The 115,343-nt window shown below is 42.2% G+C and carries 99 protein-coding genes (1 of these 99 running past the window's edge); 63 read left to right on the top strand and 36 right to left on the bottom strand.

The genetic code is table 11. The features are described 5' to 3' along the window. Window positions 1-1,632, top strand: partial view of a GspE/PulE family protein gene (locus NLF92_RS05800; protein WP_254099746.1) — the 3' portion only. The gene continues 597 nt to the left of window position 1, outside the view; the window shows 1,632 of its 2,229 coding nt (coding positions 598-2,229); its start codon lies off the left edge, out of view; it ends in the stop codon at window positions 1,630-1,632. Here NLF92_RS05800 and NLF92_RS05795 read toward each other — a convergent pair. The 3 genes from NLF92_RS05795 to NLF92_RS05785 all read right to left on the bottom strand — a co-directional run bounded on the left by NLF92_RS05795 (window position 1,598) and on the right by NLF92_RS05785 (window position 3,996). Continuing rightward, a complete protein-coding gene (locus NLF92_RS05795; RefSeq protein WP_254099744.1) occupies window positions 1,598-2,188 on the bottom strand; it encodes an HAD family hydrolase in 591 nt (196 codons plus the stop codon). The two genes, NLF92_RS05800 and NLF92_RS05795, sit on opposite strands and share 35 nt — an antisense overlap. Window positions 2,189-2,311: 123 nt before the next feature. Further along, a complete protein-coding gene (locus NLF92_RS05790; RefSeq protein ID WP_254099742.1) occupies window positions 2,312-3,571 on the bottom strand; it encodes a Y-family DNA polymerase in 1,260 nt (419 codons plus the stop codon). After that, window positions 3,571-3,996 carry a S24 family peptidase gene (locus NLF92_RS05785; protein ID WP_254099741.1) on the bottom strand — a complete coding sequence of 142 codons (426 nt, stop codon included), beginning with the start codon at window positions 3,994-3,996 and terminating at the stop codon, window positions 3,571-3,573. Before NLF92_RS05785 ends, NLF92_RS05790 begins: the two co-directional genes overlap by 1 nt. 121 nt (window positions 3,997-4,117) lie before the next feature. Here NLF92_RS05785 and NLF92_RS05780 point away from each other — a divergent pair, with 121 nt between their 5' ends. The 8 genes from NLF92_RS05780 (at window position 4,118) to NLF92_RS05745 (ending at window position 12,347) form a co-directional block, all read left to right on the top strand. After that, a complete protein-coding gene (locus NLF92_RS05780) occupies window positions 4,118-4,408 on the top strand; it encodes a YebG family protein (RefSeq protein WP_254099740.1) in 291 nt (96 codons plus the stop codon). Between the two features lie 102 nt (window positions 4,409-4,510). Beyond that, window positions 4,511-5,092 carry a glycoside hydrolase family 108 protein gene (locus NLF92_RS05775; RefSeq protein ID WP_254099739.1) on the top strand — a complete coding sequence of 194 codons (582 nt, stop codon included), beginning with the start codon at window positions 4,511-4,513 and terminating at the stop codon, window positions 5,090-5,092. Further along, the gene (locus tag NLF92_RS05770; RefSeq protein ID WP_254099738.1) at window positions 5,076-5,741 is read left to right on the top strand and encodes a 3TM-type holin; all 666 of its coding nucleotides are present in this window, start codon (window positions 5,076-5,078) and stop codon (window positions 5,739-5,741) included. Before NLF92_RS05775 ends, NLF92_RS05770 begins: the two co-directional genes overlap by 17 nt. A 162-nt stretch (window positions 5,742-5,903) precedes the next feature. After that, window positions 5,904-6,344: a VOC family protein gene (locus tag NLF92_RS05765; RefSeq protein WP_254099737.1), complete on the top strand. Its 441-nt coding sequence runs from the start codon at window positions 5,904-5,906 to the stop codon at window positions 6,342-6,344. A 112-nt stretch (window positions 6,345-6,456) separates the two neighbouring features. Then, window positions 6,457-6,933: a Cys-tRNA(Pro) deacylase gene (gene ybaK / locus NLF92_RS05760; RefSeq protein ID WP_254099735.1), complete on the top strand. Its 477-nt coding sequence runs from the start codon at window positions 6,457-6,459 to the stop codon at window positions 6,931-6,933. Next, window positions 6,926-7,672 carry an ABC transporter ATP-binding protein gene (locus NLF92_RS05755; RefSeq protein WP_254099733.1) on the top strand — a complete coding sequence of 249 codons (747 nt, stop codon included), beginning with the start codon at window positions 6,926-6,928 and terminating at the stop codon, window positions 7,670-7,672. The genes ybaK and NLF92_RS05755 overlap by 8 nt, the downstream gene beginning before the upstream one ends. Beyond that, complete coding sequence (locus NLF92_RS05750; protein ID WP_254099731.1) at window positions 7,672-9,084, top strand: FtsX-like permease family protein; 1,413 nt, start codon at window positions 7,672-7,674, stop codon at window positions 9,082-9,084. The genes NLF92_RS05755 and NLF92_RS05750 overlap by 1 nt, the downstream gene beginning before the upstream one ends. A gap of 41 nt (window positions 9,085-9,125) precedes the next feature. Beyond that, window positions 9,126-12,347: a tandem-95 repeat protein gene (locus NLF92_RS05745; protein WP_254099729.1), complete on the top strand. Its 3,222-nt coding sequence runs from the start codon at window positions 9,126-9,128 to the stop codon at window positions 12,345-12,347. A gap of 74 nt (window positions 12,348-12,421) precedes the next feature. Here NLF92_RS05745 and NLF92_RS05740 read toward each other — a convergent pair whose 3' ends face one another. After that, on the bottom strand, window positions 12,422-14,896 hold the full coding sequence (locus NLF92_RS05740) for a TonB-dependent receptor (RefSeq protein ID WP_254099727.1): 2,475 nt from the start codon (window positions 14,894-14,896) through the stop codon (window positions 12,422-12,424). 190 nt (window positions 14,897-15,086) lie between these two features. After that, the gene (gene gnd, locus NLF92_RS05735) at window positions 15,087-16,559 is read right to left on the bottom strand and encodes a decarboxylating NADP(+)-dependent phosphogluconate dehydrogenase (protein WP_254099725.1); all 1,473 of its coding nucleotides are present in this window, start codon (window positions 16,557-16,559) and stop codon (window positions 15,087-15,089) included. Between the two features lie 210 nt (window positions 16,560-16,769). Between gnd and NLF92_RS05730 the strand changes: the two genes are divergently transcribed. Genes NLF92_RS05730 through NLF92_RS05720 form a run of 3 tightly spaced genes read left to right on the top strand, consistent with a single transcriptional unit; the run spans window position 16,770 to window position 18,977 of the window. After that, on the top strand, window positions 16,770-17,486 hold the full coding sequence (locus tag NLF92_RS05730) for an AzlC family ABC transporter permease (protein ID WP_254099723.1): 717 nt from the start codon (window positions 16,770-16,772) through the stop codon (window positions 17,484-17,486). Then, window positions 17,483-17,797 (top strand): AzlD domain-containing protein, encoded by a 315-nt coding sequence (locus NLF92_RS05725; protein ID WP_254099721.1) that lies wholly within the window; start codon window positions 17,483-17,485, stop codon window positions 17,795-17,797. Before NLF92_RS05730 ends, NLF92_RS05725 begins: the two co-directional genes overlap by 4 nt. A 22-nt stretch (window positions 17,798-17,819) precedes the next feature. Then, window positions 17,820-18,977 (top strand): DNA alkylation repair protein, encoded by a 1,158-nt coding sequence (locus NLF92_RS05720; RefSeq protein WP_254099719.1) that lies wholly within the window; start codon window positions 17,820-17,822, stop codon window positions 18,975-18,977. Between the two features lie 16 nt (window positions 18,978-18,993). Here the strand turns inward: NLF92_RS05720 and NLF92_RS05715 are convergent, their stop codons facing one another. Genes NLF92_RS05715 through NLF92_RS05705 form a run of 3 tightly spaced genes read right to left on the bottom strand, consistent with a single transcriptional unit; the run spans window position 18,994 to window position 22,748 of the window. Then, window positions 18,994-20,373 carry a sugar porter family MFS transporter gene (locus NLF92_RS05715; RefSeq protein WP_254099717.1) on the bottom strand — a complete coding sequence of 460 codons (1,380 nt, stop codon included), beginning with the start codon at window positions 20,371-20,373 and terminating at the stop codon, window positions 18,994-18,996. A 13-nt stretch (window positions 20,374-20,386) separates the two neighbouring features. Then, a complete protein-coding gene (locus tag NLF92_RS05710) occupies window positions 20,387-21,391 on the bottom strand; it encodes a LacI family DNA-binding transcriptional regulator (RefSeq protein ID WP_254099715.1) in 1,005 nt (334 codons plus the stop codon). 28 nt (window positions 21,392-21,419) lie between these two features. After that, window positions 21,420-22,748 (bottom strand): GH1 family beta-glucosidase, encoded by a 1,329-nt coding sequence (locus tag NLF92_RS05705; RefSeq protein ID WP_254099714.1) that lies wholly within the window; start codon window positions 22,746-22,748, stop codon window positions 21,420-21,422. A gap of 154 nt (window positions 22,749-22,902) precedes the next feature. Between NLF92_RS05705 and NLF92_RS05700 the strand changes: the two genes are divergently transcribed. After that, entirely contained in the window at window positions 22,903-24,147 is a 1,245-nt protein-coding gene (locus NLF92_RS05700; RefSeq protein ID WP_432420212.1) for a sugar MFS transporter, read from the top strand. A gap of 16 nt (window positions 24,148-24,163) precedes the next feature. Continuing rightward, the gene (locus NLF92_RS05695) at window positions 24,164-26,707 is read left to right on the top strand and encodes a glycoside hydrolase family 3 protein (RefSeq protein ID WP_254099713.1); all 2,544 of its coding nucleotides are present in this window, start codon (window positions 24,164-24,166) and stop codon (window positions 26,705-26,707) included. An 86-nt stretch (window positions 26,708-26,793) separates the two neighbouring features. Here the strand turns inward: NLF92_RS05695 and NLF92_RS05690 are convergent, their stop codons facing one another. From NLF92_RS05690 to NLF92_RS14275, 3 genes are all read right to left on the bottom strand, one after another. Further along, a complete protein-coding gene (locus NLF92_RS05690; RefSeq protein WP_254099712.1) occupies window positions 26,794-27,210 on the bottom strand; it encodes a GFA family protein in 417 nt (138 codons plus the stop codon). 77 nt (window positions 27,211-27,287) lie between these two features. After that, entirely contained in the window at window positions 27,288-30,281 is a 2,994-nt protein-coding gene (locus tag NLF92_RS05685) for a TonB-dependent receptor (RefSeq protein WP_254099711.1), read from the bottom strand. A 25-nt stretch (window positions 30,282-30,306) separates the two neighbouring features. Next, the gene (locus NLF92_RS14275) at window positions 30,307-34,755 is read right to left on the bottom strand and encodes a family 16 glycosylhydrolase (protein ID WP_432420211.1); all 4,449 of its coding nucleotides are present in this window, start codon (window positions 34,753-34,755) and stop codon (window positions 30,307-30,309) included. Window positions 34,756-35,267: 512 nt separating this feature from the next. On the opposite strand from NLF92_RS14275, the gene NLF92_RS05675 reads away from it, so the two are divergent. The 3 genes from NLF92_RS05675 to NLF92_RS05665 all read left to right on the top strand — a co-directional run bounded on the left by NLF92_RS05675 (window position 35,268) and on the right by NLF92_RS05665 (window position 38,895). After that, entirely contained in the window at window positions 35,268-37,223 is a 1,956-nt protein-coding gene (locus NLF92_RS05675; RefSeq protein ID WP_254099710.1) for a tetratricopeptide repeat-containing sulfotransferase family protein, read from the top strand. A 234-nt stretch (window positions 37,224-37,457) separates the two neighbouring features. Beyond that, the gene (gene ylqF / locus NLF92_RS05670; RefSeq protein ID WP_254099708.1) at window positions 37,458-38,492 is read left to right on the top strand and encodes a ribosome biogenesis GTPase YlqF; all 1,035 of its coding nucleotides are present in this window, start codon (window positions 37,458-37,460) and stop codon (window positions 38,490-38,492) included. Window positions 38,493-38,553: 61 nt separating this feature from the next. Then, on the top strand, window positions 38,554-38,895 hold the full coding sequence (locus NLF92_RS05665; protein WP_254099706.1) for a hypothetical protein: 342 nt from the start codon (window positions 38,554-38,556) through the stop codon (window positions 38,893-38,895). A gap of 127 nt (window positions 38,896-39,022) precedes the next feature. On the opposite strand, the gene NLF92_RS05660 is transcribed toward NLF92_RS05665, so the two are convergent. The 9 genes from NLF92_RS05660 to speA all read right to left on the bottom strand — a co-directional run bounded on the left by NLF92_RS05660 (window position 39,023) and on the right by speA (window position 49,373). After that, window positions 39,023-40,201 carry a serine hydrolase domain-containing protein gene (locus tag NLF92_RS05660; RefSeq protein ID WP_254099704.1) on the bottom strand — a complete coding sequence of 393 codons (1,179 nt, stop codon included), beginning with the start codon at window positions 40,199-40,201 and terminating at the stop codon, window positions 39,023-39,025. Window positions 40,202-40,214: 13 nt separating this feature from the next. Continuing rightward, the gene (locus NLF92_RS05655) at window positions 40,215-40,718 is read right to left on the bottom strand and encodes a manganese efflux pump MntP (RefSeq protein ID WP_254099702.1); all 504 of its coding nucleotides are present in this window, start codon (window positions 40,716-40,718) and stop codon (window positions 40,215-40,217) included. 207 nt (window positions 40,719-40,925) lie between these two features. After that, window positions 40,926-42,758 (bottom strand): glutamine--fructose-6-phosphate transaminase (isomerizing), encoded by a 1,833-nt coding sequence (glmS, locus tag NLF92_RS05650; RefSeq protein WP_254099700.1) that lies wholly within the window; start codon window positions 42,756-42,758, stop codon window positions 40,926-40,928. A gap of 1 nt (window position 42,759) precedes the next feature. Beyond that, window positions 42,760-43,527, bottom strand: a complete 768-nt coding sequence (locus NLF92_RS05645) for a DeoR/GlpR family DNA-binding transcription regulator (protein WP_254099698.1) — start codon at window positions 43,525-43,527, stop codon at window positions 42,760-42,762. A gap of 229 nt (window positions 43,528-43,756) precedes the next feature. Then, window positions 43,757-45,115 (bottom strand): bifunctional UDP-N-acetylglucosamine diphosphorylase/glucosamine-1-phosphate N-acetyltransferase GlmU, encoded by a 1,359-nt coding sequence (glmU, locus tag NLF92_RS05640; RefSeq protein WP_254099696.1) that lies wholly within the window; start codon window positions 45,113-45,115, stop codon window positions 43,757-43,759. Window positions 45,116-45,183: 68 nt separating this feature from the next. Then, the gene (locus tag NLF92_RS05635) at window positions 45,184-46,068 is read right to left on the bottom strand and encodes a DMT family transporter (RefSeq protein WP_254099694.1); all 885 of its coding nucleotides are present in this window, start codon (window positions 46,066-46,068) and stop codon (window positions 45,184-45,186) included. After that, the gene (locus NLF92_RS05630) at window positions 46,049-46,513 is read right to left on the bottom strand and encodes a methylated-DNA--[protein]-cysteine S-methyltransferase (RefSeq protein ID WP_254099692.1); all 465 of its coding nucleotides are present in this window, start codon (window positions 46,511-46,513) and stop codon (window positions 46,049-46,051) included. Before NLF92_RS05630 ends, NLF92_RS05635 begins: the two co-directional genes overlap by 20 nt. Before the next feature lie 3 nt (window positions 46,514-46,516). Beyond that, a complete protein-coding gene (locus NLF92_RS05625; RefSeq protein ID WP_254099690.1) occupies window positions 46,517-47,401 on the bottom strand; it encodes a DNA-3-methyladenine glycosylase 2 in 885 nt (294 codons plus the stop codon). A gap of 46 nt (window positions 47,402-47,447) precedes the next feature. Next, the gene (gene speA / locus NLF92_RS05620) at window positions 47,448-49,373 is read right to left on the bottom strand and encodes a biosynthetic arginine decarboxylase (RefSeq protein ID WP_254099688.1); all 1,926 of its coding nucleotides are present in this window, start codon (window positions 49,371-49,373) and stop codon (window positions 47,448-47,450) included. A gap of 210 nt (window positions 49,374-49,583) precedes the next feature. On the opposite strand from speA, the gene NLF92_RS05615 reads away from it, so the two are divergent. Next, on the top strand, window positions 49,584-50,564 hold the full coding sequence (locus tag NLF92_RS05615) for a GGDEF domain-containing response regulator (protein ID WP_254099686.1): 981 nt from the start codon (window positions 49,584-49,586) through the stop codon (window positions 50,562-50,564). A 117-nt stretch (window positions 50,565-50,681) separates the two neighbouring features. Here the strand turns inward: NLF92_RS05615 and groL are convergent, their stop codons facing one another. The 4 genes from groL to NLF92_RS05595 all read right to left on the bottom strand — a co-directional run bounded on the left by groL (window position 50,682) and on the right by NLF92_RS05595 (window position 54,980). Then, window positions 50,682-52,328 carry a chaperonin GroEL gene (gene groL, locus NLF92_RS05610; RefSeq protein WP_254099684.1) on the bottom strand — a complete coding sequence of 549 codons (1,647 nt, stop codon included), beginning with the start codon at window positions 52,326-52,328 and terminating at the stop codon, window positions 50,682-50,684. A gap of 65 nt (window positions 52,329-52,393) precedes the next feature. Beyond that, complete coding sequence (locus NLF92_RS05605) at window positions 52,394-52,684, bottom strand: co-chaperone GroES (RefSeq protein WP_254099682.1); 291 nt, start codon at window positions 52,682-52,684, stop codon at window positions 52,394-52,396. A gap of 274 nt (window positions 52,685-52,958) precedes the next feature. Next, complete coding sequence (locus NLF92_RS05600; protein WP_254099680.1) at window positions 52,959-54,368, bottom strand: amidohydrolase family protein; 1,410 nt, start codon at window positions 54,366-54,368, stop codon at window positions 52,959-52,961. Window positions 54,369-54,458: 90 nt separating this feature from the next. Continuing rightward, entirely contained in the window at window positions 54,459-54,980 is a 522-nt protein-coding gene (locus tag NLF92_RS05595) for an FxsA family protein (RefSeq protein ID WP_254099678.1), read from the bottom strand. A gap of 199 nt (window positions 54,981-55,179) precedes the next feature. Here NLF92_RS05595 and NLF92_RS05590 point away from each other — a divergent pair, with 199 nt between their 5' ends. The 13 genes from NLF92_RS05590 (at window position 55,180) to accC (ending at window position 69,268) form a co-directional block, all read left to right on the top strand. Beyond that, entirely contained in the window at window positions 55,180-57,054 is a 1,875-nt protein-coding gene (locus NLF92_RS05590; RefSeq protein ID WP_254099676.1) for a protein-disulfide reductase DsbD, read from the top strand. Between the two features lie 84 nt (window positions 57,055-57,138). Further along, window positions 57,139-57,810: a hypothetical protein gene (locus tag NLF92_RS05585; RefSeq protein ID WP_254099674.1), complete on the top strand. Its 672-nt coding sequence runs from the start codon at window positions 57,139-57,141 to the stop codon at window positions 57,808-57,810. Between the two features lie 23 nt (window positions 57,811-57,833). Next, complete coding sequence (locus tag NLF92_RS05580; protein WP_254099672.1) at window positions 57,834-58,202, top strand: response regulator; 369 nt, start codon at window positions 57,834-57,836, stop codon at window positions 58,200-58,202. A 62-nt stretch (window positions 58,203-58,264) separates the two neighbouring features. Beyond that, on the top strand, window positions 58,265-60,040 hold the full coding sequence (locus NLF92_RS05575; protein ID WP_254099670.1) for a chemotaxis protein CheA: 1,776 nt from the start codon (window positions 58,265-58,267) through the stop codon (window positions 60,038-60,040). Next, entirely contained in the window at window positions 60,033-60,506 is a 474-nt protein-coding gene (locus tag NLF92_RS05570; RefSeq protein WP_254099668.1) for a chemotaxis protein CheW, read from the top strand. Before NLF92_RS05575 ends, NLF92_RS05570 begins: the two co-directional genes overlap by 8 nt. Continuing rightward, window positions 60,503-63,607, top strand: coding sequence for a methyl-accepting chemotaxis protein (locus NLF92_RS05565; protein ID WP_254099666.1), 3,105 nt, complete (start codon window positions 60,503-60,505; stop codon window positions 63,605-63,607). The genes NLF92_RS05570 and NLF92_RS05565 overlap by 4 nt, the downstream gene beginning before the upstream one ends. 3 nt (window positions 63,608-63,610) lie before the next feature. Continuing rightward, window positions 63,611-64,426 carry a CheR family methyltransferase gene (locus tag NLF92_RS05560; protein WP_254099664.1) on the top strand — a complete coding sequence of 272 codons (816 nt, stop codon included), beginning with the start codon at window positions 63,611-63,613 and terminating at the stop codon, window positions 64,424-64,426. Between the two features lie 38 nt (window positions 64,427-64,464). After that, window positions 64,465-65,070 (top strand): chemoreceptor glutamine deamidase CheD, encoded by a 606-nt coding sequence (gene cheD / locus NLF92_RS05555; protein ID WP_254099662.1) that lies wholly within the window; start codon window positions 64,465-64,467, stop codon window positions 65,068-65,070. Beyond that, entirely contained in the window at window positions 65,067-66,092 is a 1,026-nt protein-coding gene (locus NLF92_RS05550; RefSeq protein WP_254099660.1) for a protein-glutamate methylesterase/protein-glutamine glutaminase, read from the top strand. Before cheD ends, NLF92_RS05550 begins: the two co-directional genes overlap by 4 nt. 219 nt (window positions 66,093-66,311) lie before the next feature. Continuing rightward, the gene (locus tag NLF92_RS05545; protein WP_254099658.1) at window positions 66,312-66,866 is read left to right on the top strand and encodes a heme NO-binding domain-containing protein; all 555 of its coding nucleotides are present in this window, start codon (window positions 66,312-66,314) and stop codon (window positions 66,864-66,866) included. Between the two features lie 142 nt (window positions 66,867-67,008). Next, window positions 67,009-67,449, top strand: a complete 441-nt coding sequence (gene aroQ, locus NLF92_RS05540) for a type II 3-dehydroquinate dehydratase (protein ID WP_254099656.1) — start codon at window positions 67,009-67,011, stop codon at window positions 67,447-67,449. 11 nt (window positions 67,450-67,460) lie between these two features. Continuing rightward, window positions 67,461-67,910 (top strand): acetyl-CoA carboxylase biotin carboxyl carrier protein, encoded by a 450-nt coding sequence (accB, locus tag NLF92_RS05535; protein WP_254099654.1) that lies wholly within the window; start codon window positions 67,461-67,463, stop codon window positions 67,908-67,910. 14 nt (window positions 67,911-67,924) lie between these two features. Continuing rightward, the gene (gene accC, locus NLF92_RS05530) at window positions 67,925-69,268 is read left to right on the top strand and encodes an acetyl-CoA carboxylase biotin carboxylase subunit (protein WP_254099653.1); all 1,344 of its coding nucleotides are present in this window, start codon (window positions 67,925-67,927) and stop codon (window positions 69,266-69,268) included. Window positions 69,269-69,338: 70 nt separating this feature from the next. On the opposite strand, the gene NLF92_RS05525 is transcribed toward accC, so the two are convergent. Then, window positions 69,339-70,508: a fatty acid desaturase gene (locus NLF92_RS05525; protein ID WP_254099652.1), complete on the bottom strand. Its 1,170-nt coding sequence runs from the start codon at window positions 70,506-70,508 to the stop codon at window positions 69,339-69,341. Window positions 70,509-70,675: 167 nt separating this feature from the next. Between NLF92_RS05525 and NLF92_RS05520 the strand changes: the two genes are divergently transcribed. The 3 genes from NLF92_RS05520 to NLF92_RS05510 all read left to right on the top strand — a co-directional run bounded on the left by NLF92_RS05520 (window position 70,676) and on the right by NLF92_RS05510 (window position 73,763). Next, window positions 70,676-71,698 carry a helix-turn-helix domain-containing protein gene (locus NLF92_RS05520; protein ID WP_254099651.1) on the top strand — a complete coding sequence of 341 codons (1,023 nt, stop codon included), beginning with the start codon at window positions 70,676-70,678 and terminating at the stop codon, window positions 71,696-71,698. Window positions 71,699-71,792: 94 nt separating this feature from the next. Further along, window positions 71,793-72,197: a hypothetical protein gene (locus NLF92_RS05515; protein WP_254099650.1), complete on the top strand. Its 405-nt coding sequence runs from the start codon at window positions 71,793-71,795 to the stop codon at window positions 72,195-72,197. A gap of 438 nt (window positions 72,198-72,635) precedes the next feature. Then, the gene (locus tag NLF92_RS05510) at window positions 72,636-73,763 is read left to right on the top strand and encodes a DcaP family trimeric outer membrane transporter (protein ID WP_254099649.1); all 1,128 of its coding nucleotides are present in this window, start codon (window positions 72,636-72,638) and stop codon (window positions 73,761-73,763) included. 69 nt (window positions 73,764-73,832) lie between these two features. Here NLF92_RS05510 and NLF92_RS05505 read toward each other — a convergent pair whose 3' ends face one another. Then, window positions 73,833-74,744, bottom strand: a complete 912-nt coding sequence (locus tag NLF92_RS05505; protein WP_254099647.1) for a LysR family transcriptional regulator — start codon at window positions 74,742-74,744, stop codon at window positions 73,833-73,835. Between the two features lie 165 nt (window positions 74,745-74,909). On the opposite strand from NLF92_RS05505, the gene NLF92_RS05500 reads away from it, so the two are divergent. Continuing rightward, window positions 74,910-77,801, top strand: a complete 2,892-nt coding sequence (locus NLF92_RS05500; protein ID WP_254099645.1) for an FAD-binding and (Fe-S)-binding domain-containing protein — start codon at window positions 74,910-74,912, stop codon at window positions 77,799-77,801. 27 nt (window positions 77,802-77,828) lie between these two features. Here NLF92_RS05500 and NLF92_RS05495 read toward each other — a convergent pair whose 3' ends face one another. From NLF92_RS05495 to NLF92_RS05480, 4 genes are all read right to left on the bottom strand, one after another. After that, on the bottom strand, window positions 77,829-78,176 hold the full coding sequence (locus NLF92_RS05495) for a DUF4870 domain-containing protein (protein WP_254099644.1): 348 nt from the start codon (window positions 78,174-78,176) through the stop codon (window positions 77,829-77,831). A 226-nt stretch (window positions 78,177-78,402) separates the two neighbouring features. After that, window positions 78,403-78,726 carry a TIGR03643 family protein gene (locus NLF92_RS05490; RefSeq protein ID WP_349293220.1) on the bottom strand — a complete coding sequence of 108 codons (324 nt, stop codon included), beginning with the start codon at window positions 78,724-78,726 and terminating at the stop codon, window positions 78,403-78,405. A 218-nt stretch (window positions 78,727-78,944) separates the two neighbouring features. Continuing rightward, on the bottom strand, window positions 78,945-81,185 hold the full coding sequence (locus NLF92_RS05485) for an exonuclease domain-containing protein (RefSeq protein WP_254099643.1): 2,241 nt from the start codon (window positions 81,183-81,185) through the stop codon (window positions 78,945-78,947). 23 nt (window positions 81,186-81,208) lie between these two features. After that, window positions 81,209-81,508, bottom strand: coding sequence for an HNH endonuclease (locus NLF92_RS05480; RefSeq protein ID WP_254099642.1), 300 nt, complete (start codon window positions 81,506-81,508; stop codon window positions 81,209-81,211). An 89-nt stretch (window positions 81,509-81,597) separates the two neighbouring features. Between NLF92_RS05480 and NLF92_RS05475 the strand changes: the two genes are divergently transcribed. From NLF92_RS05475 to NLF92_RS05465, 3 genes are all read left to right on the top strand, one after another. Beyond that, the gene (locus NLF92_RS05475) at window positions 81,598-81,789 is read left to right on the top strand and encodes a zinc ribbon domain-containing protein (RefSeq protein ID WP_254099641.1); all 192 of its coding nucleotides are present in this window, start codon (window positions 81,598-81,600) and stop codon (window positions 81,787-81,789) included. Between the two features lie 93 nt (window positions 81,790-81,882). Further along, window positions 81,883-82,509, top strand: coding sequence for a flavin reductase family protein (locus NLF92_RS05470; protein ID WP_254099640.1), 627 nt, complete (start codon window positions 81,883-81,885; stop codon window positions 82,507-82,509). Between the two features lie 200 nt (window positions 82,510-82,709). Continuing rightward, complete coding sequence (locus tag NLF92_RS05465; protein WP_254099639.1) at window positions 82,710-83,000, top strand: high-potential iron-sulfur protein; 291 nt, start codon at window positions 82,710-82,712, stop codon at window positions 82,998-83,000. Window positions 83,001-83,200: 200 nt separating this feature from the next. Here the strand turns inward: NLF92_RS05465 and NLF92_RS05460 are convergent, their stop codons facing one another. After that, on the bottom strand, window positions 83,201-84,247 hold the full coding sequence (locus NLF92_RS05460) for a diguanylate cyclase domain-containing protein (RefSeq protein ID WP_254099637.1): 1,047 nt from the start codon (window positions 84,245-84,247) through the stop codon (window positions 83,201-83,203). A 209-nt stretch (window positions 84,248-84,456) separates the two neighbouring features. Between NLF92_RS05460 and NLF92_RS05455 the strand changes: the two genes are divergently transcribed. The 9 genes from NLF92_RS05455 to envZ all read left to right on the top strand — a co-directional run bounded on the left by NLF92_RS05455 (window position 84,457) and on the right by envZ (window position 94,636). Next, entirely contained in the window at window positions 84,457-85,989 is a 1,533-nt protein-coding gene (locus NLF92_RS05455) for a S10 family peptidase (RefSeq protein ID WP_254099635.1), read from the top strand. Between the two features lie 18 nt (window positions 85,990-86,007). Further along, window positions 86,008-86,886 (top strand): 50S ribosomal protein L11 methyltransferase, encoded by an 879-nt coding sequence (gene prmA / locus NLF92_RS05450; protein ID WP_254099634.1) that lies wholly within the window; start codon window positions 86,008-86,010, stop codon window positions 86,884-86,886. A gap of 169 nt (window positions 86,887-87,055) precedes the next feature. After that, on the top strand, window positions 87,056-88,045 hold the full coding sequence (dusB, locus tag NLF92_RS05445) for a tRNA dihydrouridine synthase DusB (protein WP_254099633.1): 990 nt from the start codon (window positions 87,056-87,058) through the stop codon (window positions 88,043-88,045). Between the two features lie 30 nt (window positions 88,046-88,075). Further along, a complete protein-coding gene (fis, locus tag NLF92_RS05440) occupies window positions 88,076-88,369 on the top strand; it encodes a DNA-binding transcriptional regulator Fis (RefSeq protein ID WP_254099632.1) in 294 nt (97 codons plus the stop codon). Window positions 88,370-88,462: 93 nt separating this feature from the next. Beyond that, the gene (gene purH, locus NLF92_RS05435; RefSeq protein WP_254099631.1) at window positions 88,463-90,058 is read left to right on the top strand and encodes a bifunctional phosphoribosylaminoimidazolecarboxamide formyltransferase/IMP cyclohydrolase; all 1,596 of its coding nucleotides are present in this window, start codon (window positions 88,463-88,465) and stop codon (window positions 90,056-90,058) included. A gap of 13 nt (window positions 90,059-90,071) precedes the next feature. Beyond that, complete coding sequence (purD, locus tag NLF92_RS05430) at window positions 90,072-91,358, top strand: phosphoribosylamine--glycine ligase (protein WP_254099630.1); 1,287 nt, start codon at window positions 90,072-90,074, stop codon at window positions 91,356-91,358. A gap of 106 nt (window positions 91,359-91,464) precedes the next feature. Further along, window positions 91,465-92,367 carry a phosphoribulokinase gene (locus tag NLF92_RS05425; protein WP_254099629.1) on the top strand — a complete coding sequence of 301 codons (903 nt, stop codon included), beginning with the start codon at window positions 91,465-91,467 and terminating at the stop codon, window positions 92,365-92,367. 207 nt (window positions 92,368-92,574) lie between these two features. Next, the gene (gene ompR / locus NLF92_RS05420) at window positions 92,575-93,297 is read left to right on the top strand and encodes an osmolarity response regulator transcription factor OmpR (protein ID WP_254099628.1); all 723 of its coding nucleotides are present in this window, start codon (window positions 92,575-92,577) and stop codon (window positions 93,295-93,297) included. A 46-nt stretch (window positions 93,298-93,343) separates the two neighbouring features. Then, on the top strand, window positions 93,344-94,636 hold the full coding sequence (envZ, locus tag NLF92_RS05415; protein ID WP_254099626.1) for a two-component system sensor histidine kinase EnvZ: 1,293 nt from the start codon (window positions 93,344-93,346) through the stop codon (window positions 94,634-94,636). Between the two features lie 28 nt (window positions 94,637-94,664). Here the strand turns inward: envZ and hslO are convergent, their stop codons facing one another. Both hslO and NLF92_RS05405 read right to left on the bottom strand, forming a co-directional pair. After that, the gene (gene hslO, locus NLF92_RS05410; protein ID WP_254099624.1) at window positions 94,665-95,573 is read right to left on the bottom strand and encodes an Hsp33 family molecular chaperone HslO; all 909 of its coding nucleotides are present in this window, start codon (window positions 95,571-95,573) and stop codon (window positions 94,665-94,667) included. Between the two features lie 14 nt (window positions 95,574-95,587). Beyond that, the gene (locus tag NLF92_RS05405; protein WP_254099622.1) at window positions 95,588-95,992 is read right to left on the bottom strand and encodes a S4 domain-containing protein; all 405 of its coding nucleotides are present in this window, start codon (window positions 95,990-95,992) and stop codon (window positions 95,588-95,590) included. 131 nt (window positions 95,993-96,123) lie between these two features. Here NLF92_RS05405 and gspC point away from each other — a divergent pair, with 131 nt between their 5' ends. From gspC to NLF92_RS05340, 13 genes are all read left to right on the top strand, one after another. Continuing rightward, window positions 96,124-97,059, top strand: a complete 936-nt coding sequence (gspC, locus tag NLF92_RS05400; RefSeq protein WP_254099620.1) for a type II secretion system protein GspC — start codon at window positions 96,124-96,126, stop codon at window positions 97,057-97,059. Window positions 97,060-97,077: 18 nt separating this feature from the next. After that, window positions 97,078-99,129 (top strand): type II secretion system secretin GspD, encoded by a 2,052-nt coding sequence (gene gspD / locus NLF92_RS05395; RefSeq protein ID WP_254099618.1) that lies wholly within the window; start codon window positions 97,078-97,080, stop codon window positions 99,127-99,129. A 9-nt stretch (window positions 99,130-99,138) separates the two neighbouring features. Continuing rightward, entirely contained in the window at window positions 99,139-100,629 is a 1,491-nt protein-coding gene (gene gspE, locus NLF92_RS05390) for a type II secretion system ATPase GspE (protein ID WP_254099616.1), read from the top strand. After that, complete coding sequence (gene gspF, locus NLF92_RS05385; protein ID WP_254099614.1) at window positions 100,629-101,864, top strand: type II secretion system inner membrane protein GspF; 1,236 nt, start codon at window positions 100,629-100,631, stop codon at window positions 101,862-101,864. Before gspE ends, gspF begins: the two co-directional genes overlap by 1 nt. Window positions 101,865-101,888: 24 nt before the next feature. After that, window positions 101,889-102,332: a type II secretion system major pseudopilin GspG gene (gspG, locus tag NLF92_RS05380; RefSeq protein ID WP_254099612.1), complete on the top strand. Its 444-nt coding sequence runs from the start codon at window positions 101,889-101,891 to the stop codon at window positions 102,330-102,332. 4 nt (window positions 102,333-102,336) lie between these two features. After that, the gene (locus NLF92_RS05375) at window positions 102,337-102,981 is read left to right on the top strand and encodes a prepilin-type N-terminal cleavage/methylation domain-containing protein (protein WP_254099610.1); all 645 of its coding nucleotides are present in this window, start codon (window positions 102,337-102,339) and stop codon (window positions 102,979-102,981) included. Next, window positions 102,978-103,355, top strand: coding sequence for a type II secretion system minor pseudopilin GspI (gspI, locus tag NLF92_RS05370; RefSeq protein WP_254099608.1), 378 nt, complete (start codon window positions 102,978-102,980; stop codon window positions 103,353-103,355). The genes NLF92_RS05375 and gspI overlap by 4 nt, the downstream gene beginning before the upstream one ends. Next, a complete protein-coding gene (gene gspJ, locus NLF92_RS05365; protein ID WP_254099606.1) occupies window positions 103,352-104,065 on the top strand; it encodes a type II secretion system minor pseudopilin GspJ in 714 nt (237 codons plus the stop codon). The genes gspI and gspJ overlap by 4 nt, the downstream gene beginning before the upstream one ends. Next, the gene (gspK, locus tag NLF92_RS05360) at window positions 104,062-105,102 is read left to right on the top strand and encodes a type II secretion system minor pseudopilin GspK (protein ID WP_254099604.1); all 1,041 of its coding nucleotides are present in this window, start codon (window positions 104,062-104,064) and stop codon (window positions 105,100-105,102) included. The genes gspJ and gspK overlap by 4 nt, the downstream gene beginning before the upstream one ends. A 6-nt stretch (window positions 105,103-105,108) precedes the next feature. Further along, on the top strand, window positions 105,109-106,386 hold the full coding sequence (gene gspL, locus NLF92_RS05355) for a type II secretion system protein GspL (RefSeq protein WP_254099602.1): 1,278 nt from the start codon (window positions 105,109-105,111) through the stop codon (window positions 106,384-106,386). 8 nt (window positions 106,387-106,394) lie between these two features. Continuing rightward, on the top strand, window positions 106,395-106,877 hold the full coding sequence (locus NLF92_RS05350; RefSeq protein ID WP_254099600.1) for a type II secretion system protein M: 483 nt from the start codon (window positions 106,395-106,397) through the stop codon (window positions 106,875-106,877). After that, the gene (locus NLF92_RS05345) at window positions 106,874-107,635 is read left to right on the top strand and encodes a type II secretion system protein N (RefSeq protein ID WP_254099598.1); all 762 of its coding nucleotides are present in this window, start codon (window positions 106,874-106,876) and stop codon (window positions 107,633-107,635) included. The genes NLF92_RS05350 and NLF92_RS05345 overlap by 4 nt, the downstream gene beginning before the upstream one ends. A gap of 147 nt (window positions 107,636-107,782) precedes the next feature. Then, window positions 107,783-108,781: a GGDEF domain-containing response regulator gene (locus tag NLF92_RS05340; RefSeq protein WP_254099596.1), complete on the top strand. Its 999-nt coding sequence runs from the start codon at window positions 107,783-107,785 to the stop codon at window positions 108,779-108,781. A gap of 70 nt (window positions 108,782-108,851) precedes the next feature. On the opposite strand, the gene yrfG is transcribed toward NLF92_RS05340, so the two are convergent. Continuing rightward, a complete protein-coding gene (gene yrfG, locus NLF92_RS05335) occupies window positions 108,852-109,538 on the bottom strand; it encodes a GMP/IMP nucleotidase (RefSeq protein ID WP_254099594.1) in 687 nt (228 codons plus the stop codon). 56 nt (window positions 109,539-109,594) lie between these two features. Between yrfG and nudE the strand changes: the two genes are divergently transcribed. Together nudE and cysQ are read left to right on the top strand one after the other, a co-directional pair. Beyond that, the gene (nudE, locus tag NLF92_RS05330) at window positions 109,595-110,161 is read left to right on the top strand and encodes an ADP compounds hydrolase NudE (RefSeq protein ID WP_254099592.1); all 567 of its coding nucleotides are present in this window, start codon (window positions 109,595-109,597) and stop codon (window positions 110,159-110,161) included. Window positions 110,162-110,173: 12 nt separating this feature from the next. Further along, a complete protein-coding gene (cysQ, locus tag NLF92_RS05325; protein WP_254099590.1) occupies window positions 110,174-110,992 on the top strand; it encodes a 3'(2'),5'-bisphosphate nucleotidase CysQ in 819 nt (272 codons plus the stop codon). A 21-nt stretch (window positions 110,993-111,013) separates the two neighbouring features. Here cysQ and NLF92_RS14190 read toward each other — a convergent pair whose 3' ends face one another. Next, window positions 111,014-113,617 (bottom strand): sensor domain-containing phosphodiesterase, encoded by a 2,604-nt coding sequence (locus NLF92_RS14190; protein ID WP_284700372.1) that lies wholly within the window; start codon window positions 113,615-113,617, stop codon window positions 111,014-111,016. 209 nt (window positions 113,618-113,826) lie between these two features. Then, window positions 113,827-114,231 (bottom strand): c-type cytochrome, encoded by a 405-nt coding sequence (locus tag NLF92_RS05305; protein WP_254099589.1) that lies wholly within the window; start codon window positions 114,229-114,231, stop codon window positions 113,827-113,829. Between the two features lie 212 nt (window positions 114,232-114,443). Between NLF92_RS05305 and NLF92_RS05300 the strand changes: the two genes are divergently transcribed. Further along, a complete protein-coding gene (locus tag NLF92_RS05300; RefSeq protein ID WP_254099588.1) occupies window positions 114,444-115,208 on the top strand; it encodes a DeoR/GlpR family DNA-binding transcription regulator in 765 nt (254 codons plus the stop codon). The last annotated feature ends 135 nt before the right edge of the window (window positions 115,209-115,343 follow it).

Genomic DNA, 115,343 nt, shown 5'->3' with positions numbered 1-115,343 from the left:
TATATTCAAAAAGATCCCAAAGCGATTACCCAAAAGTTGGTGAGTGAGTTTCGTATCGCCGAACATGATATTGGGCATGCTTTATCTATGTATTATCAAGTGCCGAATATTAGTTATTTACCCGATGTGTATCATATCTTCAATAATGACCATAAACTGAACTTGTCTTATCTAAAAAGAAATCTTGTGGCTATTATCTGTGATGTCAATGACAATCCCATTATCCTTATGGCTGAACCTAACAATGCATCCTTGATCATGGAAGTAGAACATGCACTGGGGCTTGTTGATTATGAAATTGCCTTGGGTTTACCTCAGCATATCTTGCAGTATTTAGGTGAAAATTCTGGTGGTTCTACTCCCGGCGAAATGGATGACATCTTAGATGAAATAGGTACGAATGTTGACGACTTTGATGATAGTACCGATGAAATGTCTGACGATGCGCCCGCCATTGTTAGATTAGTGAGCCGTATTCTCCATGATGCGAAACGAGTCGATGCATCTGATATTCACATTGACCCGGAAAAATCAGGCCCCACTCGAGTCCGAATGCGTGTCGATGGCGTGTGTCGAGATATCAACCAGGTCCCAGCCTCACATCATAATGCCGTCATTGCACGGATTAAAATTATGGCAAACCTAAATATTGCTGAGAAGCGTATTCCACAAGACGGTAAACTCGCTTTTAAAATGTCCGGCCAATTAGTAGAAGTTCGTGTCGCAACGATTCCCACTGTTGCTGGTGAAGGTGTCGTTATGCGGATATTGGCCACAGGTGGTGCAATGCCTATTGAAAAGATGAATTTACATCCTCGAAATATGGCGACTCTCAAAGAGATGATCAAAAAACCACATGGTATCCTGTTGGTAGTAGGACCTACAGGTTCTGGCAAAACAACAACATTACATGCCATATTAGGCTATCTCAATACACCTGACAAAAAAATATGGACCGCAGAAGATCCTGTAGAAATTACCCAACCAGGTTTACAACAAGTACAAGTGAACCCCAAAATTGATTTTACTTTTGCCAATGCGTTACGGGCTTTTTTGCGCGCAGATCCCGATATCATTTTAATCGGGGAAATGCGTGACAAAGAAACAGCCCACGCAGGCATAGAAGCTTCGTTGACCGGCCATCTTGTCCTTTCTACACTGCATACTAATTCTGCACCAGAAACTATCACTCGCTTACTCGATTTAGGTTTAGAACCTGTGAACTTTTCTGATGCCTGTGTGGGGATCTTAGCGCAACGTTTGATTCGTACCTTATGTTCACACTGTAAAACCCCCTACCCCGCCTCGGATAAAGATAAAGCATTTATTACACGGCAGTATGGAGTAGAGCATATTCATGAACTTGAGCTCCCAGATGAATTGATACTGCATCGTGCTGAAGGTTGTGAGCAATGTGGACATACCGGCTACAAAGGGCGCACAGGGGTTCACGAGTTGTTAAGTATGACTTTACCTTTGCGGGGTTTGGTCTATAAACAAGCAGCGGTAAATGAACTAGCAGCTCAAGCTACAAAAGATGGCATGCGCACACTTATTCAAGATGGTATTTACAAGGTGATCCAAGGTGATACGGATATCACTCAGGTACAAATTCTTGGTGGAGTTGAATAAAACACTCAAAATATTTATCGACGTTATTAGTAGGATAATCCTGAGCGTCAAAGCGGTAAGACCAAGCCTGCATACCGGCATTATTGGCAGCTTGGATATCATAAATGTAGTCGCCTACATACGCGATATCCGCAGGTGTCATGCCCCACTCCTGTGCAATCATAAGTAGTGCAGTGGGATCAGGTTTAGCAGGAGCATCTTCGCGAGTTACGATGGTTTTGATAGGAATATTGTTGTTATTCACTTTAACACTCGTCGCAGCTCGACAGTTTCTAGTAACGATGGCCATTGGGACTTCTTGTTGATACAACTCCATAACAAAGCGTTGTGCTCCCTCTATCCACTTCGCACAATAAGCATCTTGGATTTCATGCTCTAATACGACTTGTTCCGCATGATAGCGCTGAGATTCATGTTCTAAATCATCGATATAAGTCAATATATCTTGTTCTTCGGGACAACCAATTGCGTCACGAATCTCCGCAAAGTTCAGATCTGACTCCACGAGTGTGCCATCAAGATCGAAGATAAACGCTCTGGGTTGATAAGTAACCATATGCCTGTGTTTTCGCCTTTAATTTTGGAGTCTTTTATAAGTACACATTTATACAACAAGTTATCGACTTTGGCGCATAAAGGAAAAAACTTTACTCAAACAGTGTTCGTACTGATAAGTGTACTAACACTGTATTTTAGGTATATGCGCCCAGTTCGTTGTGAACTGGGGAGAGAGATATTGACGTCGCATAGACCACTTAGGAGTAATACCTTTAGCTGCTAAACCAAGTGTCTGGGAACCATATCGACGATTAATGCTATCCATACATGTCATTAAATTAGGTTTATCAGGTACCGCTGCAAAAAAGTCTTCTTGAACAAATTCATTTTGTACCAACTCAATTGCACCTACCCCTGATTTATGAAAAATGACGCCTAACTGGTAGATGTTAGGTAAGGCTTGAGTGACTGCGGCAACTAACTGTGTGGTGTCTGCTGTGGGGACAGGGAAACGATGCAAAATTGACTTTTTGTAGTAATGATCTTTAGCAAAAGGATTCGACTGCGCAAAAATATGCAGGGCTTTAATCGCACTACCCTGTGCTCGAGCTTTGGCCCCGACTTTTTCTGCATGCAAGCATAAGGATTGTCTTAAACTCACCATATCAGTAACCTTTTCACCAAATGCTCGAGTCGAGAATATTTGTTGTTTGGCATCGCGCACCGCATCCCAATGCAAACAAGGTTCACCATTCAATTCTCTCACTGTACGCTCTATCTCGACCGAGAACTGTTTACGCATCGCCTTAGGACTGGCGCAAGCAAGTTGCCAAGCGTTATGGATCCCCATCATTTGTAAGCGTTTATTAATGCGACGACCAATGCCCCAGACATCTTCAGGGTGCATTTGTTTTAATGTCTGTTCAATCTTCACCGGAGTATCTAACACCGCAATATTACGCTGAAACCCTGCAATTTTTTTCCCTGCATAACTAGCTACTTTAGCCAGGGTTGGCGTCGGGCCTATGCCGACACCAACGGGTAATCGAAGTTGTTGCCATACTGATGTCCGGATTTTTCGGCCATGGTCTTCCCAACTACCTTCTGGTTTTTGTTGTGCAAAATACAAGAAACATTCGTCAATAGAATAAACATGCTGTTCGGGGGCAAAGGTACTAATCACATCCATCATTTTGCTTGAGAGATCATCATACAATTCATAATTTGACGAACGGATCACACAACCAAACTTAGCAAGTTGATCCTTGACTTCATGGTAGGGGCCGAACTTCTTTACACCTGTTTTTTTTGCCAATTTGCACATTGCACAAATACAGCCGTCGTTATTGGTAAGCACCACCACTGGCTTACGTCGAATACTGGGGTCGAACACCTTTTCAGCAGATGCATAAAAACTATTGGCATCAACTAATGCATACATTAGCCAACGTCCGCTAAATGCTGGTTCACTTTACGTGAAGTGCGGTGCATGCGAATCGAACGTACCACTATACCTTCTTCATCGAACACATCTCCTTGACCCAACGCATAAGGATCGTGAAACTCTGCTGCGGATAAAAGCACCATAGCTTTGCGGTCAAACAATTTGCACACAAAAACACCATTTAAATTTGCCACAATGATATCTAAAGTCGATTTTTGCGCAGCCCGATCAACGATCAATAAATCGTTGTCATAAATACCATACCCTGTCATTGAGTCACCTTTGGCCTGTCCGATAAATGTGGCAGATGGATGCTCAATTAACAGATCATCTAAATCCAATCCTAATTGTTTGTACTCCGCTGCTGGAGACTCAAAGCCCGCGATACCGGCCTGCGCAGCCAAGGGAATTACTTGTAGCATAACGCCTCCAAATACTGTTTTTTTATACAGTATATTATCAGTAAGGTTTTGTAAATATTTACTGTTGATTTATACAGTGCATAACGTATACTTAGAAGTACATGCTAAACAGGAGTCAAATATGGCTGTTATTACACAATATGTCGTGCAACATAAAGGGGTCGATAAACTCGTGACTACCGATAAAAAAGAAGCCGATCAGTATGATAAAATGCTCAGTATTGCTGATAATCTAGCAATGTATATAGAAGCAAAAGGTATCACTTTAGACGATAACGTAGCTGAAGAGTTAAGTATCTTAATTGCCAAACAAAAAGATAGCGTACAGAAAATTTTCCGAGGTACTTCTGCGGAGAATTTATTAGAGGAAGAAAGTGCTGAAATCGTCAGTATTGATGCTAAAGCCGAGTAATCCTAAAGTGCTAGATAAGTAAATTTGCACTCTATCGTCCCACTACCATACTTTAAGTAGAATGTGGGACATGTTGTACTCACATAAGGATGTGGAGTACAAATGGTATTTACGCAAATTTTAGAAAAAACCTTAGCCTTTGAAGGTGGTTGGAGTAACCATCCACACGACAAAGGAGGTGCCACCCAATATGGGGTAACCCAAAGTACACTCGACGCTTATCTGGCGCAAGAACATCAAAGTGGTTCTAACACTGACGAAAATTTCCCACAACATGTCAGTGAACTAACTGAAGAAAATGCCGCGCATATTTACAAAGAAATCTTCTTTAATAAACCACAAATTGCTTTGCTACCTGATGCTCTACAACCTGTCATTTTTGATATGGCTGTCAATCATGGGGCCAAACGGGCAATAAAAATCCTACAACATGTTTTGAACGCCAGTAACCTCGTTAGTATTGAAGCTGATGGTATTTGTGGGCCCACTACCGCAAGAGCTGCACATAGGTGTTATCACAACATAGGGATCTTACTCGTCGATGCAATATGTGACGAAAGAATCCACTTTTATCAACGAATTATTGCACATGATCACACTCAACAAGTCTTTCAACGTGGCTGGCAACGCAGAGCTAACGCCTTTAGATTAACTCAAGGAAACCCATATGAAGTGGCTAGCTAATTTACCATCTATGAATGACCTGATTACCAATATTGGCGAGCAAGTGGACCAAATATTTACCTCCGATGAAGAAAGAGGAGAAGTAGAGACTGCACAGATGCGGATTAAACTACAAAGCTTGTTAGCGGAACTAAAAGAGCAGCATATGCAACTCCAAATCAACCTCCAACAAGCATCTCATGTGAGTATATTTGTTGCTGGCGCACGCCCAGCTATTATTTGGATAGGGGCATTGGGGCTGGCTTATGAGGCACTGGTCCAACCTATTGGTAGCTGGCTAATCATGCGCACTGTAGATTTAGAAAACATAATGGGAGCTGCAGCGCTGAAAACAGCGACAGCCGAACAAATCCAAACCGTCATGCAATATTATCAATTGCCCAATATGAACACAGAACTTTTCATGCCCATCATATTAGGTGTATTAGGGATTGGTGGCTTTAGGACTTGGGAAAAAATTCGGGGTAAAAGCCGAGATAATCTCCACCCTATTGCTAATGAGTATGCACAATTGAGCCAAACAATGCTGATAAAATATCAGACGGAAAAGCAAAAAAATACAGAGTTACTCACGAAAAATCCTAGCCTGGAACAATATAGACACGCACAACAAAATGGGACATTTGTCCCGCGTTATCTCAACGAATAAATCGAACACAAATACAAAACGTTGCATAGTCTCGAAATATTTAGTGAGGTTTACTGAAGTACGATAAAGAAAACCTTTGTACCTTGCGCAATATAGCTTAGCCCTTTACCATAGTTAACAATGTTGATTACAACTCATTGATAATAAAAAAGGATTAACGACATGCGCTACTTACATACGATGGTTAGAGTAAAAGATCTTGATGCTTCCCTGGCGTTTTATTGTGATTTGCTTGGCTTGGTAGAAGTGAATCGCTTCGACCATGAAAAAGGTCGTTTTACGCTTGTTTTCTTGGCTGCACCTGATGATGCAGAGCAAGCAAAAACAACCAACGCACCTTGTGTTGAACTGACCTATAACTGGGATCCAGAAACATATACTGGTGGCAGAAACTTTGGACATTTGGCGTACCGTGTAGATGACATCTATGCAACTTGTCAAAAACTTATGGATGGTGGTGTAACTATTAATCGTCCACCTCGAGATGGGCACATGGCATTTGTTCGTTCTCCAGATGGGATCTCCATTGAATTACTCCAAGAAGGTGAGCATCTTGCGCCTGCAGAACCTTGGGCAAGTATGCCTAATACAGGAGAGTGGTGAGCCTTTTAGTGCTGACACCTAAATCAGATAGTATGCGTTATCTTTAACCGAAAGCCATACCTATGTCTGGCTTTATTGTCTTATGAAAATAAGTACACAGGTTGTATAATTAATGACTCCTGCATTAAACATCTTAAAAAAAGCAAAAATACCACATGAAGTGTTGAGTTATAAACACACTCCTAATGCCCCTGCGTATGGGTTAGAAGCTGCAGAAAAATTACAACTTCCACCAGAGCAGGTTTTCAAGACACTGATACTAAACTGTGATGCGCAGTTAGTAGTAGCTATCATACCTGTAGACCACCAAGTTTCACTTAAAGCTTTAGCCAAACATTGTGGAGTAAAAAAAGCTGAAATGGCGGAACCGATGTTAGTGACGAAAAAAACAGGCTATATTTTAGGCGGAGTCAGTCCGCTAGGACAAAAAGTATCGTTGCAAACCGTTTTAGATAACAGTGCCGCTTCCTTAGCTAAAATCTACGTGAGTGCTGGTAAAAGAGGCTTAGAAATAGGTCTAGCACCTACTGATTTACAACACCTTACTCAAGCAACTTTTGCAAATATTGGGATCCCTAGATATGGATAAACTAGCAGCAATAAACATTCAAAATTGTCATTTTGCTTATGCGCCAGACAAACCCATTTTACAGATCCCTTCTTTTGTCATTGCACCAGGAACAACGGTCTTTCTCAGAGGACCTTCAGGTAGTGGCAAGAGTACGTTATTACAATTATGTACCGGTATGCTGCTGCCACAAAGTGGACAAATTCACGTATTAGGAGAATCTATTAGCACATTATCTGCAAGTGCTAGAGATCGATTTCGCGCAGCCAACATCGGTGTCGTATTGCAACAATTCAATTTAATCGACTACTTATCCGTTTATGACAATATCAAATTAGCCCAACATTTTACACATCAAGATCCGCCAACCCAGCACACAGCCTATCTCGATGAATTATTACAGGCACTGCGTTTATCACCAGAGATACAACAACAAAAAGCGAACGCTTTGAGTGTTGGACAACAGCAACGTGTCGCTATTTTACGAGCCTTAATTAATCGCCCCAAATTATTAATTGTAGATGAACCGACGTCTGCTCTAGACGAAGCCGCTAAAACGAGTTTTATGGAAACGTTATTTACATTACAACGCATGACCTGCTGTACTTTGTTATTTGTCAGCCATGATATGAGACTCACTAAAGGGTTTGACCGAGTGGTCGATCTAGCCGATATCGATGATATCTCGACGGCTGCAGTATCAACTGCAGATACAGGACTGAATGAGTGGCCAAATACGTCAATAAAAGGAGTCCAGTAATGCTCATAAAAGTGGCTGTAGAAAGTCTGAAAAATCGACGCTCATCGGTTTTGCTGACTATATTTGCGCTGACGATAAGTATTAGTTTATTACTCACTGTTGAGCATATTCGCCACCAAGCAAAAGCGAGCTTTACGCGAACTGTATCTGGTGTAGATTTGATTGTAGGGCCACGGACAGGTGCTTTGAACCTACTGTTATTTTCTGTTTATCACAAAGGTAGTATTGGGTCGAGTATGGCGTACAATACTCGCTCTTTACTCTCGCAAAATAAGCATGTGGAATGGACCATTCCGGTCAGCCTTGGTGATACCCATCGTGGTTTTAGCGTACTGGGAACCACCAATGATTTTTTTCAACATTTTCAATATGGTTTGAATCAACCACTCCAAATCATCCAAGGGCGTTCTTTTGCGGCTAGTAATGAAGCAGTATTGGGCGCAACCGTGGCTAAAAAATTAGGTTATACCTTGCTAGACGGCATTATTTTAGCGCATGGACTTGGTTCCGTTAGTTTTAAACAACATACAGATTTTCCGTTGAAAGTTGTGGGTATCCTAGCCGCCACCGGTACACCAGTTGATGAAACGGTCCATATTCCACTGCAAGGACTGGCAGCTGCACATGGGACAGAAAAACACACACAACAATCAGGTTTTACACCGAAAATAGCACTCACCCAAAGCGCCATGCGTAAAGCCACAACTAGGCACGCTGATGCAGACCACCGGCCAGCTCATCAACATGAGACTCCGCACAAACATGGAGATAAACATGCGCACAATCATACAGGTCACCATAACTCAGCTGAACATCGATTCACTTCGCTAGCACCGGATCCCCAACATCCACTGGATGAAATCTCAGCGACAGAACCCATATCAGCGATTCATGTGGGTTTGACCAACCCAATTGCAGTATTATCTTTACAACAAAAAATTAATCAAAATAAAGATATCCCACTGTCTGCAATATTACCTGGGATTGTTTTAAATGAATTATGGCAATTAGTTAGCTTTATCGAAAAGTTGCTGCTTGGTATCGCATGGTTGATTGTAGTTGCATCGTGTATCGGTTTAGCCACTATGTTATTAGCATCGATGCGTGAAAGAACACGAGAAATTGCTATTTTAAGGACGATTGGCGCTGCGCCCAAAACTATTTTTTTACTCTTACAAATAGAAGCTTTAGGTATCGTCATAACGGCAATACTGATCAGTATATTCAGTGTCACTGGTGTGCTTTTTTTCCTTCAAAGTTGGCTCGCAAGTACATTAGGTCTATATTTAACACTTAACCTGTTTACATTATCCACAAGTGTGATTTTACTCGGGATTTTAGCCGTTACTTGTATTTGTAGCCTGATTCCTGCTATAAAAGGCTATCAAAATGCTTTAACAAATCGTTTGTAAGCAATCGTCTGACACAACCCAAAAGAGTGATAATAATAACAATGAAAAATACGTCAAATCCTTACCAAAAAGTCTTTCAACGGACTTTATTAAGTACAACATTAATTCTGGCACTTGCTAATACTGTGCAAGCGCATGCCAGTCCCGCAAATATAACCCCAACACAACAATGGCAATTAGCTGAACCAATCAGTGCGCCAGAATTACAAAACGAAACATTATTTGCTGTGGATGTCACGACGGTTAAACAACAAATTCAACAACAAAAACAAGTCACAGTGGTCACTCCAAATGGCACTTTGGAAACCTTTAATCTACGTCCTTCCAAAGTATTACCACCAGGTTTAGCGTCACGTTATCCACAAATCCAATCTTTTATTGGTACCAATGTACAAAATCCGCACCTTACCGGTCGCTTTGATCTGAGTCCGAATGGTTTTAGAGCGATGTTTAGTCATCCAAGTGCAACGGGTATGCACAAAGTATATATTGACCCAGCCCAAGCCAATCTTTATAAATCATATACGGTGACTCCTACTGAATTAGCGAAAGCCCGAGCTGCATTTACCAAACATGCCCCCAAAGTGCGTGATTTAAGTCATGGTATGGACGGTATTTTGGGTACTAAAGAAAAGAAACGATTTGTGCGGGCAGCAAGAAATAATGATGTGAAATACACCTATCGTTTGGCCATGTCTGCCGCAGCTGAGTACTCTGAACAACATTATGATACTACTGCAAATCTCAGTGATGCAGAAAAAAAATCGTCAGTCATGGCTGAAATCGTCAGTATGGTTAACCGACTTAATGAAGTATTCACTGTAGAGCTTGGCGTTGATTTTCAATTGGTTGAAAATAACGATAATGTCATCTTTTTGGATGCGTCGTCAGATCCTTTTGCGAATGACTCTGATGACGGTAGTTTAAATCAAAATGTCTTGGACGCTGAATTTGGTGTAAATGGCTACGACATAGGGCATATCGTAAACGCCGATGGTGGAGGTTTAGCTGTATTAGGTGCGTTGTGCTCACCTGGATTCAAAGCAGATGGTGTTACTGGAAGTAACCAAGCTACCGGTGATGCATTTTGGATAGATTTTGTCGCCCATGAATTAGGCCACCAATTTGGTGCTAACCATACCTTTGACGGCGCAGTCTCCTCATGCGAAAGTAATCGAGAGGACACGGCTGCATTTGAGCCAGGTGCCGGAACTACCATCATGAGTTATGCAGGTCTTTGTGGTGAAGTAAATGTAACGAACCAAGTTCATGACAACTACCACCATCACTCACTCAAAGAAATCAATGAGCGAATTACCGAGATTGAAGATGGTTTCTTCACGATTGCGAACTGTGGAACCGCAACGGCCAATACAAATAACTTCCCAGTAGTTGAAGCAGGTGCTGATTATACTATTCCTGCGCAGACATATTTTCGATTAACAGGCAGTGCTACTGATACCGATGGCGATGCGTTGACTTATAGTTGGGAACAAGCTGATAGACGCAATGTTGGTGCACAGAGCCGAGCAGAAGCAGAAACAGATAACGGTACTGGCCCATTATTTAGAGCTTATGCTCCGCGCTCTACTCCTGAACGTTATTTCCCTAGCCTGAACTTTACTCGAACAGGTAATTTAAGCTCCGGATTTACATTCACCGGAGAAACCTTACCGGCAACAAATCGTGAGTTGAATTTTGTGTTGATCGCACGTGATGGCCAAGGCGGTGTTGGTCAAGATAGTATGCAAGTAACGGTAGTTGATACTGGGGCTGCATTCACCTTACTCAGCCCCCAAGCCAATGATAGTTTTACCCAGAACCCAATTACGGTGAGTTGGGATGTTGCACAAACCAACCTTGCTCCAATCAATTGTAACAGCGTGGATGTGGTATTATCGACTAACAGCGGAATTAACTTTGATCGGACACTAGCAAGCGGTTTACCGAATACAGGTTCAGCCCAAGTTAACCTGCCAGCATCTGAGACACAGCAGCGTTTTAATATTATGCAAGTACGTTGTTCAGATAATGTATTTTATGCAACTCATACTGGTGTGTTCTCGAGCCAAATCGAAGGTGAAACACTAACAGTGACGGGCCAAAGTTTACTTGCTACGGCTGAAGAAACTCCTCTGACATTAAATTTAAGCGACTTTACTACGAATCTAGCTGCAACTACCCTTACCGTATTAGCTGGCTCGAACTATACGTTTACTGGCAATACAATTACTCCTGCAACTGATTTTACTGGTACATTAGACGTCAACGTACAGATTAGTGGTAATGGCGAAATTGCACCGGATTTTGCTGCCAACGTTTCGGTAACTAATGTAAACGATGCGCCAGTAGCCAATGATGATACTTTTACCGTTATTGTGGACTCTACAGATTCGTTATTAACCGTCCTAGAAAACGACATAGATGTCGATGCTGATACCTTGACGATTACTGCAGCGACCAGCGATGGTGGTGGTTCAGTCAATATTATCAGCCCAGGGATTGAATATACTCCTGCTCTTGGTTTTATTGGCACTGAAACCGTTTCATATACCATAACAGACGGTACATTAACGAGCAGCGCAGAGGCTGTAGTAACAGTTGAAGCCGCACCAGTACAGCTTTTAGTAACTGGACAGGGCGATATTAGCGGTGTTGAGGACACATCTATCACAATTTCTGCTGAGCAGTTTACAACAAGCCTTGATGTGGACAGTTTCGTCATCCAACCAGGTACTAACTACACGGTTGCCGGCAACACGATAACACCTGCGGACAATTTCAACGGTACTCTGGTGGTAGATATTGTATTTACTTCTGGAACAACAGTGAGTGACCCATTCCCAGCAGTAGTCACCGTAACATTGGTAAATGATCCGCCTACGGCAGTCAACGATACAGCCAATGTAAATCAGGATTCATCAAATAATAATATTACCGTGCTAGGCAATGATAGTGATATCGATACCGCTGACTTAATTATTACGGATGTGAGTACCTCAGGGAGTGGTAGTGTCACTATTAATGGTAATTTCTTATCATATACACCAGCAGCAGGGTTCAGTGGTACAGAGACTTTAACGTATACGATTTCTGATATGGATAATACCGCTACTGCCACAGTACGTGTCAATGTAGTTGCGACACCCAGTACGCCTCCCAGCAATGGAGGCTCATCTGGTGGTTCTGGTGGCTCTATGTCATGGTTTGGCTTGATTGCTTTACTATTAGTTATCAGTAGACGTATAACAACTAACAAATAAAAACATTTAGATAGCCCCACAAAAAAAGCCTAACATCCAACAATGTTAGGCTTTTTTATGTCATATCACTCTAATTAAAAACTACCGCGAATACCGAGTTTAACGTTCCGACCTGGTAGTGGTGTAAGATTTTTTAGTACGGATGTGTGAACTCTAGCTTCTTCATCCAACAAATTCTTACCCTGCACATACACCGTCCAATCCATGTTACCCATATCTAATTGATAAGAGAATTTTGCATCAACCATTGTATAGCCTGCTGTCTCTGTTTCTGTGGCAGCGATCTTTTCTTGCGAGAAAACACGCTGGACTGATAGTGCCGCATCCCACTTATCAGCGATATAACTCACATCAGTCCCAAAACGTGCAGGAGATGTTCTTGGGATATAAGAACCATCTGTGTATTTCGCTCTTAACAAATCACCCTGAACTGATACTTTCCAGTCGTCATTGAGCTGCCAATGCACTTCAGTTTCTATACCATACAGTTCTGCATCTTGTTGAGTGAATAAATAAATCGGTAAACCTTCCGCACCATGATCATGCTCATCATGTTCTTCACCCTCGTGCTCTTCATGATGCTCGTCTTCACCAAAAATAAATCCAGTATCAGTAGCTGCCGCATAATTATCGATTTGGTTGTAAAATAGATTCACCACAAAACCAAGATCACCTGAAAACTTACGTAAGGTTAAATCAATATTACGAGAGGTTTCTAACTGAGGTTTCGCATCCGCCAAAGCAAACTCTAGGTGAGTCTCTGCATGCTCTTCACCTTCATGCTCTTCATGTTCTTCTGCAACATAATATGAGCCTACTTCAAAGGTCTGTGTCGCAATATGCGGCCCATATGCAAATATTTCGGTAGCCGATAGTGCACGCTGTGCAAAAGAAAGAGATGCACCTAAGTTGTAGCCTTCCACAAAATCCCAGACAAAGCCTGCTGAAATACTTACCGGCTGATAGTTCAACGATACGCTTTGAGCAGAGGTTAATAATTCAGAATCAATCGAGACATCTTCGATACGTGCGCCAAGTTGCCAAAGTACATCACCAACATGCTTCTCTTCTAACAACGCAAGCGCTAAAGTCTCTGTTTCTGCAGGTGGCGTGAAGGCTTCTTCACCTACTGCTGCGAACTCTGTATTTTTGTAATGCAGGCTTAATCCACCTTTCCAGCCTGCCATCGGACGATGGATCAACTCAATACGGGCTTCTACAGTATCGTTGGTAAATTTAGTCCCAACCATATCTTCTTCAATTTCAGCATGCTCATAATTAGTTATCGCAGCTTTGGCCTGAACGGCTTCTAAGATCCCTTTGGTAAATTGGTATTCACTTAATACTTGCACTCGTGTTTGTTCCATTTTGGCAAACACATTTTCATCTGCATGTTCTTCATGCTCTTCATGTTCTTCACCCTCATGCTCTTCTTCAGCGCCATGAGAGTGACCAGGGATACCGTACTCACGCTCTAAACGACCAACTGAAAAACCAACAAAACCGTTATCATGTATATAACTAGAACCTAAAGTGAAACCAGAACTTTCAGAAGCAGAGTTCACTACTGTTCCTGCCTCGCCCTCATGCTCATCGTGTTCTTCATGACCATCATCGTGCTCTTCCTCATCATGCTCATCATCATATAACTCGGCCATTCCAGGAATATCGTAATCATCGCTATCACGCCAAAAAGCATCGGCATAAAAAGCCCAATCATTGACAAACGTTTGACCAACGAAGGAAAGTGTTTGCTCATCATTTACAGAAGCCGTGGACGCATGGACTTGGGCACTTTTGACTAATTCAGTCGGCACACGTTGGTCAACAATGTTGACCACACCACCTATGGCACCACTGCCAAAGAATAGTGTTGCCGGGCCACGTAAAATCTCAATTTGTTGTGCTGTGGCAACTTCTGTCGCGACAACATGGTCAGGACCTACTCTAGACGCATCACCAGCATCCAACCCATTTTGCGAAACCAAAACACGCGGGCCATCAAGACCACGAATAATTGGACTACTGGCCACCCCGCCATAGAAATTTGTATGCACGCCCACTTGTTTATTTAAGGTATCACCCAAGGTGGATTGCTGGGCATCACGCAATGATTCATTGGCAATGACAGAAACGGGTAACGCGGACTCGATCACCGATGCGTGAAAAGGAGATGCGTGTACATCAATAATTTCTATACTACTTGGTAACAATGTCACGGTTTGTTGGGCTGTTTCATCGTGCGCTAAGAATAAAGTTTGATGAACAAAGCCTGGTGCGTTGACATGGAGCTCTACCGTGGCGATATCATCTGCAGAAAAACGTGTGAATAATGCCTCGTCCGTTATGGCTAAGTTGAACACACCATTGGCGTCGGTAAATACATTTTTTGCAAAACCATCTAAAGAGACTTCGGCATTGACCACCGGTTGCCCATTATTGTCTAATACTTTTCCTTGCCATTCTGCGGCATCGCTACAAAAAGCCGATGTCGAAAGTGCACAAGTAAGTGCTAACGCTATTTTATTTTTCTTTTGTGTTGTAAACATAATGTCCATCATAGTATGTTGCAGTGAATGTTGGTTTTCATGTGATAATATCACATATCAAGATAAACGTTATACTATCACAAAAGTTTTGACTCGCAACTGTCTGCTTATGTTTATTTGTCATCAGATATAAAAAAACCTCGAAAGAATTAACTTCAATCGAGGTTTTTACTGTTAATCAATGGACTATTTAGACATCGTAAGTCGTAGATGCAGTATCACCACCTCGACCAGTCCAGTTAGTATGATGGAATTCACCACGAGGACCGTCTAAACGCTCATAAGTATGCGCGCCAAAGTAGTCACGCTGTGCTTGTAACAAGTTAGCGGGTAAGCGGGCTGTTCTGAATGAATCAAAATAGTTTAACGCTGCAGATAAACAAGGCACTGGAATACCAACAGTTACAGCTTGGCCAATAACTTGTCGCAGGCCACCCTGTGCATCTTGCACTGTTTTACTGAAATATGGGTCTAGTAACAGATTATTTAATTCAGGATTATTGTCATAAGCTGCTTTAATATTATCTAAGAATGCCGAACGAATGATACAACCACCACGCCACATCATAGCAATACCACCATAGTTTAGATGCCAGCCGAATTCTTTGGCCGCTTCTTGCATCAGGTCGTAACCTTGGGCATAAGAGATCATTTTTGCCATCAACAACGCTTGACGTAAACTTTCTAAAAAGACCGTTTTATCACCAGTAAAAGCTACTTTCTCTGGTCCACTCAAAATACTAGAAGCGGCAACACGGGCATCTTTTTGTGCAGAGATACAACGAGAGAACACAGACTCTGCAATCAACGTCAAAGGAATACCAAGTTCTAGCGCAGTCACGCCAGTCCACTTACCTGTGCCTTTTTGTCCCGCTGTATCAAGAATTTTCTCTACTAATGGTGTACCATCGGTATCCTTGTAACGACAAATATCAATCGTAATATCGACTAGGTAAGAATCTAATTCTGTCTTGCTCCACTGCTCGAATACATCGGCGATCTCGTCTGAGTTCAAACCAACCACATCGTGCATGATGTGATAGGCCTCACAGATCAATTGCATATCACCGTATTCGATACCGTTGTGAACCATTTTCACGAAATGACCGGCGCCATCTTCACCCACCCAATCACAACAAGGTACGGTCTCACCAGTATTTGAATCAGTCACTTTTGCTGAGATGTTTTGAAAAATCTCTTGTACATGCTCCCACGCTTCAGGTGCACCACCAGGCATGATCGATGGCCCTGTTAATGCGCCTTCTTCACCACCAGATACTCCAGTACCGATGTAGTGTAGGCCTTTTCCTTTGAGATAAGCAGTGCGACGATTAGAATCTGGGTAATGCGTATTACCACCGTCAATAATGATATCTCCCTCTTCTAAATGAGGGATTAACTGTTCAATGAAATCGTCTACTGGTTGGCCAGCTTTTACCATTAACATGACTTTACGTGGTTTTGCGAGTGATGCGACTAGCTCAGGAATATCTTTCGCTCCACGGATTGTCTTACCCGCAGCACGGCCAGCTAAAAACTTTTCGACTTTTTCATAAGAACGATTAAATGCAGTAACTGTAAAACCTTTAGAAGCCATGTTCAGAATTAGGTTTTCTCCCATTACAGCTAAGCCAACTAAACCAATATCAGAAAGTGTTTTCATGAATTTTCCCGAGAAAAGAGTGATTTCAAATAAATAAAAATGACTGTTCACAAAGGTAAGCAGTCATTTTGTTTAAGTAATTTTTTGTATTTGGCAATTATACCTTAGATGTGGATCTGAAACACGAATTTTTGTTTTTGCTGCTAGAGTTAATGGTATGCTTATCAAACTGATATCAAATCCTCTCTTTATCGGATAAAAAACATACAAATGACTAAACATATACAACGACAAGCATTTTTAGATACCTTGCCTTTGTGTCTAGCGGTAACTCCCTGGGGGATGCTGTGTGGGTCTCTAGGACTACAAATGGGCTTAGATATTTGGCAAGCACAAGCCATGTCTTTACTCGTTTTTGCGGGTGCGGTACAACTTTCCGCTTTAGGTCTATTTGGTGCTGGGGCGAGTTTCTCAGCCATGTTAACATCTTCTTTTGTCATCAGCGCTCGCCACCTTTTGTACTCAGCAGATATGCGTCAACATATCTTGCAGCTCCCAACCAAATGGCGTTTATCTTTGGGTTTTTTACTCACGGATGAAATGTATGCACTTTCTGTAGCGCATACGCAAAAAACGGGGACTTTTGACCGACATTATGCGCTAGTCAGTGGATTTACATTTTATGCTCTGTGGAATCTTGCGACGTGTATCGGCATTATTTTAGGCTCACAAGCTGGAGATCTCACCACCTTAGGTTTGGAATTCGCAATCGCTGCAACGTTCATCGCATTGGTGGTTCCTTATATCAAAACACATCCTGTCGTTGCATGCGTTTTCACTAGCGCCACGATGATGTTTATCCTGACTTATTACGATATTAATCAAGCATTACTTATATCAACTGCAACCGGTATGGTAGTTGGATTTATCTTGGATACGCACAATGAAAAGCGTCAACGTAATCGCACTAGCGAGGCGTTGCTATGATGATTTGGTGTACCATTATAGCCATGGCGCTTGTCACATTCTCAGTGCGTTATATTTTCCTTGCTCGCAGTATTCCAATTCGGATTAACGATACTACAAAACGTTTTTTAAAGTTTTCAGCACCTGCTGTTTTGACAGCGTTAACCATCCCCATTGTTTTTTTCCCCGAAGGCGAGTTGCATGCATCCCCAACCAATCCCTTCATTTTAGGTGCTATTGTAGCGATAGGCTTGAGCTTGACTCGGTTAGCGACAATATGGGTACTCATTATTTCGATGGCGAGCTTTGTTGCATGTAAATGGCTTTTGTAACTTGACATGGGAGCATAAAAATATGCCCGAAAACTTCAAAGACAAATTTTCCCATACCAGTATTACCCATATGGGCAGGGTGATTGAGCAAAATCTGAGTGATTTCCCCACCCAAAAGTTTATCAATTTGGCCACACATAACTTGGATGATTTGGCTATGAAAGCGCGGTCACAGCAAATTGTTGATGCACTGATAGCCACTCTGCCAAAAGATTTTACCAAAGCGGGCTCTGCTTTAGTAAACAGCTTACAACCCATTTCAGAGGAAACCACTGCAGATCCAAATACTGCAGGCTGGACCAACAATTTAGTGACCTCCAACACAACGGGTATTGGCAGTTGGCTGATCATGCCCGCTGCCGACTTCATTGGTCAGCAAGGTCAGCATAATGTGCCTTTTGCGATGGAGTGTTTACATGCTATGACGAAGCGTTTTTCTGCTGAGTTTGGGGTGCGCCATCTACTCAAAGCAGAACCCAAACAAACGTTAACTATCTTAGATTCTTGGTGTAAAGACCCTTGTCAACATGTACGTCGTCTGGTCTCTGAAGGATCCAGGCCTCTTTTACCCTGGGGTATTCGATTACAGTCTTTTTTGGATGACCCGGCGCATACATTGCCACTGCTTGAGAAATTAAAAAATGATCCTTCTAATTACGTGCGTTTGTCGGTAGCTAATCATTTAAATGACATTGCTAAACAACATCCAGATATAATCAATGCACTCACAGAAAAATGGCAACAACCCACAAATAAACAACGTACCAAGTTATTAAAACATGCTTGCCGCACACTCATAAAACAAGGGAATCGTGACACTTTGGCTCTTTGGGGCTATACACCTGGAGACTTTGCATTGACGCTTACATTGAGTACTAAGAATGTGCTCATGGGTGATTCAATAGAAATGAATGTGACAGTGCATAATCCTTTACCCAAGCAACAAAACATCCTACTCGATTATGTGGTGTATCAGCAAAAAGCGAATGGTCAACTAGCACCACGAGTGTGTAAATGGAAAACCTGTGTCATCAAGCCACAGCAAACGCTGACATTGCATAAAAAGCATAGCTTTAAACCAGTGACAACGAGAAAATATTATCCAGGGAAGCATCAGATGGCTTTACAAATAAATGGAGTAATATACCCTGCTGAAACTTTTTATTTAACCATAACGTAACTGTGTCTAGGGTTAACTAGTGACGGCTTAACTCTTGAGAAAGCGTTTCTAAAGATTTCCCTTTGGTTTCTGGTAAGTAGCGCAAAACAAATACTAAACCGAGCGCAGCGACAACTGCATAACTTAAGAACGTTAATGCCGGACCTAGATTTGCCAACTCCCATGGAAAAATAAACTGGACCAAAAAACTACATAAACTGTTAAATACGGTGACAACTGATATCGCAATCCCCCGAATATGATTGGGAAAGATCTCTGAAAACAACACCCACATGACTGGCCCCAATGACAAAGCGAAACAGGCAACAAACATCAAAATAGCAAACAGAATTAAAGTAGGGTTTAACGCTTCTGGATCTTGGAAACCATATGCACACAGGCTCATACTAATAATTATCCCACTTAAGCCAAATATTAATAATGGTTTACGACCAAACTTATCGATTGCCCAAATCGCAACAATTGTAAAAATAACATTTGTTAAACCCACCCAGATGGCTTGAACAAAGGCGGCATCGGTACCAATCCCACTTTGCTCAAAGATTGTTGGGGCGTAGAAAAAAATCACATTGATTCCCGTCAACTGCTGTACTACACCGATAACTAAACCAATCAGTAAAGGTAGGCGTAATTTTGGGCTAATCACTAAACCAAGTTGCTCTTTGATAGATAAACTTTTTTCATGCAATGAAGCGCTCACCTCGCTTAAAAAAGCCGATACGTCACTTATGCCTAATGTTTTGGCTGAGTCTTCAGCCGCATCTTGGCGTTTTTGAGTCATTAACCATCGCGGCGTTTCAACAACTTTCCACAACAAAACACACCATAACAATGCCGGAATTATTTCTAAGCCTAACATCCAACGCCAGACGTCTTCGGCGTGAGCAATATTGAGTAACCATGAATCAGGCGTCTGACTCAAGGACAGTAACCAATAATTGGTAAAATATGAAGCGGAAAGGCCAATCACAATATTAAATTGATTAATCGAAACTAATTTGCCGCGATGTTCCGGTGCACTGATCTCTGCAATATACAAAGGAGCGATCATCAACGAACAAAAGGCTAGGCCACCAAGTAAGCGAGCACCCGCTAACATCGTAAAATTCACGGCTAGTGCCGAGGCTATAGCTGAGACTAAATACAGTACAGAAACGGCAATGAGTATATTTTTGCGACCATATTTATCACTCAACGCACCGGCAAAGAACATGGCGAATAAAGCACCTAAGGAGGGCGCGCTCACCACAAAACCTTGTTGCCACGTTGTTAGAGCAAACTGCTCAGTGATAAAACCCACGGTACCTGAGATAACAGAGGCATCGAAGCCAAACACAAACCCACCAAGAGCAACTATAAACGCATATAAAATGACTGTAGGTGATATGGTTTGCATAAAGGTTCTCTTATTATGATAGTAAATTAAGTGAGCGGCGAGTGACGAATTCCGGTCGGAACACATTGATAAGTTCCTCTGAGGAACTGTTATTGTAAACTTCGCGCAGGATCCATTTTGCAGCCATACTTCCCATATCTGATATGGGATTGTGGACGGTAGCTAATGTTGGATAGGTATATCGAGCAAAAATCAAATCATCAAAGCCAGCTATACTCAACGTCTCTGGCAAAGAAAAACCAAGCTCCCGAGCACTAAACATCGCTCCCACAGCCATCTCATCATTCGCACAAACGACCGCAGTAAAATCAGAATTTTGCTGATAAATAGTATGTAATGCTTCTTTACCACCTTCTTCTTGGTAATTTCCAGTGCAATGCAGGGCTTCGTTAAACTCTATATTGTATTCAGCCAATGCACGCTTGTGTCCTGCAAGGCGTAATTGGGCATCTTCTTTAAAACTAGGACCTGAAATGTAAGCAATTTTGCGATGTCCGGCAGCTAAAACGGCTTTAGCAGCTAAATACCCACCCATTTCATTATCCACCGTAAAACAACGGTCAGATAACGCTTCAATGCGATGGTTAATAATCGAAAATGGAATATCTTGTCTATGGAGTTCTAAAAGATATTCATCTGAAACACAATCAACATGCAAAATAAGCGCGTCACAACGACAACTCAAAAGAAACTCTATGCCTGCTTTCTCACTTTTTTCGTCACTGTGTCCAGCTGCTATAATTGCATGTTTCCCTGCAGCTCGAAGTTCTTGTTCGACTATCGATAACATATTAGAGAAGAATGGACCGCTCAATTCTGAGACTAGCACCCCCACTCGATTTGTCCGATTTGAGGCCAAAGACTGCGCGATAGAATTTGGCCGATAACCCAATTCATCCATAGCCGCTTTTACTTTATCTAAGGTCTTAGGGCTTACCTTTACATTACCGTTAATGACCCGTGATACGGTAGCAAGTGAAACCTTGGCTAGTTCTGCAACTTCATAGATAGTAGCCATGTCAATATTTTCCCAGAGTGATTATATCTTAGCGCGATTTTAACATATTTTGATACGCTATCGCGCTATCTTTTAAGACTCGCTCTTGAGTCTCATAATCGATATAAACTAGTCCAAAGCGCTTACTATAACCTAAGGCCCATTCAAAGTTATCCAATAAACTCCAGGCAAAATAACCTTTTATATTAACTCCGGCAGCAAGTGCCTTATCAACAGCGAGAAGATGAGATTGGAAGTAGTCAATGCGGTTTTGGTCGGCAACTTTCCCATCAATCAATTCATCCGGCATGGCTGCACCATTTTCAGTAATGTACAAATCTGGTAAGTCATAGTCATTGTGCAGATTAATTAGCATTTCTGCAAAGGCATCTGGCACTATTTCCCACCCCATTTCTGTCAAGCCTTCGGGAGCAGGAGGTACGTGCTCATACCAACCATTGCCATCTGCACGATAAACATTTCGGGTATAATAATTCATGCCCATAAAGTCAATTGGCGCAGATATAATAGCCATGTCATCAGGTGCAATATCGGGACGATCTTCGGCTGCGATGTGTGTCATTACCTCTGGGTATTTGCCTTTTAAGACTGGATCTATATACCAGTAAAATAAATATTCTGTGGCTATTTGTGTCGCCACGATATCTTCGTGTTTATCAGAATTTGGATAACCTGGGTGGATATTTAAGACAATACCATGTTGCGCATTTGGGACATTTTTACGCAGCACTTGCAGAGCCAAACCATGTGCGAGTAATAAGTGATGAGACGCTTGAAGACCGTTTTTTCGTCCTGTTTTACCAGGGGCATGGATCCCGGCTTCATAGCTCAAGTGACCGGCACAAAATGGTTCATTCAACGTGGTGTAAGCATCCACACTGTCACCTAATCGCAGAGAAATTGTATCTACATATTCGGCAAAGGCATAAGCTGTAGAACGGTTTAACCATCCTCCTTGGTCTTCCAAATACTGAGGAAGGTCCCAATGATATAAAGTAACAAATATCTTTTTGTTTGCCGCACGTAAACGTGCAATTAAATCAGTATAAAAACGCAACCCACTTTCGTTGATTGTCCCATCTTGGTGTAACACGCGTGACCAAGCAATAGAAAAACGGTAAGCATCTACACCCATATCAAAAATTAGTTGCAAATCATCTTGCCAACGATTGATATGGTCACATGCCACATCCCCGTTGCTTCCATCAGAAATATTTGGACCTGCACAGAAGGTATCCCAAATTGTATCCAAACGATTTTCACGATCACCTTCTATCTGAAAAGAAGAGGTAGCCACACCGAAAATAAAGTCGGGGTTACGCATTTTAGAGCCTTCGGGCAATTTAATTTCTGACATGATTCGTTCGTCAACTTTTTATTTACATTCTTACAAGAACCACCGCTCAATTATTGGTCTTTACTATTGTGAGCATGTGAATTATTTATGAAAGCGCTTTCATTATGTTAATTTAATGTTTATAATTCAAAAAATCAAGTATTCAGGAGTATTAATTGTGGCTTTTAATCCAACAACAACAGAAAACCACGGGCAAGCCCCACAAAGTTCATACCGTTTCGCTTTAGTTGCGTTAACATCGTTATTCTTTATGTGGGGGTTCATTACATGTCTCAATGACATCCTGATCCCTTATTTAAAGGGTGCTTTCGAGCTTAGCTACACTAAAGCAATGTTGATCCAATTTTGCTTCTTTGGTGCGTATTTCTTAGTTTCTCTGCCGGCAGGAAGACTGGTTTCAAAAATCGGTTACCAAAAAGGAATTGTATTAGGACTCGTGATTGCCTGTGTAGGTTGTGTACTATTCTACCCTGCAGCAGCTACTGCTGTATATGGCCTTTTCTTAGGAGCCTTGTTTGTTTTGGCTGCTGGTATTACGATTTTACAAGTTTCAGCAAACCCTTACGTTAGCGCTTTAGGTGCCCCAGAAACTGCTTCATCTCGTTTGACCTTAACGCAAGCTTTTAACTCTTTTGGTACAACTATCGCACCTTTCTTTGGTGCGTTTTTACTTTTTAGTGGTGGCGAACCTGAGATTGGTGATGCGACTGCAGTAAAAGCCCCATACCTAATGTTAGCGGCAAGCTTACTGATTTTGGCGGGTATTTTTGCTTATTTAAAATTACCGAAAATCCACAGTGCAGAGGATAACTCTGAGGTAAGCGGTTTTGCGGCTTTAAAACAGTACCCACACCTTATCTTAGGCGCAGTTGGGATTTTCGTGTATGTCGGTGCAGAAGTCGCTATTGGTAGTTTTTTGGTCAGTTATTTTAGCCTTGAGTCTATCTCAGGTGGCATTATTGAAGAAAAAGATGCAGCTAAATTAATTGCGTATTACTGGGGTGGTGCAATGGTAGGACGTTTCATTGGTGCCTATGTGATGCAACATATCGCAGCAGGCAAAGTACTCGCATTTAACTCAGTGATGGCGGTAGTGCTTATCGTGGTATCTGTTATGACTTCAGGGCACGTCGCCATGTGGGCTATTTTATTAGTTGGCTTATGTAATTCGATTATGTTCCCGACCATCTTTAGTTTAGCGGTGACTGGCCTAGGTAAACACACAGCAAATGGTTCCGGTTTGTTATGCCTAGCCATTGTTGGTGGTGCTATCTTACCACTAGCACAAGGTGCGTTAGCCGACGCCATTGGGGTACAACTTTCTTTCTTACTTCCAGCTGTATGTTACATCTATATTGTGTATTACGGCTTGGTTGGTCACAAAATCAAACAAGCTTAATCAGGGTTAATAAATTATGAAATTCAATCGTTTATTACTCAGCTCTTTAGTCGCAATCGCTTTAAGTGCTTGTGGTACTGCTGAAATTGATAAAACTGACATAGTCACGTCACAAGCACAAAGTGAGCAAAACGTTCACCCAGTTTGGCCAAAACTGGATATTGTTGTGAAATCGGACCCTGCTGTGGAAGCAAAAGTTGCTGAGATCCTTCAGGGAATGACTTTAGAACAAAAAGTAGCGCAGATGATCCAGCCAGAAATTCGTGATGTGACGGTTGCAGAAATGCGCCAATACGGCTTTGGTTCTTACCTCAACGGTGGGGGCTCATACCCCAATGGCAACAAACAATCCACAGCAGCTGATTGGATTGATTTAGCTGAACAAATGTATCAGGCCAGTATTGATGACTCTTTGGATGGGTCGACGATTCCAACCATGTGGGGCACGGACGCCGTCCACGGTCATAACAATGTTATCGGTGCTACTTTATTCCCACATAACATTGGACTTGGGGCAGCTAATGACCCTGACCTAATTGAACGCATCGCCGAGGTTACCGCCACTGAAGTGTTGGTAACGGGGATTGATTGGATTTTTGCACCTACGGTTGCCACTGTACGCAACGATCGCTGGGGACGCACTTACGAGGGTTATTCAGAACACCCTGACATTGTTCGCGATTACTCAGCAGCCATTGTCAAAGGCTTACAGGGCCAAGGCGAAAGTTTTATGGGGGATGGCAAAGTCATCAGTAATGTAAAACATTTTGTGGGTGATGGTGGCACAACAGACGGGATAGACCAAGGCAACACAATCGTCGATGATGAAACTTTATTTAACATCCATTCCCAAGGTTATGTGGGTGGTCTGAGTGCTGGCTCTCAAGTAGTGATGGCATCATTTAACCGCTGGAATGGCCAAAAAATCCACGGCAACAAGTATCTATTAACAGATGTCTTAAAAGATACAATGGGTTTTGACGGCTTTGTCGTAGGCGATTGGAATGGCCATGGGCAAGTCGCTGGTTGTAGTAACGAAAGTTGCCCACAGTCTATTAATGCTGGTTTAGATATGTTTATGGCACCGACTCAGTCTTGGAAACCTTTATTCAAAAATACCGTACAACAAATTCAAGACGGGGTTATTCCGATGAGCCGTGTTGATGATGCCGTTACACGTATCTTGCGAGTAAAAGTCCGCGCTGGTCTTTTTGAAAAACCCAGTCCTGCCGAACGTTCACTCTCAGGTAAAACGGAACTACTTGGTGCCGCAGAACACCGAGCAGTGGCTCGTGAAGCAGTGCGTAAGTCGTTAGTACTCTTAAAAAACCAAAATAATCTATTACCGCTTTCACCTACCCAAAACATTTTGGTTGCCGGAGATGGTGCAGACAACATTGGTAAACAATCTGGAGGTTGGACAATTACCTGGCAAGGTACCAACAATGTGAATTCGGATTTCCCTGGTGGCTCATCAGTATGGGATGGCATTGCCTCTCAGGTAACTGCGGCTGGTGGCACTGCGACACTGAGCGTGGATGGTTCATTTTCTGAAAAACCTGATGTTGCGGTGGTCGTATTTGGCGAAGAACCCTATGCTGAAGGTGTTGGTGATATTGCTACTTTGGAATATTCACCAGGAAATAAGAAAGATTTAGCCTTATTAAATTCCTTCAAGGATCAAGGTATTCCAGTAGTCGCATTGTTTATTACAGGACGTCCGTTGTGGGTGAATCCAGAACTCAATGCCAGTGATGCCTTTGTAGCCATTTGGTTACCCGGCTCTGAAGGCGCTGGTGTTGCAGATGTGATCCTACGTGATGCGAATGAGGCTGTGCAATATGATTTCCATGGGAAATTATCGTTCTCATGGCCTAAGGACCCCAACCAAATCGTCAACAAAGGGGATGACGATTATGACCCTCTATTCCCATATGGGTTTGGGCTGACTTATCAGGATACTGATACACTGGGTGACGATCTTTCAGAAGTGATTGCTTCTAAAAAGCAAGACAAACCATTAGTGTTCTTCGAGCGCTCTACCCAAGCACCATGGGCTTTAACACTTGTATCTGCGTTTAATACCGTCGCAGTGAATGCCAACTCCATGGCCATAGGTGATGTGCAATATCGAACCGAAGATCGCGTGGTCCAAGAAGATGCTTTCCAAATTAAAACGCTTGGAGGATCTTGGGCAGGCATACGCTTTAAAGGTAATGGACAAGCCCAAGACTTTAACGCATCAATGGCTCAAAACAGTCAATTATCAATGCTAGTTAATGTCAAAGAAGCCCCTACAGCAGATGTCTTAGTGGGGCTAAATTGTGGCACAGTAGACGGTTGTAAGTCGGTTATAAATATCCGTGAACAACTTACTAAAATGTCCAAAAACACATGGAATACACTAAGCATTGATGCTAAATGTTGGAGCGATAAAGGGATTTCTTACGCCGCATTAAACGAAGGCTTAAACATTATCTCAGCAGGGCAAATGACAGTCTCATTTTCTGCTATCGGTTTTGTTCAGCCAGAGGCGACCTCCGCTATAACATGTCCCTAGCCAAGTAATTTATTGGCACCGGTAGTCACACTATATGGGTGTGGCTACCTCCCTATTTTTTATCCTTCTTCTATACTAAAAACTTGCTAAGGTTGTTTAGCAAACGTCTTAGTCCCTTCAGGAATAACAAACCAATCTTGCTTTTCACTCACCCAGATGTGAGCAGCTGGGTTTAAAATACTAGTATCTTCCAGTGTAGTCGGCTTTAATTTTATCTTATCTGGTGTATTTGGGTTGAAATGATATAGGCGATTACCACATTTTGGACAAAACTTGGCAGCGCTTATGTTGCCACTATCTGCGACACGACTCCAATCATGCATTTCCCCTGCAAACACGATATTTGCCGCATCAACCATTGCGGTCAGACTGAACGCACTGGTAGAAAGCTTCTGACAGGCCTTACAGTGACAAGCAACAACCATGTCGGGTTCTGCCAACAAGGTATAAGATACGGATCCACATTGGCAGGCGCCTTTAATTGGATATTTATTTTCTGACATGGAATTTCCTTTACTAAATTATAGGTATAAAAAAACCGCCTTAACCTAAGTTAAGACGGTTTTTACTCTAACTGAATTTACAGTGATTTAATACGGAAACCTAAGGTATAACGAGGTGCGTATTGAGCCGCACTCAAGAATTGACGTTCAAAACGTCCAAAGCTACGCTCTGTTTCATTCGTTAAGTTAACACCTTCAAAGAATACCGTAATGTTTTCTGAAACGTCATAATTCACGCTTAGATCCCATTGTAAGAATTCTTCTACATACTGTGGAGGCGCATCGCTGGTATCTGGCTGACCTTGCCCTGCGATATACTCATCACGCCATGCAGCAGTCAACTTCACTGACAAACCATCTTTCTCATAGAAAGTTTGGAAGTTAGCAGAGTTACTTAGGCCAGGTAAGATTGCCTGAGCAGCAAGAATATAGTTGTCATATTCTACATCACCATCAACAACGGTTCCGTTGACACCTAAACCAAAACCAGATTCACCGAATAAGTGCTGAACAGCAAATTCCGCACCATTAACACTACGTGAACCCACGTTCTCAGGCGAATTTATCGTCCAATCAATCAAAGGATCAGTAGCAGGGTCAGGAAGAATACGGTTATTTTCTCCGATTCCAACACCGGCAGCTACTAGCTCTTGATAAACTGCAGCATCGGTAGCTTGCTCACCACGACCAGTCACTGCAGCGACTGCGGCGTTGTAACGAGGACCTAAATAAACATCATATAGTCCTGGGATGGTGGTCGTGACCTGCGAGTTTTCAATCCAATCATCAACTTCTTTCCAGAATAAACCGACAGCAGCATAACTACCTTCGTCATAGTAGTACTCTAAAGAAATATCTAAATTATTAGATTTAAAGGGTTGTAGATTCGGGTTACCACGGCTACCAGTACGTGAATTGATTTTAGGAGATGGCGTTAGGTTTAAATTACCTAACATATCTCCTAAACCAGGGCGCGTTATAGTCGTGCCAACTGACATACGGCCGACTAAGTCATCTGACAAATCAACTTTTAGGTCAAGCATCGGCAACACTAAGTCATAATCACCAGTAAAGTCGACCTCAACAAAGACACCGTCACCGACAAACTTTGTGACCCACTCAGAACCACCAGCCCAATAGACGTATTCAGGCACACGACTCTTTGCAGGACTAACCACTTCAGTACGCTCATAGCGCAAACCGAAGTTTGCATCCACGATGTAGTCAGAGATTTCAAACTCCCATGCTGTAGAAACATACAAGCTCGTAGTCTCTTCTGTAATACGGTTTGTCGCAAAGCCGTCGAATGTACCAATTTCATAGGCATCACTGCCAACGACTTCTTCAGTTAAGAAGGCCATTTGACGAGTTACGGCTTCATCAAAATCAAAAGCATAAGCGTAACCTGGTGACAGCCCCATTGAACCGGTTGCGAACTCATCTAAGAAACCAGATAAGTTAACTTGTTCAAACATACTATCAGGGAAGATTTCTGCAAATGTACCATTGTTAAAACCTGGCGCATTCGCATTATTCGAACCACCTGAACCTTGTAGAGACTGTTCGGTGAATGCCGCCCCAAATTTAACTCCCATCAAGCCATAGCCAATGTCGGGTAACCACTCACCTTTAAATTGGTACTGATTCACTTCTGATTGACCAGGAGTACGAGTAAATATTGAGAAGTTAGAACCAATTTCACTCGGATCTAGAACGGTAGAACCATTGTTCCAGTTAATTAAGAACCCTGGGATCTCGCCATCACGGAAGAAATATTCTTTCGAATCTAACGCAGCAGAACCCAAGATAACGCGACCTTGTGAACCTAGACCAGCGTCCAAACCGTTATCTGTCGAGGTTTTTGAGCTGTGTATATCAAACTCGAAGTTCAAAGTATCGGAATAATCATAAGTAATATTCAGACCAGTAGCCGATGAATCAACTTCACCCGTTTCACGGAATGCAGTATACGAACCATCGTCGCCTGAAGAGTTATAATAGATAGCTGTACCGTCAGCATCTAACTCATAAGAGTTAGCGTTGCCACCGAACGAGCCATTCCAAATACCCCAAGATAATGAGTTATTACCTGTAGTTGCTTTAGATGTAGTGTGATCCAACGTAAACGTTAATGCATCGGTAGCAGCAAATTGCAACGTCACATTACTATTTAGTCTTTCTCGTTGAATATCATCGCGAGCAAAGCTAATTTCCTGAGGGAAAAAGGCTGCAGTGGTTTCTTCTAAAACACCATCATCATTTGGAATCAAAAACTGTGGAATAACATTACCATCAACATCCATCAAACGGCCATCTGTTACAACAGCACTGTCTGAAAGAGTTGGATTTAACTGCCAAGAACGGACATTAGCCGCCTGGCGTTGGAAATCTCGACGTTGATATGAAAAGTTAGCAGAAAAACCAATGCGATCATCATGGAAGGTATTGCTGTAGACGCCAGCAACTTCTGGTGTCACATCATCACCCGTCTCATTTGACGAATCATAGATCCCTTTTGTCATGAAAGAGAACTTCTGGCCTGGGCTTTGCAGTGGTTTGGTCGTGACAATATTGACTGTCGCACCTAAACCACCCGTTGGGACGTCAGCACGAGCTGTCTTGTAGACTTCTAGTGCGCTTACGCCTTCTGATGATAAATTTTCAAAATTGAATGAACGAGTAAATCCCGTACCCGACATTTGGCGACCATTTAAGGTTACCAAATTAAACTCTGGGCCAAAACCACGCACTGTGATTTGACTACCTTCACCATTTGCACGCGATACAGATACACCGGTAATACGTTGCAATGATTCAGCTAAGTTTGTGTCTGGGAATTTACCCATTTCTTCTGCGGTAATTGCATCAACAACACCGCTAGAGTCTCGTTTTAAAGCGCTTGAACTAATCAAGCTGCCACGAATACCGCGGACGGCGATGACTTCTACATCTTCGTCGACTTTGGCACCCGCGTCTTCTTGCGCTACAGCTGGCATAGCTATAGCCGCAGAACCCATCAATAAAGACATAGTTGCTGCTATTTTGGTTTTTTGAAACATTGTAGTTTTCATTTTTATACTCTCTATGCTATGCCGATTATTCTGCAGCCGTAGCTGTCACAACGATATTCTTAACAATGACACCTTGGTCTTGTTCGTTAAGATACATCAAGAATGAGCTATAGGTATTTTCTGCGTCTTGTGCACCAAATGTAATCGTGTACTGAGCCAAGCTTTCACCACTCACAGTAACTGCATCAGTATTAAATGATGGCTCTACATCTGGGAACGGTAAGCGCTCGAAACGGAAGCGAACATTCGTATCAGTACCACCAGCAGGTAATGCTGCATCGAACGTGATCGTACCGCCATTCGGGAAGCTCATCGGATAAAGGCTTGCATTATCGTTTGAGAAACCCGCCCAAGCTTCAGCACCTGTAGGCCACGCATAAGTCGCGCCTGCTAGTGTTGCACCACCAAACGGCACCATCATTGCTTGCGTATCGTATACGGACACTTTGATGTCTTTAACCATCACTGTAGCATCACGCTCAGTCAGGTATAACAAGAATGAGCTAAATGTTACATCACCTGTTTGTGCAGGAATTGCGACACGGTAAACCACTTCTTCGGTACCAGATACTGTTACCGTTTCGGTCTCAAATACAACTGAGTTGTTCGGATTAGGTTGATTTTCAAAGCGGAAGAATACGCCTGTATCAACAGCATCACCAACTAAAGCAGCAGTAAATGTAATATGACCACCACGATTTAAGTCCATTGGATACAGCGCTGTATTTAAGTTCGCAACACCGGCCCAAGTTTCAGCAGACCCTGGGAAAGTAAAGTTATTACCATCTTTCACTAGACCGCCAAATACACCCGACATATCAGCCGTTGTACTCGTTGGAGTAACTACGATATCCGTCACAATCACACCTTGATCTCTTTCTGCAATGTACATCAAGAAAGACTCGTAAGTATTTTCCGCATCTTGTGCCGGAATCGCAACGGTATACTCAGTTGGTGTGCTACCTGATACGGTAACCAACTCTAAATCAAACGCTGGATCCGTATGCGGATGTGCACGACGTTCGAAACGGAATCTTAGGTTAGTATCTGCGCCACCTTCTGGAACTGAAGCCATAAACGTTACCGTACCACCGACTGGGAAAGTAAATGGATAAACGTTGGTGTTCTCATTCGCAAAACCACCCCATACTTCAGCTCCAGTAGGGAAGGTATATACGCCATCGGCTAGAGTTGCACCACCAAAGACACCTGTCATTTGAATACCTGTAGGCTCATTGGCAACTACTTCGATATCTTTCACGATCACGTTGGCATCTTGGTTTTCAAAATACATTAAGAATGAACTAAATGTGTTTTCACCTTGTGCATCAAAAGTAATGGTATAGGTCTGCTCTTCAGTACCGGTTACCGTCGTATATTCTGTGTAGAATGAAGGTTCGGTTGCAGTCGCATCTGAATCATTAAATGGTAGACGCTCAAACTTGAATCTCACATTCACATCATCTGCAGACGCAGGTAACGCACCCGTAAATGTAATGGTACCACCATAAGGGAAACTAAACGGATATAAGTCGGCGTTCTCATTAGACACACCACCCCATGTTTCCGTGCCTGAAGGCCAGCTGAATGTTGACGTTGCCGCATCGAATGTGACACCACCAAAGACACCTGTCATAACTACGCCAGCAGGAGTTTCACCGCCAGTTTCACCACCGGTTTCGCCGCCAGTTTCGCCGCCAGTCTCACCACCGGTTTCGCCACCAGTTTCACCGCCATTGTTTGGCGTTGATGGAGTACCAGCTGCAGAACCATCAATGATTTCTAAATTAGTCACACGATATACTGCGTCGGCACCTGTTTGCCACGCTGGGAATATCATCACTACGTCGATATCACTAGGGTCTAATGAACCTGCATCCACGAGATCAATCAGATCGAATGTGAATGTTTGCCATTCAGCAGAAGGGTTGACGCCTTCGTTACTAGTATTTAAGTTAACTTCAACTGCACCAGTGTTGCCACCAGACTCAATTTTAAGTAACCAAGCTTCATTACCCGCTGCAGGTGCGTTGACCACTTTCATGTCAAAACGAAGTACGCCAGATGTAAGTAGGCTTGTTGCATCTACAGTTACACCAGTACCACCATCAGTTGTACGAGAATTAACACCTAAAACGGTACCGTTATTATCTAAGATAGAGAACTCAGCTACCTGACCTTTTTCAGTGTCAGCAACAAAAGCTGGCGTTGTTCCACCACAACAATCCCACAGTGCCCAGTTTTCATTTACCGCACCAGCACCAATCAATGTAGCTAATGGTTCAACTGGAGCATTTGCACCTGGCACATGGAATTTGACATCAGATACACGATAAATTGCACCTGCGCCTGTTTGCCATGCTGGGAATATCATAATGACATCAATATCACTTGGATCCAATGAACCTGCGTCCACTAAATCTGTGATATTAAATGTAAAGTCTTGCCATTCAGCAGAAGGGTTCACACCTTCGTTACTAGTGTTTAAGTTAACTTCAACTGCACCAGTGTTACCACCTGATTCAATTTTAAGTAACCATGCTTCGTTGCCAGCCTCTGGTGCATTCATCACTTTCATACCGAAAGATAATACGCCATTAGCTGCGATTTCTGTAACGTTGGTAGATACACCTGTACCACCATCAGTAACACGTGAGTTCCATCCAAGTACAGTACCGTTGTTATCTAAGATAGAGAACTCTGCTACTTGGCCTCGGTCTGTATCTGCAACTACTGCTGGAGTGGTGCCACCACAGCAATCCCATAACGCCCAATCAGTATTCGTCGAAATAGGGAATTCAGGATAAGAAACACCAGAAGTATCTTGAGCGATAGCGACATTATCCAAGCGGAAGACAGCGCCATCACCAGTTTGCCATGCTGGGAAAACCATAATGATATCTAATAATGAGATATCTACACCATTGTCAGCAACATCTTGTAAAGGCACACGATAAGTGGCCCATTCGCCAACCACAGGTGCTGGACCAAATGTTGTTAAATCGGCTTCCCAAGCACCACCTGCAGCTTCATCAGCCTCAATTTTAAATTTCCAAACAGAGTCAGGATTGGCTGGGGCACTGGTAACTTTTAAATCAAATGTGACATAACCACCATCAATCATACCCAACGCATTGTGTGGAGTAGGACGTGAAGGAGATGTTGGATCTGAAGATAAGAAGGCAGAACGTGTAACAAAACCAAACACTGTGCCATCATTACCGTTTTCTACTGTAAACTCGTAGACGTCACCACGTTCAGCATCATCTGCTACTAAACCTGGCGTCGAACCACCACAGCAATCCCATGCAACCCAGTTCACATCTACCGCATCATCAAAAATAGTGATTGGGTTTGGTGCGCCGGCAACTAAAGTAGGCGCAGGTGCTCGACCTTCAACTAACTTACCACCATCAGCGACGTCAATATCATAACCTGGACTGACAGTTTCACAACCGCGACCAGTCGCTGGATTAGCAGTACATTGATAAACACGAACATAATCCACTTCTAAGGTTTGACCTTCAACAAATTTTGCTGCGTCTACACCACCTTCGTTGACAGATTCTGGCCATTGGCCACCCACTGCAACGTTGAGGATCATAAAGAAGTCTTGGTCGAACGGAGCTGGAGAATAATCAGTCCCAAGTTGACCTGTTGCCACATCATATAATTCAGCATACCAACCACGATGGCTCAAACCAAGAATAGTACCGTCACCTGTCGTACGTAATGATGATTGACGTTGCGTAGCATAGAGTACATTGTTGAAATACCAACGTATTTCACCTTCCTGCCACTCTATTGCATAAGTATTAAATGAGTCAGCTGGGCTAGTACCCGGATCATGTGCTGCACCAGAAAAATCTGAACCAGGGCCCGCACCATAATGGATAGTACCGTAAATATTAGATTCCAAAGAACCGTCTGCACGGGCGGTGCCTAAGTTAACGGCTTCCATGATGTCAATTTCACCAGATTTTGGCCAACCGCCATAAACTGAATCCGTAGGCATCATCCAAAAAGCAGGCCATGCACCTTGCCCTTCAGGAAGTTTGGCACGCATTTCAACACGGCCGTAAGTGAAATCACCTTTGTTCTGTGTCGTCATACGTGCAGATGTGAAATCGTCATCATTGCCTTCAGCGCCATCATTCAGCTTAGCAACAATTTTTAATGTTCCATCACTCACATATGAGTTATCTGGGGCATCTGTGTAACATTGACGTTCTTGGTTACCGCCACCATCACAGTTAACCTCATGATTCCATTTAGCAGCATCAATGGCAGTACCATCGAACTCGTCATTCCAAACTAGACGCCAATCAGCGTCCGAGTTTTGTTCACCGACTGGCTGCACATTTGGCTGTGTTGGATTAACAGCTTGCGTATCGGTGTTGGTTTCAACACCACCGCCACAGGCTGTTAAAACAAACACTGACATTGCACTTGCCAGTTTAGTTAGTTTGTTCATATTTTTGTTCATTATGTTCAACCCCAGTTGGAGAAACTTCTCATATTTATGTTGATTGTAAGCGCTTACATATTCTCACGGATTTATTTTGAGAAAATGTAAGCGCTTTCACTGTTAGTATAAATTGAAAATATAAAAGATCAATCATTTGTTACAAAAAAGTAACATACAGATAAACTAAGTTAAAATATTGAGTGAAGAAGACCACAACTTACCCGTAAACAAATATTAGCGACGACAATATCCTAGCAAACATAGATAATCCTTTTACATCTTTGCTACAACTTTGTTAAGTGACTGTTAAAGTGTCCATTTTTTTTTGATTTCGCACTTATCGGTGCTACTCGGGTCCATTAATTCTCTTTGCTAATAGCCGTACTGTGAATGCTCTTTGACTATATGCCTAAAACATCACCCCAGTGCATACTGTGAATTGCCCTCCCTCACTATTGCACACCAAATAAATGTGGTATTTTGCCTAGCAAATACCTAACAAACCCTGAGATTGACTCATGAGCACAACCTCTTATTTGCAACAATTTTCCCAAGCAATCAATGAAAAAGCCTTAGAAAAGGCTGTGGACATCACTAAAATTTGGATTGATGAGGCTCCAGAAACAATGGCTTATGCATGTGCCGGCATGATCAATAGAAAAATGGGGCGCCTTGAAGCTGCTCAAGAAATGGTCGATTTCGGCAAAAAACATTACAACTCAGTGTTTATTCTCCAAGAACAAGCATTAATATATATGGAACAAGGTAAAGGCCCTGAAGCAAGAGATACTTTTGAAACCATTATTCGCACAAATCGTTATTTTTTGTCAGCTTGGCAACAATTGTGGAAATTAACCAAAGACCAACCTTCACTCTTTTTACCCCAAGAAGTAGCCGGTGTAGAAAGACAGCTTCGCCAATTCAGTGATATGCCAAAGGCACTCGTCCAAGCCTATTTTGAGCTTGGCAATGGAAATTTAGACAGTGCCAATACATTGATCACTGGCGCTTTTACACAACCACCATCTGATCATCGCTCATTATCAGGTTGGGTTGAGTTGGCACAAAAACAAAACATGACACGTTTTGTTATCCGTTCTTTGGAAGTTGCTCTACAAAAAGCAGAACAACCTGCGTGGTTATTTGAAGTCGTCAAGTTACTCCAAAACCAACAAAACTTTTATCAAGCCCAAAAATATCTAGATGCACTGTCTAAGTATTGGAGTGATGAGCCGTTATTTAAATTAACTCAAGCGTCTCAATTGTTGCATACCAACCGAGTAGAAGAAGCAATTAATGTATTACAAATGCTTTCGGCAAATAATGATAACCAGCCCCTGCAAGCGCGTATTTATATTCTTCTGGGTCAGTGTTATCAAACCCTACAAAACATTGCACAATCTGCAGATTTCTTCCGTCTCGCGTTACAATTCGAGCACGTTAAAGGCGAAGCTTATTGGCATTTAGCAAATCTGAAAGTAGCTAGATTTTCAGCCGATGAAAAGCGTGACATTGATGCGCTAGCACAATCAAACAATACAGCGATGGACCGTTGCTATGCATTCTATGCCTTGGGTATGGCGCAAAACCAAGACGGTGAATTTGCTAAAGCCTTTGCTTCTTTTACCGCGGCCAATGCGCTGAAACGCCAGCTCAACCCTTATGACGTCAATACGATAACGGATAGTTTGGATATGTTACGCAAAGCCCCCGTGCCTGCACTTACCAAAACTGACGCCGCAACGACAAGCATTACCCCCGTTTTCATCGTCGGCTTACCTCGTTCTGGCTCCACATTATTAGATCAAATGCTAGCGGCTCACCCACATATTGATGGTACTAAGGAACTGACGACTATATTGCATATCGTCCAAGATATTGCAGAAAAATACGGTAAAGCATTCCACGAGGTCTTACCGAACCTGACCGCACAAGAAAAGCAAACATATGCGAATTGGTATCTCGAAAGTGCTGCAACATTTACCAAAAATTCTGCTTATTTTATTGATAAAAACCCAGAAAACTTTAAATATATCTCAGTCATCTTAGCCCTATTCCCTCAGGCTAAAATTATTGATTTGAGACGTGACCCTGTGGCCAACGGCTTATCAGCTTATAGACATCACTTTGCATCAGGTCACAATTACTCCAATGCGTTGAGCGATTTTGCTCAATACTACACAGCTTATACAAAGGTGATAAGCCATTTTGCTGCGGCATATCCAGAAGCAGTAACGACGATTACTTATGAAACCTTAGTCACTGAACCGGTGAAAACACTGCAAAATGTGTGTGCATTTATTGGCGTCGAAGAGATTGCTAAACCGCTTGATTTCTACAAGCATCAACGTGCTATACACACCCCTAGTGTGGCTCAGGTTTATCAGCCATTAGATCCGAACAAACTCAACGAGTGGCAAGATTTTGCGGAATTCTTAGCTCCTTTGTTAGCGTTGCAGTCAGAGTTGGCATAGCTCTTTAGATAAAGAGCACTTTAGGTTAGCTAGCACCCACTCACATAGAAATATTTATATTTCTGGCTCGTTGATGCAAACGTAATGAGTGAGGTGTCTATGTATAACAGTACTGTTATGGTGAGGTTACTCGACAGTTTTATCAGACTAAACCAGCAAGGTGTAGTACCCTACATCCATATTATTATTTCGGGCAAACTAAGCTCATACATTTAATCGAGTAGGAAAAGGTTCATGGCGGTTCATTGGTTTCCAGGGCATATGCATAAAGCCCTAAAAGAGATGCAAGAAGCTCTTAGTACGGTTGATATATTGATCGAGGTACTCGATGCTCGTCTTCCTTATTCTAGTGAAAATCCTGAAATTGCTCGCCTACGTGGGGACAAACCTTGTCTAAAGATTTTTAATAAATCGGATTTAGCCGACCCCGAATTGACAGCAGAATGGCAAGCACACCTAGAGCAAGACCGTTCTATAAAAACCTATACGACGTCTCTAGAAGACAAAGGTAATACCAAGCACATCATTGAACTCATTCGTCAGACGTGTGCAGCCAAAAATAAATCCATTAAAAACATTACCGCCATGATCATTGGGATCCCCAATGTCGGAAAATCAACGATTGTGAATATTCTGGCTGATCGTGTGATTGCCAAAACAGGTAATGAAGCTGGTGTGACCAAAAATCAACAACGTATTAACCTAGGCAGTGGGATTGTCTTATTAGATACCCCTGGCGTGTTATGGCCGAAGTTTTTAAACCCTAATTCTGGTTATCGTTTAGGGATTTCTGGCGCGGTAAAAGATACAGCGTTGGAGTATGATGATATCGGTTTTTTTGCAGCAGATTATTTGATTAAGGCCTACCCTGAATATCTGAAAACACGATTTAAGTTGGATCATATCCCTGATACTGAGATCGAATTTTTAGAATCAGCCGCTAAAACTCGTGGTGCAATTATGACAGGTGGTCGCGTTAATCTGCATAAAATTTGTGAATTGCTGATTGGTGAGTTTAGAACAGGTAAATTAGGACCTGTGAGCTTAGAAACGCCCGCTATGATCGAAGCTGAGCTTGCAGAGGTGGCGCGTATTGCCGAGAAGAAAGCAGCGGATAAGCTCAAACGCAAAGAACGTTTCAAGGATGGTTCGCTGACACCTGATAAACATGATCGCAAAGAAGTCCGTACTAAAAAACGTGGTGAACAAAGTGCTAGAGATAAAGCGCGACAACAAGAAATTAATAAGCAAAAGAAGAAAAGACGCTAAGCTTTCACTACCAACGAGAAATACTTAACAGAAATAAATATCTTATCAAGGCTCCATAAAAATGGATTTAAGCGCAAAACAGCAACGACAAATAGACCAAGGAATCACTCGTTCTTTGCAAGCGGTTTGTGAGCAAGCAGAAGTCACCATTGGCGGTTTTGCATGGCTCACGCACTTGGTCGATTACAGCGATTTCCCACATAGCCTACAGGTCGTGTGCGTATTTGTTGATGCAGAACAACAGGCCATCGCCAAAGAGAACGGCGAACAAGCTCAGCTAGTACAATTAATCTGTTTGGGTTTATCTGGGATCACTGAAGAACTTGATAGACACATCACACACACTGCAAAACTCTGTCGCTTTGATAATAATGCTGAAGGCGCTGAACGGCGCTATTTATAGGATTTGATGATTCCTATTTGCACGCCCCGAAAAACACTTATCCCATGTTACTTTTGGCATATTACAAAATTGACTCTGCAGCAAAATAGGAATACTCATTAATATCTGAAAACAGGAGCTGAGCAGACTATTGTGACACTAAGCTTTGCACCCGACGGTAAAAAGCTTCACGACCTTTCGCATATTTCTTGCCACCGGCTTTGGGCCAATTGGCATTTAGAGCAATTACTAGGTCGTTGTTAGGATCAATAAATAGCCCTTGACCAAAAATCCCTCGCGCTTCAAAACTTCCATCATTATTCGTCCACCATTGAAATCCATAACCCTTTTTGTCTGACCCGATATCCGCTTGTTGGGTAGTTGCTTTAGCAAACCAGTCGTCTGGAACAATAGAGGTACCATCGACTTTAGCTCCGTGCATAACAAACTGGGCAAAGCGCAAATAATCGCGTACGGTTGCTTGTACACAACAACCACCGATTTCACTACCAGACGGCCCTAATACCCAAGAGGCATTGTGTTCAGTACCAATCTTTTGCCAGACTTTTTCAGTTAAGTAGGAAGCCAACGATTTACCCGTAGCTTGGCTGACCAATAAACCAATTAAATTGGTTTCACCGGTACTGTATAACCAGCGTGTACCCGGCTCAACAGCTCTAGGTAATTGGCGCATGTAGCTCGCTATTGCATCTACACCAGGCTCAGGAGTATGAAAATTGAATTTAGAAACGTCAGAATGAATATCAGAATAATCTTCATTCCAAGCAATACCCGAAGTCATTGTGAGCAATTGCTCTATACTTACCGCATCATAGGCACTGCCCTGCATGGATGGAATATAATCCGTGACTTTGTCATCCAGGCTTTTGATATAACCGTCTTTGATAGCTGCGCCAACCAACGTTGAGGTGAAAGACTTCGCGACCGAGAAGCTCGTCCATTTATCATCCTTATCCATACCCAGCCCATAGCGTTCTAGACGAACTTGACCTCGGTGCAGGACAATTACACCAGCCACACGCAGTTCCTCCATAAAGCTATCCAGCTCAGCGTCTGTAAGCGCCAAAGGTGAACCAGCAGGTAAAGGACTAACGTTTGAGCTCGTATAAATTATGTTTTTGGGTACCACTGGCAGACTGTCTAAAGAGCGAAATCCTGCGTCTCTTTGTTGGGTAGTCCAGAACAGCACGTTGATGTCAGCAGGAGGATTAAGGAGTAAATAACGTAAGTGACGGTCAGTATTCAACCAAATAAAAGTGCCAATGAGAGCAATAACAACTGGGATACCGATTAACCATTTACGCATATACGTCTCCAATCTAGACTAGGAAAATTTTAAACCCTATCAACATTAACACAATCCCTCCTAATATTTCTGCTTTGTCAGCTAAATATGTGCCACTTTTTGCACCAATCAGTGTCCCCAATCCACTGAACAGAAACACAATAATAGCAATGACGCTACTCGCGGCAAATACCGAAATATCAAATAATTTTAGTGTAAATCCAGCTGCTATAGCATCAATACTGGTAGCAAAAGCAACTAGTAGCATTAGCTTATGGGATATATTGACGGGCGTTTTATCTGGACCATCACAATAGGATCCGTAAATCGCTTTACCTCCCAAAAAGATCAATAAAAGGGCGGCAAGTAAGCTCGCATATGGTGCAATCCATTGGTACAGCCCAGAACCTGTAGCGTGACCCAATAACAACATGCATACATGAAAGATTGCAAAATATAAACCTAAGTATAGACCTAAATATCGCTTATTGGTGGCATGCTTAGTCCCTATACTGACCGATACTGCAAATGAATCCATACTGAGGGCGACTGCTAATACAAAAAATTCAAAAATGCGGAATGACTCTTTCTAGTAAAAGGTACTTTCATTATAGCTGTCAGGCAGTGAACTTGGCTAGGCTTCTAAAGAGTTGGTAGCAATGTAGGGAAAAAAGAAATTTGGTACAATTTGAGGTTACTAACACCCTGTATTTTTAGGATAAATTAGTAACCTCTGAAAAGGAACTTACTCCACGGTAACTGATTTTGCTAAGTTACGAGGCTGATCCACATCTGTGCCTTTGATCAAAGCCACATAATAAGATAATAACTGTAATGGAATTGTATATATGATCGGAGCAATAGACGCGTGACAATGTGGTACAGAAATCACACGCATCGTATCGTCAGAGGCGAACTGAGCATCTTTGTCAGCAAACACATACATGATACCACCACGGGCACGCACTTCCTCTACATTAGACTTCAGCTTCTCTAACAACTCATTATTAGGTGCCACTACGATGACTGGCATTTCATCATCGATTAAGGCCAAAGGACCGTGTTTCAATTCACCTGATGCATATGCTTCAGCGTGAATATATGAAATTTCCTTGAGCTTTAATGCCCCTTCCATCGCAATCGGATATTGCTCACCACGACCCAAGAATAACGAGTGGTGTTTATCCGCAAACTCTTCTGCTAACGCTTCTATACCATCCGTCAGTAGTAACGTTTCTTCTAATTTTGCCGGTAAACTTTGTAAGCCAGCTAAAATATCCTCTTTATCTTCTGCAGATAAACCATTGTGCTCACCAATCGCCAAAGTCAACAACAAGAATGCCGTTAACTGAGTCGTAAACGCTTTCGTCGAAGCAACTCCAATTTCAGCTCCTGCTTTAGTCATAAACGCCATATCTGACTCGCGCACCAAAGACGATCCTGCTACGTTACAAATCGTCAAACTCGACATATAACCAGACTCTTGTGCCAAGCGTAACGCTGCTAAAGTATCCGCAGTTTCACCTGATTGAGAGATCGTGACTAACAAGCTATTGGGATGGACAACCGACTTGCGATATCTAAACTCAGAAGCAATCTCCACATTACACGATACATTAGCATATTGCTCTAACCAATAACGTGCGGTCATACCGGCGTGATAACTAGTACCACACGCAATGATTTGGACATGCTTGACGCTGGCCAACAACTCATCTGCGTTTTCGCCAAAGATGCCTTTAGTGATACCTTCAGCGTTCACACGTCCTGCCAATGCATTACGAACCACAGAAGGCTGTTCATGGATTTCTTTTAACATATAATGACGGTACTGACCTTTGTCGCCCGCATCATGTTCTACGTTAGATTCAATGATCTCGCGTTCAACTGGCTGACCATTTTTATCAAAAACGGTCACCTCACGACGTGTAATTTCTGCAACATCGCCTTCTTCTAAAAACATAAAACGACGAGTGACAGGTAATAGTGCCATTTGGTCAGATGCAATGAAGTTTTCACCTAAACCCAAACCAATAACCAATGGTGAACCTGAACGAGCGACAATAACGCGAGAAGGATCATGTTGATCCATAATCACCGTACCATATGCCCCTTCGAACTTCTTCACGGCAGCTTGTACCGCACTTAACAATGAAGCATGTTCGTCCAATAATGAATGCACCGTATGTGCGATGGTTTCGGTATCTGTGTCTGTACTAATCTCATAACCTTTGTGCACTAAATCAGCACGCAATTCTTGAAAGTTTTCAATGATGCCGTTATGCACGACAGAAATACGATTTGTAGAATAATGTGGGTGAGCGTTGTTCTCTGTTACACCGCCATGGGTTGCCCAGCGTGTATGTGCAATCCCCGTTGAACCAACACCATTTTCGGGTGTGATAGCATCTGCTAGGGCTTGGACTTTACCTGTACGACGCACGCGATTATATGTACCATCGGCACTCAATAACGCCACACCGGCTGAATCGTAACCACGATATTCAAGACGCTTCAAGCCTTCCAACAAGATCTCAACAACATTACGTTCTGCAACCGCACCAACGATCCCACACATATTACTTCTCCTTTTGTGATGTTGTTCTGACCACAACACCCTTTTGCTCGATTTGATGCACTGCATCTTCATTAATTAGGTTATCGGTTACCAAAGTCGATATGTTTGCCCAAGGTAACTCTAAATTTGGCATTTTTTTACTCAGCTTGTTCGATTCAGCTAGTACAATCGTTTGTTCAGACACGGTCGACATGACTTGAGAAAGTTTGGTTAACTCGTGAAATGTCGTGGTCCCTTGGGCTAAATCAATCCCAGAGGCCCCAACAAAAGCCATCTCAAAATTGTAAGAAGCAATCATTTTTTCAGACATCTGCCCTTGAAATGACTGCGACATAGGATCCCATGTACCACCACACATAAGTACTGTCGCATTTTTACTGTATTCGGTCAGTGCCGTCGCAACAGGTAAAGAGTTCGTCATCACAACCAGATTCGGGATTTTTTGTAAAAACGGTAACATCTGCGCGGTAGTGGTTCCACTATCGAGGATAATTCGTGCACCGGCAGGGATTAAACTGGCCGCCAATGCGGCTATGTCAGCTTTTTTCTGATCAAATGCTAATACGTCGTTTGCCCGAGATACTTGCTGAACTAATACAGCACCACCATGCGTCCGAATACAAAATTGCTGCTTTTCTAATTCAGATAGATACTTTCGAATCGAAACTTCAGACACGGATAAATCTTTGGCAAGTGTTAATACATTCACTGAACCGTTTGTGATGAGTGTCTCTTTTATCAACTTAATTTTTGGATTAGTCGCTTTCATCAAAGATTTATTGGATTTTTTATCGGAATATTGAAAACGCAAGATTATAAATAAAAGTTTCGTTTTGTAAAGAAATTTACAGGAAAAGTACCATTAATCAATTATTTAGTTTCGAAGTGAAAGTAAATGCTATATTTTTAGCTCCCGTTATATGTTAAATCACTCGTGCCCGACTTTTCAGGGCACAAAAAAAAGGGGCATAAGCCCCTAATCAATATCTGACAAATTATTACTTCTTAGTCGGTCTTGGCCAGTTTGCAATTTCGCGTTGCTTTGCACGTGCTATGGCTAAATTATCATTTTCGACATCTTTGCTGATCGTTGAACCGGCACCCACAGTGGCGTTATCACCAATCGATACTGGTGCGACTAAAGAGGAATTCGAACCAACAAAGGCATTCGTCCCTATTACTGTTTTGGACTTATTCACACCATCATAATTACAAGTAATCGTCCCTGCTCCGATATTGGCATTGGCCCCCACAATGGCATCACCTAAATATGTCAAGTGATTCGCTTTGGCACCGCGGCCGAGGATCGTTTTCTTCATTTCTACAAAGTTACCGACTTTGGAGCCTTCGTGCATCTTGGCGCCAGGACGTAAACGTGCATAAGGGCCGACTTGGCAGTTTGCGTCAACTTCTGCATCCTGGATAATCGAGTTGGCTTCAATGACCGTTCCGGCCGCAACAGTACAATTTTGTAACAGGCAGTTTTGGCCAATGACCACATTATCACCTAAGACAACATGACCTTCGAAGACACAATTGACATCGATACTGACATCGTTACCGACCGTCAATTCACCACGCACATCAAAACGTGTTGGATCAGCTAAAGTCGCTCCGCCCAGCATGGCTAATTCCGCTTGTTCTAACTGAAAAGCCCGCTCTAAACGAGCAAGCTGGACGCGGTTATTTACCCCTTCAACCTCATGTGCTTGGACAGGGTGTGCCGCGCGAATGCGTTTACCTTCTTTGGCGGCCATCTCGATCACGTCTGTTAAATAATATTCACCTTGGGCATTATCATTGGATAATGCGCCTAACCACCGTTTTAAATCAGCGCCATTCATCAACATCATTCCAGTGTTGATTTCATTGATCGCTAACTGTTCTGGCGAAGCATCTTTATGCTCCACAATCGCAGAAATATTATCACCATCTCGGATAATACGTCCCATACCGGTTGGATCATCCAAATGCACAGTTAATAAGGCAAAATCTGCGCTCGCTTTTACGTCGACCAAACGCTGTAGTGTTTCGGTTTTAATTAACGGAGCATCGCCCACCAAAATCAGGACATCATCGGTATCACGAATGTGAGGTTCAGCTTGTTGTACCGCATGCCCCGTACCAAGCTGCTCAGATTGCAAACACCAGTTTAAGGTCGGTTCATCGATACGTTCTTTAAGAAGTTCTGCACCATGCCCATAAATGAGATTAATTTGCTCAGCGCCTAAGGCCTTTACCGAATCGATGATACGTTGCACCATAGGTTTCCCTGCAATGGGATGCAATACCTTTGGCAGGCTTGATTTCATGCGAGTGCCTTTCCCGGCAGCGAGGATCACAACAGAAAGTGACATGGAAATTCCTTTAAATATAAATTACGCGGGATTTTACAATAATCCGTTACAAAATGTTAGTTGCTCATCTAAGTGATTTTCTTAGAACCTATCAACCCAGAGGTCAGTGCAATGCCAAATAAAATGACACTACCGCCAACAATCATTATCGGCGTGATAACTTCATTTAATAGCATTGCTCCCCAAATTAAACCAAACAAAGGAACCAAATACCCAACATAGAGGGCCTTGCCAGGACCGACCTTCATAATCAAATCGAAATACAAAATATATGCGACGCCAGTACATACTGCAGCGAGTAGTAGAACCGCTGTCCATGCTTCAATTGAAGGTAGCACTGCCGGAGGGTAAAGCAAGACCAAGGGCAGTAGCACTAAAGCAGAAACCGCTTGAGAACCCATGGCAATGGCTAATGGTTTCACCCCTTGCAGATGCTTTTTCATGTAACAAATGGCCCAGCCATAACAGAAAGTAGCACCTAAACAGGCAAAGACAGGTAACAGGCTCACGCCCTGAAAGGACAAAGCATCATAACTCAGTAAATACACACCGACAAAACCACACAAAAAACCTAACTTCGCCAGATGTGAAATTCTATCACGCAGCCACAACCACGCTAACAAAGCACCAAATAAAGGTGCAGTTCCGTTCAACAGTGAAGTCAGCGCAGCTGGTAGATGTATACTGCCATATCCAAACAAACAAAATGGAATTGCCGTATTAGTTAAGCCAATCACTGTAATAGGCTGCCAATATCGTAGCATATCTTTGATCTGCTTTTTATATATGACAAAAGGTAACAAGACGAGTGTCGCTAATAAGGCACGGATTTCGACCATAGCCCACACCCCAAACTCGACTACAGAGATACGCATCAACATAAATGAGGCTCCCCAGATCATGCCCAAAAACATCAATTTTGCGAGCTCAATATTAGGCATATTTTGCTTCATGCTCCAACAACCATGATTTATTGTCTAAACCACTGGCATAGCCTGTTAATTTGCCATTTTTACCAATTACTCGATGACAAGGTACAATAATCGCAATCGGATTTTTCCCATTGGCTAAACCCACTGCTCTGACGCCTTTAGGATTATTAATCTTGGTGGCAATATCCAAATAGGAGCAGGTTTGACCGAACGGAATAGTACCCAAAGCTGACCACACTGAATGTTGGAAATGGGTACCTTGAGCGGCTAAGGGAACCGTAAATTCGTGTAAACTCCCAGCAAAATAAGCAGCAAGTTCGGTACATGCTTGCTGAGTATGTTGATTGGGTTGAGCTTCAACTGAATCTGTCGGGGCAGAACAAAACTCAACAGCGGTGAGCCCGTCTGCATTAGCACTGATACATAACCAAGACAACTCAGTCTGCATATATTGTAAATACGTCATTTATTATCCCTCCTTTTTCTGCTGTTTTTCTAATGTAGACCATTCCCATAACAACAAGCAAAGATAACTCCGCCAAGGCTTAGCCGCACTTGTATTTAATGCGTGTTTGTCTAACTGCTGTCGTACAATAAGGTCATTATCTAACATGACGTCTGTTTCAGCAAAGCCACGCAAGCGAACATAGTTTACGGTCCAAGGACCAATACCTTTCACTGTTAACAAACTATCCAAGGCAGAGTCAGTTTCAGGCATATTTTGCTGCCACCACATAATGCTATCGATTAATGTTTGTTTACGTCTTTCGGGCATTTTTAAACTAGAGAAGTCTGTTCTAACAAAAATATCTAACGCAGGGATACCACGGCAAATTGAATTTGGCTCATCATCTACCGCGACAGTTGTAGGCTTAGCTGCTAATCGCAGGGCAGCTTGTGTTTGCAAGGCTAATGCAACAACGCGGTTCACTTGAGTAACAGCGGCCATTACTGAAACTTGTTGGCCACAAATCGCTCTTAATAAAGCTTCAAAAGGTGACCATACGCCAACAATAGACAAACCATGATGAATACGCTGTCTCGGTACACCGGCCAAAACTAATGCATCACGCACTTCATTCCAAGGGGTTAAACAACCCAGCACGCGAATCATATTGGTTCGATAATGAAGCAATCCATGCGATTCAGTCATGTCGGTTTCTTCTAGGAGTTTGACCAGAAATTTATTTTCTGACGGAACGTACTCCGCGACTAATGTTCCCTCAGCAACCTGACGGGAATACGTGACATCGCCAACGTGCTCTAGAGACCCAATCACACGTCTTGCTAAAAAGTCTCTGACTGAGGGCCAGTGATAATCTGCAAAACAGTTTATGACACATAATTGTGACACACTCACCCCCAAATACAGGAAAACTTAGCTTTGATATCAGGGTCAACTAACGCTTAAGGTAGGTATAACCTGACAAACAATTTTCATAAAAATCTGTCAATTTAACACCTTCCCTTGGTTTGATATTCCCTGCGGACACTTCTTTATCAATCAAGCGTTTGACATCTTTGGCCATCGAGGATGGGTTGTATTGCATAATGGACAACACATTTTCAACAGAAGAGCCTCGAACGATTTCTTCAATATAAAAATCATCAGGATCATCATCATAACTAAATATATGCACTTCGTTCAAACGACCAAATAAATTGTGCATATCGCCCATTACATCTTGATATGCACCAGTAAGAAACAGGCCAAGATAATAATCCTCTTCGCGGTTCAAAGCATGCATGGGGATCACATTGGAAATCTCACGACCAACGGTAAACTTGTCAAGTTTACCGTCAGAGTCACAGGTGATATCGACTAACGAGCAATTCACCGTTGGTTTCTCCAAATGCCTAGTTAATGGAATGACAGGAAGAATTTGATCTATTGCCCAGGTATCCGCCGCAGATTGGAAAATCGAAAAATTACATAGATACTGACTCGATAAATCAAAATCAAGTGTCTGGAGCTCTTCTGGGACAAATTCCGCACCTTGTAATCGGATACGTAAACGGTTCATGATCTGCCAATACAAGGTTTCGACTTTCGCCAACTCTTCAATATCGACAACACGGAACTTAAAAGCATCACTGGCTTGTTCTTTGTATTGGGAAGCATCGTTGTAGATTTCTTGGGTATTTTCCATGGTATCCATGTTTTGCGCTAACTCACGCATATTCGTTACCAGGATATGTTCACCTGAGACCGCTTCAACCGAAACTTCGGCACTATCAGGACGAATTTCACCAACAATTTCAGTAATAACACAAGAATGGTGTGCTGTGATGGCACGACCAGATTCACTAACCAACGTCGGATGTGGGACTTTTTCTAAATCACAGACTTCTTGCATACCATATACAACGTCCGCAACATACTCATCTAGCGTATAATTTCGCGAAGAATCACTGGTGGATTTAGTCCCATCATAATCAATACCAAGACCGCCACCGATATCCACATATTGCAAAGGGAAACCAAGGTGATGCATCTCTGCATAAATCAATGCACCTTCATTTATTGCCTCTTTTACCGCACGAATATCGGTTAATTGACTACCAATATGGAAATGTAAAAGCTGTAAACAATGCCCCATATCTTGGCTTTTAAGCAAGCGCGCAGCATTGATAATTTCACTGATCGTTAAACCAAATTTTGCCCGATCACCGCCAGAGCCTTCCCATTTACCGCGCCCTTTAACAGACATTTTGGCACGCACACCAATGATGGGATCGATCCCAATTTCTTTAGCTACTTTAACAATCAGATGCAATTCAGAAAATTTCTCAATGACGATAACGACTTTGCGGCCAAGACGCTGCGCTAATAATGCTAAGTGCATGAACTCTTCGTCTTTGTATCCATTCAAAATAGTTAAGGCATCATGAGTCGTGTTATACGCCATAACCGTCAACAACTCAGCTTTTGAACCCGCTTCCAAGCCGTAGTGATAAGGTGCGCCGGCTTCAACAATCTCTTCGACAACCTCTCGCATCTGATTGACTTTTACAGGATAAACCCCTCGGTACAACCCCTGATAATTCGCCTCAGCGATGATCTTTTGAAACGTTTCATTAAGCTGGGCGACTTGATTGCGCAACACATCATGGAAACGGACCACTACTGGGAATTGGATGTTTTCTTGTTTGATCTCCTCGATCACTGCTGCAAAATCAATTTGCAGATGATCTTTGGTAGGATCCGGTGTTACACAAACATTACCTTGTTTGTTTAGGCCAAAATAGCCTGCGCCCCATTTCGAAATTCCATATAACGCGTCAGCATCTTCTAGCTGCCATTGGGTCTTAATCGGTGCGGTCATAACAAGCCCTTATCGTTTTTGGGTTATGTCCTGGAATACAGCCTACAATTATATAACTTGTTGAGTAAGATACACTAGCATTAAATCATGATTGCTAAAGAGTAAGTAGTAAAAACATTTACAATATTATTGATTTTTATCTATGGAGAAATTGCATTATGAAAATTTTTTTCTACACTTAAAGTAGAAAAAACATACTGAAGACTAAAAATGCAAGCGCCGTTTTCACCTACCAACTTCGTCAACAATAAACTGCGTGTGTTATTTGTCGATGATAACCCTCTTGACCTACAGGTAATGTTAGCGAACCTGTCGGATGAATTCGAGGTGATTTTTTCGTTGTCTGCAACCGAAGCGATTTTTTTTGCGCAACAAATGCCCCAACCTGATATCATTTTATTAGATATATTTATGCCTGATATTGACGGATTTCAGCTTAGCCAAAAACTTAAGACAAACCCAAGTACTAAGCATATACCGCTCATTTTTATCTCGTCTTCTACCTCTACCCGAATCAAAACTCGTGCATTTAATCTGGGCGGTGTCGACTTTATCAACAAACCTGTAGATCCCGTTGAATTAGCTTTACGCATCAAACTTCATACAAAACTCAACAGACAATCACAAGAAATTGAAAATTTACCTGCCTTGCATCCTGTCACTAATTTGTACAACAACAACTACTACATCGATGAGTTTTACAAAGAGTGGATGAACTGTAAACGTTTCGATTACCCCCTTACATTGATGCACTGTGCTATTGATCACTTTGCTGAATTAATAGAGCTCCATGGCAATTATTTTAAACAGACTGCCGCTCTCGCAGTGGCCAATGTATTACGCAGAATTGGCAATCGGCCTGGGGATATCGTCGCCCATATCGATGATGGCTATTTTGCTATTGTGCTGTCTGATAGCCACTTATCCTATAGTGCGGGTATTGCCAAGGAAATCATTGCCTCATTGACCGAAGTAGATGTCTGGCTTGAACCTAATGGTTCGTCAACCCATATCACAATCAGTATTGGCATTGCAGCAATCTATCCAGATGATAACTCCGACTATTCTTTACTGCATAAAAATGCTGAGCAAGCTCTAGCTTTTGCGCAATCTTTGGGTGGGAATATGTGGAGTACGTATAATGATATTGCGGATGAAAGTGGGCAGCGTGCTATTCATGAACTCGGTTAAGCACTACTCTATGATAATACCAGCTCATGTAAATAAAGCGCATTAAAAAACCCGTTAAACACAAATTTAACGGGTTTTTTTCTACATATAACGATGCGTTATTGTATCGCGGTAGTCTTACATCATGCCGCCCATACCGCCCATACCACCCATGCCGCCCATATCAGGCATTGCTGGTGCATCTTCTTTTGGTGCATCTGCAACCATGGCTTCTGTTGTGATCATTAAGCTTGCGATTGAAGACGCAAACTGTAAAGAAGAACGAGTCACTTTAGTTGGATCTAGGATACCCATTTCTAACATATCACCGAATGTATCGTTACCGGCGTTGTAACCATAGTTAGCAGAACCACTCTTCACTTCGTTCACGACAACAGATGCTTCTGCACCGGCATTAGTTGCGATTTGGCGCATTGGCGCTTCCATTGCACGAAGTGCTAATTTAACACCTAATGTTTGCTCTTCATTGTCGCCTTGTAAGTCTGCTAATTTAGCAGCTACACGGACTAATGCGACGCCACCACCAGGGACCACACCTTCTTCTACCGCTGCACGCGTTGCATGTAATGCATCTTCAACACGCGCTTTCTTCTCTTTCATTTCAACTTCAGTCGCTGCGCCAACTTTGATAACTGCAACACCACCAGCTAATTTAGCTAGGCGTTCTTGGAGTTTTTCTTTGTCGTAATCTGAAGAAGACTCTTCGATTTGCGCACGGATTTGACCACAACGTGCTTCGATACCAGCCTGCTCGCCTGCACCGTCAACAACAGTTGTATTGTCTTTATTAATTACAACGCGTTTAGCTGTACCTAAATCTTCTAAAGTCACTTTTTCTAACTCTAGACCGATTTCTTCAGAAATCACTGTACCACCAGTTAAGATCGCGATGTCTTGTAACATTGCTTTACGACGGTCGCCGAAACCAGGTGCTTTAACAGCCGATACTTTAACGATACCACGCATGTTGTTCACAACCAATGTTGCTAACGCTTCGCCTTCTACATCTTCAGCAATAATCAATAACGGTTTTGATGTTTTTGCGACAGCTTCTAAAGTCGGTAATAACTCACGAATGTTAGAAACTTTCTTATCTACTAATAAGATGTACGGCGCTTCTAATTCAACAGTACCGTTTTCTTGGTTGTTGATGAAATAAGGAGATAAGTAACCACGGTCGAACTGCATACCTTCAACTACGTCTAGCTCATTCTGTAAAGCTTGACCTTCTTCGACAGTAATAACGCCTTCTTTGCCAACTTTATCCATCGCTTCAGCGATAATATCACCTACAACAGAGTCAGAGTTTGCAGAGATAGTACCTACTTGAGCTATTGATTTGTTATCAGCACAAGGAGTTGATAGACCTTTTAACTCTTCAACCGCAGCAGTTACCGCTTTATCGATACCACGCTTAAGGTCCATTGGGTTGATACCTGCAGCTACAGATTTTAAACCTTCTGTGACGATAGCCTGAGCCAATACCGTCGCAGTAGTTGTTCCGTCACCCGCTTCATCGTTGGCTTTTGACGCAACTTCTTTGACCATTTGTGCGCCCATATTTTCGAATTTATCTTCTAATTCGATCTCTTTCGCTACTGATACACCGTCTTTAGTGATCGTAGGTGCGCCAAATGATTTATCTAAAACAACATTACGACCTTTAGGACCTAATGTTACTTTTACTGCATTTGCTAAAATATTTACGCCGTTGAGCATTTTGCCACGAGCGTCATCAGAAAAACGTACTTCTTTTGCTGACATGTTTAATTCCTCTAAATATGTTTAAAACCAATCGGTCGATGACCAATTAAAAAAATTCGCTATGCTTATTCAACGATCGCTAAGATGTCACTTTCACTTAAAATCAACACTTCTTCACCGTCGATTTTTTCAGATTTGACGCCGTATCCTTCGTTGAAGATAACTTTGTCACCTACTTTAACGTCAAGTGCTTTTACTTCACCGTTATCAAGTACGCGACCATTACCTACAGCAACAACTTCACCACGGGTAGATTTTTCAGCAGCAGAGCCCGTCAAAACGATACCACCGGCAGACTTACTTTCTATTTCTTCACGTTTAATGATTACGCGATCGTGTAAAGGACGAATTGCCATTTTTATTTCTCCAATTGTTTATACACATTAGGTTTACACCCAACTTGGGTATGAGTTTGCTAAACCATGATGTTTAGTCGTGATTTGTATATGGGAATAGCCACAAAGAACTCAAGGGTAAATTGTGAAAAAAATTTAATTTTTTACAATAATAAATGACGATGTAAAGTTTCCAGAACACTTAGACGTGAATCGTACAAATAGCCAGAGCTACTCCGCGCGAACAAAAAGAGGCAGGTTTCGCGTGTGTCTTATAAATGGCTGCGGCAGCGAGCTATAGAGCGCTTTCGATGACTTGCCCATGTTGTTTGTAAACTACACCGTCCTTCATAACGAAATCCACACGTTGGAGTAAATTAATATATTTCAACACATCTCCTTGGACCGCAATAATATCGGCTAACTTACCTTTGGAAACCGTACCTGTTTTATCGGAGACACCCATTAAAACGGCTGGCCAATACGTGGCTGCGCGGATGGTATACATCGGGTCAAAACCAAATTCATCAACCCATACGGCCAGTTCATTCCAGGTACTTTGGCAATGGAATTTAGTAGGGATCCCACTGTCAGTTCCTGTCAAAAGAACCACACCTGCATCCTTTAATTGCTTCACTTTTTTCTCCAAAGTCGGCTGACGTAATGGCGTCAGCTGCATGTAAGCCAATTGACCGGGGTTGGCTAAGGAGGCTTTAATGTCAGCAATAGTGTCTGGTTTTAAACCACGATGCCAACAGGTATTATCCAGTTTTTCTGGGTTAGCGACCATCTGCGAATAATTGAATAATCCTTCTACCGTAGGCGTCCAATATAAAGGACCACCGGCAATCCGACCTTTTGCCGTGCGCTCTTTCAGCATCGCGATAATATCATCTGGATACTCTGGCGCAGTAGTCAAACCGGTATGCTCAAAATTATCAATACCAATAGCTAAACCACGACGGATTTCATCGGGCTTATGTGAATGCCCAACGACCTTGAGATTATTTCGATGTGCTGCGTCTACCACCGCTTGAGCTACTTCCAAAGGCATAATATCGTGATCGATAAGTTTAATAACATCCACGCCTGCGGCTGCTAATAAATCTACTTTCTCGTTGGCTTGTGCAACAGATGCGACACCCCAGCGATAATTTTCGGTACCTGGGTAGGGGGCATGTTGGATAAATGGTCCAGATATGTATAAACGTGGTCCTGGGATTTCTTTGTTCTCAATTTGTTTTTTTACTTGCAAGGATGGTTCTAGAGGCGCACCTAAATCACGTGCACTGGTAATCCCAGCTAACAGGAGTTGGACCGCACTGGCTGGCATAATTTCATTCGCCAAACGGTCTTTGTAAGTAGGATGCCAATGGGCATAATTAGCATGTCCGTTGAGCATTAAATGCGCATGGGCTTCCCACAAACCAGGTAAAACATCCATCCCCTCTGTAGATATGACTTCATAACCTGATGGCACAGGTAGCGTTTTAACCGTACCCACTTCTTCAATCACATTATCACGAATCAAAATCACAGAGTTGGCAATCGGCTGATGGCCAAAGCCATCAATCAGACGTCCACCGACCAACGCTTTTAATTCAGAAGCAATGACAATGGATGGAGTGAGTAAACTCAACATAACTGTGAATGCAAAAGCTGTACAACGTTTGTTCGCGGATGAACACGTTTTGAATGAACCCATAAGAAGCCCTTTATTTAGTTTCGTACCGAGTCATCAGACTAAGTTAGGCGAGTAATGGATGCAAGCTATCCTTACAAAAAATTAACAAAATCAATTGGTTTTATCAGCAGTGTCAGACGTTATAGAGGATGTTTTATTTACCACTTCACCATCAATAATATCATCCGCTTTTGGTCCGAATGGGCTACGAGTATCGTGTTGTGTTCCTGAATGAAAACCTCTGGCCTCAAAGCCACCAGAAAAACCACGGGCGCCTCCCACCATATGCATGTTTTGCATAACAAATTTAGCGAGCTTTCCTCGAGTATAAGGCAATGTCAGTAACAAACCGAATATATCCGTAATAAAGCCTGGCGTTACCAATAACACCCCGGCAATCAATAAGAGCAAACCTGCCCCTAACTCTTCCGCGGGCATTTGCCCTTCTTGCATTTTTTGCTGAGCTTTGGCCATCGTCGTCAAACCTTCACGACGAACTAGGTGTGCCCCTACTAATGCAGATAAGATCACCAACGCTACTGTATTCCAGCCACCAATAATCTCGCCCACGTTGATTAGTACCGCAATTTCTACGATAGGCATGATCACAAACAATAAAAATAATTTAGCCAACTTTTTTCTCCTATTAACGTAATAGTATGGGTATGTACGACATTTACAAGGACTTTAAGGTTCATTTAAGTAAACACACGGTATCATTTTGCCCATGAGTTTCTGCAGTAATTATTTGTAACCATAAATGAAAGCAAGTTATTCTATAACCGGTCTACAACACAGACTTCATATTATTATCAAAGAGAATATCCATTTTATGTCATCTAGCCAGGTTAGTATTTATCTAAAATGTAGGGTTTTTATTAGCGCCTTAACCTTGTTATGGGTCACGTTATTTAGCGGGCTTACCCATGCTCAAAGTAGTAACTTAGGTAGTTTATTTAACGATGAACCTCAGTTTCTCAAGGAGTCTGAAGCGTTTATTTTTGATTTTTCTCAGCGTGGAGACCGCTTGGAACTTCGCTGGCAAATTGCGGATGGATATTATCTTTATAAAAAACAATTCAAAACGGTCACTAAAAACGCAACGATTGGCGAACCTAACTTTCCCGTCGCAACCCAAATAGAAGATGAGTTTTTTGGGATTTCAGATGTATTTTTTAACCAAGTTTCCATCTCCTATCCCATCATCGAATCGATCAACGATGGTGTGGTAAAAATACGCTACCAAGGCTGCGCAGAAGCTGGCTTATGTTATCCACCTACCACCAAAGTGGTTTACTTAACGGCGGTGAATTCATCGTCAGGTTTAGCGGATAGCGCTATCCCACCAGCTTCATTGCTGGACATATCGGACCGCCTAGAAACTTCTCAAAACACTCGCTCCGCTCCAGTTTCACAACAGTATACACTAGCTGAAAGATTAGTAAGCCCTGACTCACTAGCTTTAACTTTACTCGCATTTTTAGCCTTGGGTATTGGTTTAGCATTCACTCCGTGTGTCTTTCCAATGTATCCCATACTCTCGAGCATTGTTCTTGGCCAAAAAACATCATTAAAAACATCTGAAGCCTTTGTTTTGTCTTTTGTGTATGTCCAAGGGATGGCTATTACGTACTCGTTGTTGGGTTTGATTGTTGCTTCTGCTGGCGTGCAGTTCCAAGCGGCTTTACAAAATCCTTATTTGCTCTCCTTTTTCATTGTGGCTTTTGTTCTATTAGCAATCGCTATGTTCGGAGCTTATGAGATCCAATTACCATCCAAATGGCAAGAAAAACTCAATAACCTTTCCAACCAACAAAAAGGGGGAAATCTGTTCGGCGTCTTTTTGATGGGGGTAATTTCTGGACTTATCGCCTCTCCATGTACGACAGCGCCACTCACTGCTATCTTACTATTCATCGCCCAAAGCGGTGACTTATTACTCGGCTTTACTGCGCTTTATGTTTTGAGCTTAGGTATGGGCATCCCGTTGATTTTATTTGGTATGACCGGTGGCAAATTATTACCCAAAGCAGGCAATTGGATGAATGTGGTCAAAGCCACTTTTGGTTTCCTGATGTTAATCGTGGCCATCACATTTGTCGAAAGGATTATTATTGATCCCTTAACTGATTTATTATGGGCAGGTGTTGGCTTTGCACTGTTTACGTATTATGGCACCCTGAATCAAGCAACTAAGAGTTCTTTTGCGAAAGGCTTGCGCAATGCCGTTATTTATCTAGGTTTAATCGCATCATTTATGTATGGCTACAACAGCCTGTTCCAAACTCAGGCCATGAGATACAGCACTCAAAATAACGCACCACATGCGGCTCAGCATCCTAATTTTACTGTCGTCAAAGACCTTGGTGATCTAGCAGCTAAAATTGCAGCCGCAAATGCTTCAGGTAAAACCGTCATGGTAGATTTATACGCTGACTGGTGTGTCGCCTGTAAGGAATTTGAAAAATATACATTCCCAGATCCTGCAGTCGTCGCAGCGTTAAGTAATACCGTTTGGCTACAAATCGATTTGACTGATAACACCCCAACGAATTTAGCTTTCCAAGAAGAGTTTGCAATCAAAGGCCTACCAACCATTTTATTCTTCGACGAACAAGGTTATGAGCTGACACAATCCCGTGTGACAGGCTTTTTACCTGCAGATGCATTTGCCACTCATGTAAATGCAATATTTTCCGATAAGTAAATATTAGTCAAGTCACAACACAGGATATGTTGTGGCTTTTCCGTGTTTAAATAACATGCACTTATTTTATGTGAAGGAATGCATATGGATTTGCAGTACCGCTATATCTACATCTCTTTGGCTGTTACTTTAGGAGCCATATCGAGTATTTTCGTGTTTAATCAACAACCAGCGATTCTGGTTGTGGCCATTTTTTCTATCGCTGCGGCGTTCTATCTCGTCAGTGAGCAGCGCCGTTATATGAACATGTATAAACGACGGCTCCAAGAGCGTAAAGATGAACAAGCCAATCTGTCATCTCTACTTGCCTCAGAAATCAATAACATGATTTTAGAGTGCGAAAAAAGCTTACTGAATATCAACTCGACCCAACAAGATGCCATTGATTTGATTGGTAACAGTTTCGTCGAAATTCAGTCATTGATGCTCAAACAAAGCACCTTAGTCCAACGCAATGTAGATGCAGATAGCTTAGAGTACGCCCAAGTAACCCGTCTTGCCGGTGATATTCGAAATTTCATGAATGAATCTATCAGGGGCATGCAATTCGGTGATATTAACACCCAAAACCTACAGTTTTGTTTAGATACCTTACGCTTTATCAGAGAGCATATTGAAACTATTGGACAAGATGATCTAGACGTTGTGATAGCCGATATTCGTGAATATTTAGAAACGTTACAAAAGCGCCGAGATGTAAATAACAACCCTGTTTCTAGCAAATCAATGCAAGCTGGTGAAATCGAATTTTTTTAAGTCTTACGACACGGAACAAGAAAATGGAAAAACATATATTAGTAGTTGATGACTCGCCATCCATTCGACAAATGGTGGAAGTCACGTTGAGCGGTTCAAAGTACAAAGTCACCGTTGCACCAGATGGACAAGAAGCTCTAGATCTGTGTCAAATCCACGATTTTGACTTTGTCTTAACCGATCAAAATATGCCACGAATGGATGGCCTAACTTTGATCAAATCATTGCGTAAAATGACCGAATATCGTCAGAAACCCATTGTTATGTTAACCACCGAGGCAAGTGATGCCATGAAAGCGCAAGGACGCGCAGCCGGTGCTACAGGATGGATGGTGAAACCCTTTGACCCTGACAAATTAGTCATGGTCACAGAAAAAGTACTCAGCCGTTAATTAACACAGGCTCACCTTCATTAGGAAGCAACGTTCGCTAGATTGTCATTAAGGGAGTAATAATGTCTGTAGATCTAGGCCAATTCCACGATGTATTTTTTGCTGAAACACGAGAGCATATCCAAGACATGGAAGCGTTGTTTGTTTCGTATCAGCCTGAAAATATCGAACTCGAAAGCATCAACCGTGTTTTTCGAGCTGCCCACTCTATTAAAGGTGGCAGCGGTATGTTTGGTTTTAGTGCATTGACAGATTTAACCCATTTAATGGAGAACTTTTTAGACCTGGTACGCAAGGAAAAAGCAGAACTGACCTCGGCCAAAATAGATACTTTACTAGCTGCGCTTGATGTTCTTTCCGTTACTGTAGATGCATATGAAAATAACGAAGCGCTCGATAATTCCGTCATATCTGAGTGTAAACAACAACTCAGTCACTTATTAGATAACTGCGAACATCTAGAACAAGCAGACACTGATTTTGGATTTTTTAACACCGACGACAGCGATGATTTTGGTTTCTTTGCAACCACCGAGCCAAGCACAGATTCACCTTCAAATGAACCGCACGATTTACATGTTCATGTAGCAACACTTACCGAAGAATCCACTAATATATCTACTCCAGCCAATAAACAAGCGATGCAGCAATCCATTCGAGTGAATACGGATAAAATTGATAACTTGATAAATATTATGGGTGAGTTAGTTATCGCCGACGTGATGTTACAACAAGTACACTGTGATACTCCCAAAGAACACACACAAATCCATCGTGCGTTAGAGTTGATCAATGCCAATATTCGCGACATGCAAGACGCTGTTATGTCGATGCGCATGATGCCATTGTCTTTTATTTTTAATCGTTTTCCCCGCCTTTTAAGAGAACTAGCCAAAGAACTCAACAAGGAAGTCAATCTAGATATCACCGGTGCAGAAACAGAAATCGATAAAGGTATGATTGAACAGTTGGTGGACCCACTCACGCATTTGATTCGCAACAGTATTGATCATGGTGTAGAGCTCCCTTCAACACGAGAAGAAATCGGCAAACCTAGATCCGCAACGGTCACTTTAGCCGCACAACAAAAAGGCAGCTATATCTATATCTCAGTCATAGATGATGGCATGGGATTGCACAAACAGAAGATATTAGAAACGGCTTACGCCAATAATCTTATTAAGTCGATGGATCTCAGCGACGAAGATACATGGCCATTAATTTTACAACCAGGGTTTTCCACCGCGACGACTGTCACTAATATCTCTGGGCGTGGCGTGGGTATGGATGTAGTGGTGAAAAATATCGAGGCACTCGGCGGTAAGTTAGACATTATTTCAGAGTCAGGAAAAGGTGCCACTTTTACGATAAGACTGCCACTCACCATGGCGATTATAGAGGGAATGAAGGTTGCTTGTGCGGGCCAAACATACATCATTCCCATGCACAATATTGTAGAGTCATTCCGTCCTACGAAAGAGCAAGTGAAAACAATTACAGACGACTATTTAATCAATATACGCGAGCAGTATTTACCCATTGTTGCGCTCCATGACCTGCTCCATCCAGAGGCCTATAAACCACATCCAGAAGAATCGATCATGATGATCATCGAAGTCGGTCATAAACGCTACTGCCTGCATGTTGACAACCTACTCGGTCAGCAACAAGTGGTCATAAAAAGCCTTGAAAAAAATTATAAAGCAGTTCCCTGTATGTCTGGTGCAACCATAATGGCAGATGGGAGCGTTGCGTTTATTTTGGATGTCGAACAACTAGCTTTACAAACGTTACAACGAACCAAACAACAACTACAGCATGAGGCAGTAGATGAATAATCAAGAATATTTAACCTTTGTGCTAGGTAAGGAAACCTATGCATTGGATATTTTACAAGTCAAAGAAATTTGCTCATATGAACCCACGACACCTATTGCTAATGCGCCTGAGTATGTGAAAGGTGTCATAAATCTACGCGGAGATATCGTCCCCATAATCGATCTCCGAGTGAAATTTGGTATTGGCCAAGCATGTTACAACGAATTTACTATAGTCATTATGCTAAATATCGAAAACCGTATTATTGGGATAGTAGTGGATGAAGTATCGGACGTCATCCATATCAACTTTGCAGATATACAACCAGCACCTGACTTTGGGGTGGCTTTTGATAATGCCTATTTGCGAGGTCTCACAGAAGTCCAAGATAATATGGTCATTATTGTCAACATTAACAAACTCATGACAAGCAAAGATATCGGCATATTTGCACAAATGGAAATTGCAGCAGGAGCTACAACATGAACCTTTCAAATCACTTAAACAACATCAAACTTCCATTCAAAATGCTAAGTATTGGTATCTTAGCTTTGGTTAGTGTAGCGATCCCAACCAGTTATTTTTACCAGACAACACAAGGTAAAATTACTGTTACTGAGCAAGAAATTACTGGTATGCAACAGATTAAAGATATTATTTATATACAAAAATATCTTGCTGAACATCGCGGCATTACCGCACGCGTTTTCGGTGGTGATAAAACCGCTGAAGGCCTGCGTTTTGAAACGAGTGGAATAGTGGATACGCATTTTGATCACGTCGAACAAATCTTCCGTAGAACCAATGAAATAGAGCTTTTAGCCGAACTAAAAACTATCAAGCGTAGCTGGTCCACTTTGAAATCCAATGTCCTAAGTGACGCTATTGATGCTCGCACAGCGTTTGCCAATCATTCTGCACTGATCACCGAAACAGCGCAATTAGCATCTTCTGTTTTAGAATATTCAGGCCTTTATTATGACCCCCAAGCAGCCAGTTACCACTTAATCATAGGGAATATGAAAGATCTACCTCGCCTGACGGATGCACTAGGTAAAGTCAGAGGAAAAACCGCCGGTATATTGAGTAAAGGAACAGTAAGTAACTCTGAGAAATTAGAATTACGTAGCTTGTTAAACGGTATTAGGTATCCCGCATATGATTTTAGTCTTCATATGCAAGCCGCAGTAAAAACCAACCCTAATTTTAGTCCCTTGGGCAAACAAGCTGATGAGTTTAGTCAGGAAATACAAGCACTGTTTTCTTTGGTAAATAGCGAATTACTCGACAAAACTAAGACTGATTATTCTGCCGCGTTATTTTTTGATAATGCGACCACCCTTATCAACCGTATTTACGATGTTCATGAAAGTATTAACCTACAATTATCAAACGTATTTACGCAACGCATCCAAGACATCAATACTTCGCGTACCTATGCGCTAGGGACAATTCTTCTCACTGCCTTGTTGAGTATATTGTTAGGTAGCATATTAGTTTTGTCTGTGCTGCGTTCCATCAGAGAGTTAGGGGAACACTTCTCTGCAATAGCCAAAGGCGAATTCATTGTCAGTACTGAAGCGCGACGCAAAGATGAGATTGGTGGTTTATTCAAGCAATTAAATAAAGTCACCGATTTGCTCGCTGAAAATAAAATCAAATCGGATGAAGCCTTCCAGGTTAAACAAGCGCTAGATAATAGTTCCACTGCCTTTATGCTCAGTGACCACCAACGCAAAATTATTTATGCCAATAAAGCAACAACCTCTGTCCTTGAGGAAGCAGAAGATCAAATAAAACAAAGCATCGCACATTTTTCAGCGCAGCATTTACTGGGTCAAAAAATTGATATGTTTATGAAAAATACGGATATTCAAGGCAGTGATCTCGCTAACCTGACGCACGATCTCATTACGAATATCCATCTAGGTCAAATGGATTTCAGATTGATCATTAGTCCTATTTTTACTGTAGGCAACACTTTAGTGGGTTACTCGACGGAATTACATGATATGACGGCAGTCTTTGAAGAAGAACGCAAACAACGTCGTATTCTCGAATCTTTAAACTGCACGACAACCAATGTCATGATTGCTGATGCCGATGATAAAATCATTTATTTAAATGGTTCTATCGAGCGTATGCTCAACGATTGCGAAAAAGATATCCAAGAGGCTTTACCACACTTTTCAGCTGCCAAAATCATCGGTAACTCAATGGATATCTTCCATAAAAATCCAAACCACCAAACGGCTTTGATTGCAAATTTACAAGGAACACACGAGGCACAAATTCAAATTGGCAAACGCTATTTCAGGTTCATTATTAACCCCATCCAATCAGAAAATGGTGAGCGACTCGGTGCGGTTGTAGAATGGTTAGATCGCACGAAAGAGGTCAATGCTGAGAACGAAATTTCAGCCATGGTAGGTGCTGCCTTGCAAGGAGATTTTTCACAACGGATAGATACGGACAACAAAGAAGGGTTTTTAGCCAAAATCTCCTCGAGTCTCAATGAATTTATTGATGTCACAGAAACTGGCTTATCTGATGTTAATCAAGTACTCAATGCTATTGCCCAAGGTGATTTGACGCAACGTGTTGAAAACGAATATGCCGGTGTGTTTCATGATATGAAAACATACTGTAACGATAGCTGTGACAAATTATCCGAAATGATTGCCTCGATTCGTCATGCGACAGAGACCATTAACTTGGCATCTTCTGAAATCTCGCAAGGGAATATGGACCTTTCATCTCGCACAGAAGAACAGGCGTCCAGTCTAGAGCAAACAGCTTCTACAATGGATGAAATAACTGGTACCGTAAAACTCAATGCGCAAAATGCAGAACAAGCGAACCACCTCTCTTCTGAAGCCGCATCGATTGCTTTTAATGGTGGTGATTTAATTCAGCAAGTCGTCAACACTATGTCATCGATAAATGAGTCTGCGGAAAAAATTGCGAATATTATTAGCGTCATTGATAGTATTGCCTTCCAGACCAATATCTTAGCGTTAAATGCAGCAGTAGAAGCCGCACGAGCTGGTGAACAGGGTCGAGGTTTTGCCGTGGTAGCATCAGAAGTTCGGACGTTGGCACAGCGTTCGGCAGATGCTGCAAAAGATATAAAACACCTGATTACCGATTCCGTTGACAAGGTCACTAATGGCAATCAACTAGTCCATCAATCTGGTGAAACGATGAAAGAAATTGTCGTATCGATTCAGCGTGTAAACGATATTATGGGTGAAATCGCTTCTGCGTCTTCTGAGCAATCTATCAGTATTGATGAAGTCAGTAATTCCATTACACAAATGGATGAAATGACACAACAAAATGCAGCATTAGTTGAAGAAGCTGCAGCCTCTTCGGAATCATTGAGAGTCCAAGCTGAACAATTAACGCTAAGTGTGGCTGAGTTCCGTTTAGCTGAACAGCATGATTTACCTCTGGCTGAACATTCTGATACTGCTTTATCACATACCCAAACACTTGAGTTTAGACCACACACTAGTACAACAAAACCCTTGTCACGGTTGACTAGAAAACGTCCTTCTCCGGATGATGAATGGGAAAACTTTTAAATCATGATCATAGAAAATGAGCGGGAGTTTATTTTTACTGACGAAAACTTTACCCAAGTTCGTCAGTTAATGTTTAAATTTTCTGGCGTGAATATTTCAGAGGCAAAAAGAAACATGGTCTATAGCCGTTTAAGTAAACGGCTCCGTGACTTGTCACTCCAAGATTTCAGCCATTACTTAAAACAAGTAAAACAATCATCACGAGAACAGGCTCATTTTGTTAATGCATTAACCACAAATCTCACTGCATTTTTTCGTGAACAACATCATTTTTCTGCGGTTGAACAATACCTAGAAAAACACAATCGCAGTATCAATATTTGGAGCGCCGGTTGTAGCTCAGGTGAAGAACCATACTCTTTGGCTATCACTGCAATTAAGGCGCGCAATAGTTTCAGCCCAAAGGTACGTATCCTAGCCAGTGATATAAATTCTGAAGTTCTCAGATTTGCTAAAAAAGGAGTCTATAATTTAGAGGATGTTGACAAATTACCGTCAACTATCAAGCAATCCTTCTTTTTCAAAGGCAAAAAGAAACAAATTGGTAAAGCGAAAATAATCCCAGATGTAAAAGGTATCGTTGCCTTTAAGAATATCAATTTATTCTCTGCTGAGTGGCAGCTACCTGGCATGTTCGATATTATTTTTTGCCGTAATGTACTCATTTATTTTAAACCCAAAGAAAAAGAGAGAATCATTCGACAGATGTTAACTCACCTCAAAACCGGTGGATTATTAGTGGTAGGACATTCAGAAAATTATAGCCACTTAACCCAGGAACTAATATCAGTAGGTCAAACTATCTATCAAAAACGATAGTTTGTATTCTCTATTTCGAGCTAATAACAGGAAAACGCATGAGTAAAACTGACGCCACCCGCGAATTTTATTATGACAAATATTTTGGGCTACATGCGGCCAAAATTAACCCTGGTGAATTTACGGCGACCGACAAAAACATTATGCTAGTGACGGTACTGGGTTCTTGTATTGCGGTTTGTCTACGCGATCCCGTCAATCATGTTCACGGTATGAACCATTTTTTATTGCCGGATGCTCAGGATATTCCCAACCCAAACATGTCACCAGCATCTTATGGGGTCAATGCCATGGAGTTGCTGATCAATGACATGCTAAAAATTGGTGCTAAACGCCAATACTTAGAGGCCAAAATTTTTGGCGGTTCAAATGCACTATATAACGATAAGATTCCCAACACAGGTGAGAAAAATAAGGCTTTTATTCTAGAGTACATGGCTTTAGAAAGAATTCCTGTGATAGCCCAAGATATCGGGGGTAATGTCCCAAGAAAAATATACTTTCTACCCGGAACTGGTGAAGTAAAATTGCGCCGTCTTAAAATCGTTAAAAATGCCACGATTATAGAGCGTGAGGCTGACTATTGTGCAGAGATTACGAGTGGTAACTTAGATGGCGGATTCAGTGATTTTGGTGCCGCATGAGTATCAATGTATTAGTCATAGATGATTCAGCATTAATCCGAGCGGTCCTGTCGGAAATCATTAAAGATGCCCCTGGATTACACCTCGTGGGCACCGCCAAGAATGCTTTTCAAGCTCGAGATATGGTTAATCAGCACAAGCCTGATGTCATTACTTTGGATATCGAAATGCCAGAGATGAACGGCTTGGCATTTTTAGAGAAGTTAATGCGAGCTCACCCTACAGCGGTTATTATGATCTCATCATCGACCAGCAAAGGCAGTGCTGAAACACTTAAATCAATGGAATTAGGGGCTGTGGATTTTGTCGAAAAACCAACCAGTGGCATTGCGGTGGGTCTAGGCAAATACAAAGAAACATTGATTGAAAAAATTAAAAATGCAGCCAATGCTAAAATCAAGCAACGTAAACTACCTAAACTCGCCCATCCACTGACGATATCAGCTTGTACAGATTCACGTTATGTTATCGGTATCGGTGCAAGTACTGGCGGCACTGAAGCCATTAAAGACTTGTTAGTTTCCCTACCACAGCAGTTCCCGCCTATTGTGATTACCCAACATATGCCAAGTGGTTTCACCACTACATTTGCACAGCGCCTCAACGCAATGTGCAAAATTTGCGTCAAGGAAGCACAAAATCATGAAATACTAAGAGCAAATACCGCCTATATTGCTCCTGGTGATCGTCACATGACAATCCAAAACTCAGCAAATGGTATGTGCATTAAACTTCAGGATGGTCCTTTAGTGTCTGGACATAAACCCTCTGTTGATGTGATGTTTGATTCTTTGGCCAAAACAATGGGCCAGCATACAGTAGCGGCGATACTGACAGGCATGGGCAAAGATGGGGCAAAGGGGTTGTTGCATATCAAACAAGCGGGAGGCAAAACGTTTGCCCAAGATGAAGAAAGTTCAGTTGTATTCGGTATGCCTCGCGAAGCCATTAAGTTAAAAGCCGCTCAAGAAGTGGTGCCGTTGGCTTACTTGGGACAAAAAATCAGAAAGGTATTGCAATAATCAGCATACCAGGCAAATTTTTCCTCTTATAAGTTTAGTCATCCATGTTTTGGCCGATAGTATTCAAATACTATTTAGTATATTTATATCTGATATTCCGTTAAACACCGATTCCACATTAGCTATTACATACGCTAAATATTGTCGTTTACTGATGTATACAGTGTAAAAGCATCTATAATTTATATCTATTTGTTCATGTACCGAAAAGGACCTTCCATGTTAGGCATTATTTTTACCAACTTAGTTGAAATGATTGAAACTGAAATATCTGCTGAGATGGCGGATGAAATATTAGATGAAGCAGAACTGTCGACTGACGGCGCCTATACTTCTGTTGGACATTACCCTTTCGAGGATGTATTAGCCATCGTGACACTGTTATCAGAAAAAACAGATACGCCCATCCCCGATCTCATTTTTGCATTTGGTCAGTATTTATTTCCTAAATTGGTGGCTGGACACCAACACATCCTGCCAAAAAATGCGACATTAATGGATTTATTAGTACAACTGGATTCAAATATTCATGTGGAAGTATTAAAGCTTTATCCTAATGCCACCTTGCCAACGTTTTCTATTTTAGAACAAACATCTGATGGCATAGTGTTGGAATACGGTTCACCACGACAATTAGATACTTTAGCGGCAGGTCTAATTACTGGTGGCAGTCAATACTTTGGTGTTGAGGTGGATATTGCCATGAACACACTGAGTGATGAACCATATCGTGTCAAAATTGATGTAAAAATCCGCGAAAAAGTCGCTAATTAGAGTATAACTAACGAAAGCTTCTGATAAGACCAGTAAAATACTGCTAAATAGTGAATATTCACTATAATAGAGAGTTGAATTATTGGAAAAGTAATTTTATAGTGATTTTCACTACATTATTATCTATTTTATCGGAGTTTTCGTGAACATATTGATTCTAAATGGTCCAAACTTAAACCTGTTGGGCACACGCGAACCTGAAATTTATGGCTCACAAACCCTAGATGATGTGATGCAGGTCTGTGTCAAACTCGGTGCAGAGCTTGGTCACAACGTTACCTATCTCCAAACCAATGCAGAATATGCACTTATCGATGCTGTTCAAGCTGCCCAAGCTGATATTGATTTTATTATCATTAACCCTGCTGCATTTACACATACTAGCGTGGCTTTACGAGATGCTCTGTTAGGCGTAGCCATCCCTTTTATAGAAATCCATATTTCAAACGTACACGCGCGTGAATCATTTCGCCAACATTCTTACCTATCTGACGTGGCCCAAGGGGTTATTGTCGGTTGTGGTACTTACGGTTATCAATTAGCACTGCAAAGTGCTGATCAATATTTATCCTCTCTTTCATAAGGCAAAACGTCATGGATATTAGAAAAATAAAAAAACTTATCGAACTGGTTGAAGAATCAGGTATAGCTGAACTAGAAATTACAGAAGGTGAAGAGTCAGTTCGTATTCACCGTGGTGCATCAGCTTCTGCACAACAAGTCTTCGCAGCACCTGCCCCTGTAGCCGCACCAGCAGCTGCACCAGCTGTGGCACCAGTAGCAGAAGCACCAGCTGCTGAAGTAGTGACAGGCCACACGGTTAAATCACCGATGGTTGGTACGTTCTACCGCGCCTCATCTCCAGAAGCCAAAGCGTTTGCTGAAGTAGGGACTAAAGTCAACGTCGGTGATACCTTATGTATTATCGAAGCGATGAAAATGATGAACCAAATCGAAGCTGACAAAGCCGGCGTGGTAAAAGCAATCCTAGTCGAAAACCAAGATGCAGTTGAATTTGACCAGCCACTATTTATCATTGAATAAGGGAGTAGTACCTTATGCTAGATAAAGTTTTAATTGCAAACCGTGGTGAAATTGCCCTACGGATTTTGCGTGCATGTAAAGAACTTGGTATTAAAACAGTTGCTGTTCACTCGACAGCTGATAAAAACCTAAAGCACGTTTTACTTGCTGACGAATCTATTTGTATTGGTAAAGCATCTGCTCAAGAAAGCTATTTGAATATTCCTCGTCTGATCGCAGCCGCCGAAGTTACTAATTCTGTTGCGATTCACCCAGGCTATGGCTTCCTTGCTGAAAGTGCTGATTTTGCTGAAGCCGTCGAAAAAAGCGGCTTTGTATTTATTGGTCCAAAAGCCGAAACCATTAACCTAATGGGTGACAAGGTATCCGCTATCAATGCCATGAAAAAAGCAGGAGTACCTTGTGTTCCTGGTTCTGATGGTCCATTGACAGATGATATGGAGCGCAATAAAAGTATCGCTAAACGCATCGGTTATCCAATCATCGTTAAAGCATCTGGTGGTGGCGGCGGTCGTGGTATGCGTGTGGTCCGTAGCGAAGCAGAATTAGTTGAATCCATTGCAACCACCAAAGCGGAAGCCGGTGCTGCATTTAACAATGATGTTGTTTACATGGAGAAATTCCTAGAAAATCCTCGCCATGTAGAAATCCAAGTATTAGCTGACGGTCAAGGTGGTGCGATCCATCTAGGTGAACGTGATTGCTCTATGCAGCGTCGTCACCAAAAAGTAGTTGAAGAGGCGCCAGCTCCAGGTGTTTCAGACCAAATGCGTGAAAAGATCGGGGAACGTTGCCGTAAAGCATGTATTGAAATTGGTTACCGTGGTGCAGGTACGTTTGAATTCTTGTATGAAAACGGAGAGTTTTATTTCATTGAAATGAATACCCGTATTCAGGTTGAGCACCCTGTTTCTGAAATGATTACTGGTGTAGATCTGATTAAAGAACAACTTCGTGTTGCTGCTGGTCAGCCATTATCACTAGACCAATCACAAATTAAAATCAAAGGCCATGCGATCGAATGTCGTATCAATGCCGAAGATCCTGAAACATTCTTACCCAGCCCAGGCAAAATATCGATGTTCCACGCGCCGGGTGGTTTAGGTATTCGTTGGGAATCCCATATCTATTCTGGATATTCTGTCCCGCCGTTTTATGATTCGATGATCGGTAAATTGATTACCTATGGTGAGACACGTGACGAGGCGATTGCTCGTATGCGGCATGCCTTGAGTGAGCTAGTGATTGAAGGTATCAAGACCAATGTTTCTTTGCAGCAGGCTATCATGGCTGATGAAAACTTCTTTGCTGGCGGTACAAACATTCACTACCTTGAGAAGAAATTAGGTTTAGCTTAGGCTAAAACCCTATATTTACATCAAAAACCAGAGTACTTACTCTGGTTTTTTTTTGCCTATTTTATATCACTCAGCTTATTGGCTTTATTTGCAAAGCCTCTTCTGGAATACATTGACAAGCTAGTGACACACCCGATTGTTTTTCTACGGACAGCAAGCCTGGGCTATGTTCATTTTGCATATGATGCGCCCCCTGAACAGCAATCTTGCAACGACCGCATAACCCTTTTTTACATGCATGTGGCAAGCGGATTTGTTGGGTTAAGGCTGCTTGTAGCACAGTTTCATTTGGTGCTACATTGATTTCATGCACAGTACCATTAAGCTCCACACGCACCTTGTGCGATATCATAGTTTGGTTTGTATTATCGGTAGCGTTAGTGCATCTACTCTGCGTAATAGCACCTGTAACATCGTTTATATGAGCATCATAGCGATACCATGGAATACGCGGTAAAGCATGGTGCACTTGATGAGTATTTTGGCCCATAAAAATCCATTTTGCGCCAAAGAAATTGAAATTCCTTGAATGCTCTGGCGCACTTTGTGTCTGGTGTGGATAATGCGGCAGATAATCCAACGCAAAAGCCAACAAAGCACTGGCTAGAAAAACAGGCAGAATAAGATACAACAAAATGGTATCCCAAATACCCAACCCAGCGACAAACATACCTAAAAATGCTAAGCCAATAAAATACGCTACCGTTTGCCAGACCGCCAAAATCGTGACCTGACCATTGACGCTTGCTTTGATAAAAAAGTGCAAGTAGCTCAGTGGCAGTATTAATCCTTTACCAAAGGCCAGCCAGACAGGGCCAGCCATAAAATGGTCAGGATCTTTTTCAGGATCGTTAGTATGAGCATGATGTATCAGGTGGACGACTTTAAATAAAGAGAACGGCATGATAATAAACGGCACGGACGCCAACCAACCTAGAGGGTTTTCTAGCCTGCTTAACTTCGGTGTCCCGGCAAAGATATTCTCATGAGAAGCCTCATGCATCACGGTAAAGACCCAATAAATCGTTATTGTCAGCAAAATAATATGCCAACCCAGCGATAAATGAGGTAATTCAGCCAGCGCAAATGCCATATTGCCCAATAAACCTAAATACACAACTGTCAACACACAGGCCAGTGCGACATTCCCCCAATTTACCGGTTTTACATAAGTCGCGTATATACACTGCTGTTTATCAATAGTCGTGTATAGTTTTTCTTTCAACGCTGATGGTGACATGTTTGTGCGCTCCACTATTCCTCTAAAGTACACGTTAATTGTATGCATTAAATCAGCAGATACTTACACTATTACGACAGTAAATTATTTAAAAACGACAATCTATTATGGATAACTGACATTTTGCGCTAATGTAATGGTAAATAAGTAAAAAAGTACAGAGTACCGTGGCTCATTATATTTCTAATCGTTTTTTGCGCTCCTACCAGACATTATTGCGCGAACGCGGACATGAACCGTCTGCGGTTTTTGCTACGCTAGGTTTTTCTGAATCCATGCTCAGTACCAAATACCATCTGATTGATATAGTCGATTTTGGACAATTACTTGAATATACCGTCAAACTCAGAAATGCCGCAGATATCGGGCATGCGCTCGCCCAAGCTCAAGATCTCACAGTGTTAGGGAGCTTAGTCGATAAAATAGCGCTTTGTGCCAACGTAGGTGAGCTGCTCGTAATTATTGAAAAGCATATCCACCTCATTGTGCCTAGTTTATCAATGACAGTTGAGCATTCTGAATTTAAGTTAAGCATTAACTTAACCAGTAGTATTGGGGTATTAAATCAAAGTGCAGTCTTCCAAGAATATGTTGTGACCTTGGCTCTGCAGTGTCTAGGGCAACTCCTACCGAACAATATTCCAGTACGGAGTATTTATTTTCAAGCAAACGAATGTGACTTTGTTTCACCTCAAGCACTGCAAAGCTATTTCGCGACACCTGTTGGTTTTGGTAAAGCCGTGACTCAAGTTAACTTTCCAACCCAACTCGCTCAACAAAAAATTCCCAAAAATACACAATGGCTTACTACTTCTTTTAATGATTCATTAGCAGAAGAAGATCTCATTGAACAAGTTTCAGAATTAGTAGGTATTGGCTTAGCAAATCAAACAGCTACGCTACCACACATTGCACGAGTATTAGGCAAACATCCAAGAAAATTACAACGGGATTTAGCATTTTATGGGGTTAACTTTAATACCATTTTACAAAATGTACGTATGCATTATGCCTACGAATTGATTTGTAAAACCAGTCATGACTTAAATACGATCGCCTTAATGTTAGGGTATAAACATGGCTCAGGGCTGAGTGCACATATTAGAAAGTGGTTTGGAGCGTCTTTGGTCCAACTCCGTAAAAATGAACGTTTACATCGATTTGCAAAGGGCATAAAAAAGCCCACCTAAAAGGTGGGCTAAACAGCAAGAACGCGTACACACTTTAACAGTGCATAGTAGTTACGCTAGCTTTTCAAAAATGGTTTAAAAAATATGCAAAAAAATGATGAATAAAAAAGAATTAATTAACAACATACTAGAATTAGAGGATTGTCACCCGGTAGCATTGCTCTGGTATCGCATGGTATTGGACGTACCTAATGATATTGTCAACCTTCATCAAGACGTGCTAGATCTGTATTTATTTCCAGAACGTTTACTCAATAGTTATCGTCAAGAATGGCAAGTTTATATTCGCAAAGCACTCATGCAACGCTGCAAAGAACCGATACTTACAGGGAAAATTATTCTTGATTGTATTGCTGACGCTGAAGCAAAAATACATTTTAATAAAGTGAAACAACAAGAAATGATCACCGTCGTCGAGCAAATTACTCATCATGCAGACAAACTCCTTCCATTTCCTTCTCAACTCAGGAAAAACCTTGAAGTTCTACTCAAAATTTAGTTTTTTAAAGTACGATTTTAGTATTACTCATACTTTCGCATTAGGTGAAAACCCATAGTAAAATACGGGGGGGTTAACCAATAGAATTGCCGGACAATTTACCGCTCATTTCACCGATTTTATAGAAGTGATAGTGCACCATAAAAAGCAAAGTTAACGTTGAAAGATTATCTATATTTTATATATATATCAATATCTTAGATAAATTACCTATCACTTCCACAAACATTGTTAACAAGCAAACCCAGAGTTAACATTTTATTAATATTGTTAACAACATTACATTAAAAATACGCTTATAACGCACAAAAATCGAGCAATAAACACAATATAGCATCATTTTTGGAAACTTATTTATTCCAAAAATTGCTTTATTATAGTGATTTCGATCATTATTGTGCGTCCACAGTAACTCAACACAAAAAGATAGGAACACACATGAAAAAGATTTTAACTACAACAGCAGCGGCTGTTTTATTAGGCCTTGCTACTCAAGCAAATGCAGCCGTAGAATTAGTCAACAATGGTGACACTAAAGTAACTTTAGCGGGTTTTGTTAAAGTTGATGCGCGTCACGTCAGCGGTGATTTATACCGTAACGGTTACTTCATCGGTTCTGCAGCAGCAGGTGACTTCAGCCAAACAGATTTCAATGCTAACCAATCTCGTCTTCAGTTCAAAGTACAACACGGTAAAGTTACTGGTGTTATCGAAATGGATGCGGATACTGCAGTACAAAGCTCTAACGAAATCATTTCTAACTCTGATGGTTTCCGTGTTCGTCACGCTTTCATCAAGTGGGATAACTGGTTAGTAGGTCAAACTTGGTCAACGTTCATGCCTTTACATGCATTAGCTGAAACACTAGATTTTGGTGGTGCACACGTAGGTGAAGCGTTCATCCGTCAAACTCAGATTCGTTATACCAACGGCGGTTTCTCTTTCGCATTAGAAAACCCATATACATTCGGTACTGCTGGGACTCGAACTACAGACGTTGTCAGTGTAGTTGACGGTGTTGCAACAGTTGTTTCTCAGACTACTAATGTTAATGCATCAGAAGCAAAACAATCTATGCCTGATATCGTTGCTCGTTATGACTTTAAAGGTGACTGGGGTCAAGCAAACGTAGGTGCATTAATCCGTAAAGTAGATCAATCTGGTATTGATGAAACTGCAATCGGCTTTAACGCTGCAGCTAAAATCAAAATGGGCGGCAAAAATGACCTACGTGTATCTGTTGCACAAGGTGAGTATGGTCGTTATGTAGGTACTGTTGCTGTTCCAGATATCATCACGGTAAATGATGAAACACGTGTTGAAGAAGGTACTTCTTTCACAGCAGCATACCGTGCATTCTGGAATGAAGACACTCGTTCTACTTTCTTCTACGGTCAATCAACAACTGATTTAGGTGACAGAGACCGTTCACACATGGGTGTAAACGTTATCACTAATGTAACATCTAAACTAAAAGTTGGTGTTGAAGTAGGTAAATACGCTCAAAACGAAGCAGCTGATTTAAGCTCTAACTATCTATTAGCTTCTGCACAGTTCTCTTTCTAAGAAACTGCTGATTTAGCTATCTAATATTTAGTATGAAAGGCCGTTACAAATTTTGTAACGGCCTTTTTCTTAGTAAAAATAAGAGGACTTTTCATGATAAGCATCGCGTAAATGCTCAATCAACATACGCAATTTCAAATCTGGTTGACGCATCCTTGGATAGACTGCATATATTCCTACTTTTTTTGCCGTATAATCAGCTAATACCGGGACAAAGTCACCATTTTCGATATCATCATGGACCAATGCATATGGCACATAAGCCAAGCCTAGATCAGCTTTAGCAGCCTGTCTTAAAGCATTTAAATCACCAGAACAAAAAGACCCATCCACTTGCACCACATATTCTTCGTTGTCGTTACTAAAACGCCAAGCTGCAGGACCACTCGTTTCATTTTTGTACAACAAACAATTGTGATATTCGAGTTGTGTTGTGTTTTGTGGCAAACCATTTTTACGAATATACTCTGCAGTCCCAACAATCACCCAATTAGAATTGACTAAGCGTCGAGCCATTAAGCTCGAGTCTTCAAGGACACCGGTACGAATCGCCAAATCAAAACCATCTTCTATTAGATCTACTACCTTATCATCGACATTAAGCTCAATGCGTATTTCTGGGTGCGCTTTACAAAATTTTGCAATTGCCTCATTTAAAACCAATCGTGCCGATACCGCAGGTGCCGTAATTTTTATTTTACCGCTCACAGTATCGCTATATCCAGTCACTGCGTCTTGGGCCTCTTGGAGTGCAGTTTTAGCCAACTTTGCTTTTTGATATAGCATTTGCCCACCATCAGTGAGGGACAATTTCCGCGTAGAACGATACATCAGCTGCATATTCAATGCCGCTTCCAAACGAGATATCCGTTTACTGACCACTGAGTTCGTTATCTCTTGTTGCTGGGCCACTTTTGAAAAAGAACCAGCTTCAACAACTTGTACAAATAAAAATATATCATCAGCTTTGACACCTGCCATATGCATACTTTCCTTCAAAAATGATTAATAACAAAATATAGAGTAATTACTATCGATATTATAGCAATTTTAGAAACTAACCATTGCACGTTCGTCTATATATCGAACACATTGTTTGTCGTATCTTGATGATAAAATAGGTTATGTAACAACAAAGGCTAGGCTATGCATCCGCAATATCTCAATTCTCTTTCGCATATTCTCGATAATGAACGCATCATTACCGACATATCTCGACGTCGCGCCTATGCCACTGATGCCAGCTTTTATCAGTTGATCCCTGCCTTGGTCATAAAAGTGGCTAGCATTGGGGAAATGCAAGATGTCTTAGCCTTGAGTTTTTTACATAATATACCAGTGACGTTTCGTGCGGCTGGTACAAGTTTGTCTGGCCAAGCAATTACCGATTCGGTACTCATTTTACTGACCGAACATTGGCGTAATCACGAAATTTTAGAAAATGGACAAAAAATTCGCTTGCAACCAGGAGTTGTTGGTGCGGATGCAAACCGCTACCTAGCCCCATACCAAAGAAAAATTGGTCCCGACCCCGCTTCTATTAACGCTTGTAAGATCGGCGGTATCGCCGCTAACAATGCGTCAGGAATGTGTTGTGGCGTCGCCAAAAATACTTTTTATACAATGGCTGAAATGACGATAATCTTTGCTGATGGCACTGCATTAAATACTGGTGATGCCAGTAGTATTGCCGCATTTAGAACGTCTCATAAACCCTTATTAGATGCTATCGAAGCGCTTGCTCAAAACGTTCAAGCAGATGCCGAGCTGACGACACTAATTCAACACAAGTACCGCTTGAAAAACACCACCGGTTATTCACTCAACGCATTAACTGACTACACAGATCCAGTATCTGTTTTAAGTCACTTAATGGTAGGTTCAGAAGGCACATTAGGCTTCATTGCTGATATTACCTACAATACGGTTGTCGAACATCCATATAAAGCGACTGGACTGTATCTGTTTGCCAATCCCACGATTGCCTGCCAATTAGCATCAACACTACGAGAATATCCAGTAGATGCCGTCGAATTACTCGATCAACGCGCACTAAATTCTGTAGCAGGCAAGCCGGGACTACCCGATACATTTTGTCATAATGCACCCACATCTACCGCACTGTTAATTGAAACCACAGCAAGTGACCAAGCCTCTCTTGACGCCCACATATCCCAACTCACCAGTTTAGTACAGCAAGCACAGCCCTTAGAGGCGATTCATTTTTCTCAAGATGCCGTTCTCAGCGCACAATTATGGGCCATCCGTAAAGCGACTTTTCCAGCAGTTGGTGCCGTCCGTGAGACTGGGACAACGGTAATCATCGAGGATGTTTCTTTTCCTCATGATGTATTGGACCAAGGGGTGTTAGGCCTACAAGCACTTTTTGCTAAATATAATTATACCGAAGCGCTTATTTTTGGGCATGCGCTGGCCGGTAACCTGCACTTTGTTTTCACTCAGGCATTTGATACACCTGAGCAAGTACAACGCTATGATGATTTCATGCGCGATGTGGCCCAGTTAGTCGCTGTTGATTTCCAAGGTTCGTTAAAAGCAGAGCATGGCACAGGGCGAAATATGGCTCCATTTGTAGAGCTAGAATGGGGTAAAAAAGCGTTCTCGGTAATGCGTGAGTTAAAACAGATTATTGACCCTACAGGTATTTTAAATCCTGGTGTCATTCTCAATGAAGATCCGGACGCACATATCAAGAACCTAAAGGCGCTGCCTAAAGCAAATGACATCGTCGATAAATGTATTGAGTGCGGTTTTTGTGAGCCCGTTTGCCCGTCCAAGGATCTGACTTTTACCCCCCGTCAGCGCATTGCAATTTGGCGTCGTATCCAACAACTAAAGGACCGTGGATATTTAATTGATGCTGAACGTCAAGAACTTGGACAGCTTGAACACGATTTTCAGTATTATGGGATAGATACGTGTGCAGCCACTGGACTGTGCGCAGAACGGTGTCCTGTTGGTATCAACACAGGTGATTTAATACGCGAACTGCGCGGACAAAATGTGGGTAAATTTGGCACAACCATTGCGAAATTTTCAAGTGAACAATTTGCCCCTCTCACCAAGACAGCTGGCACAGCATTAGGACTTGCCAGTCGTATTAGTAAGATTATTGGCCCGACTCGCACCAACACACTGGGACGTACACTCCATCACAGTACGGGTAGAAGAATGCCGTTATGGTTTAGTCGTTATCCACAACCAGCGGCTCCGCTTGGCACTTCCAAATCCGCATCTAGTCAATCCCTTGTCGCACAGACAAAACTTGAGCTAGAGGCGAACCATGCTGAGTCTAAAAAACATACTCTTGAGGTTATTTACTTCCCTAGCTGTGCTTCACGGACTATGGGACCAGATCCACTGAGCAAAGAGCAACGCAGCTTACATGAAGTGACGCAAACCGTACTCCACAAAGCTGGTTATACAGTGACAATCCCAGCGTCTGTGTCAGGTTTATGTTGTGGTATGCCATTTTCTTCCAAAGGTTTAAGCCAATTCGCTACAGCCAAAGGGGATGAGTTATTAGCTAGCTTACAAACCCTCTCCGATAATGGCCGCATTCCGATTATCTTTGATACAAGCCCATGTAAATTGCGCTTGGCGGAATTAGGACATGCCCTACCTATTTTTGAAGCGTGTGAATTTATGGCACAGCACGCTTTGGACAAACTGGATATTCAACCAATTAACGAAACTGTGGCACTGCATATTACGTGTAGTAGCCAAAAGATGGGACTCAGCTCTGCTTTGCAAACCATAGCTCAACGTTGTGCGACCCATGTTATCGAACCAGAAGGCATCCACTGTTGTGGGTTTGCTGGGGATAAAGGCATGACCCAACCAGAACTGAATGCCTCAGCATTGAGTACGTTGAAAAAACAAGTAGGGAGTTCGTGTAGTAACGGCTACAGTAATTCTCGCACCTGTGAAATAGGATTGAGCGAGCATTCGGGTATTGATTATCAATCATTACTGTATTTGTTAGATCGCGCATCCACTGCTAAAGCATCTGCTTAAGCGGATGCGCTCATTATTATTGCGCTGTTATTTCCACAAACGAAGTGACAGCGGAATAGAGAAGTTTGCACCAGTAGATGAAGCAATGGCTCCCATCACAGCAAACAATAAGTTAAGTAAGATTAAAGCAAACATAATCGCACTACCAAACAGTACGGAAGTCACAACTAATCCTACAATCAACGTAATCCCCCAGTTAATGGCTTCTTTTGCTTGTGTCTGAATATAAGCTTGTTCTTTTTGCATAAAAGAAAAGATAAGACCGGCAAAAACACCTAAAAAGATAGAGGCTAACCACATGACCATAGCCGTATTTTGGGCATCTTTTGATTGGGTTTCGACGTGAAAATGAGAGGTTTGTTCTGATGAAGACATACAACGTTCCTTATTTGTGTATTTGATATTAGCTAAACTTTTAGATGGTTAGTTTTGCAAAATTTACCGAGTAATTACATTTAAATAAACACGAAAATGACAATGAAATTGTTTCACCCTTCGTATGCAGTATAACGGTACAAATAACTAATCATTTAGACTATTTAAGTTAACATATTAAATATAGACAAGTTTTAAGCGATTGGTCTAACAATTATGAAAATATCTAGCGTTTACGGACGTGTTTGTATTGAGTTGCACAATAACCACGTGTGACATCTTTGGAGCGCAATGCATCGTGTTTAGTATTTCTACCGGACACTCTTGCGCGCCAATTATTGAAGGTTTTGCGACGTAGATGAGCCCGCATAAGCTTGATGACATCTGGCTCAGCGACGCCAAACAATGCCTCAATTGCCTCGAAAGGGGTGCGGTCTTCCCAGGCCATTTCGATGATCCGAGAAATATCTTCGTCATCCAAAGGGCTTTGTTGCCTCACTGATAAATGTTTTGCCGACTCTGACTGCGGCGTTTTCGGAAAATCTTTCATTACACAAGCAACCTTATTATCTGTATGGTAACGCGTCATATGTAGCACTTAACAGGTCGAAAAGTTCTGCTAACACTGCGTCTTTACTGGCTTTTTATACGCAAAAGACAATAAAAAAGTTTATCTCTATTAGGGGTCTCTCACATCGAGTCGCTAACCAAAATCTCTACCGCCTGAAATACAACTCTAACCGCAGATATGTCACGGACAACTTACCTCTAGTCAAGTTCCGATAATACCGTTCCGCTATCTAGCGCGACACTGTATTCTGCCCTTTTTTCATTGACCAAATGTAATAGTGCTGCCGCAGCAACAGCATCTGACATCGCTCTGTGATGACGTGTCATATCAATAGAAAAATGTCGCGTGAGGTTCGCTAGAGAATACGAAGCTAAACCAGGGAATGCCTTGCGCATCTCGCGAACAGTACAGAGTTTGGGTCGAGAATAATGCCTGTCTAAACGTTGAAATTCCGCTTTGATAAAAGAAAAATCAAAATTCACGTTATGCGCTACAAAAACACACCCCTGCGTAAAATGAGCTAATTCATCTGCTATTTCGGCAAATACCGGAGCATCAGCGACCAAAGCATTATCAATGCCCGTTAACTGAGTGATATTTTTCGGGATCATGCGCTGAGGGTTTAACAAGGTTTGCCAACGATCTACTTCTTGGCCATTGATGACTTTCACGATACCAATTTCTGTAATCCGATGCTGTTCTGCTCTCCCACCAGTGGTTTCAATATCTACCACAACATAAGGTTGCTGAGGATTTAAGCCCCATTGAACTTGGGTGATATCAACAGTAAATCCACATTCTTTTAATTTGGCCATCGTGATGAGTTGATTCTTGCGCAAGACATCACCGGTAGCTTTAATTTCCTCAAAACGCAACGCATTATCTTCTACCACCATAATGTCTGGAAAACCATCATGATACAAAGCGTAATTTTCAGCCATCGCGAATAATATACCTTGGACAGCTTTTATATCACTATATTGGAGCAAGCAGCCAAGGCGTTTAATAATATTTTTGTGCCAACGAAAAATGCCATTAGGTTTCCCATAATGGAGTGTTGCTTGCTGCACGACGTGTTTGGCTAACGCTTTATACGTCCCTAACTTTTTTAATAAACCATCAACTTGTGCGGTACATTCCTGGTAGAGATTATTATGGATAATATAATGGGGACGAGTATCAAACTCGTTCCCCGCAGGGGCATTTTTGGCAAACAGAATATCCCAAAATACCAAACCAAATAAACTTTTAAACAACTCGTTTTCTGTTTTATAACTGACGAGGCCTTGGCCTGTATAAAACTCTACAACAGCTCGTTCCACACGATTTTTATGCACTTCTTCAAACACATAACTACGTTTTGCTGTACGCAACCAATCCGTTAACGTACTGGTTTTTTTCTTGTGATATTTACGGGCTAAAAAATCCTCTGCAAAGACTAAAATTTGTTCGTTTTCAGGTGCACTTATAATGGCTAATAATTCTGCTTCTACCTCTTCTTTTGCACCAGCTGCATAGCGTAGCCGAAGTAATTTTTCTTGGGCTTTCGGATGTCTAGAAGCAGCTAAATAAGACCAAGCAAAAGCTTCCTTTTGCTCGACTGAAAAACCATATGGCACTAACCATTCTGGCTCTACCTTAGCCAAAAGTTGTTTACCAATAGACCAACAAAATTCATCTTTACTGTCCAAGGCTAACGCGCCATCTGCTTCGGGTAAATCAGCAGGTGGAATGAACGTCGGTATGAACTCGTTATGCACAAAGATTGGTATATTGGCTAAATATTTATCTCGATATTTTAATTTTGCCCAAAAATAAGCAGATTTCGCCGCAGAGCAATGCTTGAAACGGGCCCCAGCAGTGACATTTTTGCGGGTACGCATAATCCCCAAGTCACGCATAGAGAATTGGTTTAAACGCCCATGTAAATGCCCAAAAAATAAAAAGAGTAGATACTCCAGAACATCATCAATGGCCCGATAAACAATTTTTTTTGCCAACTCCGAGCCCATAAATTCACGATATGCAACGCCGTTTTGCACCAATGTCAACAATGCTCCTTTGGAGGCACTTTTCGTAAACTTTAAGGTCGAGTTTTTGGCAAGCAAATTAAGTAAGTCAACTTTGGTTAGTTGTGCTAAACACGCAGTAAAATGCTCTTCAGTAACAGAAATGAACCACTTATTATTCATGCAATTTGCAATCGCAGTCTGCTCATCATTTATCTCAGCATATTCTAGGCTATCTATTTTGATAAACGGAGATTTTCGGTTTAAGGCTCGCACTAACACGCATTGGGTATCTCTATCTTGTACCAAAAACCGATTCACGAAAGCACGATCATCTGGACGTAACAATGCAGCACAATGTGCCTCTATATAGCCAATAAACTCATTGAAATGGTCTAGATAATAAAATGTTGGAAGATTTTTTCTCATATAAATAGTGTATATACATACAGTTATTTTGTCACTATTTTTTGTTTTTTGACCCATGCTATATGTGATCTTATAACTGGGTCATCCTTTAATTTTTCTAATGTATTCAATCTTTTAGCCAGCTGCATTTCATCATGGGATGTATGAATTCCCACATGACACTGACGACAAATATTGATCCCCTCATTCAGCGTTGTTTTTTCAAAATGTTTTTTAAAATATGTCCGTCTATGCATTTTTTTGGGGATCAGGTGATGGAAGGTTAGCGCAACTTCTCGTTCACAAAGTTCACACGCACCATGTTTTATTCTTCTAAATGCCATAAACAACACCGACTTTTATTTTTATTAAAGTAAACCATATTGACCAATTCACGTATAAATCATTACTTTTTATACGGGTTTATACAACAATGAGTTTAACTGAAAGTAGTCTATTTGAATGTCCTTACTGCATGGTGTCCAATGATTTAGAAATTGATATCCAAAACGATGTAGGACAGCAACAAATTGTCGATTGTCAGATTTGCTGTGCCCCTATTGAATTGATCATACAAGATACCGGTTGGGGCCTAGAAATTATTGCTAAACGTGATGATGAATGAACTCCAACCGTTAGTTACACCCAACACAAGAAATATATAGAGACTACCCTACACAAGTAATCTTTTAGAACATGCTACTCACAAGGAATATTTATGCTCTACCGTGAAGATGATATCCAAAACATGGACCAACGTTACCGAGCAAACTTCATCAACTCCCTTTCAGGCTTCAAAAGTGCTAACTTACTGGGCACCAAAAGTACCTCGGGACAAGAAAACTTAGCGATTATAAGTTCCGTTTTTCATGTTGGCGCCAACCCACCACTGTTGGGTATGATCATGCGTCCTCATACCGTACCTAGAGATAGCTTAAAAAATATTAAAGATACCGGTATATATACGTTATCAGCAGTAGGTAGTGAGTTTACTGAAGCAGCACATCAAACTTCAGCTCGCTACACTGATTCTGAGTTTACTGCAGTGGGCTTGACCCCGACATACTCTGCAACTCACTCAGCTCCTTATGTAGCAGAGGCGCGACTGAGAATAGGTCTTGAGGTCAAACACATTGAAAAGATTGAATTAAACCAGACAGAATTAGTGATTGGCCAGGTAGTGGAAGTCTATGTTGACAATTCAGTGGTATCTGTAGATGGGTATATTGACCTAGAACATTTGCAAACAGCCTGCATTTCGGGTTTAGATACGTATCATAAAAGTTCTCGAATTCATCGTTATGGGTATGCAAAGCCTCATGAGGCCCTTGCTAAAATAGACTAATGGAAACAAACTTAGATCCTAATTTTGACCAGTTACTTGTAATCTGTGGCATTATATCTGTCATAGTTATTGCGTTTATATTGTTTGTGATCAAACTTCCCCAAGAAGATAAAGATTACAATACCACCAACCAATCACCCAAAAATTGTGTGAGAAATAAAAACGAAGACACCGAGTTTTAATCGGTAAAGGAGAAACGAATGAGTAAGTTAAACCGCCGTGATTTTCTAAAGCTATCTGGTTGTTCATTAATTGGTATGACATTAGGTAGTGTGGCATTGCGCGCTAACGCTGAAGTAGCCAAGGTTGACCCTACAAGCCCCCAAGCGTCAGCTTTGAAATATGTACATGACTCAGCTGTAGAGGGTCAAAATTGTGCTAACTGTGTATATATCCAATCTGCTGAAGGTGACTGGCGTCCATGTGCCTTATTCCCTGGCAAACAAGTCTCAGCCAACGGCTGGTGCTCAGCTTGGATGAAGAAAGCATAAGCAAAGCCCAACCAAACTCTTTGCTCAATAAAAAAGTAAAATAAACCGAAGTATGATGGCAACATAAGGACATTACACTTCGGTTTTTACTTTTTATCAAAAATTTGCGAGAAAACCCCGTGATCAGACTTGCTCTGTCGCGGGGTAGTTCACACTTAACGATTCATCTCTTTACATCTGCACTCTACCTACACATCAACTCAACGTCTTTGCCCCACTCTTTGTGTAGAACCTTGTTGTTTAGTCCTGCGCTCACGAGCTACGTGACCATTCGTAATAAATGATTTTGGGATGCGAGTATGATCAGACACGCATATCTGATTTCCTCCTTTTTGCTTGGCTTTAAATAATGCGTTATCAGCGAAGTTGAATAAGCACCCTTGCTCAATATTTGCCTCAGGTAACATCGTTGCGACACCTGCACTTATCGTTAAAAACTTGGATGGACTCTCGCTATGAGGAATGGACAACATGTTAACCGCTTCGATCATTCTCTGAGCAATTTGACTCGCTCCCTCAGATTGACAAGTCGGTAGTAACAAAACAAACTCTTCCCCCCCTATTCGAGCAAACAGATCGTTACTTCGTCGACCAAATTGTTCTAACTGCTGAGCAACTAGCATTAACACTTCATCACCAGCAACGTGTCCATAAAAAGTGTTATAGGACTTAAATTTATCAATATCTAGCATAATCAAACTAAACATTTCTTCATATCGAATACAGTTTTGCCATTCTTTGGTAAACACATACTCATAAATACGCCGGTTAGCCACTTTGGTAACCGCATCTCTATACGAATAAAACTCTAATTTTTTACGCTCGAGAATAATATTTAAGTGTGTGGTGATACGCTGCACAATTTCACCTTGGGGTACAGGTTTGACAATATAATCTATCCCCCCTGTAGAGAAACCTTCTAGCTTATCTTCTAATGCATTTAACGAACTCAAAAAAATCACAGGGATATCTTTCGTAAAAGGCTGGCTTTTAAGTTCTTGGCAAAATTCAAACCCTGTTTGATCGGGCATCAACACATCACAGAGAATCAAGTCAGGAGGATTATCTGAGACACACATGGACATCGCAGTCGCAGAATCAGTAGCAAATGAAATAGTGCATAACCCACTTAAAATTGCAGAGTAATAAGATAAGTCACTACTTTCATCATCTACTATAAGGATTTGTAGTTCAGATATATGCTCCACATCGTTGTCGAGGATATTGTAGCTAAATAGATCTGACATATAAGTAGCCAATTAATTATTCGAGACACTTAAAATTATAGACTCAGTTAGACTAATGTCCTTTATACAAAAGTTTAATTTATAGTACTTATCATGATTATTTGCTAGGCCAATGAAAACATTAGGATTTAATAGCACTTGGAGTTGACACATTTCGTTAAGCATTAGACTATGCAGTTGTTATCACAATATAATAATAGGAATAAATCATGTATACAGCCAGATCTCACAAGGTTTTTTCATTAACCCACATACAAACTTTTTTGGCTGCCGGAGTACTTTGCTTACTCAGTGTTGCTAGCTTAGCAGAGAGTACAGTAGCTAAGCCCATACCAGCAGTTCAAATCAGCCAAACCGAACACAGCACCAAGATCAACGGCAAGCAAGTACAATACAACGTTATTGCTGGTGATCATCATATATTGGACGATGAAGGGCAGCCCAAAGCGAATATTTATAGCACAGCGTATTTCAGAACCAACACTAAAAATAATCAACGCCCTGTCCTATTTATCTTTAACGGCGGGCCTGGTTCGTCAAGTGTCTGGCTGCATATGGGTATCTTTGGCCCGAAGCGCGTTGTATTGCCTAGTGATGGTGAACGTGTTGGTGCCCCGCCATATGTTCTAGCAGACAACCCAAAATCTCTCTTAGATATTGCGGATATGGTGTTCATTGATCCTCCTGGGACAGGCTATTCAAAGGCACTTGGTAAATACACTGGCAAAGACTTCTGGGGCGTCAAAGAAGATGCGGTCATCATGTCTGACTTTGTCCGTGCCTTTACCCGTAAACATAATTTATTTAATCGTCCAAAATATCTCGCTGGAGAAAGCTATGGAACGACGCGAGCAGGTGCAATGGTCAAAGAATTACAGTCGGGCTGGGGTTCATTAGATCTGAGTGGCGTCATGCTTATCTCTTCGATTGTCGATTTTGCAACTGGAGATTTCCACCCTGGAAACGATTTGCCGTTTGTGACATTTTTACCGACCTATGCAGCGACAGCTTGGTATCACAAGGCGATTGACCGGAGCCGTTTTCCTGAACTAGCACCCTTTATTGAAGAAGTCCGTCAGTTTGCTCTCAATGAATATGCCACTGTGTTACTTAAAGGCAGTATGGCAAGCCCTACAGAGCGCAATTCAGTGATAAAACAATTACAGCGGTTTACGGGTTTAAGCGAACGTTTTTTACAGCAGAGTGATTTACGGATCAACGAATATCAATTTATGAAAGAGGTTCTTCGGGACCGTGACCTTCGAGTGGGTCGCTTAGATAGTCGCTATCTTGGTGAAGATGCTGATAAAGTTGGCTATAGTTTTGCAGCGGACCCCTCTGGCTATGCGATTGATGGTGCTTACACAGCATTAATCAATCAATATATGCGTGACGATTTAGCAGTAAATCGCGATGAACGCTATCACATTCTTAACGGCAAGGTGTTTGGTGCATGGAATTGGCTGTATGAGCGCAATGCACGCAGCCAAGGTTATATGAATGTGACGCCATTTATCGCTCAAGGGATGCGCGAAAACAAAGATTTTCGTGTATTTGTGGGCAATGGATACTATGATCTGGCCACACCGTTTTTTGCGACTGAACACTCTATGTCACATCATGGCATTGATACCAACAGAGTCACTATGAAATATTATGAAGCAGGTCACATGATGTATATCCATGAACCTTCGTTAATTGCTTTAAGTGACGACATTCGCGCATTTTTAAATGCACAATAGCAGGACAGGAACCGAATTTTGGCTTACATTCAACTAAAAATAAACATGGTAGCAGAACACGCTGAAGCGTTAGGTGAGATGCTCAGTGCCAATGGTGCGCAAGCCGTCACATTTGTCGATGCTAAAGACACCCCGTTATACGAGCCGAAACCTGGAGAAGTCATGCTGTGGCCAGATACTCAAGTAGTGGGTTTATTTGATGCAGCCATGGACATGACTCGTGTCATCCAACGTTTAAGTCGAGCAAAAATTTTAGGAGATGAGTTCATTTATGTCCTAGATCCGCTAGAGGACAAAGACTGGGAGCGTGAATGGATGGATAATTTCCACGCAATGCAATTTGGCCAACGTTTATGGATCTGTCCTTCTTGGCGAGATATTCCTGACCCCACCGCTGTCAATGTAATGCTCGACCCAGGCCTCGCCTTTGGTACTGGTACTCATGCGACCACAGCACTGTGCTTACGTTGGTTAGACAGCCTTGATTTACACGCTAAAAAGGTCCTTGATTTTGGCTGTGGGTCAGGCATTTTAGGGATCGCAGCAGTCAAACTCGGTGCCAGTGAAATGCTAGGTATCGATATTGATCCCCAAGCCTTACAAGCCACCGAAGAAAACGCTCTACGCAACCAAGTAAGCGAACAAGTCAGTGTCGCACTCCCACAGCACAATCCCCAATACCTAGCAGATGTCGTACTAGCGAATATCTTAGCCGCGCCGCTCCGTGAGCTAAGCCAAGTCATTAGTGACTATTGTCGCCCAGGTGGCAAACTGGTTTTGTCAGGCATTCTAGTTGAGCAAGCACAAGAAATTGCAGATTTATACGCGGCTCAGTTTCATATCGATGAGATTGTTACCGAAGGTGACTGGGCAAGGGTCAGCGGAACAAAACACTAATTATTGTCAAGTAAAATAATTGCAATTTGCTTAAAAAAACAGCTTTTCACTCTCCCAAAAAAGGCGTAATATTGCGCTCCCTTAAGCGATAAGGGTTTAAAATTTGTACGATATGGATATTATTTGTTCAATAGTGCAGAGCATCAGTTTTGCAAATTAGAGGTACTTCATGCGCATAGGTCACTACACGCTTGAGAATAATTTGCTATTAGCTCCCATGGCGGGGGTGACTGATAGGCCCTTTCGCCAAATGTGCAAAAGAATGGGTGCCGGACTTGTGGTTTCCGAGATGTTATCGAGTAACCCAAAGGTTTGGCATACTGAAAAATCTAAAATGCGCATGGACCACACTGGCGAGCATGGAATTCGTTCAGTACAAATAGCGGGCTCAGACCCGTCTCTCATGGCTGAGGCAGCTCAATTCAATGTAAATAACGGTGCGCAAATCATCGATATCAACATGGGTTGTCCTGCAAAAAAAGTAAATAAAAAAATGGCAGGGTCTGCCTTACTGCAATACCCCGATCAAGTAGAAGCGATACTTGCTGCGGTGGTTGATGCGGTTAAGGTCCCAGTTACATTGAAAATACGTACAGGTTGGGATCCAGAAAATCGTAATGGTGTGCAGATTGCTAAATTAGCACAACAATACAATATTCAATCCTTGGCGGTTCACGGTAGAACACGTGCATGTATGTATAAAGGCAACGCCGAATACGACACAATCCGAGCTATCAAGAACGCAGTGGATATACCAGTCGTTGCCAATGGTGATATTACATCACCGCAGCAAGCTAAATTTGTGTTAGAACACACCGGAGCAGATGGAATAATGGTTGGTCGTGGTGCCCAAGGAAATCCTTGGATCTTCCGCGAAATACAACATTTTTTGCAAACCGGAGAAATTCTGCCTAAACCTGACTATACTGAACAGTGTTCAGTCATGTTAGAGCACATCGATAACGTCCATAATTTTTATGGGGGAATTGGAGGTGTTCGTATCGCCCGAAAACATGTTGGGTGGTATTTGGCAAAATACGATCAAGGACGTCAATTTCGCGCACATTTTAATGCCATTGATGACGCTGCTGAGCAGCTAGATGCGTTAACAATGTTTTTCTCGCAGTTGTCGCAGAAGTCTCCTTCTAGCGCAGCTTAATTGATACTATAAAAAAGAGCAGTACTGATTATGTTTGATCAAAACGCAACATCTCCTTTTACAACGATTGTCACAACTCCTGCGCAAACAACAGCACAAAAGCCATTACGTGAGTCGGTTAAACAAGCTGTAAACAAATACCTTAAGCAGTTAGATAACTCTGAAATTGAGTCATTATATGACATGGTGTTAAGTGAAGTTGAAGCACCTTTACTCGAAGAAGTCATGACGTATACTCGCGGTAATCAGACTAAAGCCGCTAATATGATGGGTATCAACCGCGGTACACTTCGTAAGAAGCTTAAACAATACGGCATGGGCTAACACCCAGCGGGGCCTGCCCCAGCCTAAAGAGCACTTATGTGCTCTTTTTTGTTTTTTATCTTGTCAAAATTTCCAGTAAGAAGACCACATACTATGACTACAAATCCAATCCGTCGCGCACTACTAAGTGTGTCAGACAAAACCGGTATTTTAGAATTTGCCCAAGCCTTAGTTGCTATGGATGTTGAACTCTTATCTACCGGCGGGACTGCCAAATTACTTGCCGAGGCAGGTTTACCCGTTATCGAAGTATCAGACCACACCGGACACCCTGAAATTATGGACGGCCGAGTCAAGACATTACATCCAAAAATTCATGGTGGTATCCTTGCACGCCGTGGTCAAGACGATGCGGTCATGGCTGAAAATAACATAGATGCGATTGATTTAGTGGTAGTCAACCTTTACCCGTTTGCTGCGACTGTAGCTAACCCAGATTGCACTTTGCCTGACGCGATTGAAAACATCGATATCGGTGGCCCCACCATGGTGCGTGCAGCTGCCAAGAATCACAACGATGTGACGATTGTAGTCAATGCCGATGATTACGTGACTGTCCTAGAGCAAATGCAAGCAAACAGTGGTGTAGTTGACCATGCAACGCGTTTTGACCTTGCGATTAAGGCTTTTGAACACACGGCAGAATACGACGGTATGATTGCTAACTATTTCGGTGCCCGTTTAGATACAACTGAGTGTGACGATGATTGTGACCATGAGCACAGCGAATTCCCGCGCACTTACAATATCCAAGTCAGTAAAAAACAAGATTTACGCTATGGTGAAAACTCTCACCAAGCAGCAGCATTTTACGTAGAAAATGATATTCAAGAAGCCTCTGTTGCAACTGCTCAGCAGCTGCAAGGTAAAGCGTTATCGTTTAATAATATTGCCGATACAGACGCAGCCTTAGAATGTGTCAAAGAATTCGATCAACCAGCTTGTGTTATTGTCAAACATGCCAACCCTTGCGGTGTTGCTTTAGGTGAAACTATCCTAGCGGCCTACGAGCGCGCATATCAAACTGACCCAACATCAGCATTTGGTGGCATCATTGCTTTTAACCAAGAACTAGATGCAGCTACTGCACAAGCCATTATTGACCGCCAGTTCGTTGAAGTGATTATTGCACCGACGGTTTCTGAAGCAGCCAAAACAGTCTTAAGTGCCAAACAAAATGTGCGCGTTTTAGAATGTGGCGACTGGGCTGGACAGCTTACTGATGGCTACGATTTTAAACGCGTAAATGGTGGTCTATTGATCCAAGAACGTGATTTTGGGATGGTTGAAGCTGAAGACTTACAGGTTGTAACCAAACGCCAACCAACAGAGGCTGAGTTAAAAGACCTGATGTTTACTTGGAAAGTCGCTAAATATGTGAAGTCAAACGCCATTGTGTATTGTAAAGATGGTATGACAATCGGTGTAGGCGCAGGCCAAATGAGTCGCGTCTATTCTGCTAAAATTGCTGGCATCAAGGCAGCTGATGAGAACTTAGAAGTGGTAGGCAGTGTGATGGCCTCTGATGCATTTTTCCCATTCCGTGATGGTATTGATGCAGCTGCAGCAGCAGGTATTACAGCTGTTATTCAACCTGGTGGCTCTATGCGTGATGCAGAAGTTATTGCGGCAGCAGATGAAGCAGGTATTGCGATGGTCTTCACCGGTATGCGTCACTTCCGTCATTAAGAGGTAAAAGAATATGCAAGTATTAGTTATTGGTAGTGGTGGGCGTGAGCATGCGCTTGCTTGGAAAGCGGCTCAGTGTAAAGGCGTGACTAAAGTGTTTGTCGCACCGGGTAACGCTGGTACAGCAAATGAAGGCATGCTAGAAAACATTGATATACCTGTTTCTGACATCACTGGTTTAGTAAAATTTGCGCAAGACAATGCTGTTGAATTAACGATTGTCGGCCCAGAGCAACCTTTGGTGGATGGTGTAGTTGATGCTTTCACCGCTGCTAATTTACCGTGTTTTGGTCCAACCAAGGCAGCCGCCCAGCTAGAAGGCTCAAAAGCCTTCACCAAGGATTTTTTAGCACGTCATAACATTCCTACTGCGGAATATCAAAACTTCACAGAAATAGAACCCGCATTGGCATATGTTAGAGAAAAAGGCGCTCCTATTGTCGTTAAAGCCGATGGTTTGGCTGCAGGTAAAGGAGTGATAGTAGCGATGAGCCTTACTGAAGCCGAAGATGCAATCAAAGATATGCTTGCTGGAAATGCTTTTGGTGAAGCAGGTAGTCGTGTTGTCATCGAAGAATTCTTAGATGGTGAGGAAGCTAGTTTCATCGTGATGGTTGACGGTAAAAATATCGCATCATTTGCCACAAGCCAAGATCATAAACGCGTAGGGGATGGCGATACAGGTCTAAATACAGGGGGTATGGGTGCATATTCTCCAGCCCCGGTCGTGACCAAAGCAATCCATGATCGCATTATGCAAGAAGTGATTATACCAACTGTAGAAGGTATGGCTGCAGAAGGTAATGACTACACTGGATTTCTCTATGCCGGTTTGATGATCATGGCGGATGGCACACCTAAAGTTATTGAATACAACTGTCGTTTTGGTGATCCTGAAACACAGCCGATCATGATGCGCTTACAATCAGACTTGGTCGCGTTATGCCTAAAGGCCACTCAAGGTGATTTAGCCAATACTGTCATCAAATTTGATGAACGTCCCGCAGTTGGTATTGTCCTTGCTGCAGGTGGTTACCCAGGTGATTACAAAAAAGGGTTAGTGATTAGTGGTTTAGGCAGAGGTGAATCATCTGATGCCAAAGTATTCCACGCAGGTACATCAGTGGCAGCAGAAGGTATCGTTACCGCGGGTGGTCGTGTACTGTGTGCTACGGCTATGGGTAACTCAGTAACCGAAGCCCAGCGTGCGGCGTACAAACTAGCGGGCAATATTAGCTGGGATGGTATGTTCCATCGTAATGATATTGCTTATCGCGCCATACAACGCGAACAAAGTTAAACAAAAAAAGCGGTACATAAAAAGTCGATATTTCCTTGAAGTATCGACTTTTTTCGTCTTTCGTGGTCTATTAGTCAAAGGATAATAAAGTAAATAGGACATACATATGTCAACTAAGCACCCTATCATTGCTATTACCGGTTCATCTGGTGCTGGCACTACAACAACAACCAATGCAATCAGGCATATTTTTCGTAATTTAAATGTCAATGCAGCGGTCGTTGGTGGTGATAGTTTTCACCGCTTTACTCGCCCTGAGATGGAAGTTGAAATCCGTAAAGCTCAAGAACAAGGTAAGCATATTAGTTACTTTGGACCGATTGCCAATGACTTCGCACTTTTAGAAAATTTATTTACCGAGTATGGGCAAAGTGGGACTGGACAGTTTCGTGAGTACTTACACACCTTTGACGAAGCCGTACCATTCAACCAAATGCCAGGCACCTTTACCCCGTGGCAAGATTTGCCTGATAATACAGATCTTTTATTCTATGAAGGATTGCATGGTGGGATCACAACCGAAGAACACGATGTTGCTAAGCATGTTGACCTACTCGTGGGCATGGTACCGATTGTAAACTTGGAATGGATCCAAAAAATCGTTCGCGACACCACAGATAGAGGGCATAGCCGTGAAGCTGTGATGAGTAGCATTGTGCGTTCTCTCGATGATTATTTTCAATATATCACACCACAATTCTCACAAACCCATGTGAATTTTCAACGCGTACCAACAGTTGATACATCCAACCCTTTTAGTGCGAGAGAAATACCGACCCAAGATGAAAGTTTTGTCGTGGTCCGTTTTCGCAGTGAAATGAAGTCGGTAGATTACCCTTATTTACTACAAATGATCGATGGTTCATTTATGTCACGGGTAAACACATTGGTAGTACCGGGTGGTAAAATCAGTTTGGCAATGGAGTTGATATTGACGCCTTTGTTAGAAGAGATCTTGCATAACAAGCGTCGCTCAACATTACAAATGGATTGGGTGCAGGACAAATAAGCATTTGCCTAAGATGGTCGATATAAAAAAGCATGGAATATTATAAAACGTAATACAGATAGACTCACTCGACAACTTTTGTAACAACATCACTACGCTTGCTTACACAAAAAAACTGTCATCCATTTCTAGTGTGTCTTATAGTTCAAACTTGTTTTACTTTTATAATAATCTTACTTGTCAAAAAGTAATATTAGGGAGTAGTAAATGGGTCAAGAGACATCAAAAATCCTCGTCGTTGATGACGACATGCGCTTGCGTAGTTTATTGGAACGATACCTAGTTGAACAAGGTTATCAAGTACGTACGGCTGCTGATGCCGAACAAATGGACCGTCTCTTAGAGCGTGAAAACTTTCACTTACTCGTTTTAGATCTCATGTTACCTGGTGAGGATGGGCTTTCTATCTGCCGCCGTTTACGCCAAAAAAACAACGAAATTCCAATCATCATGCTCACGGCCAAAGGGGATGAAGTCGACCGAATCATTGGCCTAGAAATGGGCGCTGATGACTATTTACCAAAGCCTTTTAACCCTAGAGAATTACTTGCTCGTGCTAAAGCTGTGTTGCGTCGAAAAACGATTGAAGCGCCTGGAGCTCCTTCACAAGAAGAACAAATTGTGGAGTTTGCGAGTTATAAGTTAAACCTTGCGACACGAGAAATGACCAATGACGGCAAGCCTATGGTATTGACCAGTGGTGAATTTGCGGTGTTAAAATCATTAGTTAGTCATCCGCGTGAACCCTTATCTCGAGATAAATTAATGAATTTGGCGCGTGGTCGAGATTACGGTGCATTAGAACGCAGCATTGATGTACAAGTTTCGCGTCTGCGTCGCATGTTGGAAAAAGATCCAACTAACCCACGTTATATTCAGACTGTCTGGGGGTTGGGTTATGTATTTGTTCCAGATGGCTCAGATGTGTAAAGCGCTCATCCTCTCTATTCGCCTACACGTAAAAGGATAGCTAAGCGTGAGTATTGTACCGAAGAGTGCGTTTGGTCAAACCGTATTACTTATCGGTGCATTATTACTATTGAACCAAGTTGTCTCTTATTGGTCAGTGACTTATTATTTTATCCAGCCAAGTTATCAGCAAATCAATAATCTCGTTGCGACCCAAGTCAATACACTTTTTGAAGCGCCTCAACTCATCAGTGATAATGAGCGTCGCCAAGCATTTTCAAAACGCACTGGTATCGTATTTTATTCTCAAGAAAACGCTATAAAGTCTGGCTTAAGTGATGCGACTTACTATCGTTTTATGTCGTCACAAATTTCTTCAGAACTAGGCGGTGAAACGGATGTACGCTTATCCACTGATACGCCTTATCGGATTTGGATTAATCCACCGCAAAACCCAGCTATTTGGATCGTCATCCCGATGGAAGGCATTGGTAAAAACGATTTCTCACCATTAACCATTATTTTATTAGTGATCGGGGTATTGTCGGTAGCGGGTGGTTATATCTTTGTTAAACGGATGACACAGCCATTGCGCGCCTTACAAAACGCGGCTAAAGCGGTTGGTCAGGGTGAATTTCCTGCCCCTATCAAGCCATCTGGCAGTATAGAAATGCAGTCAGTAACTAAGGCATTCAACCAAATGTCGCAAAGTATTAAACAATTAGAACAAGACCGGCATATTATGACTGCGGGGATCTCACATGATCTGCGCACCCCACTCACTCGAATTCGCCTAGCAACAGAAATGCTCCCGGAAGATCAAGCCTGGGTCCAAGAAGGGATTGTGCAAGATATTGAAGATATGAATGATATCATTGATCAATTCATTGATTACGCCAAACAAGATCTTGAAGAAAATCGAGAATTAACGAATATTAATTTACTGGTGGATAGTGTTGTACAAGCACGACATTTTGATGACAACCACACTATTGCACAACGTCTACAGAATGTACCGGATTGCCTAATGCGTGCGGTTGCAATCAAACGCGTGTTAGATAACTTAGTTGAAAATGCCTTCAGATATGGCTCAGACCATCTAGAAATCACAACTGAACACGACAAAAAACGCAAAGAAGTTGTCTGCACTATCCGTGATTTTGGTCCTGGCATAGACCAAGATAAACTGCCTAAACTCATGCAACCATTTGCCCAAGGAGATGCGGCCAGAGGCTCATCAGGATCTGGGCTAGGCTTGGCGATCATCAAACGTATTATTGATATGCACCAAGGCCAGGTAAATTTCTCAAACCACCCAGAAGGTGGCTTTCAGGCTGAAATTCGGCTACCGATTGATTAACCCACTGATGGTTTGCACAAGTGCTTGATTAAGAAGACTGCCCGGTACTATCTGGGTCAAAACCAGCGCGTAACGTTCTAATGTCCATTTCATCAAAACGGTATTCTTTGTGGCAAAATTGGCAATTCATTTTTACATCACCATCTTCTTTGATGATATCCAATAAAGTCTGTAACTCTACATTTTGTAAAGCAACCTTGGTTGCTTCACGTGAACAAGAGCATTGAAAAACGATGGGCGCAGGTGAAAATACTTCGACGTCTTCTTGGTGGTACAAACGATACAGGACATCTTTGGCATCCAAAGAAAATAGCTCTTTGGCTGTTAAGGTTTCCGTCAAAGCCGACAGATGAGTAAACTCAGTAGACTCTTCCACATTGGTCGCCTCTGCGGACGTGGGTAATACTTGGAGTAATGTACCACCAGCATAGTTTGCGGCATCACCTTCAGCGCCACTTAATTGAGAAAAGAGTTTCACTTGGGTCACTAATTGTTCTGATTGCAAGAAATATGTTTCGATACATTCACCTAATGTCGGCTTATCTAAACCAACAATTCCTTGGTAGCGCTCACCTTCTTTGGGTGTTATGGTAATGACTAAATACCCCTTGTGGAACAGTTCCGCAAAGGTATCAGGTAACTCAACCGTTTCATCCCAACGAGCAACCCCGCGAAGTTTCAAATCGTTAGTACCGTTGACTACCGCATATTTCACCACACCCTCTGACTGGATTTGCAAACCAATTTCACCTTCAAATTTTAAGGTGGCATTGAGTAAACTCGTCGCAGCCATCAGCTCACCTAACAAACTCTGTATCTGTGGAGGGTAGGTATAAGAATCCAAAATAGCCTGAAAGGTATCTTTCAACTGAACGACTTCACCTCGGACATTGGCTTCATTAAAAATATAACGCTGTAACGTATCGAAACTGGACATGGATGACCCTATGTTTATTGATGTTTTAAACTAATAATCTTGCGACGTTGTTTTTTGTCAGGTTTGCTGTCTGGTCGTGGACTGTGAAACACACTTAGTTTGCGCGCTTGAGCATTTCGCTCACGTGTGGCAATACTCGCTTCTGTTTCGGTATACATCCCTACAACTTGGCTAGCAGAGCGGCGTTTATCAAATACTTCATTGATAACTAACTCTTTAATATCAAAGCCTGCAGGTACTTTTAAAGTAGCACCTGCTTCTACATTTCGACTCGGCTTAGCACGCTGTCCATTATACTGGATCTTGCCTGATTGCACAGCATCACGCGCAATCGCACGAGTTTTAAACAATCTGGCAGCCCAAAGCCACTTATCTAAGCGAACACTTGGGGTGTTCTGTTCTGAATGAGTATTTTTCATGAATAAAATTGTAATATTTAGGCTGTATACTGTACAGTCTTAATTGTAGTTCAGTTAAGATTCAGTCTGTTCACATACAATGCTTAAACTGTTAAAATTATTAATAAAAATATAAAGAATAAAAGATCATAATGAATACGGAATCACTTAACCCTCAATACCTCCAAAACCTGCTGTGGACGCCCACAAATAAAGGTGTATTACGGGCTATTATCATTCTGTTAGCTGTTATATATATTCTTTATATGTGCGCCAATATTTTTTGGCGAGTAGTGCCCGAACCCAGCACCCCTAAATTACCAGCTAAATTTGCCTCTATGACAGCGACTAGCACAGCGTCATCGGGACCACAAAACAACATCGATGCCCTGATTGCTCTAGATATTTTCGGTCAGCCACCTGTGGCCCAGAAAACCGATGAGAAGCCGCTCGACAAAGTACCCGAAACTAAGTTGAATTTGACGCTATCGGGTGTCGTAGCGAGCACCATAGAAGATGGTGGTGCCGCCATTATTGCTCGAAATAATACCCAAAACACATACGGTTTAGGGGACAAAATTGATGGTACTCAAGCGACGTTACATAAAGTATTTTCAGATAGAGTCATTATCAGTAATCGCGGTGTCAAAGAGACCTTAATGCTCGATGGCATTGATTATGCCGAAGCAAACAAAGCAGCACAACAGCGTCAAGTAACTCGTCAAGATGGGCCAAAACCGGTAACCGCTACACAGCAAATCGCACCGACTTTAGCCCCTGCCGTAATTGCTCAAAAAGCCAAAGAATTACGAGCCAACCCAAGTAAATTCGCCGATTTGTTAACGATTTCACCGAAACGCGAAGGGAACCAATTAGTCGGCTACCAACTCGCTCCAGGCAAAGACAAAGCATTTTTTACCGCAGCAGGTTTACAACCTGGTGATGTAGTTACAAATATTAACGGTCTTGATTTATCGAATCCGAGTGATGCCATCAAAGCGATGCAATCGCTACAAAACGCACAGATACTCGATTTAAGTCTTCTTAGACAAGATCAAGCCCTCTCACTTTCAATTGAATTACCCTAAGGTAGTACAGGTTTTTTTATGACATTTACTGATTTACGTCACACCCGTTTAGGTTTTTTAAGTGCCTTCTTCGCAATCTGTATTGCCGTTGCGGCTTTAAGTGCCCCAAGCTATGCTGCGCAGTATTCTCCTAACTTTAAAAATACGGATATCAATGAGTTCATTGCCATTGTAGGGAAAAACCTTAAACGCACGATTATTGTCGACCCTAATGTGCGTGGCAAAATCAGTGTACGCAGTTACGACTTGCTAGATGAAGCCCAGTACTATCAGTTTTTCTTAAATGTACTCCAAGTATATAACTTCGCTGTCGTAGAAATGCCGAATGGTATTCTCAAAGTCATTCGCTCCAAAGATGCCAAAGGCTCAAACCTGCCAGTTGTAGAAGGTGAGGTGCTCACTGGTGATGAAATGATTACGCGAGTCATTCCCGTATACAACGTTCCTGTTCGTGAATTAGCACCGTTATTGCGCCAATTAAACGATACTAACAATGGTGGTAACGTGGTCAGCCATGACGCATCAAATGTCATCATGCTCACTGGGCGTGCCGCCACGATTAACCGACTTGCCGAGATTATTGAGCGAGTTGACCGAGCTGGCGATGAAGAAGTCGAAATTATTAAACTCAAATATGCCTCAGCTTCTGAGATGGTTAGAATCATTGAAAGTATTAACAAAACAGCTGGCAAACAAGCCAATGCTTCTGGCAAGTCAGCGCCACGCTTGGTTGCAGATGACCGCACAAACTCGGTCATTGTCAGTGGTGATACTAAAGCTCGTCAACGTTTAATAAACCTCGTGCAACGTATGGATCAAGAGCTGGAAACCAGTGGTAACACCCGAGTGATATTCTTAAATTATGCGGTAGCTGAAGACCTAGTTAAGGTACTCAAAGGCGTGTCTGATTCTATCCAAGCAGAAGAACAGGGCAACTCTAAAACCCAGCGAAATAGTAATCGAGAAGTCAGTATTGATTCACATGAAGATTCAAATTCTCTCGTTATCACTGCTGAACCCGATATGATGCGTTCGCTAGAAGCTGTGATACGCCAACTTGATATTCGCCGTGCCCAAGTCCAAGTAGAAGCGATTATCGTCGAAGTCTTTGAAGGCGATGGGTCTACGCTTGGCGTGCAAATGATTTCAGAAGCAGGTGGTGGTACTCAGTTCAACAATGGTGGTCTAGGTATTGGGGGACTGGCAGTCGGTGCACGTCTTGCTGAAGATCGCGAAATCAACAGTACCAATATCACCGCTAACGGCGAAGTCGTCACATCCAGTAATACCATTGAAGGTGATTTTTCGACGCTTGCAAACCTACTCGGCGGAGCGAACGGACTGATTGCAGGTGTAGTTGAAAATGGTTGGGGGGCAGTCTTGCAGGCAGTTGCTTCTGACACTAACTCCAACGTACTAGCGACACCGCATTTAACGACGATGGATAACGAAGAAGCATTCTTTGTTGTCGGTCAAGATGTGCCAATTTTAGGGGCGATTACGGCTAACTCAACCAACGCATTGCAAACCCAATCAGTTGACCGTGAAGAAATCGGTATCAAACTCAAAGTGACACCACAAATTAATGAAGGTGATGCTGTCCAGTTGTTGATTGAACAGGAAGTATCGAGTATCAGTGGTGCAACCGCAGTCGATATTTCCATTAACAAACGAGAAATTAAAACGCGAGTGATCGTTGATGATGGTGGCACAATCGTCTTAGGTGGCCTAATCGACGAAGAAGTACAAGAAAGTGTCTCAAAAGTTCCTATATTAGGCGATATCCCATACCTAGGTAACTTATTTAAAACAACGTCTTCGAGTAAACGCAAACGCAATCTAATGGTGTTTATACGCCCGACGATTATTCGCGATGCGGCGACGATGAATACGATTTCTCATCGCAAATACAACTACATCCGTGCAGAACAGTTAAAACGTCAAGCCGACGGTATTCCATTGATGCCTTACACGAATACGCCATCACTTCCAGAATGGTCCGACGCCCTGCAATTACCACCATCATTTGAAGAATATTTGATGGAAAAAGACAAGCAGAAAAACGACTAGGAGCACCTCATGGAACAGGCGACCTTAAGTTTTAGTTTTGCTAAACGGCACCAAATTTTACTCGATTTGGCACACGTAGAAGCTGATGAAACTCGTGTACCCAAAATCTTTGTTACCGCTGATACGGATTTGACGATAATTCCCGAAGTGCGCCGATTTATTGGTCGAGATTTCGTCTTCGAACAAGTCCCGACAGAAGAATTTGAAACCCTTTTGACAGCAGCCTACCAACGCGGTTCTTCAGAAGCTAAACAATTAATGGAAGACTTGGGTAACGAGAGTGACTTGTTTGCCCTAGCAGAAGACCTCACTGAGACCGAAGACCTACTAGAAAACGAAGATGATGCACCTATCATCAAACTGATCAACGCCATGCTTGGTGAGGCCATCAAAGAGGGTGCATCTGATATCCATATTGAAACGTTTGAAAACCAACTGGTTGTGCGTTTTCGAGTGGATGGTGTTTTACGTGAAATATTGAAGCCCAACCGAAAAATGTCGACGATGCTTGTTTCACGAATCAAAGTCATGGCGAAACTCGACATAGCCGAGAAACGTGTTCCCCAAGATGGTCGTATTACCCTAAAAATTGCGGGGCGTGCAGTGGATGTTCGAGTCTCAACGATGCCATCTTCTCATGGCGAACGTGTCGTCTTGCGTCTGTTAGACAAAAACAATGTACGTCTCAATCTAGAAGATCTTGGGATGACCCAAGCCAACCGAGATATTTTCTCCAGCTTAATACGTAAACCGCATGGCATTATTTTGGTTACGGGTCCCACCGGCTCGGGTAAATCCACTACTTTGTATGCTGGTCTATCTGAGATAAATTCCAAAGATCGCAACATTCTAACCGTTGAAGATCCAATTGAATTTGATTTGGCTGGCATTGGTCAGACCCAGGTAAATACTAAAGTAGATATGACTTTTGCTCGAGGTCTACGCGCAATTTTACGTCAAGATCCGGATGTTGTTATGGTCGGTGAAATTCGTGATTTAGAAACAGCACAAATCGCAGTCCAAGCGTCACTAACCGGTCACTTAGTCATGTCGACCTTGCACACTAATACAGCAGCAGGTGCTATCACCCGTTTAGAAGATATGGGTATAGAACCATTTTTACTCTCTTCTAGTCTGCTCGGTGTATTATCACAGCGTTTAGTTAGAACCTTGTGTCCTGATTGTAAACAACCACATACCCCAAGTGCCTCAGAATGTGCTGTTTTAGGTGTAACTGAAAACCCAGACTTAACGATATATTCTCCTGGTGAGTGTCTTGCGTGTAATCATACTGGCTATCGTGGCCGGACAGGTATTCATGAATTATTGCACGTCGATGAACACATTCGTGAACTCGTGCATGGTGGTCGTGGCGAGCAAGCTATAGAGAAATATATTCGTACTTCCGCGCCGAGTATTCGAGGTGATGGTTGTGCTAAAGTATTGTCTGGAGTTACGTCTCTAGAAGAAGTGTTACGTGTGACACGCGAGGAAGCCTAATGCCAGCTTTTGCTTATCAGGCCATTGATAAATCAGGGAAGTCGAGCAAAGGTGTGCTAGAAGGTGACAATCCACGCCAAATTCGCCAACTGTTACGCGAGCAATCCTTACTCCCGATAGAAGTCGAGCAAGTTAAAGAAAACACTGTCAGTGATAAATCAGGGGCATTTGCCTTTCTAGGTAGGTTGCGGCAAACCCGTTTGTCCGCTTCTGAGTTAGCTTTATTGACCCGCCAGCTAGCGACCCTAGTTGAGTCCGCTTTACCTTTAGAAGAAGCGTTATTGGCCGTTGCCGAGCAAAGCGAGAAGCCGCAGCAAAAAAACATGATGATGGCCGTTCGCTCCAAAGTAGTTGAAGGTCATGGTTTAGCTGATGCACTGAGAGATTTCCCATCAGTGTTTGATGAATTATTTATCGCCATGGTGGCAGCTGGTGAAAAATCTGGGCATTTAGATACCGTATTGAATCGCTTAGCTGACTACACAGAGAACCGAGAAAAAACTCGTAGCCAAATCGTCCAAGCAATGGTTTACCCTAGCCTCATGATGTTCTTTGCATTTGCTATTATTATGCTGTTACTCACCGTGGTCGTCCCTAAAATTGTGGGTCAGTTCGACCACATGGGCCAAGACTTGCCTACCATCACACAGATATTGATGGATGTCAGCGCCTTTTTACAAAATAATGGCTTATGGTTAGGACTGGTCCTGCTCATTGCAATCGTGTTACTCAAACGTTTTCTGGCTTTACCCCATATTGCATTGAAATATCACAAGTGGCTGTTAACTGTACCACTCATTGGTAAAGTCAATCGCGGGATGAATACTGCTCGATTTGCTCGCACCTTATCCATTTTAACCTCTAGTGCCGTACCTTTGTTAGAAGCAATGCGTATTGCGAGTGATGTGCTGTTGAATCGCCACATCAAAAAAGAAGTCCAAGAAGCCAGTGTCCTTGTCAAAGAAGGGACTAGCCTGCGTGCGGCATTGAGCAAAACAAAAATTTTCCCCCCCATGATGATGCACATGATTGCCTCTGGTGAAAAAAGCGGTGACCTACAAGAAATGTTAGGACGTGCTGCGGATAACCAAGATCGTGAATTTGAATCATTGGTTGGGATTGCTTTAAAAGTGTTTGAACCCTTGCTGATCGTATCAATGGCAGGGATTGTGTTATTTATTGTCTTAGCTATTTTGCAGCCTATTTTAGCGCTGAATAGCATGGTGAACATGTAAATTTTATCTATGGAGTTTCGTAATATGACTTTTTCTCGCCCACCACAACAGTCCGGTTTTACCTTGATCGAAGTCATGGTTGTACTGGTTATTATTGGTATTATGGCTTCTTTTGTGGCACCACAAATTTTGGGTAACCAAGAAGAAGCGCAGTTGAAAAAAACGGCTGTTGATATCCAGTCTTTAGAGAGCGCTTTAGAGCGCTACAAGCTGCGCACCAATACCTTTCCCACTACCGAACAAGGCTTAGAAGCACTAGTGACTGAGCCAGAAATTGAGCCTATCCCACGTAACTATCCGGCAGATGGTTTTATCAAGCGCCTCCCACAAGACGCATGGGGCAATGATTATCAGTTAATCAGCCCAGGAGAGTTAAGCCGTGTTGATATTTTCTCTTATGGTCCCGATGGGGAGCCAGGTACCGAAGATGATATCGGTAACTGGAACGTCAACGACTATTTGAACTAAACCGATGTTGCGACAAACCCGTGGTTTCACATTAATTGAAATCTTGGTGGTGCTAGCCATCATGGGGTTTGTGGCTAGTTTTGTGATTATTAATGGGCTCTCTAGTGATCCTACACAGAAGCTGAAAACTGAAGCAGAACGGTTTGCCGTTATTTTTGCGATGGCATCTGACTCTGCCGTCCTCAATCAACAACAACTCGGTCTATGGGTTGACGAGAAAAAGAATAGCTATGAGTTTTTTGTACTAGATGAAGACGATAACTGGCTACCTGTGGAAGGGGTGGATTATTTAGCCCGATATGAATTAGACCCCACTTACCGTATGGAGCTCAAACTCGATGGTTTAGCGTGGGCTTCTGATGATGCGTTCTCCAGCAGTAGCCTATTCGATGAAGGGCTTTCTGTCGCGAATGCGGATGTCGAGATTGGGGGTTTAGAGATTGGCGGTTTAGCTATCGGCAGTGATGCAGAAGAACAAGCAAAAAAAACCATCCAGCCTCAGGTGTTCCTGCTATCCAGCGGTGATATTGGCGACTTTTCGTTATCGTTTATTTACGAAAGTACCTTCGCTGACATTGACTCTACCCAATATCAAATTTTAGGTAAAGGATACTTGCCCTTAGAACGGACTGAGGCTTTAGATCTATGAAATACCAGCATGGACTCACGCTTATTGAAGTCATGGTCGCCTTGCTCATTTTTGGGTTAACCGGCACCGCTATTCTCAAAGCTGTGGGTGATAATTTATCTTCCGTATCAGAACTCCGTTCCATCACCTATGCCACCCAAGTGGCCAACAATCAGCTGACTCGTATCGCGTTACAACAAACATGGCCTATCAAAAATAACGTCAAAGGCGAAATGGAAATGGGTACTCGTACTTGGTACTGGCAGCAAAAAGTAGAAAAAACCCAAGCGGCAGATATGGTGCAGGTCCGTATTTTAGTCAGCGAAGATGCAACATTTTCCTCCACTGTCACCGACGTCACTACTTTTTTTGGTAAGCCAGGTAAAGCGTTATGATGCGCCGTACTTGTGGCTTCACCCTCATCGAGATCCTCGTTTCGATTGCCATCTTTGCAATGATAGCAGTAGCATCAACTGCTATTTTATCCAACGTGATTGGTGCGTCTGAAGAATCCCAAGACGCAATAGTCGAGTTAGAACAAATCCAACGCGCTATGATGGTGTTTGAACAAGATATTTACCAAGCAGTAGCTCGTCCCGTCAGGATCGCTGGTCAAGACAATAACCGTGTGTTTTTGGGTGGTTTAGGTGAGTTTGAATCACTGGACGATGGTTTTGGTTTTGTACGCACTGGTTGGCATAATCCTCAGTGGCGCTTACCGCGTTCAAATATGCAAAGCGTAGCTTATCGCTTAAACCAAGATCAACAGCTTGAGCGACTGCACACCATTTTTGTGGATAGTATGGCGGGTACAGAACCCAAAAGTAGAATCTTACTTGAGGGCATCACAGGGTTCAATGTTGAATATGCCAAGCTGAACTCACGTCAAGAAGTCACTTGGGATAACGAGTACGAAGGTGAGCAGCTCCCCCAAGGTATTGCAGTAGAAATCACTAGTGAAAGCTTTGGGACTATCCGTCGGGAATTTGCTTTATTAAATATTGCGATACCTGAAATTGGTCCGGTAGCACCAACAGGTAGCACCCAAACAAACCCAACTAATGCCTCGTCTGGAGATACAACCACAACAGGTGGTAATGAATGAGGTGCTCAGTTAACAAATCAAAACGCATGTTCCGCCGTCCAGCAACAGCGTCTGCTACCCCCTTTCGGCAAAACGGCGCAGCATTGCTAATCGTTTTATTTATTGTGGCGTTGGTGAGTATTTTAGCGACAGAAATGGGCACGCGCTTACAACTCCAAGTCCAACGAGTCCAAAATATCAAAGACAACAACCAAGCTTATTGGTACGGGATCGGGGCTGAACAATATGCCAAAACTGCCATTTTAGATATTTACGAGCTGGATGACGGTAAAGTTTCTCTGGCACAACCATGGGTTGAGCCGCTACAGTTTCCCGTTGCTGGTGGTATGTTGGATGTCGAGCTCGAAGATGCCCAAAATTGCTTCAACCTAAATGCACTAGCCAAACCTGAACCGAGCACAACTAGCACAGGCACTGCGGTCACCGAACCGCCCATGGTCCAAGCATTTACTCGTTTAATACAAAACCTCAATGGGGACGATGCCTACAGTGCAGAGACATTTAGGGATGCCGTATTAGATTTTTTAGATGACGATATGCAAACCCGAATTTATGGTGCAGAAGATGAGTATTATCGTAGCTTACCAAACGGTTACCTAGCTGCTAACACCTTGTTAACTGATATTTCGGAGTTGCGCTTGGTCAAGGGCGTGAATCTGCAATGGTTGGATAAGCTGTTGGAACAAACATGTTTGTTACCCAAAAACACACGCTTACAGGTTAATATTAATACTTTAACCGAAGATCATGCACCATTGTTGAGTGCGTTGACAGGTCTCACGGTTAGCGATGCACAAAATATTATCTCAAACCGTCCCGAAGAAGGTTATGACGCTGTGGTAGATTTTTTGGCTGAACCCATACTAGATACCGTCACGTTAACCACACAACAACAAGCATGGTTTACAAACACAACAGAATATTTTACCTTGCGTACTACCGCTCGGTTTAACAATGCACAATTTAAAATGACAGCGCTATTGTTTGTCACCAAGGGGCAACAAGCGGATGTTATTCAAAGAAGATTTGGGAGTTAAACACACGTGGAACAGTTAATTTTAAGACTTGGTGTTACTGAAGACGATCCAATCTTGTGGGGGGTTTGGGACGAGCGAGCTGAAACCATTCTAGCTTCTGGTACATTGGCCAATGCTGCGGATTTAGTAACTCTCCAAGAACGTGCAGCTAATCGTCCTGTGTATGCACTCGTACCAAACTCTGCCGTAAATTTAACCACAGTTAGCTTGCCTCCAGGGGCTGGTAAAAAGGTACTAAATGCTATCGGTTTTATGCTAGAAGATGATATTGCTGGAGATATCACTTCACAGCACATTGCGTTTGGTCCACAAAAAAAACAAGAACAAAAACTCGCAATCGTTGACAAACAGCAAATGCAAATCTGGTTAGATTGGTTAGCTACGGCTGAGCTTCATACCAGCATGCTCGTGCCTGAAGCATTGGCACTCGTGCATAGCACACAAATTACCAATGCTGAAATAGCACAACCAGTAACAGCTGACTCGAGTGAGAGTTCAGACCATAGTGATAGTACCCCAGTAGCACTGATGACGATTGGGGATGAGATTATTGGCCGAATTGGTGATTGGGGCGGTGTTAGTGGTCATAAAGATTGGGTTGGCCCGTGGTTATACACTTGGTCTCAACAACATGCCCCCGTATCGATGACACAATACAGTGCCGATGTCGCCAACCTTTGCCATAAACCTGTGCATAGTCAGCAACCCCCTTTAGAGCTCCCTATGCATGTCTTTGCCAAAGGCCTGAATCAACTCCAAAAAAGCGCGCCATTTACATTGCGCCAAGGGGAATTTAAAGCTCCGCAAAAAACCAATAAAAACTGGGTGTATTGGCGAACTGCAGCGGCTGTCGTGGGTATCGCTTTTATTTTTGGTGTCATTGATAAAAGCTTAGAATTGTCTGCTTTGAAAGCACAAAATACGGCATTAAAGGCGCAAATCCAACAAAACATACAACGTAATTTCCCTGGTATTGGTCCATACCGTGATGCACGACGAAGTATTGCTCAATATATTAAAGCTCGAGAGAATGCTGGCTCAGGGGCATCTGGCATAGCGATGCTAGCGAATTTGAGTACGGCATTTGCGACGAGTCAATTACAAGCACAAACGTTGCGCTTTGATCAAAAACGCAGTGAAATTCGGATCCAGGCTGTCGCCAATAAATTTGCTGATTTAGAAGTATTTTCTAAAGCAGCACGCGATGCAGGGCTGACTGTTGAGCAAGGTGCAATTAACAATAAAGGTGGCCAACTCGTTGGTACACTGATTATAAAAGGGTAGCCCAAATCATGCAGGCACAATTACAAGAATGGTTTACCAACCTAGAACAACGTGAACAAATATTATTAAAAATAGGGGCGGTCGCGGTGGTTTTAGCAATATTAATTTGGGGGATTTGGCATCCTTTGAATACTGCCATCACCCAGCAAGAAAGCTTATTATATAAACAACAAAAACTAGCCGTCTGGGTGGCCAAGCAAAAAGCTAAAGTGGCGACATTATCCCCTGCACAATCACGTCAAGCCAATTTACAAGGATCTATCGTCCAAGCTGTTAATAGCACAGCAAGTTATAACAAAATTGCGCTCACGAGGTTGCAGCCAAATGGTGACCAGGTCCAAGTATGGATCGATGAGGTGGAGTTTGGTACGTTGATGAAATGGTTAGATAGCTTGGAAAAGACAGGGTTAAACGTAATGCAAATTGATATTGCGCAAACCGGTGAACTGGGTACGGTAAAAGTACGACGTTTGGAGTTAATCAAAGCATGAAGAAGACACTTCTCTTGGTTTTATTAGGCTCTATCGTGCTGTGCGGTTTTATCATCGCAACGGTGCCCGCTAAACATATTTTATACCGCGTTGATTTACCGCCTCACGTAAAACTTTATGATGTCACAGGCACACTATGGTCAGGACAAGCAGGTATTGTGACAGCGTATCAGCAACCTTTAGAGAACGTGCGTTGGGAAATCTCAGCTTTAAGTTTATTATTTGGCACTGCCAAGATTGATGTATTAATCGGGAATCAACGGATCGCCGATAGTATTTATGTCAATGGACAAATCCAATACAGCCTCTTCTCACAAAGTACTGTGATTAGGAATACCGATGTAAAAATCCCAGCAGAAACCATGCTAGCATCGGCTAATCTACCCATTCCTGTTTTGGCCAAAGGAAATTTTAATATTAATGTGAGTGCTGCGACTTTTGGTGGGGCACCGACGTTTACTTGCTCTAATTTAGACGCCGCTGGCAAATGGCAAAATGCAGGTGTTCTGGGGCAATCGGGACTCATCGAATTAGGTGAGTTTTTAGCTGACGTAGATTGTGCCAATAATCGTTATACACTGCGCGTGACAGAGCCCAATGAACTGGGGCTTTCGTTTACCGCAAGTGGGGCAAATATCGCCCAACTTGCAGTCACCGGTAAGTTTAAACTACCTGCTGATGCACCGCAGGATTTGGTCCAAGTCGCACAGTTTTTTGGCCAAGCGAATAGTTCAGGTTATATCTCATTTAAATTTTAAACGTTGCCATATCGCTGACAAATTAGACTAGCTCTACAATTATATTTGCAAATATCAATGTTTAGTGCTTTTTTTATTGTCCTAAATTTGCGCAAGTCACTATTTGAGTCAATACTCAGGTATATCAAAAAAATAAATTGAGTGCCAATGGATATATTCTCAGCTCGTCCAGCTTCTTTTAAAGATAGTTCAGCCGGTCGTCCTTATCACATTCTGGTGGTTGACGACAGCCCACTGGACTTGCATTTCTTATTGAATGGTTTATCCGATAACTTTGTCGTGACCTTCGCGTCTAGCGCACAAGAAACTTTATGTTTGGTGAATCAATTCCCTCAGCCAGATATTATTCTACTGGATGTTGTGATGCCGGAAATGGATGGTTTTGAAATCTGCACTCGACTAAAAAACGATGAAAACACCCAAAACATACCTGTTATTTTTGTTTCTGGTCTGGACGCGACAGTAGATAAAACCAAAGGGTTTAATGCTGGCGCAGTGGACTACATTACTAAACCCTTAGAGTTAGAAGAACTAGAAGCGCGGATCCAAACACATATCAGACTCAAAGAGCAGTCACAATACCTGGAATCGATGGCTTACTTTGACCCACTAACAAGAGTTGCCAATCGCCGAAAATATAATGAGGTATTACAAAGAGAATGGGCTCGTTGTATTCGTTATCATCACCAAATGTCGATGGTGATTATTGATATTGATTTCTTTAAGGAATATAACGACACCTATGGTCATTCAGAAGGAGATAATTGTCTCATCTCAGTAGCCAGATTACTGGAGGTCACTGTAGGTAGACCCACAGATATATTTGCGCGGATTGGTGGTGAAGAATTTGTCCTTTTACTGCCTGATTGTAATGCAGTAGGTGCGGTACAAAAAGCGGAGAAGATTCTAGAAATCTTGGCTCATGCTCAGATCCCCCATGAAAACTCGCATATAGAGAATCATTTAACCGTGAGTCTAGGTGTGGCTACTATGCATCCGAGTCATGGTCACAGCGCCCTGAGTTTGTTTCAAGCCGCTGATGATGCCCTATTTTCAGCCAAGCGGGATGGCCGTAATCAGTTTGCAATTGCCGAAATTGAAGGTAACTTAGGTATTACTGGAGAACAAGCAAGGCAACATCATTAACTCAGCTCTATGCAAACAGCACAGCTTGGCAAGGATACATCACTTTGTTTGTGTTTAAATGCTGTGGTGCTTAGCCAGAAAATGGATGACGCATAATATCATCGAGTAACATCCGAAAATCATTAGTAAAGGGGTAATCTTCTACGACTGTGTCTGGTTTTTTACTGTCTGGATTACTCACACATAACAACTCACCAATACCAAACTTTTCTGCTGCAGCTAAAATGGGGATCCCATCGTCGACAAACAGAGTGTGCTTTGGCGTAAAACCAATATCTGCCTGCACTGCTCTCCATAGACTTTGAAATTCTTTTGAGACCCCATACTGATGGGTGGAAATCAAAGTATCAATATGACTATCCAATTGGGTACGCTCAATCTTTAACGACAAACTACCAGGGTGTGCGTTAGTCAATAAAACGACCTTGCGTCCAGAGGCTTTTAATGCATCAAGAAAAGGCAGTGTGTCCGGGCGAATACTGATCAAATACTCGATCTCACGCTTCAAATTCACGATGTCAATATCGAGCAAATCAGTCCAATAATCGAGACAGTACCACGATATTGTGCCGTAGACTTTAGCAAATTCTTCAGCCATAAACGCATGACAATGCTCTACTGACTTACCTGTCTTTTTCGCTAATGTTTCTGGAACTAACGTCAGCCAGAAATAAGTATCAAAATGCAAATCTAATAATGTACCGTCCATATCCAAAAGTACTGTTTCAACATTTTGCCAATTTATAGATTTGCTCATGATTTTCCTTACAAAACACGATATGATTAATTATCTCTGAGAAAACGGGTGATGCAATGAGTGACATCGATCCAAATAAACCCTTACCTACCATAACTGACCGCAAAATAGTTGCTCAAAGCCGTTTTTTTCGCGTTGAACAGGTAGATTTGACCTTTGCTAATGGTGCCACCCGCAAATTTGAACGCATGGCTGGAAAAGGTCATGGTGCGGTGATGATTGTACCATTCATTGATGATGATCACATTTTATTGATACGAGAATATGGCGCAGGTACACACAAATATGAGCTAGGTTTCCCCAAAGGTCTCATCGATCCGGGTGAAACGCCTTTTGCAGCAGCCAACCGAGAACTAAAAGAAGAAGCTGGATACGGTGCTCGTGAACTCACTGAGTTGACTCAAGTCTCTATGGCACCAACATTTTTTTCCTCCCATATGCATGTGGTGATTGCCAGAGACCTCTACCCTGAAACATTATTGGGTGATGAACCAGAGCCATTAGAAGTGGTTAAATGGTCACTAGACGATATTGACAGTTTGTTAGTACGTGATGATTTTACCGAAGCTAGAAGTTTAGCGGCCCTACTTTTGGTCGATAAACAAAGAAGAAGCATAAAATAAGAGTCTTTTCCTATGCCTTATGAATTTTTACTTTCTGTTGCCAAATCAGCTGCTAAAAAAGCAGGTGAAGCCGTACTCGAAATCTATGATTCTGGAGAGTACGAGGCTTATGCCAAGTCAGATGAATCTCCAGTCACTTCTGCTGATTACAAAGCCAATGAAATCATTATGGCTATTCTCCAAAAACAAACACCAGAAATTCCTATCATGTCAGAAGAGATTGAGCACTGTGCTTTGGCAGATCGCGCTGACTGGGAAAGGTATTGGCTGATTGACCCAATCGATGGGACACAGGAGTTTATTGCAAGAAGTGGTGATTTTGCTGTGAATATTGCACTGATTGAGCACAATCAGCCGAAAATCGGAGTGATCTACTGGCCTGCCGGTGAAAGCCTTTATTATGCGATTGGAGGCCAAGGTGCATTCAAAGAGTCAGCGATTGAAAGCAAGCAAATTCATGTGAAAAAATTCTCAGACCCTGACCTAGAGCCTATAGTGATTGCGATATCACGTCGTCAAAAACGTGAAAATGTATTAAAGCGTTTAGATACCGAAAGGACTTATCAAACACTCCCTGCAGGTAGTTGTTCACTCAAAGCCTGTTTCATCGCAGAAGGGAAAGCGGACTTCTTTATGCGCCTAGGTATCACCGGCGAATGGGATACTGGTGCTTCGCAGTGTATCGTGTCTGAGGCAGGTGGTAGTATCGTAGATAAAGACTTCGCACCGATGAGTTACAACGAGCGCGAATCTTTAGAAAACCCAAACTTTATGGTACTGGGCGACCAAGCTGTTGATTGGCAAAAATTAGTGAACTATTATGCGATCTAACGTAGCTGAGTTGTTCTACATCTATTCATAAATATGCTGCGCTTCACTAATGTGATTACCCTGCATTAGGGTAATTCCCATATCCAGCAGAATATCTTGTTGTTCGCTAGTCTCTACACCATCGACAATCAAGCCACACTTTAACTGCTCAGCGACGCCATGAATGGCTTTAATAAACTTCGCATGGCGTAAGTTTCTCGGTAATCCTTGGGCGTATTGTTTATCTAACTTCACAAAATCAAATGGGTAGGCAAATAAATCATTAATGGAAGCCGATTGCGCACCAAAACTATCTAAGATGACCGAAATACCTGCACGTTTAATTTTATTAATCGCCGAATAAATGACATTTGAATGATTTTGAAAATGATATTCAGAAAATTCTAGGGCCAGATGCTTCGGCTTTATACCTGATGCTTTTATGCGATCCAACAGTCGGTCAGTGAGTTGTGTTTGTGTTAAATTAGATACCGATAAATTAATTGCCACAAGAGGAGGGTTACTTTGCCTTTCTCTTTGACGGATATGTTTACAGGCGTGTTCTAATAACAAATCATCAATATCAGTAGTGAGCTTACTCTGTTCAGCAATACGCCAAAACTGACCTCTTTTAATTTTGCCGAGTGTAGGGTGGAACCAACGAATAAAACACTCGTAATAAGGAGTTTCACCACTGGTGACATTGATTACAGGCTGTAAAAAACATTCAAACTTACTGTCAGCCATAGACTGACGAAACTCTTTTTCCAACTCAACACTTTCGACTAATTCTATACGCATATCTTCCGTAAAAAAGACGCGTTGTCCACGGCCATTCGATTTAGCGGTATACATTGCAGCATCCGCATCTCTAATCGCCTCATCAGCGCGATTATACTCTGATGTTAATACCGCAATTCCTAGACTAGCAGCTGGCATGATGGGCTTATCGGCAAAGATTAAAGGCTCTCCTAACGTGGATAAGATACGCTCAGTGATGAACTCTAAATTCTCAGCATCTGCGTATTGATCCAGCAAAATGACAAATTCATCTCCTCCAAATCGCGCCAGAGTGTCATGGCTGCGTATCACTATTTCCAAACGTCGAGCCACTTCGACTAATAATGCATCTCCAGCTTGATGCCCTAGCGTATCGTTGACTAGTTTAAAGCGATCTAAATCGATGAAGACAACAGCAAAATTATGCTTTGGAAAACGCTTTTTATTTGCGATGGCCAATTCCAAACGTTGAATAAAGAAACCGCGATTCGCAAGCCCAGTTAGACTGTCATAAAACGCATCATGCATGAGCTTTAATTCTGCTTTCTTGGATTTATCGATCTCTTCTTCTAGTTGTGCGTTTATCCGTTCTAACTCAGCGGTCCTTTGTGCCACTGTTTGCTCTAAACTCACATTGTATTCTTTTAATGTATCGGCGTAGCGACGGCGTTGCAGTGCTATAGCAATATGGTGCGAAACAAAACGCATCACTTCAACATCGCGTTGTGCATATTTGTATTCAACACCATAAGATTGGATGGCAATCATGCCTAACAATTGCTTATCAACAATCAAAGGAGCACCAATCCAAGACTGCGGTGTGTCAATCATATCTTGGGCTAAAAGCACATCAATGGAGCCTTTTTCAGCTAAATCTAAAGCTTGTGGGGAGTTAATTAGCTCGACTTGGCCAGTGTTGAATACATATTGGGTCAGCGCAAGCATCAAATCTGTAGGTCGGTCTAATTCAGGCTCAGGATGGTGAAAAAAAACACAGTCATGTTGCTCATGGCTATGGGGCAAATGTGGCTCAATCGTTTCAGATTTCAGCATAATCAAACAGTTTGGCGCATTGATCAGCTGTGACAGGGCATGGTGTAATTTACGGTAAAACTCTGTAATATCAGTGGTGAGATTAGCTGCCAACTCAGATATATCAAATAAGGCGGTTTGTAAGATCTCAATATTTTCGCGGTTCTTGATTTCTTCTTGGAGCTCTCTATTTTTCTCTTCATATTGCCGAGTGCGTTCGATAATTTTGCGTTCGGTGATCTCGCGCCATTGCACCCGTTCAACCGCAGTATTGATATGCTGTGATACAAAACTCAACACATCCAAATCTGCTTGGGAATATGCGACTGATTCTGTATAACTTTGGACCACAATACAGCCTTGTGTAACACCGTCACTTTCTAGAGGCACAGCCATTAAAGTATGTGGCTGTGGTCCAATTAAATCTATCTCATGCTCCGCATAGTAACTAGGAAATTGAGTTTTAGTGAGTAGCAGTGGTTTGGCATGTTTAACAATGTGTTCAGTAAGACTATTCCGCAATTCATCACCAGGTACTTGGGGAATCGGTAGCTGGTTGTGCTCATCAATAAAATAAACATAGTCATAGATATCATTCACCGCATCATAGGCACAAACAAAAATATTTTCAGCGATCATAAAACTATCAATGATATCGTGAATTTTGAGATACAAATCATTTAAATCAGAGACAGAAGCGGCGGTTTCTGAGATCGTAAACAAGGCTTTTTGGGCGCGCTCAGCGTCCTTGTATTTCCTTGTCATATTTTGTAGTTCTGGAATTAACTCCCGAAGTTCCTCTTCATTGAGTGTCACTGTTGTAGAACTGGTCATAAGCTATGAATAAAGTTAGAGTTTTCTAAACTATAGACAGAGATAACATATTTAGCTAATTATCCCTTTTAAATAAGAAAAAGGGGCCCACAAGTTTGGTAGGGAGCGCATTATTAACCTGCGATTTTTTTGTCATAAAAAAACCCTCAACACTGTGAGGGTTTTACAAACCTTGGAACTCAACTCATTACAAGTTTTTCACGTGGATGTTATTCCACACCTTCTACCATGTATTCGATAGCCGATTTAATGTCATCTTCAGTACACGTACCACAAGTACCCATCGGAGGCATTGCGTTGATACCTTTGACCGCATTTTGCCAAACAGTATCAAAACCTTTCTCGTCTAAACGAGGTTTCCAATCCGCTGCATCTTGTGTTTTTGGTGCACCCAAAACGCCTGCGGCATGACATGCGGCACAAGCAGAATTGTAAATATCTTTACCTGATTTTGGACCAGCAGCTGCAGCGGTCGCGGCTACTGCACCAGCAATGTGTACATTACCAACAGGTTTAATACGATTTTTAATTTCATCATTAGTCGCTTGTGCAGCATTTAATGAGAACACAGTTAGAGCGACTACACCTAGCGCTAATAGTTGTTTAATTTTCACAGATATCTCCAATCCAAAGCGGAATAAACTAATTGTGTTTATTATAACGACAAATTTACTATGAACAATAGCTTTTGGTAGTAACTTCTACTAGAAAAGATGCAAAGGTTGTAAATAAATCAATATCTTGGATGAAGTTTTGTGTTTATTACTTTGCTAACTTTGTTTGTTGATGCACAATACGGACATAAAACAAGAGAAAGTGAACATAAATGAAACTTGCCCCGCGTTTACAAGCCATGCTTAAACACTTAAAAGAACAAGGCTATACCTCTATTGATACCTTTGTTGATAAGTTTTCAGTCACGCCGCAAACCGTGCGTCGGGATTTAAACCAACTAGAAGCAGCAGGTTTGATACAGCGTTTTCATGGTGGTGCAGAGTTACAATCAAATACAGTCAACACCGAATATTCCTCACGCTTATCGCAAAACCAAACAGCCAAAGAAACCATCGCCAAAAAAGTTGCCCAAATGATCCCCGATGGTGCGTCTCTGTTTATTAATATTGGGACAACAACCGAAGTCGTTGCTCAGCACTTAAGAGACCATAAGCATCTACAAATAGTGACAAATAATATTCATGTGGCGGCTAATCTGGCTGGCAAAGAAGATTTTTCGGTAATCATTGCAGGGGGTGAAGTCCGTCATTCTGATGGCGGGATTATTGGTGAAGCGACTAGTGATTTTATTAAACAATTTCAAATGGATTTCGCCATTATTGGGATCAGTGGCATTAGTGAAGAGGGTGCGTTGTTAGATTTTGATTTCAAAGAAGTCAAAGTATCTCAAGCCATTTTAGACAATGCGAACACCATTATATTGGTCGCAGACCACTCTAAGTTTGGGCGTCGAGCAATGGTTAAACAGGGGGAACTGGCACAAATAGATGTGTTGGTTACAGATGCCCAGCCACCGGCGTCTTTACAAAGTATTATTAAAGAACATGATATAGAACTCCATGTGGTAAGCCCATAACTCCTACTCCTACTCCTACTCCTACTCCTACTCCCTACTCCCTACTCCCTACTCCCTACTCCCTACTCCCTACTCCCTATTCCCTATTCCCTATTCCCTATTCCCTATTCCCTATTCCCTATTCCCTATTCCCTA

The organism is Opacimonas viscosa (assembly GCF_024199005.1).
Classification (GTDB): Bacteria; Pseudomonadota; Gammaproteobacteria; order Enterobacterales; family Alteromonadaceae; genus Opacimonas; species Opacimonas viscosa.
This window is presented reverse-complemented; position numbering and strand designations above follow the sequence as displayed.

Coding starts and splice junctions, on each gene's coding strand:
- NLF92_RS05550 (WP_254099660.1), top strand. CDS start 65,067: ATGAGTATCAATGTATTAGTCATAGATGATTCAGCATTAATCCGAGCG.
- purH (WP_254099631.1), top strand. CDS start 88,463: ATGACTACAAATCCAATCCGTCGCGCACTACTAAGTGTGTCAGACAAA.
- glmS (WP_254099700.1), bottom strand. CDS start 42,758: ATGTGTGGGATCGTTGGTGCGGTTGCAGAACGTAATGTTGTTGAGATC.
- NLF92_RS05720 (WP_254099719.1), top strand. CDS start 17,820: ATGCCCGAAAACTTCAAAGACAAATTTTCCCATACCAGTATTACCCAT.
- NLF92_RS05770 (WP_254099738.1), top strand. CDS start 5,076: ATGAAGTGGCTAGCTAATTTACCATCTATGAATGACCTGATTACCAAT.
- NLF92_RS05340 (WP_254099596.1), top strand. CDS start 107,783: ATGGATATATTCTCAGCTCGTCCAGCTTCTTTTAAAGATAGTTCAGCC.
- NLF92_RS05300 (WP_254099588.1), top strand. CDS start 114,444: ATGAAACTTGCCCCGCGTTTACAAGCCATGCTTAAACACTTAAAAGAA.
- NLF92_RS05600 (WP_254099680.1), bottom strand. CDS start 54,368: ATGGGTTCATTCAAAACGTGTTCATCCGCGAACAAACGTTGTACAGCT.
- NLF92_RS05725 (WP_254099721.1), top strand. CDS start 17,483: ATGATGATTTGGTGTACCATTATAGCCATGGCGCTTGTCACATTCTCA.
- NLF92_RS05755 (WP_254099733.1), top strand. CDS start 6,926: ATGGATAAACTAGCAGCAATAAACATTCAAAATTGTCATTTTGCTTAT.
- NLF92_RS05500 (WP_254099645.1), top strand. CDS start 74,910: ATGCATCCGCAATATCTCAATTCTCTTTCGCATATTCTCGATAATGAA.
- fis (WP_254099632.1), top strand. CDS start 88,076: ATGTTTGATCAAAACGCAACATCTCCTTTTACAACGATTGTCACAACT.
- gspG (WP_254099612.1), top strand. CDS start 101,889: ATGACTTTTTCTCGCCCACCACAACAGTCCGGTTTTACCTTGATCGAA.
- NLF92_RS05775 (WP_254099739.1), top strand. CDS start 4,511: ATGGTATTTACGCAAATTTTAGAAAAAACCTTAGCCTTTGAAGGTGGT.
- NLF92_RS05470 (WP_254099640.1), top strand. CDS start 81,883: ATGCTCTACCGTGAAGATGATATCCAAAACATGGACCAACGTTACCGA.
- gspF (WP_254099614.1), top strand. CDS start 100,629: ATGCCAGCTTTTGCTTATCAGGCCATTGATAAATCAGGGAAGTCGAGC.
- purD (WP_254099630.1), top strand. CDS start 90,072: ATGCAAGTATTAGTTATTGGTAGTGGTGGGCGTGAGCATGCGCTTGCT.
- NLF92_RS05495 (WP_254099644.1), bottom strand. CDS start 78,176: ATGTCTTCATCAGAACAAACCTCTCATTTTCACGTCGAAACCCAATCA.
- NLF92_RS05665 (WP_254099706.1), top strand. CDS start 38,554: ATGGATTTAAGCGCAAAACAGCAACGACAAATAGACCAAGGAATCACT.
- NLF92_RS05765 (WP_254099737.1), top strand. CDS start 5,904: ATGCGCTACTTACATACGATGGTTAGAGTAAAAGATCTTGATGCTTCC.
- accB (WP_254099654.1), top strand. CDS start 67,461: ATGGATATTAGAAAAATAAAAAAACTTATCGAACTGGTTGAAGAATCA.
- NLF92_RS05695 (WP_254099713.1), top strand. CDS start 24,164: ATGAAATTCAATCGTTTATTACTCAGCTCTTTAGTCGCAATCGCTTTA.
- glmU (WP_254099696.1), bottom strand. CDS start 45,115: ATGTCACTTTCTGTTGTGATCCTCGCTGCCGGGAAAGGCACTCGCATG.
- NLF92_RS05590 (WP_254099676.1), top strand. CDS start 55,180: ATGTCATCTAGCCAGGTTAGTATTTATCTAAAATGTAGGGTTTTTATT.
- NLF92_RS05560 (WP_254099664.1), top strand. CDS start 63,611: ATGATCATAGAAAATGAGCGGGAGTTTATTTTTACTGACGAAAACTTT.
- NLF92_RS05375 (WP_254099610.1), top strand. CDS start 102,337: ATGTTGCGACAAACCCGTGGTTTCACATTAATTGAAATCTTGGTGGTG.
- cheD (WP_254099662.1), top strand. CDS start 64,465: ATGAGTAAAACTGACGCCACCCGCGAATTTTATTATGACAAATATTTT.
- NLF92_RS05405 (WP_254099622.1), bottom strand. CDS start 95,992: ATGAAAAATACTCATTCAGAACAGAACACCCCAAGTGTTCGCTTAGAT.
- speA (WP_254099688.1), bottom strand. CDS start 49,373: ATGACCGCACCGATTAAGACCCAATGGCAGCTAGAAGATGCTGACGCG.
- gnd (WP_254099725.1), bottom strand. CDS start 16,559: ATGAAAACACTTTCTGATATTGGTTTAGTTGGCTTAGCTGTAATGGGA.
- NLF92_RS05465 (WP_254099639.1), top strand. CDS start 82,710: ATGAGTAAGTTAAACCGCCGTGATTTTCTAAAGCTATCTGGTTGTTCA.
- hslO (WP_254099624.1), bottom strand. CDS start 95,573: ATGTCCAGTTTCGATACGTTACAGCGTTATATTTTTAATGAAGCCAAT.
- NLF92_RS05615 (WP_254099686.1), top strand. CDS start 49,584: ATGCAAGCGCCGTTTTCACCTACCAACTTCGTCAACAATAAACTGCGT.
- ompR (WP_254099628.1), top strand. CDS start 92,575: ATGGGTCAAGAGACATCAAAAATCCTCGTCGTTGATGACGACATGCGC.
- accC (WP_254099653.1), top strand. CDS start 67,925: ATGCTAGATAAAGTTTTAATTGCAAACCGTGGTGAAATTGCCCTACGG.
- NLF92_RS05790 (WP_254099742.1), bottom strand. CDS start 3,571: ATGTATGCATTAGTTGATGCCAATAGTTTTTATGCATCTGCTGAAAAG.
- gspK (WP_254099604.1), top strand. CDS start 104,062: ATGAGGTGCTCAGTTAACAAATCAAAACGCATGTTCCGCCGTCCAGCA.
- NLF92_RS05490 (WP_349293220.1), bottom strand. CDS start 78,726: ATGAAAGATTTTCCGAAAACGCCGCAGTCAGAGTCGGCAAAACATTTA.
- NLF92_RS05570 (WP_254099668.1), top strand. CDS start 60,033: ATGAATAATCAAGAATATTTAACCTTTGTGCTAGGTAAGGAAACCTAT.
- NLF92_RS05505 (WP_254099647.1), bottom strand. CDS start 74,744: ATGGCAGGTGTCAAAGCTGATGATATATTTTTATTTGTACAAGTTGTT.
- NLF92_RS05690 (WP_254099712.1), bottom strand. CDS start 27,210: ATGTCAGAAAATAAATATCCAATTAAAGGCGCCTGCCAATGTGGATCC.
- NLF92_RS05675 (WP_254099710.1), top strand. CDS start 35,268: ATGAGCACAACCTCTTATTTGCAACAATTTTCCCAAGCAATCAATGAA.
- gspJ (WP_254099606.1), top strand. CDS start 103,352: ATGATGCGCCGTACTTGTGGCTTCACCCTCATCGAGATCCTCGTTTCG.
- NLF92_RS05795 (WP_254099744.1), bottom strand. CDS start 2,188: ATGGTTACTTATCAACCCAGAGCGTTTATCTTCGATCTTGATGGCACA.
- NLF92_RS05645 (WP_254099698.1), bottom strand. CDS start 43,527: ATGAAAGCGACTAATCCAAAAATTAAGTTGATAAAAGAGACACTCATC.
- NLF92_RS05785 (WP_254099741.1), bottom strand. CDS start 3,996: ATGCTACAAGTAATTCCCTTGGCTGCGCAGGCCGGTATCGCGGGCTTT.
- NLF92_RS05710 (WP_254099715.1), bottom strand. CDS start 21,391: ATGGCTACTATCTATGAAGTTGCAGAACTAGCCAAGGTTTCACTTGCT.
- NLF92_RS14190 (WP_284700372.1), bottom strand. CDS start 113,617: ATGACCAGTTCTACAACAGTGACACTCAATGAAGAGGAACTTCGGGAG.
- NLF92_RS05515 (WP_254099650.1), top strand. CDS start 71,793: ATGATGAATAAAAAAGAATTAATTAACAACATACTAGAATTAGAGGAT.
- gspC (WP_254099620.1), top strand. CDS start 96,124: ATGAATACGGAATCACTTAACCCTCAATACCTCCAAAACCTGCTGTGG.
- NLF92_RS05605 (WP_254099682.1), bottom strand. CDS start 52,684: ATGGCAATTCGTCCTTTACACGATCGCGTAATCATTAAACGTGAAGAA.
- NLF92_RS05425 (WP_254099629.1), top strand. CDS start 91,465: ATGTCAACTAAGCACCCTATCATTGCTATTACCGGTTCATCTGGTGCT.
- NLF92_RS05580 (WP_254099672.1), top strand. CDS start 57,834: ATGGAAAAACATATATTAGTAGTTGATGACTCGCCATCCATTCGACAA.
- NLF92_RS05630 (WP_254099692.1), bottom strand. CDS start 46,513: ATGACGTATTTACAATATATGCAGACTGAGTTGTCTTGGTTATGTATC.
- NLF92_RS05745 (WP_254099729.1), top strand. CDS start 9,126: ATGAAAAATACGTCAAATCCTTACCAAAAAGTCTTTCAACGGACTTTA.
- gspE (WP_254099616.1), top strand. CDS start 99,139: ATGGAACAGGCGACCTTAAGTTTTAGTTTTGCTAAACGGCACCAAATT.
- NLF92_RS05655 (WP_254099702.1), bottom strand. CDS start 40,718: ATGGATTCATTTGCAGTATCGGTCAGTATAGGGACTAAGCATGCCACC.
- ybaK (WP_254099735.1), top strand. CDS start 6,457: ATGACTCCTGCATTAAACATCTTAAAAAAAGCAAAAATACCACATGAA.
- cysQ (WP_254099590.1), top strand. CDS start 110,174: ATGCCTTATGAATTTTTACTTTCTGTTGCCAAATCAGCTGCTAAAAAA.
- NLF92_RS05345 (WP_254099598.1), top strand. CDS start 106,874: ATGAAGAAGACACTTCTCTTGGTTTTATTAGGCTCTATCGTGCTGTGC.
- NLF92_RS05780 (WP_254099740.1), top strand. CDS start 4,118: ATGGCTGTTATTACACAATATGTCGTGCAACATAAAGGGGTCGATAAA.
- NLF92_RS05660 (WP_254099704.1), bottom strand. CDS start 40,201: ATGCGTAAATGGTTAATCGGTATCCCAGTTGTTATTGCTCTCATTGGC.
- NLF92_RS05350 (WP_254099600.1), top strand. CDS start 106,395: ATGCAGGCACAATTACAAGAATGGTTTACCAACCTAGAACAACGTGAA.
- NLF92_RS05575 (WP_254099670.1), top strand. CDS start 58,265: ATGTCTGTAGATCTAGGCCAATTCCACGATGTATTTTTTGCTGAAACA.
- NLF92_RS05730 (WP_254099723.1), top strand. CDS start 16,770: ATGACTAAACATATACAACGACAAGCATTTTTAGATACCTTGCCTTTG.
- NLF92_RS05485 (WP_254099643.1), bottom strand. CDS start 81,185: ATGAGAAAAAATCTTCCAACATTTTATTATCTAGACCATTTCAATGAG.
- NLF92_RS05565 (WP_254099666.1), top strand. CDS start 60,503: ATGAACCTTTCAAATCACTTAAACAACATCAAACTTCCATTCAAAATG.
- gspD (WP_254099618.1), top strand. CDS start 97,078: ATGACATTTACTGATTTACGTCACACCCGTTTAGGTTTTTTAAGTGCC.
- NLF92_RS05740 (WP_254099727.1), bottom strand. CDS start 14,896: ATGTTTACAACACAAAAGAAAAATAAAATAGCGTTAGCACTTACTTGT.
- NLF92_RS05545 (WP_254099658.1), top strand. CDS start 66,312: ATGTTAGGCATTATTTTTACCAACTTAGTTGAAATGATTGAAACTGAA.
- NLF92_RS05525 (WP_254099652.1), bottom strand. CDS start 70,508: ATGTCACCATCAGCGTTGAAAGAAAAACTATACACGACTATTGATAAA.
- NLF92_RS05475 (WP_254099641.1), top strand. CDS start 81,598: ATGAGTTTAACTGAAAGTAGTCTATTTGAATGTCCTTACTGCATGGTG.
- ylqF (WP_254099708.1), top strand. CDS start 37,458: ATGGCGGTTCATTGGTTTCCAGGGCATATGCATAAAGCCCTAAAAGAG.
- NLF92_RS05585 (WP_254099674.1), top strand. CDS start 57,139: ATGGATTTGCAGTACCGCTATATCTACATCTCTTTGGCTGTTACTTTA.
- NLF92_RS05705 (WP_254099714.1), bottom strand. CDS start 22,748: ATGTCAGAAATTAAATTGCCCGAAGGCTCTAAAATGCGTAACCCCGAC.
- NLF92_RS14275 (WP_432420211.1), bottom strand. CDS start 34,755: ATGAACAAACTAACTAAACTGGCAAGTGCAATGTCAGTGTTTGTTTTA.
- NLF92_RS05715 (WP_254099717.1), bottom strand. CDS start 20,373: ATGCAAACCATATCACCTACAGTCATTTTATATGCGTTTATAGTTGCT.
- NLF92_RS05460 (WP_254099637.1), bottom strand. CDS start 84,247: ATGTCAGATCTATTTAGCTACAATATCCTCGACAACGATGTGGAGCAT.
- nudE (WP_254099592.1), top strand. CDS start 109,595: ATGAGTGACATCGATCCAAATAAACCCTTACCTACCATAACTGACCGC.
- yrfG (WP_254099594.1), bottom strand. CDS start 109,538: ATGAGCAAATCTATAAATTGGCAAAATGTTGAAACAGTACTTTTGGAT.
- NLF92_RS05510 (WP_254099649.1), top strand. CDS start 72,636: ATGAAAAAGATTTTAACTACAACAGCAGCGGCTGTTTTATTAGGCCTT.
- NLF92_RS05750 (WP_254099731.1), top strand. CDS start 7,672: ATGCTCATAAAAGTGGCTGTAGAAAGTCTGAAAAATCGACGCTCATCG.
- dusB (WP_254099633.1), top strand. CDS start 87,056: ATGCGCATAGGTCACTACACGCTTGAGAATAATTTGCTATTAGCTCCC.
- NLF92_RS05685 (WP_254099711.1), bottom strand. CDS start 30,281: ATGAAAACTACAATGTTTCAAAAAACCAAAATAGCAGCAACTATGTCT.
- NLF92_RS05480 (WP_254099642.1), bottom strand. CDS start 81,508: ATGGCATTTAGAAGAATAAAACATGGTGCGTGTGAACTTTGTGAACGA.
- groL (WP_254099684.1), bottom strand. CDS start 52,328: ATGTCAGCAAAAGAAGTACGTTTTTCTGATGACGCTCGTGGCAAAATG.
- NLF92_RS05455 (WP_254099635.1), top strand. CDS start 84,457: ATGTATACAGCCAGATCTCACAAGGTTTTTTCATTAACCCACATACAA.
- gspI (WP_254099608.1), top strand. CDS start 102,978: ATGAAATACCAGCATGGACTCACGCTTATTGAAGTCATGGTCGCCTTG.
- NLF92_RS05635 (WP_254099694.1), bottom strand. CDS start 46,068: ATGAAGCAAAATATGCCTAATATTGAGCTCGCAAAATTGATGTTTTTG.